This window comes from Sphingobium salicis subsp. salicis (genome assembly GCF_049472635.1).
Taxonomy (GTDB): Bacteria; Pseudomonadota; Alphaproteobacteria; order Sphingomonadales; family Sphingomonadaceae; genus Sphingobium; species Sphingobium yanoikuyae_A.
In genome coordinates, this window is sequence record NZ_JAYRCS010000001.1 from 3,013,041 (window position 1) to 3,124,478 (window position 111,438).

120 protein-coding genes and 1 pseudogene (2 of these 121 running past the window's edge) are annotated in these 111,438 nt (G+C 62.9%); 55 read left to right on the forward strand and 66 right to left on the reverse strand.

The window, feature by feature from the left end; translation table 11 throughout:
- The 4 genes from queC to argF form a co-directional block, all read right to left on the reverse strand.
- Positions 1 to 105, reverse strand: partial view of a 7-cyano-7-deazaguanine synthase QueC gene (queC, locus tag VHN57_RS14670; protein ID WP_004208170.1) — the start only. Its footprint begins 597 nt before the window's first position; only the first 105 of its 702 coding nucleotides appear in the window; it begins with the start codon at positions 103 to 105; its stop codon lies off the left edge, out of view.
- A gap of 47 nt (positions 106 to 152) precedes the next feature.
- Positions 153 to 560, reverse strand: a complete 408-nt coding sequence (locus VHN57_RS14675; RefSeq protein WP_278983400.1) for a DUF3617 domain-containing protein — start codon at positions 558 to 560, stop codon at positions 153 to 155.
- 126 nt (positions 561 to 686) lie between these two features.
- Positions 687 to 1,592, reverse strand: coding sequence for an Hsp33 family molecular chaperone HslO (gene hslO, locus VHN57_RS14680; protein ID WP_278983398.1), 906 nt, complete (start codon positions 1,590 to 1,592; stop codon positions 687 to 689).
- Positions 1,593 to 1,715: 123 nt separating this feature from the next.
- Positions 1,716 to 2,642 (reverse strand): ornithine carbamoyltransferase, encoded by a 927-nt coding sequence (gene argF / locus VHN57_RS14685; RefSeq protein ID WP_037507687.1) that lies wholly within the window; start codon positions 2,640 to 2,642, stop codon positions 1,716 to 1,718.
- Between the two features lie 84 nt (positions 2,643 to 2,726).
- On the opposite strand from argF, the pseudogene VHN57_RS14690 reads away from it, so the two are divergent.
- Positions 2,727 to 2,780: pseudogene (locus VHN57_RS14690) on the forward strand (hypothetical protein); the annotation flags it as partial.
- Here VHN57_RS14690 and VHN57_RS14695 read toward each other — a convergent pair.
- The 20 genes from VHN57_RS14695 to VHN57_RS14790 all read right to left on the reverse strand — a co-directional run bounded on the left by VHN57_RS14695 (position 2,768) and on the right by VHN57_RS14790 (position 20,910).
- On the reverse strand, positions 2,768 to 3,964 hold the full coding sequence (locus tag VHN57_RS14695) for an aspartate aminotransferase family protein (protein WP_278983397.1): 1,197 nt from the start codon (positions 3,962 to 3,964) through the stop codon (positions 2,768 to 2,770). The pseudogene VHN57_RS14690 and the gene VHN57_RS14695 sit on opposite strands and share 13 nt — an antisense overlap.
- A 175-nt stretch (positions 3,965 to 4,139) precedes the next feature.
- Positions 4,140 to 4,541 (reverse strand): flagellar export chaperone FliS, encoded by a 402-nt coding sequence (locus VHN57_RS14700; protein ID WP_004208175.1) that lies wholly within the window; start codon positions 4,539 to 4,541, stop codon positions 4,140 to 4,142.
- A 16-nt stretch (positions 4,542 to 4,557) separates the two neighbouring features.
- Positions 4,558 to 5,970, reverse strand: coding sequence for a flagellar filament capping protein FliD (gene fliD, locus VHN57_RS14705; RefSeq protein ID WP_278983395.1), 1,413 nt, complete (start codon positions 5,968 to 5,970; stop codon positions 4,558 to 4,560).
- A gap of 101 nt (positions 5,971 to 6,071) precedes the next feature.
- On the reverse strand, positions 6,072 to 6,551 hold the full coding sequence (locus VHN57_RS14710) for a hypothetical protein (RefSeq protein WP_010338839.1): 480 nt from the start codon (positions 6,549 to 6,551) through the stop codon (positions 6,072 to 6,074).
- Between the two features lie 110 nt (positions 6,552 to 6,661).
- Positions 6,662 to 7,798, reverse strand: coding sequence for a flagellar type III secretion system protein FlhB (flhB, locus tag VHN57_RS14715; protein ID WP_069335734.1), 1,137 nt, complete (start codon positions 7,796 to 7,798; stop codon positions 6,662 to 6,664).
- A 3-nt stretch (positions 7,799 to 7,801) separates the two neighbouring features.
- A complete protein-coding gene (fliR, locus tag VHN57_RS14720) occupies positions 7,802 to 8,584 on the reverse strand; it encodes a flagellar biosynthetic protein FliR (protein WP_004208179.1) in 783 nt (260 codons plus the stop codon).
- Positions 8,581 to 8,853 (reverse strand): flagellar biosynthesis protein FliQ, encoded by a 273-nt coding sequence (gene fliQ, locus VHN57_RS14725; RefSeq protein ID WP_278983393.1) that lies wholly within the window; start codon positions 8,851 to 8,853, stop codon positions 8,581 to 8,583. The genes fliR and fliQ overlap by 4 nt, the downstream gene beginning before the upstream one ends.
- Positions 8,854 to 8,863: 10 nt before the next feature.
- Entirely contained in the window at positions 8,864 to 9,601 is a 738-nt protein-coding gene (fliP, locus tag VHN57_RS14730; protein ID WP_169863187.1) for a flagellar type III secretion system pore protein FliP, read from the reverse strand.
- 40 nt (positions 9,602 to 9,641) lie between these two features.
- Positions 9,642 to 9,905, reverse strand: coding sequence for a FliO/MopB family protein (locus VHN57_RS14735; protein WP_004208182.1), 264 nt, complete (start codon positions 9,903 to 9,905; stop codon positions 9,642 to 9,644).
- Between the two features lie 83 nt (positions 9,906 to 9,988).
- On the reverse strand, positions 9,989 to 10,327 hold the full coding sequence (gene fliN / locus VHN57_RS14740; RefSeq protein ID WP_004208183.1) for a flagellar motor switch protein FliN: 339 nt from the start codon (positions 10,325 to 10,327) through the stop codon (positions 9,989 to 9,991).
- Positions 10,324 to 11,208: a flagellar motor switch protein FliM gene (locus VHN57_RS14745; protein WP_278983392.1), complete on the reverse strand. Its 885-nt coding sequence runs from the start codon at positions 11,206 to 11,208 to the stop codon at positions 10,324 to 10,326. Before VHN57_RS14745 ends, fliN begins: the two co-directional genes overlap by 4 nt.
- A gap of 48 nt (positions 11,209 to 11,256) precedes the next feature.
- Positions 11,257 to 11,928, reverse strand: a complete 672-nt coding sequence (locus VHN57_RS14750) for a flagellar basal body-associated FliL family protein (protein ID WP_004208185.1) — start codon at positions 11,926 to 11,928, stop codon at positions 11,257 to 11,259.
- A gap of 34 nt (positions 11,929 to 11,962) precedes the next feature.
- Positions 11,963 to 14,116: a flagellar hook-length control protein FliK gene (locus VHN57_RS14755; protein ID WP_423284304.1), complete on the reverse strand. Its 2,154-nt coding sequence runs from the start codon at positions 14,114 to 14,116 to the stop codon at positions 11,963 to 11,965.
- 1 nt (position 14,117) lies between these two features.
- On the reverse strand, positions 14,118 to 14,543 hold the full coding sequence (locus VHN57_RS14760) for a hypothetical protein (protein WP_010338845.1): 426 nt from the start codon (positions 14,541 to 14,543) through the stop codon (positions 14,118 to 14,120).
- A complete protein-coding gene (locus tag VHN57_RS14765; protein ID WP_278983388.1) occupies positions 14,540 to 15,868 on the reverse strand; it encodes a FliI/YscN family ATPase in 1,329 nt (442 codons plus the stop codon). The genes VHN57_RS14760 and VHN57_RS14765 overlap by 4 nt, the downstream gene beginning before the upstream one ends.
- Positions 15,865 to 16,506 carry a FliH/SctL family protein gene (locus VHN57_RS14770; RefSeq protein WP_010338847.1) on the reverse strand — a complete coding sequence of 214 codons (642 nt, stop codon included), beginning with the start codon at positions 16,504 to 16,506 and terminating at the stop codon, positions 15,865 to 15,867. Before VHN57_RS14770 ends, VHN57_RS14765 begins: the two co-directional genes overlap by 4 nt.
- A complete protein-coding gene (gene fliG / locus VHN57_RS14775; RefSeq protein ID WP_017500447.1) occupies positions 16,499 to 17,515 on the reverse strand; it encodes a flagellar motor switch protein FliG in 1,017 nt (338 codons plus the stop codon). The genes VHN57_RS14770 and fliG overlap by 8 nt, the downstream gene beginning before the upstream one ends.
- The gene (gene fliF / locus VHN57_RS14780; protein WP_017500446.1) at positions 17,508 to 19,256 is read right to left on the reverse strand and encodes a flagellar basal-body MS-ring/collar protein FliF; all 1,749 of its coding nucleotides are present in this window, start codon (positions 19,254 to 19,256) and stop codon (positions 17,508 to 17,510) included. The genes fliG and fliF overlap by 8 nt, the downstream gene beginning before the upstream one ends.
- A 3-nt stretch (positions 19,257 to 19,259) precedes the next feature.
- Entirely contained in the window at positions 19,260 to 19,619 is a 360-nt protein-coding gene (gene fliE, locus VHN57_RS14785) for a flagellar hook-basal body complex protein FliE (protein ID WP_278983385.1), read from the reverse strand.
- Between the two features lie 13 nt (positions 19,620 to 19,632).
- Positions 19,633 to 20,910, reverse strand: a complete 1,278-nt coding sequence (locus VHN57_RS14790) for a sigma 54-interacting transcriptional regulator (protein WP_004208193.1) — start codon at positions 20,908 to 20,910, stop codon at positions 19,633 to 19,635.
- A 312-nt stretch (positions 20,911 to 21,222) separates the two neighbouring features.
- Here VHN57_RS14790 and VHN57_RS14795 point away from each other — a divergent pair, with 312 nt between their 5' ends.
- The 3 genes from VHN57_RS14795 to mdoH all read left to right on the forward strand — a co-directional run bounded on the left by VHN57_RS14795 (position 21,223) and on the right by mdoH (position 25,731).
- Positions 21,223 to 22,083: a flagellin N-terminal helical domain-containing protein gene (locus tag VHN57_RS14795; protein WP_017500443.1), complete on the forward strand. Its 861-nt coding sequence runs from the start codon at positions 21,223 to 21,225 to the stop codon at positions 22,081 to 22,083.
- A 213-nt stretch (positions 22,084 to 22,296) separates the two neighbouring features.
- A complete protein-coding gene (locus tag VHN57_RS14800) occupies positions 22,297 to 23,784 on the forward strand; it encodes an OpgD/OpgG family glucan biosynthesis protein (protein ID WP_278983383.1) in 1,488 nt (495 codons plus the stop codon).
- Positions 23,785 to 23,844: 60 nt separating this feature from the next.
- On the forward strand, positions 23,845 to 25,731 hold the full coding sequence (gene mdoH / locus VHN57_RS14805; RefSeq protein WP_278983380.1) for a glucans biosynthesis glucosyltransferase MdoH: 1,887 nt from the start codon (positions 23,845 to 23,847) through the stop codon (positions 25,729 to 25,731).
- A gap of 16 nt (positions 25,732 to 25,747) precedes the next feature.
- On the opposite strand, the gene VHN57_RS14810 is transcribed toward mdoH, so the two are convergent.
- The 8 genes from VHN57_RS14810 to VHN57_RS14845 form a co-directional block, all read right to left on the reverse strand.
- The gene (locus VHN57_RS14810) at positions 25,748 to 26,485 is read right to left on the reverse strand and encodes a FliA/WhiG family RNA polymerase sigma factor (protein ID WP_010338853.1); all 738 of its coding nucleotides are present in this window, start codon (positions 26,483 to 26,485) and stop codon (positions 25,748 to 25,750) included.
- Between the two features lie 12 nt (positions 26,486 to 26,497).
- Entirely contained in the window at positions 26,498 to 28,615 is a 2,118-nt protein-coding gene (gene flhA / locus VHN57_RS14815) for a flagellar biosynthesis protein FlhA (protein ID WP_004208198.1), read from the reverse strand.
- A 9-nt stretch (positions 28,616 to 28,624) separates the two neighbouring features.
- Positions 28,625 to 29,458, reverse strand: coding sequence for a lytic transglycosylase domain-containing protein (locus tag VHN57_RS14820; RefSeq protein ID WP_278983377.1), 834 nt, complete (start codon positions 29,456 to 29,458; stop codon positions 28,625 to 28,627).
- A 146-nt stretch (positions 29,459 to 29,604) separates the two neighbouring features.
- Positions 29,605 to 29,916 carry a hypothetical protein gene (locus VHN57_RS14825; protein WP_423284310.1) on the reverse strand — a complete coding sequence of 104 codons (312 nt, stop codon included), beginning with the start codon at positions 29,914 to 29,916 and terminating at the stop codon, positions 29,605 to 29,607.
- 15 nt (positions 29,917 to 29,931) lie between these two features.
- The gene (flgM, locus tag VHN57_RS14830; protein WP_004208201.1) at positions 29,932 to 30,207 is read right to left on the reverse strand and encodes a flagellar biosynthesis anti-sigma factor FlgM; all 276 of its coding nucleotides are present in this window, start codon (positions 30,205 to 30,207) and stop codon (positions 29,932 to 29,934) included.
- Positions 30,208 to 30,252: 45 nt separating this feature from the next.
- Positions 30,253 to 30,801 carry a flagella basal body P-ring formation protein FlgA gene (locus VHN57_RS14835; protein WP_278983374.1) on the reverse strand — a complete coding sequence of 183 codons (549 nt, stop codon included), beginning with the start codon at positions 30,799 to 30,801 and terminating at the stop codon, positions 30,253 to 30,255.
- A gap of 63 nt (positions 30,802 to 30,864) precedes the next feature.
- Positions 30,865 to 31,377 carry an OmpA/MotB family protein gene (locus tag VHN57_RS14840; protein WP_010338858.1) on the reverse strand — a complete coding sequence of 171 codons (513 nt, stop codon included), beginning with the start codon at positions 31,375 to 31,377 and terminating at the stop codon, positions 30,865 to 30,867.
- Positions 31,374 to 32,042, reverse strand: a complete 669-nt coding sequence (locus VHN57_RS14845) for a motility protein A (RefSeq protein WP_278983371.1) — start codon at positions 32,040 to 32,042, stop codon at positions 31,374 to 31,376. Before VHN57_RS14845 ends, VHN57_RS14840 begins: the two co-directional genes overlap by 4 nt.
- A gap of 258 nt (positions 32,043 to 32,300) precedes the next feature.
- Here VHN57_RS14845 and flgB point away from each other — a divergent pair, with 258 nt between their 5' ends.
- The 14 genes from flgB to proP all read left to right on the forward strand — a co-directional run bounded on the left by flgB (position 32,301) and on the right by proP (position 44,533).
- Positions 32,301 to 32,669 (forward strand): flagellar basal body rod protein FlgB, encoded by a 369-nt coding sequence (gene flgB / locus VHN57_RS14850; protein ID WP_423284313.1) that lies wholly within the window; start codon positions 32,301 to 32,303, stop codon positions 32,667 to 32,669.
- Positions 32,670 to 32,671: 2 nt separating this feature from the next.
- Positions 32,672 to 33,082 carry a flagellar basal body rod protein FlgC gene (gene flgC / locus VHN57_RS14855; protein WP_004208206.1) on the forward strand — a complete coding sequence of 137 codons (411 nt, stop codon included), beginning with the start codon at positions 32,672 to 32,674 and terminating at the stop codon, positions 33,080 to 33,082.
- A complete protein-coding gene (locus tag VHN57_RS14860) occupies positions 33,079 to 33,738 on the forward strand; it encodes a flagellar hook assembly protein FlgD (RefSeq protein WP_037507667.1) in 660 nt (219 codons plus the stop codon). The genes flgC and VHN57_RS14860 overlap by 4 nt, the downstream gene beginning before the upstream one ends.
- A gap of 34 nt (positions 33,739 to 33,772) precedes the next feature.
- Entirely contained in the window at positions 33,773 to 34,618 is an 846-nt protein-coding gene (locus VHN57_RS14865; RefSeq protein WP_037507666.1) for a flagellar hook-basal body complex protein, read from the forward strand.
- Between the two features lie 24 nt (positions 34,619 to 34,642).
- Positions 34,643 to 35,386: a flagellar basal body rod protein FlgF gene (locus tag VHN57_RS14870; RefSeq protein WP_004208209.1), complete on the forward strand. Its 744-nt coding sequence runs from the start codon at positions 34,643 to 34,645 to the stop codon at positions 35,384 to 35,386.
- A 68-nt stretch (positions 35,387 to 35,454) separates the two neighbouring features.
- On the forward strand, positions 35,455 to 36,243 hold the full coding sequence (gene flgG, locus VHN57_RS14875) for a flagellar basal-body rod protein FlgG (RefSeq protein WP_010338863.1): 789 nt from the start codon (positions 35,455 to 35,457) through the stop codon (positions 36,241 to 36,243).
- 8 nt (positions 36,244 to 36,251) lie between these two features.
- Positions 36,252 to 36,932 (forward strand): flagellar basal body L-ring protein FlgH, encoded by a 681-nt coding sequence (locus tag VHN57_RS14880; protein WP_004208211.1) that lies wholly within the window; start codon positions 36,252 to 36,254, stop codon positions 36,930 to 36,932.
- The gene (locus VHN57_RS14885) at positions 36,932 to 38,047 is read left to right on the forward strand and encodes a flagellar basal body P-ring protein FlgI (RefSeq protein ID WP_125997869.1); all 1,116 of its coding nucleotides are present in this window, start codon (positions 36,932 to 36,934) and stop codon (positions 38,045 to 38,047) included. The genes VHN57_RS14880 and VHN57_RS14885 overlap by 1 nt, the downstream gene beginning before the upstream one ends.
- Positions 38,047 to 38,391 (forward strand): rod-binding protein, encoded by a 345-nt coding sequence (locus tag VHN57_RS14890; RefSeq protein WP_278983367.1) that lies wholly within the window; start codon positions 38,047 to 38,049, stop codon positions 38,389 to 38,391. Before VHN57_RS14885 ends, VHN57_RS14890 begins: the two co-directional genes overlap by 1 nt.
- Complete coding sequence (gene flgK / locus VHN57_RS14895) at positions 38,388 to 39,728, forward strand: flagellar hook-associated protein FlgK (RefSeq protein ID WP_004208214.1); 1,341 nt, start codon at positions 38,388 to 38,390, stop codon at positions 39,726 to 39,728. The genes VHN57_RS14890 and flgK overlap by 4 nt, the downstream gene beginning before the upstream one ends.
- Positions 39,729 to 39,745: 17 nt before the next feature.
- Entirely contained in the window at positions 39,746 to 40,591 is an 846-nt protein-coding gene (locus VHN57_RS14900; RefSeq protein ID WP_004208215.1) for a flagellin, read from the forward strand.
- A 123-nt stretch (positions 40,592 to 40,714) separates the two neighbouring features.
- Positions 40,715 to 41,578: a flagellar motor stator protein MotA gene (gene motA / locus VHN57_RS14905; protein WP_010338868.1), complete on the forward strand. Its 864-nt coding sequence runs from the start codon at positions 40,715 to 40,717 to the stop codon at positions 41,576 to 41,578.
- 3 nt (positions 41,579 to 41,581) lie between these two features.
- On the forward strand, positions 41,582 to 42,637 hold the full coding sequence (locus VHN57_RS14910; protein WP_278983364.1) for a flagellar motor protein MotB: 1,056 nt from the start codon (positions 41,582 to 41,584) through the stop codon (positions 42,635 to 42,637).
- Positions 42,638 to 43,015: 378 nt separating this feature from the next.
- Positions 43,016 to 44,533 carry a glycine betaine/L-proline transporter ProP gene (gene proP / locus VHN57_RS14915; protein WP_037525652.1) on the forward strand — a complete coding sequence of 506 codons (1,518 nt, stop codon included), beginning with the start codon at positions 43,016 to 43,018 and terminating at the stop codon, positions 44,531 to 44,533.
- A gap of 107 nt (positions 44,534 to 44,640) precedes the next feature.
- On the opposite strand, the gene VHN57_RS14920 is transcribed toward proP, so the two are convergent.
- The 6 genes from VHN57_RS14920 to VHN57_RS14945 form a co-directional block, all read right to left on the reverse strand.
- Entirely contained in the window at positions 44,641 to 46,014 is a 1,374-nt protein-coding gene (locus VHN57_RS14920) for a sensor histidine kinase (protein WP_423284322.1), read from the reverse strand.
- On the reverse strand, positions 46,011 to 46,730 hold the full coding sequence (locus tag VHN57_RS14925) for a response regulator (RefSeq protein ID WP_010338343.1): 720 nt from the start codon (positions 46,728 to 46,730) through the stop codon (positions 46,011 to 46,013). The genes VHN57_RS14920 and VHN57_RS14925 overlap by 4 nt, the downstream gene beginning before the upstream one ends.
- Before the next feature lie 139 nt (positions 46,731 to 46,869).
- Positions 46,870 to 47,550, reverse strand: coding sequence for an EF-hand domain-containing protein (locus tag VHN57_RS14930; RefSeq protein ID WP_278983359.1), 681 nt, complete (start codon positions 47,548 to 47,550; stop codon positions 46,870 to 46,872).
- A gap of 225 nt (positions 47,551 to 47,775) precedes the next feature.
- Positions 47,776 to 48,996: an argininosuccinate synthase gene (locus VHN57_RS14935; protein ID WP_037507659.1), complete on the reverse strand. Its 1,221-nt coding sequence runs from the start codon at positions 48,994 to 48,996 to the stop codon at positions 47,776 to 47,778.
- A gap of 292 nt (positions 48,997 to 49,288) precedes the next feature.
- Positions 49,289 to 50,305, reverse strand: a complete 1,017-nt coding sequence (locus VHN57_RS14940) for a hypothetical protein (RefSeq protein ID WP_423284325.1) — start codon at positions 50,303 to 50,305, stop codon at positions 49,289 to 49,291.
- 161 nt (positions 50,306 to 50,466) lie between these two features.
- Positions 50,467 to 50,667: a DUF4169 family protein gene (locus VHN57_RS14945; RefSeq protein WP_010338340.1), complete on the reverse strand. Its 201-nt coding sequence runs from the start codon at positions 50,665 to 50,667 to the stop codon at positions 50,467 to 50,469.
- 85 nt (positions 50,668 to 50,752) lie between these two features.
- Here VHN57_RS14945 and VHN57_RS14950 point away from each other — a divergent pair, with 85 nt between their 5' ends.
- Entirely contained in the window at positions 50,753 to 51,748 is a 996-nt protein-coding gene (locus VHN57_RS14950) for a LacI family DNA-binding transcriptional regulator (RefSeq protein WP_278983355.1), read from the forward strand.
- Positions 51,749 to 51,781: 33 nt separating this feature from the next.
- On the opposite strand, the gene VHN57_RS14955 is transcribed toward VHN57_RS14950, so the two are convergent.
- Complete coding sequence (locus VHN57_RS14955; RefSeq protein WP_423284327.1) at positions 51,782 to 53,173, reverse strand: sugar transferase; 1,392 nt, start codon at positions 53,171 to 53,173, stop codon at positions 51,782 to 51,784.
- Positions 53,174 to 53,479: 306 nt separating this feature from the next.
- Here VHN57_RS14955 and VHN57_RS14960 point away from each other — a divergent pair, with 306 nt between their 5' ends.
- Positions 53,480 to 53,701, forward strand: coding sequence for a hypothetical protein (locus tag VHN57_RS14960; RefSeq protein WP_278983352.1), 222 nt, complete (start codon positions 53,480 to 53,482; stop codon positions 53,699 to 53,701).
- A gap of 5 nt (positions 53,702 to 53,706) precedes the next feature.
- Here the strand turns inward: VHN57_RS14960 and VHN57_RS14965 are convergent, their stop codons facing one another.
- The 8 genes from VHN57_RS14965 to VHN57_RS15000 form a co-directional block, all read right to left on the reverse strand.
- A complete protein-coding gene (locus VHN57_RS14965; RefSeq protein ID WP_223178195.1) occupies positions 53,707 to 54,324 on the reverse strand; it encodes a response regulator transcription factor in 618 nt (205 codons plus the stop codon).
- Positions 54,254 to 56,122 (reverse strand): PAS domain S-box protein, encoded by a 1,869-nt coding sequence (locus VHN57_RS14970; RefSeq protein WP_423284330.1) that lies wholly within the window; start codon positions 56,120 to 56,122, stop codon positions 54,254 to 54,256. The genes VHN57_RS14965 and VHN57_RS14970 overlap by 71 nt, the downstream gene beginning before the upstream one ends.
- A gap of 419 nt (positions 56,123 to 56,541) precedes the next feature.
- The gene (locus VHN57_RS14975; RefSeq protein ID WP_423284332.1) at positions 56,542 to 58,008 is read right to left on the reverse strand and encodes a lipopolysaccharide biosynthesis protein; all 1,467 of its coding nucleotides are present in this window, start codon (positions 58,006 to 58,008) and stop codon (positions 56,542 to 56,544) included.
- A 155-nt stretch (positions 58,009 to 58,163) separates the two neighbouring features.
- A complete protein-coding gene (locus VHN57_RS14980) occupies positions 58,164 to 59,363 on the reverse strand; it encodes a glycosyltransferase family 4 protein (protein ID WP_278983346.1) in 1,200 nt (399 codons plus the stop codon).
- A complete protein-coding gene (locus VHN57_RS14985) occupies positions 59,360 to 60,094 on the reverse strand; it encodes a hypothetical protein (protein WP_423284334.1) in 735 nt (244 codons plus the stop codon). The genes VHN57_RS14980 and VHN57_RS14985 overlap by 4 nt, the downstream gene beginning before the upstream one ends.
- Positions 60,087 to 61,259, reverse strand: coding sequence for an FAD-dependent oxidoreductase (locus tag VHN57_RS14990; RefSeq protein ID WP_278983344.1), 1,173 nt, complete (start codon positions 61,257 to 61,259; stop codon positions 60,087 to 60,089). The genes VHN57_RS14985 and VHN57_RS14990 overlap by 8 nt, the downstream gene beginning before the upstream one ends.
- Positions 61,252 to 62,229 carry a glycosyltransferase gene (locus VHN57_RS14995; RefSeq protein ID WP_278983342.1) on the reverse strand — a complete coding sequence of 326 codons (978 nt, stop codon included), beginning with the start codon at positions 62,227 to 62,229 and terminating at the stop codon, positions 61,252 to 61,254. Before VHN57_RS14995 ends, VHN57_RS14990 begins: the two co-directional genes overlap by 8 nt.
- A 2-nt stretch (positions 62,230 to 62,231) precedes the next feature.
- A complete protein-coding gene (locus VHN57_RS15000) occupies positions 62,232 to 63,170 on the reverse strand; it encodes a glycosyltransferase family 2 protein (protein WP_278983341.1) in 939 nt (312 codons plus the stop codon).
- Positions 63,171 to 63,414: 244 nt separating this feature from the next.
- Between VHN57_RS15000 and VHN57_RS15005 the strand changes: the two genes are divergently transcribed.
- Both VHN57_RS15005 and VHN57_RS15010 read left to right on the forward strand, forming a co-directional pair.
- Positions 63,415 to 65,055: a glycosyltransferase family 39 protein gene (locus VHN57_RS15005; protein WP_278983339.1), complete on the forward strand. Its 1,641-nt coding sequence runs from the start codon at positions 63,415 to 63,417 to the stop codon at positions 65,053 to 65,055.
- Between the two features lie 58 nt (positions 65,056 to 65,113).
- Positions 65,114 to 66,112, forward strand: coding sequence for an NAD-dependent epimerase/dehydratase family protein (locus VHN57_RS15010; protein WP_278983337.1), 999 nt, complete (start codon positions 65,114 to 65,116; stop codon positions 66,110 to 66,112).
- Between the two features lie 26 nt (positions 66,113 to 66,138).
- Here VHN57_RS15010 and VHN57_RS15015 read toward each other — a convergent pair whose 3' ends face one another.
- Positions 66,139 to 66,720, reverse strand: coding sequence for a hypothetical protein (locus VHN57_RS15015; protein WP_423284337.1), 582 nt, complete (start codon positions 66,718 to 66,720; stop codon positions 66,139 to 66,141).
- Between the two features lie 56 nt (positions 66,721 to 66,776).
- Here VHN57_RS15015 and VHN57_RS15020 point away from each other — a divergent pair, with 56 nt between their 5' ends.
- The 9 genes from VHN57_RS15020 to VHN57_RS15060 are packed head-to-tail and all read left to right on the forward strand — an operon-like array spanning position 66,777 to position 77,252.
- Complete coding sequence (locus tag VHN57_RS15020) at positions 66,777 to 67,826, forward strand: glycoside hydrolase family 5 protein (protein WP_423284339.1); 1,050 nt, start codon at positions 66,777 to 66,779, stop codon at positions 67,824 to 67,826.
- On the forward strand, positions 67,823 to 69,025 hold the full coding sequence (locus VHN57_RS15025) for an outer membrane beta-barrel protein (protein WP_278983331.1): 1,203 nt from the start codon (positions 67,823 to 67,825) through the stop codon (positions 69,023 to 69,025). The genes VHN57_RS15020 and VHN57_RS15025 overlap by 4 nt, the downstream gene beginning before the upstream one ends.
- Before the next feature lie 11 nt (positions 69,026 to 69,036).
- A complete protein-coding gene (locus tag VHN57_RS15030) occupies positions 69,037 to 69,834 on the forward strand; it encodes a polysaccharide biosynthesis/export family protein (RefSeq protein WP_423284341.1) in 798 nt (265 codons plus the stop codon).
- A gap of 30 nt (positions 69,835 to 69,864) precedes the next feature.
- Entirely contained in the window at positions 69,865 to 71,166 is a 1,302-nt protein-coding gene (locus VHN57_RS15035; protein ID WP_423284343.1) for an ATP-binding protein, read from the forward strand.
- Positions 71,167 to 71,178: 12 nt separating this feature from the next.
- Positions 71,179 to 72,546 carry an exopolysaccharide biosynthesis protein gene (locus tag VHN57_RS15040; protein WP_278983327.1) on the forward strand — a complete coding sequence of 456 codons (1,368 nt, stop codon included), beginning with the start codon at positions 71,179 to 71,181 and terminating at the stop codon, positions 72,544 to 72,546.
- Positions 72,543 to 73,253 carry a P-loop NTPase family protein gene (locus VHN57_RS15045; protein WP_423284345.1) on the forward strand — a complete coding sequence of 237 codons (711 nt, stop codon included), beginning with the start codon at positions 72,543 to 72,545 and terminating at the stop codon, positions 73,251 to 73,253. Before VHN57_RS15040 ends, VHN57_RS15045 begins: the two co-directional genes overlap by 4 nt.
- A 36-nt stretch (positions 73,254 to 73,289) precedes the next feature.
- On the forward strand, positions 73,290 to 75,185 hold the full coding sequence (locus VHN57_RS15050) for a WecB/TagA/CpsF family glycosyltransferase (protein WP_278983322.1): 1,896 nt from the start codon (positions 73,290 to 73,292) through the stop codon (positions 75,183 to 75,185).
- Between the two features lie 34 nt (positions 75,186 to 75,219).
- Positions 75,220 to 76,239: a glycosyltransferase family 2 protein gene (locus VHN57_RS15055; protein WP_278983320.1), complete on the forward strand. Its 1,020-nt coding sequence runs from the start codon at positions 75,220 to 75,222 to the stop codon at positions 76,237 to 76,239.
- A complete protein-coding gene (locus VHN57_RS15060) occupies positions 76,236 to 77,252 on the forward strand; it encodes a polysaccharide pyruvyl transferase family protein (protein ID WP_278983319.1) in 1,017 nt (338 codons plus the stop codon). Before VHN57_RS15055 ends, VHN57_RS15060 begins: the two co-directional genes overlap by 4 nt.
- On the opposite strand, the gene VHN57_RS15065 is transcribed toward VHN57_RS15060, so the two are convergent.
- Positions 77,210 to 78,238 (reverse strand): glycosyltransferase family 2 protein, encoded by a 1,029-nt coding sequence (locus VHN57_RS15065; protein ID WP_423284350.1) that lies wholly within the window; start codon positions 78,236 to 78,238, stop codon positions 77,210 to 77,212. The two genes, VHN57_RS15060 and VHN57_RS15065, sit on opposite strands and share 43 nt — an antisense overlap.
- Before the next feature lie 221 nt (positions 78,239 to 78,459).
- On the opposite strand from VHN57_RS15065, the gene VHN57_RS15070 reads away from it, so the two are divergent.
- The 8 genes from VHN57_RS15070 (at position 78,460) to VHN57_RS15105 (ending at position 86,812) form a co-directional block, all read left to right on the forward strand.
- Positions 78,460 to 79,473 carry a glycosyltransferase gene (locus VHN57_RS15070; protein ID WP_278983316.1) on the forward strand — a complete coding sequence of 338 codons (1,014 nt, stop codon included), beginning with the start codon at positions 78,460 to 78,462 and terminating at the stop codon, positions 79,471 to 79,473.
- Entirely contained in the window at positions 79,470 to 80,597 is a 1,128-nt protein-coding gene (locus VHN57_RS15075) for a GumK N-terminal domain-containing glycosyltransferase (protein ID WP_278983314.1), read from the forward strand. The genes VHN57_RS15070 and VHN57_RS15075 overlap by 4 nt, the downstream gene beginning before the upstream one ends.
- Complete coding sequence (locus VHN57_RS15080) at positions 80,590 to 81,861, forward strand: polysaccharide biosynthesis protein GumE (RefSeq protein ID WP_278983313.1); 1,272 nt, start codon at positions 80,590 to 80,592, stop codon at positions 81,859 to 81,861. The genes VHN57_RS15075 and VHN57_RS15080 overlap by 8 nt, the downstream gene beginning before the upstream one ends.
- Entirely contained in the window at positions 81,858 to 82,943 is a 1,086-nt protein-coding gene (locus VHN57_RS15085) for an acyltransferase family protein (protein ID WP_278983311.1), read from the forward strand. The genes VHN57_RS15080 and VHN57_RS15085 overlap by 4 nt, the downstream gene beginning before the upstream one ends.
- Before the next feature lie 56 nt (positions 82,944 to 82,999).
- Positions 83,000 to 84,223, forward strand: a complete 1,224-nt coding sequence (locus VHN57_RS15090; RefSeq protein WP_423284353.1) for a polysaccharide biosynthesis protein — start codon at positions 83,000 to 83,002, stop codon at positions 84,221 to 84,223.
- A gap of 76 nt (positions 84,224 to 84,299) precedes the next feature.
- Positions 84,300 to 84,728, forward strand: coding sequence for a hypothetical protein (locus tag VHN57_RS15095; RefSeq protein WP_278983308.1), 429 nt, complete (start codon positions 84,300 to 84,302; stop codon positions 84,726 to 84,728).
- Between the two features lie 200 nt (positions 84,729 to 84,928).
- Positions 84,929 to 85,717 carry a cupin domain-containing protein gene (locus VHN57_RS15100; RefSeq protein ID WP_278983307.1) on the forward strand — a complete coding sequence of 263 codons (789 nt, stop codon included), beginning with the start codon at positions 84,929 to 84,931 and terminating at the stop codon, positions 85,715 to 85,717.
- A gap of 24 nt (positions 85,718 to 85,741) precedes the next feature.
- Positions 85,742 to 86,812, forward strand: a complete 1,071-nt coding sequence (locus VHN57_RS15105) for a mannose-1-phosphate guanylyltransferase/mannose-6-phosphate isomerase (RefSeq protein ID WP_278983305.1) — start codon at positions 85,742 to 85,744, stop codon at positions 86,810 to 86,812.
- A gap of 16 nt (positions 86,813 to 86,828) precedes the next feature.
- Here VHN57_RS15105 and VHN57_RS15110 read toward each other — a convergent pair whose 3' ends face one another.
- Both VHN57_RS15110 and VHN57_RS15115 read right to left on the reverse strand, forming a co-directional pair.
- Positions 86,829 to 87,653 carry an IS5 family transposase gene (locus tag VHN57_RS15110; protein ID WP_125990377.1) on the reverse strand — a complete coding sequence of 275 codons (825 nt, stop codon included), beginning with the start codon at positions 87,651 to 87,653 and terminating at the stop codon, positions 86,829 to 86,831.
- A gap of 81 nt (positions 87,654 to 87,734) precedes the next feature.
- Positions 87,735 to 88,973 carry a nucleotidyltransferase family protein gene (locus VHN57_RS15115; protein WP_423284357.1) on the reverse strand — a complete coding sequence of 413 codons (1,239 nt, stop codon included), beginning with the start codon at positions 88,971 to 88,973 and terminating at the stop codon, positions 87,735 to 87,737.
- Positions 88,974 to 89,075: 102 nt separating this feature from the next.
- On the opposite strand from VHN57_RS15115, the gene VHN57_RS15120 reads away from it, so the two are divergent.
- From VHN57_RS15120 to istB, 5 genes are all read left to right on the forward strand, one after another.
- A complete protein-coding gene (locus tag VHN57_RS15120) occupies positions 89,076 to 89,216 on the forward strand; it encodes a lasso RiPP family leader peptide-containing protein (protein WP_278983303.1) in 141 nt (46 codons plus the stop codon).
- Positions 89,217 to 89,295: 79 nt separating this feature from the next.
- Positions 89,296 to 89,595, forward strand: coding sequence for a PqqD family protein (locus VHN57_RS15125; protein ID WP_278983302.1), 300 nt, complete (start codon positions 89,296 to 89,298; stop codon positions 89,593 to 89,595).
- 10 nt (positions 89,596 to 89,605) lie between these two features.
- Positions 89,606 to 89,908, forward strand: a complete 303-nt coding sequence (locus VHN57_RS15130) for a lasso peptide biosynthesis B2 protein (protein ID WP_423284360.1) — start codon at positions 89,606 to 89,608, stop codon at positions 89,906 to 89,908.
- A 96-nt stretch (positions 89,909 to 90,004) separates the two neighbouring features.
- Entirely contained in the window at positions 90,005 to 91,528 is a 1,524-nt protein-coding gene (gene istA, locus VHN57_RS15135; RefSeq protein WP_423283371.1) for an IS21 family transposase, read from the forward strand.
- Entirely contained in the window at positions 91,518 to 92,324 is an 807-nt protein-coding gene (istB, locus tag VHN57_RS15140; protein ID WP_069338825.1) for an IS21-like element helper ATPase IstB, read from the forward strand. Before istA ends, istB begins: the two co-directional genes overlap by 11 nt.
- Positions 92,325 to 92,461: 137 nt before the next feature.
- On the opposite strand, the gene VHN57_RS15145 is transcribed toward istB, so the two are convergent.
- On the reverse strand, positions 92,462 to 93,214 hold the full coding sequence (locus VHN57_RS15145; RefSeq protein ID WP_169860017.1) for a hypothetical protein: 753 nt from the start codon (positions 93,212 to 93,214) through the stop codon (positions 92,462 to 92,464).
- A gap of 171 nt (positions 93,215 to 93,385) precedes the next feature.
- On the opposite strand from VHN57_RS15145, the gene VHN57_RS15150 reads away from it, so the two are divergent.
- Positions 93,386 to 94,609, forward strand: coding sequence for an IS256 family transposase (locus tag VHN57_RS15150; RefSeq protein ID WP_423282641.1), 1,224 nt, complete (start codon positions 93,386 to 93,388; stop codon positions 94,607 to 94,609).
- A gap of 3 nt (positions 94,610 to 94,612) precedes the next feature.
- Here VHN57_RS15150 and VHN57_RS15155 read toward each other — a convergent pair whose 3' ends face one another.
- The 7 genes from VHN57_RS15155 to VHN57_RS15185 form a co-directional block, all read right to left on the reverse strand.
- Complete coding sequence (locus VHN57_RS15155; protein ID WP_423284363.1) at positions 94,613 to 95,467, reverse strand: GIY-YIG nuclease family protein; 855 nt, start codon at positions 95,465 to 95,467, stop codon at positions 94,613 to 94,615.
- Positions 95,464 to 95,673, reverse strand: a complete 210-nt coding sequence (locus tag VHN57_RS15160) for a hypothetical protein (RefSeq protein ID WP_169860015.1) — start codon at positions 95,671 to 95,673, stop codon at positions 95,464 to 95,466. The genes VHN57_RS15155 and VHN57_RS15160 overlap by 4 nt, the downstream gene beginning before the upstream one ends.
- A gap of 13 nt (positions 95,674 to 95,686) precedes the next feature.
- Positions 95,687 to 97,015 (reverse strand): MvaI/BcnI family restriction endonuclease, encoded by a 1,329-nt coding sequence (locus tag VHN57_RS15165; protein ID WP_423284366.1) that lies wholly within the window; start codon positions 97,013 to 97,015, stop codon positions 95,687 to 95,689.
- Positions 97,016 to 97,465: a very short patch repair endonuclease gene (locus VHN57_RS15170; protein ID WP_328805872.1), complete on the reverse strand. Its 450-nt coding sequence runs from the start codon at positions 97,463 to 97,465 to the stop codon at positions 97,016 to 97,018.
- A gap of 6 nt (positions 97,466 to 97,471) precedes the next feature.
- On the reverse strand, positions 97,472 to 98,692 hold the full coding sequence (dcm, locus tag VHN57_RS15175) for a DNA (cytosine-5-)-methyltransferase (protein ID WP_169860012.1): 1,221 nt from the start codon (positions 98,690 to 98,692) through the stop codon (positions 97,472 to 97,474).
- A gap of 192 nt (positions 98,693 to 98,884) precedes the next feature.
- The gene (locus VHN57_RS15180; RefSeq protein ID WP_169860011.1) at positions 98,885 to 99,268 is read right to left on the reverse strand and encodes a hypothetical protein; all 384 of its coding nucleotides are present in this window, start codon (positions 99,266 to 99,268) and stop codon (positions 98,885 to 98,887) included.
- Complete coding sequence (locus VHN57_RS15185) at positions 99,265 to 99,525, reverse strand: helix-turn-helix domain-containing protein (RefSeq protein ID WP_169860010.1); 261 nt, start codon at positions 99,523 to 99,525, stop codon at positions 99,265 to 99,267. Before VHN57_RS15185 ends, VHN57_RS15180 begins: the two co-directional genes overlap by 4 nt.
- A 74-nt stretch (positions 99,526 to 99,599) precedes the next feature.
- On the opposite strand from VHN57_RS15185, the gene VHN57_RS15190 reads away from it, so the two are divergent.
- Positions 99,600 to 100,205: a DUF805 domain-containing protein gene (locus VHN57_RS15190; protein WP_169860009.1), complete on the forward strand. Its 606-nt coding sequence runs from the start codon at positions 99,600 to 99,602 to the stop codon at positions 100,203 to 100,205.
- 3 nt (positions 100,206 to 100,208) lie between these two features.
- Positions 100,209 to 100,640, forward strand: a complete 432-nt coding sequence (locus VHN57_RS15195) for a hypothetical protein (protein ID WP_169860008.1) — start codon at positions 100,209 to 100,211, stop codon at positions 100,638 to 100,640.
- On the opposite strand, the gene VHN57_RS15200 is transcribed toward VHN57_RS15195, so the two are convergent.
- Positions 100,634 to 100,852: a hypothetical protein gene (locus tag VHN57_RS15200; protein ID WP_169860007.1), complete on the reverse strand. Its 219-nt coding sequence runs from the start codon at positions 100,850 to 100,852 to the stop codon at positions 100,634 to 100,636. The two genes, VHN57_RS15195 and VHN57_RS15200, sit on opposite strands and share 7 nt — an antisense overlap.
- A gap of 34 nt (positions 100,853 to 100,886) precedes the next feature.
- Between VHN57_RS15200 and VHN57_RS15205 the strand changes: the two genes are divergently transcribed.
- From VHN57_RS15205 to VHN57_RS15215, 3 genes are all read left to right on the forward strand, one after another.
- The gene (locus VHN57_RS15205; RefSeq protein WP_169860006.1) at positions 100,887 to 101,846 is read left to right on the forward strand and encodes a hypothetical protein; all 960 of its coding nucleotides are present in this window, start codon (positions 100,887 to 100,889) and stop codon (positions 101,844 to 101,846) included.
- On the forward strand, positions 101,846 to 102,316 hold the full coding sequence (locus tag VHN57_RS15210) for a hypothetical protein (protein ID WP_169860005.1): 471 nt from the start codon (positions 101,846 to 101,848) through the stop codon (positions 102,314 to 102,316). Before VHN57_RS15205 ends, VHN57_RS15210 begins: the two co-directional genes overlap by 1 nt.
- 78 nt (positions 102,317 to 102,394) lie before the next feature.
- Positions 102,395 to 102,955 carry a hypothetical protein gene (locus VHN57_RS15215; protein ID WP_169860004.1) on the forward strand — a complete coding sequence of 187 codons (561 nt, stop codon included), beginning with the start codon at positions 102,395 to 102,397 and terminating at the stop codon, positions 102,953 to 102,955.
- On the opposite strand, the gene VHN57_RS15220 is transcribed toward VHN57_RS15215, so the two are convergent.
- The gene (locus VHN57_RS15220; RefSeq protein WP_169860003.1) at positions 102,952 to 103,389 is read right to left on the reverse strand and encodes a hypothetical protein; all 438 of its coding nucleotides are present in this window, start codon (positions 103,387 to 103,389) and stop codon (positions 102,952 to 102,954) included. The genes VHN57_RS15215 and VHN57_RS15220 overlap by 4 nt on opposite strands.
- A 147-nt stretch (positions 103,390 to 103,536) precedes the next feature.
- On the opposite strand from VHN57_RS15220, the gene VHN57_RS15225 reads away from it, so the two are divergent.
- A complete protein-coding gene (locus VHN57_RS15225; RefSeq protein ID WP_169860002.1) occupies positions 103,537 to 104,487 on the forward strand; it encodes a hypothetical protein in 951 nt (316 codons plus the stop codon).
- Positions 104,484 to 105,755, forward strand: coding sequence for an MBL fold metallo-hydrolase (locus VHN57_RS15230; protein WP_423284375.1), 1,272 nt, complete (start codon positions 104,484 to 104,486; stop codon positions 105,753 to 105,755). Before VHN57_RS15225 ends, VHN57_RS15230 begins: the two co-directional genes overlap by 4 nt.
- Positions 105,756 to 105,801: 46 nt before the next feature.
- On the opposite strand, the gene VHN57_RS15235 is transcribed toward VHN57_RS15230, so the two are convergent.
- From VHN57_RS15235 to VHN57_RS15250, 4 genes are all read right to left on the reverse strand, one after another.
- The gene (locus VHN57_RS15235) at positions 105,802 to 106,110 is read right to left on the reverse strand and encodes a hypothetical protein (protein WP_169860001.1); all 309 of its coding nucleotides are present in this window, start codon (positions 106,108 to 106,110) and stop codon (positions 105,802 to 105,804) included.
- Between the two features lie 10 nt (positions 106,111 to 106,120).
- Positions 106,121 to 106,681, reverse strand: a complete 561-nt coding sequence (locus VHN57_RS15240) for a hypothetical protein (protein ID WP_169860000.1) — start codon at positions 106,679 to 106,681, stop codon at positions 106,121 to 106,123.
- 4 nt (positions 106,682 to 106,685) lie between these two features.
- Positions 106,686 to 107,318, reverse strand: coding sequence for a hypothetical protein (locus VHN57_RS15245; RefSeq protein ID WP_169859999.1), 633 nt, complete (start codon positions 107,316 to 107,318; stop codon positions 106,686 to 106,688).
- Positions 107,319 to 108,105: 787 nt separating this feature from the next.
- Complete coding sequence (locus tag VHN57_RS15250) at positions 108,106 to 108,393, reverse strand: hypothetical protein (RefSeq protein ID WP_169859998.1); 288 nt, start codon at positions 108,391 to 108,393, stop codon at positions 108,106 to 108,108.
- A gap of 225 nt (positions 108,394 to 108,618) precedes the next feature.
- Between VHN57_RS15250 and VHN57_RS15255 the strand changes: the two genes are divergently transcribed.
- The 3 genes from VHN57_RS15255 (at position 108,619) to VHN57_RS15265 (ending at position 110,193) form a co-directional block, all read left to right on the forward strand.
- Positions 108,619 to 109,176 (forward strand): recombinase family protein, encoded by a 558-nt coding sequence (locus tag VHN57_RS15255; protein ID WP_137406077.1) that lies wholly within the window; start codon positions 108,619 to 108,621, stop codon positions 109,174 to 109,176.
- Positions 109,177 to 109,212: 36 nt separating this feature from the next.
- Positions 109,213 to 109,488, forward strand: coding sequence for a hypothetical protein (locus VHN57_RS15260; RefSeq protein WP_137406076.1), 276 nt, complete (start codon positions 109,213 to 109,215; stop codon positions 109,486 to 109,488).
- Positions 109,489 to 109,656: 168 nt separating this feature from the next.
- On the forward strand, positions 109,657 to 110,193 hold the full coding sequence (locus VHN57_RS15265) for a DUF6538 domain-containing protein (protein WP_423284379.1): 537 nt from the start codon (positions 109,657 to 109,659) through the stop codon (positions 110,191 to 110,193).
- A gap of 69 nt (positions 110,194 to 110,262) precedes the next feature.
- Here VHN57_RS15265 and VHN57_RS15270 read toward each other — a convergent pair whose 3' ends face one another.
- Positions 110,263 to 111,438, reverse strand: the 3' portion of a protein-coding gene (locus tag VHN57_RS15270) for a hypothetical protein (RefSeq protein WP_169859995.1). 210 nt of this gene lie beyond the right edge of the window; only the last 1,176 of its 1,386 coding nucleotides appear in the window; its start codon lies off the right edge, out of view; the stop codon is at positions 110,263 to 110,265.

Below are 111,438 nucleotides of genomic sequence, written 5' to 3' on the forward strand. Positions count from 1 at the left end.
CGCCAGGACGCGATAGCCCGCTTCGCGCGCAAGCCCGCCCGCGACCATTGAATCCAGCCCGCCCGAAAGCAGGACGACGGCGAATTTTCCATTCTGTGCGACCATGATGCTGCGCTAGACCTCGTTATGTTGCAGTGCAAGGGGGCCGCCGGTCAGCGGCATGCCCCGACATGGCGCCCTTCGACCATGTTGGAAAAGGGCGCGCCGTCGCTGATCCCCTGCGATCGTATCTGGATGAGGCGCGGCGTTTCGACGCGCAGGTCGGTGCGCGCATTGCCGGCTGCCCCGCAATCGAAGGTCACGGTGGCGGCAGCAGGCGCATCGCTGACCACGAACGGCTTGCAGCCGAGGCCGGCATTGGCCGGCTCCAGCAACTGATGCGGCATCGTCACGCACAGGCGGCGGGGCGGCGCGGTGGGATCGTCGCGCAGGCGCAATTCCCATTCGCCCGTTTCCAGCTTGGCGAGCGCAGCCAGTTGCGGCGCGTTCGCCGCCCCGGCCCAGCTTGCCATCATCATTGCCGCCGCGGCGCCCAGCGCCTGCAGCCCCAGCCTTGCCATCTTGCGTCCAGACCTTGTCATCGGCGCCGGGGAGCGGCGCCATGCTTCATCCTGTTGTGCCGCGCAATTGCGGCAATTTGATAGCGCGGGGCGAACGGCCCTGCCGCAATTGCCCCGCGCCGGCTTTCAATGGGTCACGAAACTGTCCAGCGCGAGCGGGAACAGCCGCGAGCAGAAGGCGCAATCGACGCCGATAATGCCCTTCTCGTCCGCCATCGCCACCCGTTCATCCGCCGGGAAGCGGCCGATCACATCGCGAATATGGGCAAGGTCACAGCGACAGCCCTTGGCGAGCGCCGTCGTTTCGGTGACGCGCACCTCTTCCTCCTCATGGAACAGGCGCCAGGCGATGTCGGTCAGCGGCAGGTCGAGATCGGTGAGTTCCTCGTCGTGCAGCGTACCGGCCAGCGCCTGCACATGTTCCCATTCGGGATGATCGTGGCGCACATGCAGGCGCTCGCGCCCCACTTCGCCCTCGGGCAGATGCTGCAGCAGCAGGCCTGCCGCGACGCAGCCTTCGCCCGGCTCATGCCGGGTCGCGATCTGGACGATGCTGGGGATCTGTTCGGACTGGAAGAAATAATGCTCCGCCGCCTCGGCCAGCGACGATCCATCCAGCGGCACGATGCCCTGATAGCGCTCGCCGGTCGCCGCCTGGTCGAAGGTGATCGCCAGATAGCCCTTGCCGAACAGGCCGAACAGGGTCGGATCGCTGCCGATTTCCGCCAGCCGCTCGGCATCGAACTTGGCATAGCCGCGCAATTCACCGCCCTTGTAGTCGGCCACCAGCAGGCTGACGACGCCATTTTCGGTCTGCGCCTGCAGGGTCAACTGGCCGCCGGCATCCTTGAGCAGGCTGCCGAGCAGCGCGCCCAGCACCAGCGAGGACGCCAGCACCCGCTCGATCGCCGGGGGATAGGCATGGGCAGACAGCACCTGGTCCAGCACCGGCCCCAGCCGCACGAAACGGCCGCGCACATGGCGCGAGGGGATGGTGAAGCCAAGGGCCTGATCGACATTGCTACTGGTCACGATATTTCCTTCCGATCCACCCGCCCCGAAAGCCGCGAGGGCCCGTCCTCCGCTTCCCAGCGCAGGACAGGCCCCGTCATCTTTCAGGGCGAACGGAAAATTTCGCCCGAATATAGGGTGAGCTTACAGCTTTCCAAGCGCCCAGAGCAGAACCGACTTCTGGGCATGGATGCGGTTCTCCGCCTCGTCCCAGATCAGCGACTGCGGGCCGTCGATCACCGCCTCGACCACTTCCTCGCCGCGATGGGCGGGCAGGCAGTGGAGGAATTTGGCGTCTGCCTTGGCGCCCGCCATCAGTTCCGGCGTCACCTGATAGGGCATCATCGCCGCCAGCTTCGCCTCGGCATGGGCCTGGCCCATGGAGATCCAGGTGTCGGTGACCACGACGTCGGCGCCGGCCACCGCCTGCGCCGCATCGCGAGTCAGGGTGATGGTCGAACCGGCCGCCTGCGCCGCCGCGGCAAAGGACGGATCGGGATCATAGCCCTCAGGGATGCCCATGCGCACGTCGAACTTCATCAGGCCCGCGGCCTCGACGATCGAGTGGAGGACGTTGTTGCCGTCGCCCAGCCAGGCCCACTGGCTGCCGGGCAGCGCCAGGCCATGCTCGACCACGGTCAGCAGGTCGGCAACGATCTGGCAGGGATGCGACAGGTCGGTCAGGCCATTGATGACCGGGACGCTGGCATATTCGGCCATTTCCTCGATCTTGGCATGGTCATCGGTGCGGATCATGATCGCGTCGGCCATGCGGCTGAGTACACGCGCCGTGTCGGCGACGGTCTCGCCACGGCCGAGCTGGCTGGTCGCGCCGTCCAGGATCAGCGAATTGCCGCCCAACTGGCGGATTGCCATGTCGAAGCTGACGCGGGTGCGCGTGCTGTTCTTCTCGAAGATCATCGCCAGCGTGTGGCCGGCCAGCGGCGCATCGGCGTCGACCCAGCCCTTGGGCTTGCCCGCGCGCGCCGCCTTGCGGTCGATGGCGTCGGCGATCATCGCGGCGATCGCGTCGCCACCCGCATCGGTGAGATTCAGGAAATGCTTGGTCATTGGAAACAACCTCTAACCCGTTCAGGCTGAGCGAAGTCGAAGCCCCCGCCTGAACGAAGTGAAGGCACCTCGCTTTGCTCGGCGATACCCTTCGACTTCGCTCAGGGCGAACGGAAACTAAATGGTCAGGCCGCCTTGGCGTCCGCGAAGCTCCGCGCACCGGCGGAAATCTTCTCGATGCACTCGGCGATATGGCTTTCGTCGATGACGAGCGGCGGCAGGATGCGCAGCACATTCTGGCCCGCCGATACCGACAGGAAACCATGATGGTCGCGCAGATGGCCGACAAAGGCGCGCGCATCATAGGCATCCTTCATCTTGACGCCCAGCATCAGCCCCATGCCGCGCACATCCTCGAACATGTCGTCATGGTTCGGGATCATCTGCTCCAGCGCCGAACGCAGACGCGCGCCCATCGCCGTCACCTGCTCCAGGAAGCCGTCCGCCAGCACCTCTTCCAGCACCGCAATGCCCACCGCCATGGCGAGCGGATTGCCGCCATAGGTGGAGCCATGGGTGCCGAACACCATGCCCTTGGCCGCTTCCTCGGTGGCGAGACAGGCGCCGAGCGGGAAGCCCGCGCCGATGCCCTTGGCCACCGCCATGATGTCGGGCTTCACGCCATATTGCTCATGGGCGAAGAAGGTGCCGGTGCGGGCATAGCCGCACTGCACTTCGTCCAGGATCAGCAGCAGGCCATGCTCGTCGCACGCCTTGCGCAGACCGGCCAGGAATGCCTGAGTTGCCGGAGTCACGCCGCCTTCGCCCTGCACCGGTTCCAGCAGGAAGCCGGCGGTGTTGTCGTCGATCGCCGCCAGTGCCGCGTCGAGATCGTTGAAGGGCACGACCTGGAAACCGGGCAGCAGCGGCTCGAACCCGTCGCGCATCTTGGGCTGGCTGGTCGCCGAAATGGTGCCCAGCGTGCGGCCGTGGAAAGCGTTGTCGAAGCTGATGATCTTGTGCCGATGCGCTTGCCCATTGGCATAATGATAGCGGCGCGCGGTCTTGATCGCGCATTCGACCGCTTCGGCACCCGAATTGGTGAAGAAGACGGTGTCGGCAAAGCTGTTATCGACCAGCTTCTGCGCAAATTCCTCCCCCAGCGGCGAACCGTAGAGGTTGGAGATATGCATCAGCGTCGCAGCCTGATCGGCAATGGTCTTCACCAGCTTCGGATGGCCATGGCCCAGCAGATTGACGGCGATGCCGCTGGCAAAGTCGAGATAGCGCTCGCCGCGCTCCCCGATCAGGTAGCAGCCCTCGCCTCGGACCGGACGCACATCGCACCGGGGGTAAACGGGCATGAGCGGCGTAATCGACATGTGCCTTCCCTTTCTGGGTTGATGCTGCGCGTCCGTGCGCATTGGATATAACGCAAAAAGGCGGCCCCCGCCGGGCCGCCCTTGTGCGAGTGCCGCCTATACAGGCCACCGGAAGGGGGTGCAACCCCGCAACCGGGCCAGTCGGCAGCCTATGGACTGATCGCGCCGTGAGCGATCAGGGCTGGCCGATCTGGCTCCAGGCATCGGCAATCTCGCCGACCATGGCGCGGGCCTGCTCGACCGGCGCGGCATCATGCTCCTTGGCGCTGACCAGCAGCAGGCGGCGCGCCTCGCGATAGATGCGCGCCAGGCCAGTGGCGATATCGCCACCCTTGTCGAAGTCGAGGCTGGCTTCCAGCGCGAACAGGATCGACATGGCGCGCGCCTGCTTGTCGGACACCTTCAGCCGGTCGCCATTGCGTTCGGCCAGCGCCGTGGCATCGAGCGCGATCAGCAGTTCGTCGAACAGGATCTTGACCAGCGCGTGGGGCGTGGCGCCCTCGATCCGGCTGCCCGAATGCACCGCCGCATAGCGTCGTGCCGCTGCCGTACCCGCAAAGCTGTGATTATAGAACATGCGTCAAAATCCCCGGTTAATCGTCACTGCTATTCCAGGCATCGATCTGCTGCTGGAGATAGCTTTGGGTTGCGTTGAGCGCAGACAACTTGGTCTGCATTGCCGAATAGATGGAAGTCAGGCGCGTCTCATAGTCGGCCATGTCCTCGTCCAGCTTTTCGAGCTGTTCGGTCAGGCTGTCGGCCAGCTTCTCATAACGGTCCTGCGCCGCCTTGATCGGGCCGTTCTCCAGCTCGATATTGTCGCGCACGCTGTCCATCAGGCCCGACAGGCCCAGATTGTCGGCGGTCGACTTGGCGGGGTTGAGCATCTTGGTGATGCCCGCCGGATCGGCGGCCAGCGCCTTGTCCAGCGTGTCGGTGTTGAGCGTCAGCGTGCCGTCGCGGTTGGTCGCGATGCCGATATCGGCCAGCGTCTTGTAGCTGCCGGTCGAGGCCAACTGGGTCGAGGTGATCTTCGAGAGCTGCGACTTCATGTCGCGCACTGCCGACACACCGTTCAGGACACCCGCTGTAGACGAATCCGTACCGGTCGAGGTCGACGTGTTCAGCGCCTTCATCAGCGTGTTATAGGCGTCGACAAATTCCTGCAGCAGATCCTTCATCGTCGCGGTCGGCTGGGTCATGGTCAGGTTGACCGTGCTGTTCACGTCCGCTGCGGTCAGTTCGATCCGCAGATAGGGGATCGCATCGTCGATGGTGTTGCTGGCATATTCATAGTCGGTGCCGTCGAGCGTGATCTTCGCATTGGCCGGGTCCGACGTCGAGGTCATCGCACTGCTGTTGAGGCCGGCGAGAACGCTGGTCGAGCTGTCGGCCGAGCTGGTGATGGTGAAATCATTGGCGGCGCCGGTTTCGCCCTTGAACACCAGCCGCGTGCCCTGTGCATCGGTGACGACGCTCGCGGTCACGCCGATGTTGGCGGCGTTGATCGCCGAAGCCAGGCCGGAGAAACTGTTATTGCTCGAATCGACGGTGATCGTCGCAGTCTTGCCGCCCGCCGTCGTGATGGTGAGCGAGCCGGTGCCGACCGCCGTGCTGCTGGTGGCACCGCTGGTCGCGGTAGAGGCGAAGATGCGGGCGGTCGCCAGCGACTTCACCACCAACTGTGCCGGCATGCCGGTCGGCGTGCCGCCGCTCAGCAGGCTGACCGACGCGATGTTGGTGTTGGTCGAATTGGGCGTGCCGGTATATTCGGCACCCGACAGGACGCTGGTGAGCGCATCGGCAAAGGTGTCGAGCGAACTGATGGCCGACGCCAGCGCCGAGATGCGGGCATTGTTGGTCGTCTGCTGGGTGGTGATCGCGGACTGGCGCGGGTCACGGGTCGCACTGACCAGGCTGGTGACGAGCGCGCTCGTGTCGATGCCCGAATTGGCACCCAGCGCCGACAGGATGCTGCTCCCTACCGATGTCGTCGTCGTTGCCATGGGCCGTCCTTTCAAATGAGAGAACGGCCGTAGCGCGAAGATGTTTAGGAATGATTTTCAAGCTGATGGCAAAGCCCGCAAAAAAGCGGGCATGGCCGCGATCAGATCGCCGATGCGGACAGGATCTGGTCGACGGTCCCGCGCGCGACATGCGCCTGGGCCGCATAGGCATAGCTGGCCTGCTGGGCGATCCGCTTGGCCAGATCGGCGGCCTGCTCCACCGCCTCGCGCGTGGCGGGCGGCAGCGGAATGTAGATGAAGGGCTGCGGCATCATCGCCTGGACGGCGGCCGATGCACCATCGACCGACACATCCCCCTGCCCGGCGCGCATATCGGCCAGGATATCGGCGATCCGGGCATGGATGCGCGCATATTCGGCGGCGCCGGCGGCATCCTCGTCGACCGCAACGATATCGACTGCAAAACTCTCCTGCCTGCGCGCATCGCTGGCAGACATGTTGCCCTGCTCGGTCGCAGATTCCGTCGCTGAAACCGGCTGAACGGCCGCAGCCGGCACCGGCGCGCGAACGACGCTCCGATCCACTGGCGAAATCTCGCTACGCGAAAAATACTCGTTCATGACGCACCATCCTAATGCGTCCCCGTAAACAGAATACGGACAAGCGTGGCTAAACTTTAATTCACCATCGCCCTAATTCTTCGATCAACTGCCAAGTATCAGCAAATTCTCTACAATTTCTTTCCATCCGGATCGAAACGCAGATCTTCGGGCACGGTAATGAACGGACGGTCCATTTCCGTCGCCATCTTGTTCTCGACCCGGAAGACGAAGGCCAGCACCGTCGCCACCGCCATGTAGAGGCCTTCATTGACGATCTCGCCAGCGCGCGAGGTGAAGTAGATGGCGCGCGCCAGTTCCGGATATTGCAGCACCGACACGCCATGATCCTCGGCCAGTTCGCGGATCGAGGCCGCGATCGCGTCACAGCCGCGCGCGACCACGACCGGTGCGGCATCCACGCCGGGCCGATAGCGCAGGGCCACCGCGAAATGGGTCGGGTTGGTGATGATGACGCTGGCCTCTGCCACCGCCTGGCGGGTCGATCCGTTCAGCACCTCGAACTGGCGCCGGCGGATCTGACCCTTGAGTTCGGGCGAGCCTTCGCTTTCCTTATGCTCGTCCTTGATGTCCTGCTTGCTCATGCCCAGCCGCTTGGCGCGCTGGAAAATCTGCATCGGCACGTCGATGCCGGCGATCACGAACAGCCCGCCCGCCATCACCAAGCAGACCAGGATGAACATGTTGCCAAGGTCGCTGATCGCATTGCCGACCCCCGCCTTGCCCAGGCCGATGATCGCGGTCAGCCGGTCCCAGATCATCCAGAAGCCGACCGCGCCCAGCAGCCCCACCTTGGCGATCGACTTGACCAGTTCGATCAGCCCCTGTGCGCCGAACATGCGCTTGAGGCCAGAAGCGGGGTTCATCTTCGACGCCTTGGGCGCGAAGGCGCCGGGACGAAAGCCCAGCGAACCGAGCAGCGCCGGCGCCGCGATCGCGGCAAAGAAGGTCGCGAGCAATACGCCGCCCACCGGCAGCGCGATGTCCGCCAACAGGCCGGTGCCGCGCGTTACCGGCGAGAAGTTCACGATATCCTCGCGCCCGAAGCGCAGCGCGCGGGTCAACATGCCCGACAGCGCGTCGATCAGGCCCGGCCCCGCGACCGCCAGCCAGCCGATGCCGGCCATCACCACCAGGGCCGTCCCCAGTTCGCGGGACTGGAGGATGTCGCCTTCCTTGGCGGCATCCTGCAATTTCTTCTGTGTCGGTTTTTCGGTCTTTTCACCGCCCTCGGATCCGCCCGCCATGGCTCAGCGCCCTTCCGAGATGGCGCGGGCCTGTTCCAGCCCCGACTTGAGCGCGATGGTGATCCCCTCGCCCATCACCGGCACCGCCATCGCCAGCAGCACCAGTCCCGCCATCACCGCCATCGGCATGCCGACGGCGAACAGGTTGAGCGCAGGTGCGGTGCGCGCCAGCATGCCCATGACGATCTGCACCAGCACCAGCGCAAAGCCGACCGGCAGCGCGATCGTCACCCCGGCGCCCAGCAGCGAGCCGCCAAACTGGATCATGTGCCAGACCGCATCATTGCTGAGCATCGCCGCGCCCGGCGGCAGCGCCTTGTAGCTCTGCACCACGAAGCTGACGAGCAGCAGATGGCCGTCCATCGCCAGCAGCAGGAAGGTCGAGAGGATCGACAGGAACTGGCCGACCGCCTGCGTCCCCTGCCCCGATCCCGGATCGACCATCGCGGCAAAGCCCAGCCCCATGGTGTTGGCAATCGCCTCACCCGCGACGAAGGCGGCGGAATAGCCGATCTGCACGGCAAAACCCATGGCAAGGCCCGTCAGCACTTCGCCGGCGACCAGCATCACGCCTTCGAAACTGGCCACGCCGTCATGCGGCAACTGGATAGTGACGCTGTTGAGGGCGGCCATGCCAAGCGCGAGCGACAGGATCAGGCGCAACTGAAGCGGCATCGCGGGCGCACCGAAGACGGGCGCGGCCAGGAAGGCCGCACCGGGGCGGATCATGGCGATCAGCCAGATCCACAATTGCGTCTCGACGCCTGCGAAGCCGGGTGCGATCATTGCAGCAGGTCCGGTATCCGCTCGAATATCTCGCGCGTGAAGTCGGCGATCAGCACCATGATCGACCCACCGAACAGGGTCAGCATCGCACCCACGACCAGAATCTTGGGAATGAAGCTGAGCGTCTGTTCATTGATCGACGTCGCGGCCTGGACCATGCCGATCAGCACGCCCGCGACCAGCGCCGGAATCAGGATCGGCGCCGTCGCCAGCGCCGTGATCCACAGCGCATGCTGTGCCAGGCCCATGAAGAAATCCGCACTCTCCATTGCCGCCCTCCTATGTCGCGAAGGAGCCGGCGAGCGACCCCATCGTCAGCGCCCAGCCATCGACCAGCACGAACAGCAACAGCTTGAAGGGCATGGAGATGATCGTGGGCGACAGCATCATCATGCCCAGCGCCATCAGGGTCGATGCGACGACCAGGTCGATGATGAGGAAGGGCAGGAAGATCATGAAGCCGATCTGGAACGCGGTCTTCAACTCGCTGGTGACGAAGGCCGGCAGCAGGATCGTGAAGGGAATGTCGTCAGGCGTGCGGAAGGCCGGGGCCTCCGCCATGTTGGCGAACAGCTTGAGGTCGCTCTCGCGCGTCTGCTTGGCCATGAAGCCGTGCAGCACCTTGCCCGAACGGCCGACCGCTTCCTCGATCGAAATCTGGCCCTTGCCATAGGGATCATAGGCCTGGCCGTTGATCTGGTCGATCACCGGCCGCATCACGAACAGCGACAGGAACAGCGCAAGCCCGACCAGCACCTGGTTGGGCGGCGTCTGTTGCAGGCCCAGCGCCTGGCGCAGCAGCGACAGGACGATGATGATCCGGGTGAAGCTGGTCATCATGAGGATCAGCGACGGCAGGACCGACAGCAGGCTCATGAGGACAAGGATCTGCAGCGACAGCGACAGCGAGCGGCCGTCGCCCGAAATCTGTCCCATCGCGCGGGTCAGCGCGCCGCCATTGTCGACCGGCGCCGGCGCGGCCGGCACCGCCTGCGCCAGCGCAGGATCGACCAGCATCAGCCCGGCGGTCAGCAGGATGCCGCCGACCAGCCAGTGACTAGCGCGCACGATAGGGGTCGCCTTCCGCGATCTTCTCGATCCGGCCACGGGTGACCGACAGCAGGATCTTCTTGCCCTCGAACTCGACCACGGCCAGCTTGCCGAACGTGCCCATGGGCAACGCTTCCAGCAGCTTCAGCGACCGGTCATTCTGGCCGACCATCATGCCGGGCTGATATTTGCGCCACAGCCACAAGGCACCAAAGGCCATGCCGCCCACAAGCGGCAGCAGGATCAGCAATTTGACGAAATACCAGAACATGCACGCGCCCCGCGTTTAGGTTAATGCGTCATCCGATCCGCAAGAATGGGCCGCAAGGCAAGCGCAAAAGCACGGCCCTGCGATCAGCCGCGCCGTTCGACCCCGGCCATGCGGGTTTCGGTGGCGGCGATATCGACGATGCGGATGCCATAGCGGCCGTTCACCGTCACGACCTCGCCCTTGGCGATCAGCGCGCCATTGACCATGATGTCGAGCAGTTCGTCGGCCTGGCGATCCAGTTCCACGATGCTGCCTTCGGCCAGGTCCATGACTTCGGCCAGGCGCAGCGAAGTCGATCCGACCTCCACCGACATACGCACCGGAATATCGGCCAGCAGCTTGAACTGGCGGTTCGCCGCCATGCGGCTGGCGCTGTCTTCCCCACGGGGATCCATCATCGGGGCGTCGCTCATATCACTCATTGTTCCGGTCCCTGTGCAATCTTTTCAATCTGGAAGGCGGCACGGCCATCCTGTTCGCCGATCGTGCCGTGCGCGACGATCCTGTCGCCGACGATCAGCGGCAGGCTGCGGCCGATCGTCACGGGTATGATGTCGCCGGCCTTGAGCTGCATCAGCTCCGCCAGCGAGAGATTGGGGCGGGCCAGCACGGTGCGGGCCGGCAGGCGGATGTCGCGCATGCGTCGCGCCACACGGGCCTGCCATACCGGATCGACATGCTCGTCATCGCTTGCGACCTTGCTACCCATCAGCGCCTCGACGCCGCGCAGCGCCGCCAGCGGGAAGACCATGTCGATCGACCATTCGCGATCGCGGTCCAGCCCGACGCGGAAGCGCTGCACCACCATCTGGTCGGCGGGCTGGGCAGCGGCAGCAAAGCCAATGCCGGTTTCACGCAGCAGCAGGCCGGGTTCCAGGGGCAGGACTTCGGACCAGCATTCGACCATGCGGGCCATGATGGTTTCCGACAGCCGGGCGATCAGCCGGTCTTCGGTCGGGGTAAATTCGCCGCGCGCGGACAGCGCCCGGTTGCCAAGGCCGCCATAGAAGCAGTCGACCAAGGTCGAGATCATGGTGGCGTCCATGCACAGCAGCATCTGCCCCTTCAGGGGCAGCAGGCGATAGATGGACAGGCTGCAGAAATTGGGGGCGCCGGCCGACCAGGCGCCGAACTCCACGACCCGCGCATCCTCGGCCGCGACGTGCGGGCGGATGCCGGAAATGGGTTCGATCAGCGCACGGATACGCCGGCCGAGCTTTTCACCCAGCCGGTCGAGGCCCGACAGCATTACCGGAGCTTGCGCGTCTCCCCGCCCGAAGGCGAAGGATTGAACGTGATTCATGTCTGTCCCCTGCCCTCGGCCAGGGGACTTCCCAGCGTTCAGGCAGCGCTATTGAATAACGAAATTGGTAAAATAAACGTTATCGACACCGCCATAGCCGGTCTTCTGCTTGAGTACATCGTTGATGATGCCCCGGATTTTTCCTTGCAGCATGCGCTTGCCGTCGGGCGTGACCAGCTGCTCCTCGGGCTGTTCGGCGAGCATCATCAGCACCTGGCTGCGAATCGCCATCTCGTGCATCTTGATCGCGGCGATCACGCGATAGTCATAATAGGTCGACACCGCGACGGTGATCTGGGCGAAGGCGTCGGTGTCCGTCATGTTCGACGTGAAGGGCGCCTGGAGCTGGAAATAAGTGGCCTGATAGGCGGTCGGATTGCTTGGTGCCGGCAGGTCGATGCCCTTGCCCGGCGCATGGGCGGCCGACGGGGCATGCCCCTCGCCACCGGCACTCGCATGGCCGCCGCCTTCGCCACCACCACCACCGCCTTCACCGGCCCAGCCATGGGCGGTGGCGACAGCCTGCGCATCCTCGCCCGCCAGGACGAGCACGGGCTTGTTGGGATCTTCCTTGGGGCCTTCGGCCTTGGGGCTGAAGAAGCCGGCGGCGTACAGCCCGCCCGCAGCGCCGGCACCGCCCACCACCATGGCGACGGCGACCAGCAGGATGAGCTTCATCCCCCCACCCTTCTTCTTCTTCGCCTTGGGTTCATCGCTCATCGTTCACGTCCCCTGGAATATCCCGTCCCGGCCGTCAGGCGTAGCGCGCGCGGCGGACGTCACCGGCGCTACCGCCGGTGTCACCATGGTTAAGAACGGCCGGATCGCTCCCGGCTTTATGGCCAAGGCCATTATTTTCACGGCCCTGCCAGCGGCCCTGCGACGAGGATTGGCCCATCGACTGGCCCGCCATCTGGCCGGCACCTTGCCAGGCGCCCTGCTGCTGGGATGCATTGCCCTGCTGGCCGTTCGACTGGCTGCCGGCCTGGCCATTGGCATCGGCCTTGGCCGCTTCGGCAACATGCGGCGCGCGTTCGATCTTCACTTCATGGATGCGCACGGCGGCAAGGCCCGCGTCCAGCTTCAGCCGGTCGCTATCCTGGCGCAGCGCCATTTCCGCCGCCTCGCTGGCAACGGTCAGGCTGACCGCCGCGCCATCGCCATCCTGGCGGATATCGACCTGGATCGGGCCGAGCTGGTCGGCATTGATCTGGAACCGGCCCTGCGCGCCATTGGCCGACAGGCCGGCAATGTCGCGGGCCAGCCCATCAATCCACTGTCCCGACACGCCCATATCGACCACCTGCTGGCCAAGGCTGGCCGACAGGTCGACCGTCGGCATCGCCGCCGGGGTGACCGAAGGCGCCAGGGGCGCAGCAGCCTGAGGCACGGACATGTCCGCGCCACGATGGGCCGCGGCCGGGGTGGCAGCGACCAGCGGGTCGACGGCCGTGGCCGCCTTGTCCGGCGCGGGATCGCTGACCGGCGCTGCCGCATCGGCGCTGTCGCGCACCGGCGTCGCCCGGCGGTTCATATGGTCGCGCACCAGTTGCAGCAGCGACAGGGCTTCCGCCTTGGCCGGCTTGGCGACCACGGGCGCGGCCGGGACGTCGGTGCCAGCGGATGCGATCTCGACATCGGACTCTTCCGGGCTGCTGGTTACAGCCGCAGGCACGGTCTTCTCGGTCGGCCTGGCGGCCGCCACGAGCATTTCGGCCGGCATGTCAGGGTTGACCTCCGGCGCCGCAGCGACGGCGGGCATGACCTGCTCGACCGGGCGCGGTGCAATCACGGGCTGCGGGGCGGCCTGGACCGGGGCCTGCACGACATTCGGGGCCGCGTTGGCGACCGGCGCAGGCTGTGCCGGGATCATAGCAGCGACCAGTTCGGGCGTCACTGCAGGCGCCATCACGGGCGCTGCAACCATCTGCTCATCCTGCCCATCCGCGCCGACCACCGGGGCCATCACCGCTTCCTGTCCCACGGCCGGTTTCGAAGGGGCCTGGGTTTGGGACAATGAAGGTGACAGCGAAGGAGACACGCTCAAAGGCATCTCCCGGGTCGGCGCGGATGGAGCCGAAGATGCGGGGGCATCGATCGGCGCCTGCGGCAAGGGGGGGAGTGCAGCAGGCAAGGAATGGGCAATCGGATCGGCGACAATCGGCGCGTCGCTGTCGACGGGCGTATCGGCCGTCACTATGTCAGCTTCGCTGTCACCATCGGCGATGTCGTCGGCCTCGGGCGCGGCCATCGCAGCTGGCAGAGGCTGCGGCGCGTGCGTCGGCGTGGCCTTGATCGGAGCATCAGCAAGGGCGAGCGCGATCGCCCCTTCGGCTTCCACCGGCAGCGGCAGGGCCACATCGGCGGTCGGAACCGGCGCCGGAGTGCGGATATCGGCAGGCGCAGGCGCGACCGCCAGCGCCGGGGCCGGCAGAGGCAGCGGGAGGGCTTCGGCGACAGCCTCGCCTTCGGGCAGGACGATCGGCGTAGGCTCGGCCGATACGGGCGCGACGGTCGCCTGATCCTGGACCGGCGCAGCGACGGGCGGGACCGGCTCGGCGACCGGCAATGCGGCCGCAACGACCGGCAGCGCCGGTTCTGCGACCGGCTGGACCGGCATGGCCCGCTGGGTCAGGAATTCGGCGGTGTCCGGCAGAGTCGGTGCCTCGATTGCTTCGGGCGTCACGACCGGCGCATGGCCCTCGATCGTCGCTTCCGCCGGCAGGGCTGGCGCGCCCATGGTCGTGGCAGGCACAGCCGGCTGCGGCGCGCCATCGACATCGCTCAGCAGTGCCGCGAAGTCGGCCGCGCCCTCGGCCACGGCCACGGCCGACGCACCGGCCGCCGTCGCACCGGCCAGCGGCGTCGAGGAGAAGAGCAGCGATTTGAGGCTGGCGAGCATGGTCATGTCAATTGTCCCCCGTGCGCTGCATGCGGCGATAGCGCGGCAACGCGGCAAGCTTGTTCTCGCGCCATTCTTCCAGCGCGACGCGGGCCCGATCCTTCAGGCGCGCGGCAATTTCCTTCTCGCGGTTGGCCGCGATGCTGAGCCCTTCCTTCGCCTCCACCTTGCGGCGGGCGTCGTAGAGCGCACCGTCGAGCTGGCGACCGGCCTGCTCCAGACGGCTGGCCAGTTCCTGCATCGATGCAAAGGAGGCACCAGTAGCGCCGCCCTGAACGCCGAACAGCTCGCCCCGCACCCGGCGCAGACGTTCGAGGTTGGTGGCGATCCCCTCCGCCTCGTCACGGGCGCGCGCGGTCTCGGCCATGGCCATGGCATGCTGGACATGGCGCACGCGCAGCACGCGGTGACGGCGGGACACCAGTCCCTTCACGCGCCGAACTCCGCGATCAGCGCGTTGGCGCTGGTATCAAGGTCGATCCGGCTCTTCTGGTCCTGGCGGATGAAGTTCAGGATTTCCTGGCGACGCTGCACCGCCTCGTCGATCACCGGATCATTGCCGGGGCGATAGGCGCCCATCAGGATGAGATCGCGATTTTCCTCATAGGCGGCCCAGAGGCGACGATAGGCGGCGGCGGCCTGGCGATGCTCGTCGGGCACGACGTCGGCCATCACGCGCGACAGCGACTTGCCGATGTCGATCGCCGGGAAGATCGCCTGTTCCGACAGGCTGCGCGACAGCACGAAATGCCCATCGACAATGGCGCGGGCGGCATCGACGATTGGATCGTCGGTGTCGTCGCCATCGGCGAGAACGGTGTAGAGCGCAGTGATCGAGCCGCCGGAGCGGGCGTCGACGCCGGCCCGTTCGACCAGACGCGGGATCAGCGCCAGCGCCGAGGGCGGATAACCCTTCATCGCCGGCGGTTCGCCGAGCGCCAGGCCGATCTCGCGCTGGGCATGGGCGCAGCGGGTCAGGCTGTCGATCAGCAACAGCACCTTCTTGCCGCGAGCGCGGAAATATTCGGCGATGGCGGTGGCGCGCGCGGCGGCGCGCAGACGCAGCACCGGCGGATGGTCGGCCGGCACGGCAACCACGATGCTCTTGTGCATCGCATGCTTGAGCTTGGTTTCAAGAAAGTCGCTGACCTCGCGGCCACGCTCGCCGATCAGGCCGGTGACGACGATATCGGCTTCCGCACCGGCGATCATCTGGCCCATCAGGACGGATTTGCCGACACCCGAGCCGGCGATGATGGCGATGCGCTGACCGCGCCCGGCGGTCAGCAGCGCGTTGACCGCGCGCACGCCGAGGTCGAACGGCTCGGTCACGCGGCCGCGATCGAGGACATTGCCCTTCACCCCGTTGAGCGGCCAGACGCCGCCGGCGATGATCGGCCCCTTGCGGTCGAGCGGCTGGCCCATGGCGTCGATGACGCGGCCAATCAGCCCCTCACCCACCTGCACCATATTGGCCTGGCTGTCGGGTTCGACACGAATGCCGTTTTCCAGCGGCGCGTCAGCGTCGAGCGGCACCAGCAAAGTGCGCTCGCCACGAAAGCCGACGACTTCGGCGCGGCAGACCGACCCGTCGCTGGCCAGGACGCGGGCGCCCGAGCCGATCGGACGGCGGAAGCCGGTGACTTCCAGCATGCCGGCATCATGGCTGACCAGACGGCCGACATGGCGCGGCTGGCGATTCTGGACCTGAAGATGCTCGAACAGGGTTTCGGCCTGCGCCAGCTCGGCGCGGATCATGCCTTACCCTCCATGTCGTCCATCAGGGCGCGCAGGCGCGCCAGACGAACGTCCGGGCCATCCTCGACCCAGCCATCGGCGGTTTCGAGGCGCACGCAGCCGCGCTGCATGCTCTTGTCCGACACCAGCGGCACGCCGATCTGCTCGCCTTCGAGCAGCGCGACGTCATCGGGATGCAGATGCAGCGCGCTCTTGTCGCTGCTGTCATCGATGAAGGCGGCGACCGCTTCGCAGCGCTGGGTCAGCCGGTCGAGATCGATCTGCACTTCGCCGACAATCTGTTCGACCAGGCGGACGACCGTGGCCGACAACATGGTCGACAGGCTGCCGCTGGGTGCCGGCGCCAGCATTTCAAGCGCGGCGGTCAGGCGGTTGCGCGCCTCGATCTCGTTCGCCTGATCCTCACCGGCGGCGCGATAGCCTTCCTCGAACCCCTGCGAGAAGCCCGCCATATGGGCTTCGTCGATCGGATCGGTTTCCGGTTCGGCATGGATCGGCGCGCGGGCGGGCGCCGCGATGACGTCGCCGGGCAGCGCCGAATAAAGGCTGCGGAAGCCGTTGCTGGCCACCTGGCCAACGCCGATCATCGGCACGCTCGATACGTCATGGCTGGCTTCGGCGGCCCAGATCTTAGACAAAGTCGTTCCCCTTGCCACCCAGCATGATGGTGCCGGCATCCGCCATGCGGCGGGCGGTGGCGATGATCAGCTTCTGCGCGTCGATGACTTCGGCCAGGCGGATCGGGCCGCGTTCCTCGATCTCGTCGGCGATCGCCTGTGCGGCGCGGGCCGACATACAGCTGAAGATCTTCGCCTTGAGCATGTCGTTCGCACCTTTGAGCGCCACGACCAGCACCTGGCTGTCGACTGTGCGCATCAGCGTGCCCAGATTCTTGTCATCCATGTCGATCAGGTTATCGAAGACGAACATTTCCTCTTCGATGGTCTGGGCGATCATCTTGTCGCGCTTGGCAACGGCCTTCATGATCCGCTGCTCATTGTCCTTGCGAACATTGTTCATGATCGCGGCCGCTTCGACCGTGCCGCCGCGCTGCGACGCCGCACCCTGCTTGTTCACCGGACCGCGCAGCAGCAGCTGCTCCAGATCGTCCAGCGCCTCGTTCGACACCGGGCCGAGCGTGGCGATGCGGTAGACGATCTCTTCCTGATATTCGGTCGGCAGCAATTGCAGCACGTCGGCGGCAACCGGCGCTTCCAGATGCGCCAGCACAATCGCCATGATCTGCGGATGCTCCATCTCGATCAGGATGGCGATTTCCTTGGCGTCCATCCACTTCAGCATTTCCAACTGGGTGGAGCGGGTCGGCGGGGTGATGCGGGCCAGGATGGTTTCGGCCCGTTCCTCGCCCAGCGCCTTGGTCATCGCGCCACGAATATGGCGGGTCGCGCCATAGCCGATGGTGGTGCGCTTCTTGGCCTTGGTGACGAAATGATCGAGCGCCTCGTTCACTTCCTCCGGATCGACATCCTGCACGTCATACATCGCATAGCCGAGCTGGCGGACTTCTTCGGGCTCGAGGCGCGACAGGATCTGCGCCGCTTCATCCTCATCGAACAGCATCAACAGGACGGCGGCGGCGGCGCTGCCCTTGAGCGCCTCGGGACGGCCGGGGACGATCTCAGGCATTTTCCTTCTTCCCTTCCTTCAGAAGGTCGCGGACCACCAGGGCGGCGCGATCGGGATCCTGCTTCACGAAGTTGCGGATCAGGTCGGCGCGCTGGGCATAGTCATAGGTGGACGAGATCATGTCGAGCGTCACCGGACGGCTGGGATCGGGATTTTCGGTCGCCTGCTTGGTCAGTTCGCCCGAGATTTCGCGACCCAGGCGCTGCCCGACTTCGGCGGTCTCGACCGCCTTCGCTTCCTGAGCGGCGGCACGGCGCTTGAGCAGCGGGCGGCCGATGCCGAAGATCACCAGCAGCGCGACCAGCAGGGCCGAGACATTGCGGATCAGCGGCGACATCCAGTCGGCCTCATACCAGGGCGCCTTGACCTCTTCGGCCTTGGCGAAGCTGCGGGCCGACAGGGCGACGACGTCGCCACGGGCCTGGTCGAAGCCGACGGCGCCCTTCACCAGCGCTTCCAGCGCGGCGATTTCCTGAGCAGAGCGCGGCTTGCCATCAGCGCCGGTGTCGAGCGCGACGGCGACCGACAGGCGCTTGACGGTGCCGACCGCATCCTTGGTAACCGACACTTCACGGCCCAGCTCGAAGCTGCGGTTGAAGGTTTCCTCGGTCTTCATCGGCGGCAGGCCCGGCGTGGCCGGCTGCTGCTGTTCGGCGGTCTGGCCCTGCGTCACGGCCTGGCCGTTCGGGTTGGTCTGGGTCACGGTCGGGTTGACCGGTGCCTGGTTGCTGAGCGCGCCGGGAATGCCCGATGCCTCGCCAGCCTTCTGGCCCCGCTCGTCCGACGACCAGCTGCCCTGCTCGGCGCGCAGGCGCGCCTCGTCCTGGGGGAAGCTTTCGCGGGTCGCCTGGCGTTCGGCGAAATTCAGTTCGGCATGGACCTCGGCCGAGAATTTGCCGTCGCCCAGGATCGGGGTCAGCAGCGCGACGACCGACTGGCGATAGCGATCCTCGATCCGGGTCTGGATGGCGAGCTGGCGATCGTCGGCGGCATTGCCGTCATTGTTGCTGAGCAGGCGGCCATTCTGGTCGACGACCGAAATATCCTCCGGGTTCAGTTCCGGGATCGACGAGGCGACGAGATGGACGATGGCGCTGACCTGCGCGTCGGTGAGCGTGCGGCCCTGCGACAGGCGCAGCATCACCGAGGCGGAGGGCTTGGTGCGTTCGCGCAGAAAGACGCTGGGCGCTTCGACCGCGAGATGAACCTTGGCGCTTTCGACGCTGTCGATCGCCTCGATCGTGCGGGCGAGATCGGTTTCGCGGGCGCCGCGCAGCTTCTCATTCTCGACCGCGCGGCTGGCGCCCATCGGCAGGCTGTCGATCATGCTGTTGCCGTCGGGCGCGCTCTTGGGCAGGCCCTGGGCGGCGAGCATCATCTTCGCCTTGAAATAGTCGCCCTCGCCAACGGTCATGCCGCCGGCATTGTCGAAGTCATATTTGATGCCATTCTGGTCCAGCACCTGGGCAACCGCAGACTTGTCGCCATCGGGCAGGCCGCGGAACAGGTCACGCTGCGGCGGTTCGCGCAGCGCCAGCCAGGCCGCGCCGGCCACCGCGACGGTGCCGAGCAGGCCGAGCAGCGGCAGGCTCTTGGCCACGGCCGGCTGCTTGATGAAGCCGGCGAAGCGCGCCTTGAGCGCGTCGACGCCCTTGGCATTGCCGAAGCTGGCACCGGTGACGGCCGGGAGGGCCGGGGCAGCGGCCGAGCCGCCATCGATGGTGAGTGCGTTCTCGCTCATGGGTTAGACCGGCATGCTCATGATGTCCTTGTAGGCGGACAGGAGTTTGTTGCGGACCTGGAGGGTCGCCTCGAAGCTGACCGATGCCTGCTGCTTGGCCAGCATGACCGCAGCGATATCGGTGGTTTCGCCCCGTTCGAACGCCGAGGCGGCATCGCCGGCCTGGGTCTGCAGGCCGTTGACCTGCTGGAGCGCATTGTTGAGCGCGTCGGTGAAGCCGCCCGGCGCAGGGCCCTGGGTGGCGCCGGCGCCACCGGTCGAACCGACATTGCCGGTCGAGGCGACGTCGCGCAGCGCGGCGTTCTTCTGCAGGATGGCATTGCGCATCGCCATCACGCTGTCGGTGGGAGAGATACCGGTCATGCCCTAACCCTCCTTAAGCCGCAGCCAGCTCGCGCATCTCGGCGAGCCGATAGCGCAGCGTGCGTTCGGAAATGCCCAGCTTGCGGGCGGCGGCGGCGCGATGGCCGTCGGTCTCGCGCAGGGCGGTGCGGATCGCTTCCAGCTTGGAATGATGGGCAACGTCGCGCAGGCGGATCGGTTCGGCCGGCGCGGCAGCGACTGCGGCAACCGGCGCGGCCGAAACGATACGCAGCGGCTGCGGCGCGCCAGCGACATGCAGGTCGTCGGCCTCGATACGTTCACCGTCGCGCAGCACCAGCGCGCGCTGCAACACATTGCCCAGCTCGCGGGCATTGCCCTGCCAGCGATGAGCGGCCAGCTTGTCGAGCGCGGCGGCAGTCGGCCAGACAAAGCCGTCCTTGCCGGCATCCTGGTGGCGCAGCAGCATGGCGGCGGCGATCGCGGCGATGTCGCCGGGACGTTCGGCCAGCGGGCGCAGTTCCAGCGCCATGACATTGAGGCGCCAGTAAAGGTCTTCGCGGAAGCGGCCGGCGGCGACTTCGTCGGCCAGGTTGCGGTTGCAGGCGGCGACGATGCGGACATTGACCGGCACCGGATGAGTGGCGCCAACCGGTAGCACTTCGCCTTCCTGGAGGGCACGCAGCAGCTTGGCCTGGAGCGCGAGGGGCAGCTCGGCGATTTCGTCGAGGAACAGAGTGCCGCCGTCAGCGGCCAGGAACAGGCCGTCCGAGGCATTGGATGCGCCGGTGAAGCTGCCCTTCTTGTGACCGAACAGCATGGCTTCCATCATGGTTTCGGGCAGCGCGGCGCAGTTGACGGCGATGAAGTCATGGGTGACCCGGCCGGACTGGGTATGAAGGAAGCGCGCCATGCCTTCCTTGCCAGTGCCGGTGTCGCCCTGGATCAGGACGGTGGCATCGCTGCGCGCCACGCGGCCGGCCAGTGTCATCAGGCGGGCGCTGGCGGCATCGCCAACGGCCGGGACCGAAGCCGGGCGGGCCAGCTCGGCGATCAGCGCGAAGGCAAAACCCATGTCTTCGAGGCCAAAGGCGACGCGGGCGGGCAGGCCATTGGCCGCCGGCACCAGCGACGGCTTGCCGTCGACCAGGTTGATGAGGATATCGCGATGGGTGGCATGGCCGATCTCGGTCGCGAGAAGGACGCGGCGGCTATCCCGCTCACGCGGGCTCTGCGCATCCACGATCCGCACCGTGTACAAGGCATTTTCGAGCCAGTGCTGCAAGCCCGGAACGAGCGCGCAGACCCCACGGCTCACGTCAAGCGATGACATGAACTGTCCCCAGTGTCTTGGCAGGTTTGTGCCCCCGCACGCCCCTACCCCCTTCGATGACTTAAATTTACGCCAGCGTGGTTATTAGATGGTTAACGCGGCCATTAACTTGCCGGTGACCGGCAATTTTTTTCCGCTCCGCCGGCAGAAAAATCGCACTCTATATATACGCGCACGCGTAGAGGGCTGTTTTTCCGTCTTTTTCCAGAAAAATCGCATCGCCCCCTAAAAGCTTTTCGCGGCCCGCCGTTATCCCCTTTCGAGGCCGCAAGCGTCAGACGACAGCGACCTGATGAACGGAAAGGGAATATCATGACTGTTATCGGAACCAACTCGTCGGCGCTGCGGGCCACCAATGCTTCGGCCGCCTCCAGCAAGGCTCTGTCCACCGCCATGGAGCGCCTGTCGACCGGCAAGCGCATCAACTCGGCCAAGGACGACGCCGCTGGCCTGGCCATCGCTTCGTCGATGACCTCGCAGATCAAGGGCATGACCCAGGGCATCCGCAACGCCAATGACGGCATCAGCCTGGCGCAGACCGCAGAAGGCGCACTGGGCGAAGTCACCAACATGCTGCAGCGCATGCGTGAACTGACCGTCCAGGCCGGCAACGACACCAACGATGATACCGCCAAGGGCAACATCAAGTCGGAAATCGACCAGCTCGCCACCCAGATCGGCAAGGTTCTGTCGGACACCAGCTTCAACGGCATCAAGCTGTTCGACGGTTCGGCCGGCCCCAACACTGACGGCAAGATCAACATCCAGGCTGGTGCCAACTCCAGCGACGCGATCGAAATCGACCTGGGCAATGTCGAAGACGACACCGATGTCGCCGCAGTGGTGACCGGCGGTGCGACCACCGCTGCCCTCGATGTCACGGCCGGCACCTTCGATGTCGGCGCCGCCTTGGATCTCTATGACGACGCCCTGAAGGCGATCGACACCTCGCGCGCCAATCTCGGTGCGGTGCAGAACCGCCTGGAATCGACCGTCAACACGCTGACCGCGAACGTCACCAACCTGACCGACGCCAAGAGCCGCATCGAAGACGCCGATTTCTCGACCGAAACCACCGCGCTCGCCAAGGCCCAGATCCTGAGCCAGGCATCGACCGCGATGCTGGCCCAGGCCAACCAGAGCCAGCAGAACGTCATGAAGCTGATCCAGTAATCCGGATCGGACACCGAAAATGACGGGTTGAGGTATTGGTCACCGGCAACCCGCCATGTCACCCCCGGCACATCAACAGTCCCCACCGTGCCGGGGGTAACACCTTCGATCAAACGGCCAAATTCGAAGCCTCCGTCCCCCCGGACGGGGGCTTCATCGCGTTTGATTACAGGCACATCTTGCATTGCCGCGATCAGCACCCATGATGGACGCATGACCATGATCGACCGGCGCGCCTTGATCGCTGCTTCGGGCGCAGCGCTGCTGCTCCCCCGCCCTGCCCTCTCCCAAGCCCGAAACGACCGTTTCTCGTGGGACGGCATCATCGCCATGGCGCAGAAGCTGGCGCGTACCCCCTTTGCCGAAACCCCGCCCAATCCGGTCGCCGCCAAGGTCGGTTATGACCAGATGCACCAGGCCCGGTTCCGCGACGAGAAGACGATCTGGGGCGACCTGCCCGGCGACACCGGCGTCCGCCTGTTCCCGCTGAGCGGCACGGCCCAGCAGCCGGTGCAGATCGCGCTGGTGGACAAGGGCGTGGCGACGCCGCTGCGTTATGATCCGACCATGTTCGAGACGCCGGACGGCAATTCCGTCGCGGACCTTGGCCCGGACGCGGGCTATGCCGGCTTCCGCATCATGAATGCCAAGCGCGACGGCGACTGGCTGTCCTTCCTGGGTGCCAGCTATTTCCGGGCACCCGGCCCGACCAAGCAGTTCGGCCTGTCCGCCCGCGCGATCGCGATCAACACCAGCATTCCGGGCAAGGAGGAATTTCCCCGCTTCACCCATTTCTGGCTGGAGCGGACCGGCGACAACAGCGTCACCGTCTATGCCCTGCTCGACGGGGCATCGATCACCGGCGCCTTCCGCTTCGTCAACCGGCTTGGCGCCAAGGGGGTGACACAGGACGTGACCGCTGCCCTCTTCCCGCGCCGGCCGATCCCCGAACTGGGGCTGATGGCGATGACCAGCATGTTCTGGTACGACGAGGCGCATCGGACCAAGGGCACCGACTGGCGCCCGGAAATCCATGATTCCGACCTGCTCTCCATCGCCAGTGCCGATGGCAGCGCGCAGGCCCGGCCGCTGGTGAACCCGTCCGTCCCGCGCGTCGATGGCTTTGCCGAGACTAGCCCCAAGGGCTTTGGCCTGTTGCAGCGCGACCGCAATTTCGACCATTATCAGGATGACGGCGTCTATTATGACCGTCGCCCCTCGCTATGGGCGACCCCGTCTGCGCCGCTGGGCGCAGGACAGGTGCGGCTCTACACCTTCCCGACCGACAGCGAATATACCGACAATGTCTGCGCCTATTGGACGCCGGCCAAGGCCGCGCGTCCCGGCAGCCGGATCGATGCCGCCTATCGCCTGGACTGGACCGCGGACCGGGCACCCGCCGGCAGCAATCTGGCGATCGTGCAGGCGGTCTGGCGCGGTCGTGGTGACGAAGCCGGGGTCGAGCGACTGGTGATCGACTTTGCCGGCCTGCCCGCCGATGCGAAGCCCGAACTGTGGACCGACATCGGCAATGGCACCATCGTCAAGAAGGGCGGATATCCGGTGCTGGGCCAGGCAGGATTGTATCGCGTGGCGATCGACATCCGCAAATCGGGCGACAGGGCGGCGGATATCCGGGTCCAACTTCGCTCTGGCAATCGCGCGTTCAGTGAATATGTGCATTATCCGATAGGCGCATGAAGGGAACCACGCGGGTAGCGAAAGGTTCTAGCGCTCGGGTTAACCAGGAATGGGTCTGACATGACATCGACAGGAGGCACGAACGTGGCCGATGGGGCCACGGGGTCGCAAGCGCTTGTCCGGGCGTTCGAAAGCGTGCCGGCAGAGGCGCCGCTTGCCATGCCGGTGCAGGATTTCGCGACCGCGCCGGGTCGGATCCATCGGCCGCTGAACATTGACCTGTGGGCCCGCCGGCTGCTGGTCGTGCTGCTGGCGCTGCTGCCCGCCGCGCTTGCCGCGCACGAGATGCGCCGGTCGATCGGCCTGGACGGTATTTCCTTCTGGGAGGGCGTCTATCTCGCCCTGTTCATCCCGCTCTTCGCCTGGATCGCCTTTGGCTTTGCCACCGCCGCGATCGGCTTCCTGCTGCTGACGGTCGGCAAGGGCAAGGGTGTGCGCCCCTACATCCCGCGCGACCGCACACCGCTCAAGGCGCGCACCGCCATCCTGCTGCCGGTCTGCAACGAGGATTTCCTGGGTGTGCTCGGCCGCCTGTCGATCATGGAACGATCACTGTCGCAGGTGATGGGTGGCGAGCGCTTCGAATTCTTCATCCTGTCGGATTCCAACCCGGAAAATGGCGAGACCGAGCGCAAGGCCTATCTGGAAATGCGCAAGGCCTTCTCGCGCCCGGTCCATTATCGCCGCCGCGCCCGCAATATCGGCCGCAAGCCGGGCAATATCGAGGAGTGGGTGACCCGTTTCGGTGGCGCATATGACCATATGATCGTGTTGGATGCCGACAGCGTGATGAGCGGCCAGACCATGGCGCGCCTGTCGGTCGACATGGAACGCCACCCGCATCTGGGCCTCATTCAAACCGTGCCGACGGTGATGGGCGCGGCCACGCTGTTCGCCCGCTGGCAGCAATTTGCCAGCCGCCTGTTCGGGCCGATCTCGGCCGCCGGCATGATCTGGTGGGCCGGGTCCGAAGGCATGTTCTGGGGCCATAATGCGATCGTGCGGGTGCGCGCCTTCGCCGAAAGCTGCGGCCTGCCCGAACTGCCGGGCCGTGCGCCCTTTGGCGGCCATATATTGAGCCATGACATGCTGGAAGCGGCGCTGCTGCGCCGGCGCGGCTGGGACGTCCACATGGTCACCGCCGACGACAGTTTCGAGGAATTTCCGCCGGCCATGCCCGACCTGTTCACCCGCGATCGTCGCTGGTGCCAGGGCAATATCCAGCATGTCCCACTGCTGGCGAAGATCAAGGGGCTGCACCCGGTCAGCCGGTTCCAGCTGTTCGTCGGCGCATCGGCCTATTGCACCTCGCCGCTATGGCTGGCTATGATGCTGGTGGTTCTGGGCGGCGTCGCCACCGGCGTATGGCCGCCGGCCGCCGTGCTGCCGTCCAGCACGCTGCTGACGGTAACGGCGGTGCTGCTGTTCGGCCCCAAGATATTGGCGATCGGCTGGGCCATGGCCGACCCGTCGCGGCGGATCGGCTTTGGTGGCGCAGTGCGGATGACGCGCGGCGTGATCGCCGACATCCTCCTGTCGATCCTGATGGCGCCGGTCGCGATGCTGACCCAGACGATCAACCTGTTTTCCATCCTGATGGGCCGCAAGGCGAGCTGGAACGGCCAGACCCGCGACCGCGACGGCATGGCGATCCTGGGCGCAATCTGGCTGTTCAAATGGCATATCTTGCTGGGCATCGGCCTGGCCGTGCTGGCGGTGCGCGCCAATGCGATCGGCTGGATGAGCCCGGTGCTGGCCGGCCTGTTCGCCGCCCCCGTTCTGGCCGCGCTGACCGCACGCAAGGATCTGGGCCAGCGGGCGGAAAATAGCGGTCTGTTCCAGGTGCCCGAACCGTGGTGGCGGACACAGAATTACCGGCCGCTGCGTTTCCGTTGGCCGGTTCCGGGTCGCAAGGCATCGGTATCGCGCCCCGCCAACGACGGTTGACGGGTGCGCGGGCCGGTCAGTTCCAGTCGCTGAGCTTGCCGCGCAGCTTGTCGAGCGCCGACTTCTTGATCTGGCAGACGCGCGCGGCACCAATGTCCAACGTCTGGCCGATTTCCTCCAGGTTGAGTTCCTCGACGAAATAGAGTTGCAGCACCAGTGCCTCGCGCTCGGGCAGTTCGCCGATACATTTGGCGAGCGCGCCTTTGAGCGATTCCCGCTCCATGATGTCGTCGGCACGATCCTCGACATCGGCGAACCACATGGACTGGTCGGAATAGACCTCATCCATGCTGGTGTGCTGGACCATCTCGGCGCCATCGGCCGCCTCGCGATAGTCGGCGGCATCCATGCCCAGTTCAGCAGCCATTTCGGCTTCCAGCGGCGCCCGGCCCAATTTCTGTTCCAGCTTCGCGCGGGTGGCGGCCAGCTTCTTGCGGGTCGCCATGGCGGAGCGGCACAGGGTCGAATGGCGCCGCAGATGATCGATCATCGCGCCGCGCACGCGCAACTGCGCATAGGAGGCGAAGCCCAGGCCTCGATCCTCGAAACTGTTGGCAGATTCCACCAGCGCGACCATGCCGATCTGCAGCAGATCTTCCACCTCGATCGCGCTGGAGACGCGGCCATGGACATGCCAGGCGATCTTGCGCACCAGCGGCATGTAGCGGCGCGCCAGCTGTTCGGGGGAATTGGCAAGCCCTGCCCGTCCATAGGTAAGGACATCCGAGCCTGCAGCGACCTTATTCATATACATTGGTCAGTCTCCTCAGGCGACGCGTTCACGCGGCAGCGGATCGTGCCGGGGCGTGGGACGCTGCTCGCCACCGACGACGGCGACAACCTCGACACCCTTGCCGTCCGGGATTTCCAGGAAGGACAGCACCGGGGTCTCGGGCAGATGGGGTTTGAACAGCCGGGCGAGCGCGCGGCGCGCGACCGGCGAGGTGACGATGGCGAAATTGCGCGCCTGGCCCAGCATCGGCCGGGCGGCATGCACGACCGATTCGACGATGCGGTTGCCCAAGCTCGGCTCGATCGGATGCTTGGCGTCGCCGGCGACACGCATCGCCTGCGCCAGCATCGCTTCCAGATCGCCGTCGAGGGTGATGACCGGCAGCGGCATCTTCACCGGGACGAGGCCCTGGATGATGAGCGCGCCGATGCGCTGGCGCACCGCTTCGACAAGCTGTTCGTGATTCATGTCGGGGCGGGCCGCATCGACCATCGCCTCGCAGATGCGGCGGAAATCCTTGAGCGCGATCCCTTCCGACAGCAGCGCGCGACACAGCGCGGAAATCTGCGTCAGGCTGAGCGTGCCGGGGGTCAGGCCGTCGACCAGCTGCGGCGCGACATCCTTGAGATTGTCGAGCAGCTTGCGGGCTTCGTCCAGACCGAACATCTCGGCCGCGTTCATCGCGATCAGCTGGTTGAGATGGGTGGCGACCACCGTCGGCGGATCGACCACGGTGTAGCCGGCGACCACCGCCTCGCTGCGCTTGGCCGGCGAAATCCAGACGGCGTCGAGGCCGAAGGTCGGATCCTTGGCCGGGCGACCAGCGACCGTGCCTTCCAGCATGCCGCTGTCCAGCGCCAGCAGATCGTCGGGCCAGATATCATCCTCGCCCACGACGACGCCGGCGATGGTGATGCGATACTGATTGGGTTCGAGCGCCAGATTGTCCTTCACGCGGACCATCGGCACGACAAAGCCCAGTTCCTTCGACAACTGGCGACGAATGCCGGTGATGCGGGCCATCAGCGGCGCGCCCTTGCGCTCATCAACCAGGCCGATGAGGCCATAGCCGATCTCCAGACCCAGGATCGCGCCATCGGACACGTCGTTCCATTCGATGATGGCCGGGTTGGGCGGCGGCGCGACCGGTTCGGGTTCGGCGGCCTTGCGCTGGCCGGCCTTGCGCAGCTGCCAGGCGATACCGCCGGCGATGGCAGCGGCCGTCAGGATGATGAGATGTGGCATGCCCGGCAGAATGCCGAGGAAGCCGAGGATCGCGGCAACGGGCACCCAGGCCTTGCCGGTACCGAACTGGCCGGCGACCTGGGCCGACAGATCCTGTTCGGACTTGACGCGGGTCACGATCGAGGCGGCGGCGATCGACAGCAGCAGCGCCGGGATCTGCGCGACCAGCGCGTCACCGATGGCGAGCAGGATATAGGTCTGGGCCGCATCGCCCATCGCCAGGCCATGGCTGACCACGCCCAGGATGATGCCGCCGATGATGTTGATCGCCAGGATCAGGATGCCGGCGATCGCGTCGCCCTTCACGAATTTGGACGCACCGTCCATCGAACCATAGAAATCCGCTTCGGTCGCGACTTCGGCGCGGCGCAGCTTGGCTTCTTCGGGCGTCATCAGGCCGGCATTGAGATCGGCGTCGATCGCCATCTGCTTGCCCGGCAGGGCATCCAGGGTGAAGCGGGCCGACACTTCCGACACGCGGCCCGCGCCCTTGGTGATGACCACCAGGTTGATGATCATCAGGATCGCGAAGACGAAGATACCGACGACATAGTCGCCGCCGATCAGGAAGTGGCCGAATGCCTCGATCACCTGGCCGGCCGCGTCCGATCCCTCATGGCCCGACACCAGCACGACGCGGGTCGAGGCGACGTTGAGCGCCAGGCGCAGCAGGGTCGCGAACAGCAGCACCGTCGGGAAGCTGGAAAAGTCGAGCGGCTTGGCGGCGTTCAGCGCCACCATCAGCACGGCAAGGCTGATCATGATGTTGGTGATGAAGCCGATGTCCAGCATCACCGCCGGCACCGGCACCATCATGAACAGCACGACCATCAGCGTGGCGAACGGCAACACCGCCCCCTTGGCGGCGCTCATCCAGATCTTCGCTTTGACTTGGGTGGGAGTCATGAGAGGCCGTTACCTTCCGAGGGTGGCGAGCATGAGATAGGCGAGACGCGCCGTCTGCGGTTCCGGGCGGACGGTGACGTCGGCATGGGTCGCAAGGCGCTGGGTTTCGATCCGCACATAATCGGCGGGGGCGACGGTCTTCGCGCCGCTGGGCAGCCCAGTTGCGCCAGATGCGTCGGCATATTGGACATTGCCGGTGCCGATCGAATCGACACCCTTTTGCAGCTTGCTGGCGAAACGATCGCGAATATCGGCGAAGCTGCGGGCATTGCCCTGCTTGTCATAGAAGATCGAGCGATTGGCGCGGGCCGCCGCCGGGAAGATCGAGGCGGCCGTTGCGCCAGGCGCGCGATCATTCATCGACAGAAATTTGGAGGCACCACCCACGCCCAGGAAATGGGCGAGGTAGAGATCGACCGGCTCGGCCTCACGGCCCAGGCGGCTTTCCAGATAGGCCTTGTTGTCGGCGGCATGTTCCGCCGCCATGACCGAGGCGGTCTCGGGATGCTTGCGCAGGTCCAGGATCTGCTGGCGCAGATCAGGGTCCGACACATAATAGCGGCCATTGCTGCCCTTGCTGATCGCGTCAGCCGCCCAGCCCAGTCCATATTCGGCGCCATGCTTGTCGACGACGGCGAGCCAGCTCTGGTCGACGAACTGATAGAGGCCGGTGGCGGAAGAGGTGGCGGCACGCGCGCTGGGGTTCAGGCTGGATTCGATCTTGGCCTGACCAAGCAGGTAGGAGAAGTCCACGCCGGTACGACGGCTCGCCATCGCAATCGCGTTGGTGACGCGATTACCAGCCGAAGCTCCCGTTGCTGAAATGTCTGCAAGTGCCGACACTGACCCACAATCCCCATTTGGTACCGTGGGCTATTAGAGCAATGCTTGTGCCAAGATTTGGTTAACGCGGTTAAACAAGATTCTGCGTAAAACGAAAAACGGCGCCGATTGGCGCCGCTTTAGCCCGAAAGCAAAATTTATTTTTGTCAGCGCCGACCGTAGGTGAGCGGCGCATTACGCGCGCCGTTGGAGGTCAGGATCGCGAGTCGCTGGCTGGTATAGTCCGCCAGCACATTGGTGCTGACGCGCGCCGCTTCGATCAGCGGCAGGAGCCGATTGAGCCGTTCGACCACATCGGGTTCGGAACGCCAGGCGCCGATCGCACGGGCAGCGGCCGCCGCCGTGCTGACCCTGGTGCTGGCAGCTTCGATCGCGGCCGCATCATTGCCGTCCAGCGCAGCGCGCAGGTCGTCAAATGCGGCGAAGAGACCATCCAGTGCAGCAAGGCCGAGGGGCATGAAGGAATGTCCTGTTTAGGCGGGAAGATCGAGCGCCATCATCCGGTCGGCGATCACCGACGGGTTGACGGGGTAATTGCCCGAAGCGATCGCAGCCTTGATGGCGGCGATGCGGTCCATGTCGACAGGCGCGCCTTCGGCCGCCATGCGCGCCGCCGGGCTGGCCGACGTCGATGCCGACGCGGTGGTGCCGGTCGATCCGGTTGCCGATGCGGCGCGGGTCTTGCCCCCTTCGCGCAAGCGGTTTGCCTCGATTGCCGAACTGATGCTCTGGCCGACTGAGTTGATCATTGGTTCATTCCTTCACTCGTCCCTTGAACGCTATAACGGACAAGTTCAAAAATTATTAAATCCCGGAATGCGCACTACGCCCATGTCCACGATCTGGGCAAGTACAGGCGATGACTTCTTGTCTTCGCGCACGCGAATCGTCTCGCCAATTGCGCCATCTTCATCGGCGATCATCATGCGCGATACGCTGAAACTGGCATTGCCGGCCATGAGCTGGACCGGATCGCCGCGTTTGACGACCGATTCCTTGGCAACCGGCCGCACGGCCGGGGCATAGCGGCCGACCGGGCCGGAGGCAGCTGCGGCGGCCCCCGCGACCAGCGGCACACGGATGCGCCAGCCCAGTGCATCGCACTTGACCATGGCGGCGCCGAAGATCGGCCCCTCGACGCTGGGCGTGGTCGGGCAGGCTGCAAGGCGGAGGCGACGATCGACCGGCGCCAGCGGGCCACCGGGCTCACCCATGTTCGCGCCGACGGTCATCGCGACCAGGCTGTCGATGCGATCCAGATTCTCGAACTTCTGCTGCGCCAGCGCAGGCTGCGCAGCGGCGCAGGCCAGGGCGATGGCGAGGAACTGGACGGGTCTGGTCACGGCGCTTCTCCGAAAATGCGGACTTTCGCCATGGTTAAAAGCAATTACCGTGCCAGTTAAGGATCAGGACTTCACGGCCTCACCCGGCGCGATGCGGATCAGCTGCCCCTGCCCGTCGGCGCTGTCCGCCTGATCCAGGCCGCGGATGAGCAGCCGATCGCCGCCTATGCCCTGCGCCTTGAGCGCACGCGCCACGGCGCCAAGCCGCGCCGCCGCCAGATCCCAATCGTCGAAACGCTGTCGTGCCCGGTCCTGCCCCTGGCTGCGCAGCTCGATCATGCGGTCATCCTGCATATAGGGGCGCACCGCTGCGCGCAGGCGTATCTGCCCCTGCGGCGTCAGCATCGCCTCGCCCGGCGCAAACAGTTCTGCCGCGCGCAGCTCGATCGCCGTGCGGGCGGGACGGCCGCCAAATTGGCGACTGACCTCGGCCAGCATCGCATCGCGGCGCTGGCTGCCGGTCGCCTGGAGCAGCACGAAGAAGCCGAGCAGCAGCATCAGCAGGTCGGCAAAGCTGACGGCCCAGCGATTGCGCCGGGCCGCCGTTGCGGCCGATGGGATTGCGGGCGCGGTCATGCGACTTCGCGGATCGATGCGCGGCGCAGCGGCGCATTTTCGCGCCGCGCGATCGCCAGCATGCGGGCCACCGCCTCCTGCTGCCAGGCAAGTTCCTGTTCGGACAGGGTCGCCAGCCGCGCGGCGATCGGCGCGGCGAGCAGGTTGGCGATAACCACACCATAAAGGGTTGTGAGCAGCGCAAGCGCCATAGAAGGACCAAGCGCGGACGGATCATTCATCGCCGCGAACATGCCGACCAGCCCGATGATCGTGCCGGCCATGCCCAGCGCCGGCGCCGCATCGGCGACCGACAGCCAGACATTGCGCACGCTGGCGTGGCGCTGAGCCCGATCGGCCAGCGCCTGCGACGCCCAGGTTTCGAATTGTTCGACGCGATCGCAATTGGCAAGGCGACGCGCGGCATCGACCATGAAGCCGCTGTCGCTCTTCACCCGGTCGATGCACATCAGGCCGCGCAACTGGGCCACCTGGTCGATCTGGAGCAGGGCCGTGCGCGCCGCATCCCGGTCGCGCAGCGGATCGGCGCGCAGCAAAGGTCGCAACACCACGCAGGCCCGGCCGACCGCCTGGACGCCATTTTGCGCCAGCGCCACGACCGCGACACCACCCAGCATCGCGGCGAGCGTGAGCGGATCGAACAGATGCGCCAAAATCCCGATCATGCCACCTTCCGTTCCGCCATCCTGACCGGGCGGCAAAAGATTGCCGCCACCCGGCAAATTTTTGCCGCCCTTGCCGCCCGATGCCGCGAAAGCCCGGATTTCCGGCGGTTTGCCGCGCCATCCTGCGTCACCCACGCAAATTGGCACGGTCCTTGCGGATATCCGGCTGGATCGCTCGCATCGAACGCCATCAGGCAGGAGAACGGCGGGACGATCGAAAGCTTTAGGCCCGGAAGGGCAAAAAGGGACTGACGGGAAATGTCGCTGGAAGACGGTTTGTTCGGGATCCATGGAAAGGCGCTGGCGCTTCGCTCGCAGCGTCTGTCCCTGCTCGCGTCGAACATCGCGAACGCTTCGACCCCCAACTACAAGGCGCGCGACATCGATTTCGATGCCGCGCTCAAGGAAGCGACCGCCCAGAGCGACCGCGGCCCGGCCGATGTCGGCCAGGCGGTGGACGATGCCATGGGCTATCGCGTGCCGTTGCAGCCCAGCCTTGACGGCAACACCGTCGAACTGAGCACCGAACAGACCCTGTTTGCGGAAAATGCGGTGAAATATCGCACCACCCTCGCCTTCCTGGAGGGCCGCATCAACACCATCAACCGCGCGCTGAAGGGAGAATGAGCATGAGCGGTTCAGGCCCCATGAATGTGTTCGATATCGCCGGCCGCGCCATGAGCGCGCAGCTGGTGCGTCTGAACGCCACCGCATCGAACATGGCCAATGCCGGCAACGTCACCGGCAGCGCCGCCGAAGCCTATCGCGCGATCAAGCCGGTTTTCCAGTCGGTTACGGACAGCCCCGGCGTGTCGACGGTCAAGGTCGCCAATGTCGTGACCACCAATGCGGAACCGACCAAGCGCCACGACCCCAATCATCCGCTGGCCGATGCCAATGGCGATGTCTGGGAGTCTGCGGTCGATAGCAATGCGGAGATGGTCGACATGATCGAGACCGCCCGCATGTACCAGAATAATGTGCAGGTGCTCAACACCGCCAAATCCCTGATGCTCGAAACCATAAGGATCGGCAAATGACGACGACGTCTACCGTCACCGATAGCGCAGGCCTTTCGGTCTACAACCCGAATGCCAATGTCGGCACGGGCAGCGCGACCATGGATCAGTCGAGCTTCCTGACGCTGCTGACCGCGCAGATGCAGTATCAGGATCCGTTCGAACCGGTCGATAATACCGAGATGGTGTCGCAGATGGCGACCATCACCCAGTCGACCGGCATCGCCGAAATGAACCAGTCGCTCAAGTCACTGGCTTCGGAACTGAGTGGCACGCGGCTTGGCGATGCAGCCAGCTGGATCGGCAAGTCGATGCTGGTCCAGAGCAATGTCGCAGTGCCCGATTCCAGCGGCTATTATGCCGGCCAGATTACGCTGAGCGGCTCGAGCGATGCCGTCAGCGTCGACCTGGTCGATGGCGACGGCAATGTCGTCAAGTCGATCGATCTGGGCGCGCAGAGTGCCGGCGAGGTCGCCTTCTACTGGGACGGCAAGGATGATGCGGGCGAAACCGTTTCCTCCTCCGCCCTGCAGGTCAAGGTCAATGGCGGCACCACCAGCCAGGTCGCGACCTGGGCCACCATCGCCGCCGTCCAGTCACCCGCCGACGGTTCCTCCTCCAAACTGATCACCGCGCTCGGCAGCTATGCGCCGACCGACGCGATCAGCCTGATGTAATTTCACCCATCCTTTTCACCCAAGGAGCTACGCCATGTCCTTCTATGTTTCGCTTTCCGGCCTCAAGGGCGCACAGGCCGACCTGTCCGCCGTCTCGAACAACGTCGCCAACGTGAACTCGACCGCCTTCAAGAAGAGCAAGGCCCAGTTCGGCGATATCTTCGCCGCTGCGCCGATGCAGACCACCCATCAGGTCGCCGGCCAGGGCGTGCGCGTGCAGGGCATCACCCAGCAGTTCACCCAGGGCACGATCGAAACCACCGACAAGACGTTGGACCTGGCGATCTCGGGCGAAGGCTTCTTCACCGTGAAGGGCGAAGATGGCACCATCAGCTATACCCGCAACGGCGCCTTCTCGGTCGACAATGACCGCTATGCCGTCGACACCACCGGGTCGCGCATCCAGGTATTCGCGGTCGATCCCGACACCGGCGAGATCACGACGCCGCCGACCAATTCGACGACGCCCAGCGACCTCACCGACCTGCAGATCCCGACCACCTACAAGGGCGAAGCCGATGGCGCGCAGCTGACCAGCGTGGGCGTGGGCAAGGACGGCCTGGTTTCGGCCATCTATGCCGACGGTTCGACCGTCTATCTGGGCCAGGTCGCCATGGCATCGTTCAACAGCCTGGAAGGCTTGCGCCAGCAGGGCGACGCGCACTGGACCTCGACCGTGGAAAGCGGCAACGCGATCATCGGCACGCCCAACCAGGGCATGTTCGGCGCCGTCAACTCGGGCTCGCTGGAACGTTCCAACGTCGACATCACCGACGAACTGGTCCAGCTGATCGCTGCCCAGCGCAACTTCCAGGCGAACTCGAAGGCGATCGAGGCGGCCAACACGCTGACCACCACCATCGTCAACATCCGTAGCTAAGGCTTAGGGTAGAAGGGGTAGCCCATGGACCGGCTCGTCAACACGGCACTGACCGCGATGCGCGGTGCGATGGCCCGCCAGGCGTCGATCGCGAACAATCTCGCGAACGCCAACACGGTCGGCTTTCGCGCCGAAATCGCCAATGCCGAGACGCGCTGGATCAAGGGCGATACCTTCGATACCCGAGCCCAGGCCTCCGAACAGGTGATCGCCGCCGACATGGCGCAGGGGGCGGTCACCGAAACCGGCAATCCGCTGGACGTGGCAATGAACGGCGACGCACTGCTCGCCGTTCAGGCCCCGGACGGACAGGAAGCCTATACGCGCCGTGGCGACCTGAAGGTCAATGACAGCGGCCTGCTGACCACCGGCGACGGCCTGGCCGTGCTGGGCCAGGGCGGCCCGATCACCCTGCCCCAGATGGACAGCGTGTCGATCGCCCAGGATGGCAGCATCTGGGGCGTGCCCCAGGGCGGCGATCCGGCCAATCCGCAGCAGGTCGACAAGCTGAAGCTGGTCAATGCCGCCGGTTCCAGCATCGCCAAGGGCACAGACGGGCTGTTCCGCGAAGTGAATGGCGGCGCCCTGCCCGAAGATCCGATCGCGACCGTCACATCGGGATCGCTGGAAGGATCGAACGTCAACGCCACCGCCGCGCTGGTCCAGATGATCGAAGCCAGCCGCGCCTGGGAAACCCAGATCAAGATGATCGACACCGCCAAGCAGATGGATGATGGCGGCGCATCGCTCATGAAACTAGATGGTTAATTTTGGCACGCATCTTGCTGTGAACGACGCATGAGCATCCCTTCGGGGAGCCGCACGGAGATTGAACGATGACCAACGCCGCCCTTCATGTTGCCCGCACCGGCCTTGACGCGCAGAACACGAAGATGCGCGTGATCGCCAACAACCTGGCGAACGTCAACACGACCGGGTTCAAGAAGGACCGGGCCGATTTCGAGACGCTGGCCTATCAGCAGATCGTCGCCGCCGGCGCCAACAGCGACAGCCAGAACAAGTTCGCCACCGGCCTCAATCTGGGTTCAGGCGTCTCGTTGCAGGGCACCAGCAAGATCAACACGCAGGGCACGTTGCAGGAAACCGGCAATGCGCTGGACATGGCGATCGAGGGATCGGGCTATTTCCAGGTGCAGCAGGCCGACGGTTCGACCGCCTATACCCGTGCCGGCAATTTCAGCGTCACCGCCGAAGGCACCGTCGTCACCAGCGACGGCCTGCCGCTGATCCCGCAGATCACCGTGCCGCAGGGCGCAACGTCGGTCACCGTCGGCAATGACGGCACCGTGTCGGCGACGCTGCAGGGTGAAAGCGAACCGACCCAACTGGGCCAGATCGAACTGGCAAGCTTCATGAACCCGGCAGGGCTTCAGTCGATCGGCGGCAACCTGCTGGTCGAAACCGCCGCCAGCGGCACGCCGCAGGTCGGCACCGCAGGCCTGGAAGGCCGCGGCCTCATCCGCTCGGGCAATCTGGAAACCTCGAACGTCAACATCGTCGAGGAACTGGTCGACATGATCGAGACCCAGCGCGCCTATGAGGTCAATTCCAAGATGATCAAGGCGACGGACGAAATGCTCCAGTACGCCAACCAGAATATGTGAGCTGACTGATGCGCGCGCTCTCCACTTCGCTCGTCGCTCTCGCCATGGTCTCCATGGCCGCGTCGCCCGCCTTCGCTGCAAAGAAGAAGCGCGAGGTCGAGCGCGAATATTATGCGCCGACCGTCATCGCCCAGCCGCAGGCACCGCAGGCCAATGGCTCGATCTTTCAGGTATCGACCGGCTACACGCCGCTGACCAGCGGCGCGCGTGCCGGCAATGTCGGCGACATCATCACCATCGTGCTGGTCGAACGGACCCAGGCGACCAAGAGCAACAGCGCGGACACCAACCGCAGCGGCTCGATCGGCCTCAACCCGCCGACCACCGGTCCGCTGTCCAAGCTCTTCTCGTCCAGCGACATCGCGATGGGCGGCAACAATACCTTCACCGGCAAGGGCGCGGCGACCCAGTCGAACGCGCTGAACGGCGAGATCACCGTGACGGTCGCGGCCGCCTATCCCAACGGCACCATGCTGGTGAAGGGCGAGAAGGCGCTGACGCTCAATCGCGGCGACGAGTTCATCCAGATCAGCGGCCTGGTCCGCCAGGCCGATATCGGCCCGGACAACCGTATCCTGTCGACCCGCGTGGCCGACGCCAAGATCATCTATACCGGCAAGGGCGAGATCGCCCGCGCCAGCCGCCAGGGCTGGCTGCAGCGCTTCTTCTCGATGATCAGCCCCTTCTGATGGAGACCCGGATCGCCATGACCCGCCTGTTCCGCTTCCTCCTGCCGCTGCTGGCGCTGATCGCCGCGCCGGCCCATGCCGAACGCGTCAAAGATCTGGGCACCTTCCAGGGCGTCCGTCCCAACCAGCTGACCGGCTATGGCATCGTCGTGGGCCTGGCTGGCACCGGCGACGACAGCATCGAATATACGGTGCAGGGCATGAAGGGCGTGGTCTCGCGCTTTGGCCTGACCCTGCCCGCCGGCGTCAACCCGGCGCTCAAGAATGCCGCCGCCGTGCTGGTGACGGCGGACCTGCCCGCCTTTTCCAAGCCCGGCCAGCGGCTGGACGTCACCGTGTCGGCGATGGGCAAGGCCAAGTCGCTGCGTGGCGGCACGCTGATCATGACGCCGCTGCGTGGCGCCGATAACGAAATCTATGCGATGGCGCAGGGCAATCTAGCCGTTGGTGGCCTGGGCGTGTCCGGTGCCGATGGCAGCCAGGTGTCGGTGAATATCCCGTCGGCCGGCCGCATCCCCGAAGGGGCTACGGTCGAGCGTGCGGTTGCCACCGGCTTCGATACCGCGCCGACCCTGACCTTCAACCTGTCCGAAGCCGACCTCACCACCGCCCTGCGCGTGGCCGACGGCATCAACAAGACCTTCGGCGATCGCCGCGCCCGTGCCATGGACGCCGTGTCGGTCGCGATCGACGCGACGCCGGGTGCCGAGGAACGCATCCTGATGATGGGCATGATCGAGAATATCGAGATCACGCCCGCCGATGCCCCTGCCCGCGTGATCGTCAACGCCCGCACCGGCACCGTCGTCATCAACGGCGCGGTGAAGATCCATCCGGCCGCCGTCGCCCATGGCAAATTGACCGTCAGCGTCAATGAAAGCCCGCGCGTGGTTCAGCCCGCGCCCTTCAGCCAGGGCCAGACCGCCGTCGAGCAATCGTCGAACATCAGCATCGACGAACAGAAAAAACCGATGGTCAATTTTAAAGGTGGGGCGTCGCTGGCCGATATAGTCAAGGCGGTCAACGCCATCGGGGCCTCCCCGGCGGACATGGTCGCGATCCTTGAGGCGCTGAAACAGGCGGGCGCGATGAAAGCGGAACTGGTGGTGTTGTGATGCAGGTATCGAACGCAACCGCGGCGAGCGGCACGTCCACCCCCTTCGAGACCAAGGCTGCGCTGCAGAAGGCGGCGCAGCAGTTCGAAGCGGTGTTCCTGCGCCAGATGATCGGCGCGATGCGATCGGCCAGCCTGGCCGAGGGCATCACCGATTCGAGCGCGACCCAGCAATTCCAGGACATGGCCGATGCGCGCACCGCCGACGCCATGTCGACCAAGGGCGCGATGGGCATCGCCGAACTGCTGATGCACCAGTTCGGTGCCCGCGTGAAGGACGACAGCCCGGCCCAGACCGGCAGCACGGCCGCGACCGGCACGGCAACCACGGCTGAGGGCGCATGAGCGACCTGTTCATCATCGGTGCGTCGGGCACCAAGGCCTATCGCACGGCGATGGCGGCCATTTCCGAGAATATCGCCAATGCCAGCACCGACGGCTATGCCCGCCGGTCGGTGACGACGGTGGAATCGGGATCGTCGACCGCGACCATGGCGACCTATGTCGCCAAGGCGAATTTCGGCGGCACCCAGGTCGCCAGCATCAATCGCGGCACCGACCCCTATCTGGATGCGTCGGTGCGCATCACCGCCATGGCGCTGGGCAGCGCGAACGCGCGCGTGCGCTGGCAGACCGACATCGAAACCGCGCTCAATGACACCGCCACCGGCGTCGGCCAGCTGATGACGACGATGTACCAGAATCTGGACAAGCTGGCGGCGAGCCCCAGCGACACGTCACTGCGCGTCACCACGCTGGACAGCATCGGCCGCGTCGCAGAATCCTTCCGCCAGACCGCCGCCGACCTGGAAACCATATCGACCGGCATCAATACCGAGGCGCAGGCATCGGCCCAAACGATCAACCAGCAATTGTCGTCGCTGGCCGCGATCAACAACAGCCTGCTGCGCGCACAGCCGGGCACGTCGGCCTATGCCCAGTTGCTCGACAGCCGCGATTCCGCGCTGCAGACGCTGTCTTCCAACCTGAATGTGACGATCAGCTTCGGCGCGCATGACAGTGCCGAGGTCAGCTATAACGGCACCACTTTGGTATCGGGCGACACAGCCGCGTCGGTCGCGGTGACCGCGTCCGCCACCGATGGCCGCCTGTCGCTGGCCCTGTCCGACGGCACGGCACTTGCCGCCCCGTCGAACGGCACGCTAGGCGGGCTGTTCGCATCGGCCGACACCACCGCCGAACGCCGTGCCAGCCTCGACACGCTGGCCGAGCAGTTCGCCACCGACGTCAATGAGTGGCATGCGCAGGGCTATACCGATACCGGCGCCAGCGGCGTGCCGCTGCTGTCCTATGGTGGCAGCGCCGCGACGCTGGTCGCGCTGGACGTGGAGCCGGATGCTCTCGCGACCAAATCGGCCGACGGCACGCTGAACGGCAATCTGCTGACGGTGTCATCGACCCTGCGCGGCAGCGGCAGCGTCGAACAGGGTTGGACGACCCTGATCACCAGCAACGCCAATCTGTTGACCGCCAGCACGGCGGAAAAGACCACGGCCCAGAGCCGCAGCGACCAGGCGGTCGCCGCGCGCGAAGCGGTGAGCGGGGTCGATCTCGACATGGAGGCGGCAGACCTGCTGCGGATCCAGCAGGCCTATTCGGGCTGCGCCAAGATCCTGCAGGTCGCCAAGGACACGGTCGATTCGATCCTGCAGATCATGTGACGGAAGGACGCTGAGACATGGTAGGCATCACCAACAAGATCATGCTCGCCGAGATCCGCCGGCAACAGCAATTGTCGCAGAGCATCGTCGACGGGCAGACCTCGATTTCCACCGGCATCACCCTGAACAAGCCGTCGGACGACGCGCTTGCCTGGGTTCAGGTGTCCGACATCGGCCGCGCCCAGGCGCAGCAGTCAGCCTGGCAGACCAATGTCAGCTATGGCACGACCCGCGCCGGCAATGCAGAAGCCAATCTGGAAGAAATCAACAATCTGATGACGCGGGCGCAGGAACTGGTGACGTCGGCGCGCAATGGCGCGCTGAACGACACCAGCGCCGCCGCCATCGCCGAGGAATTGAAGACGATCCGCACCACGGTCGGCGAATTGCTGAACCAGAAGGATTATCAGGGCGTGTCGGTGTTCGACGACGGCCAGAGCGTACTGGTGCCGGTGAGCCGCGGCCTCAACCTGGCAGTGGTCGGCACCAAGCAGGAAATTTCCGAGAATATCGACGTCAACGGCACATCGATGTCGCTGGACGATATCTTGGGCAAGGCGATCGACGCGGTCGAGGGCGGCAATGACACCGACCTCGCCAGTTCGCTGGATGCGATCCAGATCGGCCAGAATCGGGTCGTGGTGGAGCGCGCCAAGCAGGGCGTGCGCGCCGACCGGCTGGACGTGATCGGCACGCGACTGACCGATGTCGACATCAACCTGTCGGAACGGCGCGACACGCTGGAATCGGCCGATCTGACCACGGTCATTTCGAACGTGAAGGCGCAGCTGCTGCAGCTGGAGGCGGCCCAGTCCGCCTTTGCAAGGATCAACCAGCAGACCCTGTTCGACCTGATCAGTTAAAGGCGGCGAAAAAGCGTCGCCGTCCTAAAGGGGACGGTAACCAGTCCGTATTAACCAGAAAGGGACTGGCGCCACGGGGCGCCGACGGAGCCACCGCCTCCAGGCGCATTTTCGGGGATCAACATGTTTGCAATCATCGGCCTTGTCGTGCTTTTGGGCATGGTCTTCGGTGGGTTCATCTTCACCGGGGGCGACATCGGACCGGTGCTGCACGCCCTGCCCCACGAAATGATCATCATCGGCGGCGCCGCCGTCGGCGCGCTGATCATCGGCAATTCGGGTTCCGACCTGAAGGCGCTCGGCGGCGGCCTGGGCAAGGTGTTCAAGGGGCCGCAGTACAAGAAGCAGGACTTCCTGGACTGCATCTTCCTGGTCAGCAAGCTGATGAAGACGCTGCGCGTCGAAGGCCCGGTGGCGTTGGAGCCGCATATCGAGGATCCGGGCACTTCGCCCATCTTCGGCGAATATCCCAAGCTGATGAAGGACAAGACGCTGATCCACCTGATCAGCGACACGCTGCGCCTGGTCGTGGTGTCGTCCGGCACGCTCGATCCCCATGCGGTCGAGGAAGTGATGGATAACAGCCTCAAGACCCATCATCATGAAGCGCTCAAACCCGCCGACAATCTCCAGGGCCTGGCCGACGCTCTTCCGGCCCTCGGCATCGTCGCCGCGGTGCTCGGCGTGGTGAAGACCATGGGATCGATCGACCAGCCGCCTTCGGTGCTGGGTGCGATGATCGGCTCGGCGCTGGTCGGCACCTTCCTTGGCGTGCTGCTCGCCTATGGCATGGTCAATCCCTTCGCCAATCGCTGCCGCGCGGTGATCGAGCAGGACGGCGCCATCTATCATGTCGTCAAGCAGATCATCATCGCCTCGCTGCACGGCCATCCGCAGCCGCTGGTGATCGAAGCGGCGCGTTCCAGCCTGATCCATGCGAACCAGCCCGGCTTTGCCGAAGTGTTCGACGGCATGCGGAACAAATAAGCCATGGCGGAGAAGAAGCGCGGCGCGAACGAGCCCGAACCCCGGCCGATCATCGTCAAGAAGATCATCGTCGATGGCCATGGCGGCCATCATGGTGGCGCCTGGAAGGTGGCCTATGCCGACTTCGTGACGGCGATGATGGCCTTCTTCCTGCTGATGTGGCTGCTGGGTGCGACCACCGAAAAGCAGCGCAAGGCGCTGGCCGACTATTTCACGCCGACGCTGGTCGAGCTGAAGATGAATTCGGCGGGGTCCACCGGCATGTTTGGCGGCGACAGCCTGATGGCGAAGGAAAATTACCCGACCACCGGCGGTCAGGGCAATCTGGCCATCACCATCCCGCGCGATGCCACCGGCACCAAGGACCAGGGCGGCAAGGCGCTGCGCGCGGCCGACCGGCAGAAGTTCGAGAATATCAAGAAGCAGCTTGAGGACCGCATGTCCAAGAAGGGCCTGGCCCGGCTGCGCAAGAATGTCCGCTTCACCGAAACCCGCGAAGGGCTGCGCATCGACCTGATCGACGAGGCGGACTTCGCGATGTTCCGGTCGGGCACCGACCAGTTGCTGCCCGAAGCCAAGGCGCTGATCGCCGAGGTCGCGGACGCACTGGCGACCATGCCCAACCCGCTGATCGTGCGCGGCCATACCGATGGCCTGCCCTATGCGTCGGGCCGGAGCATGAACAACTGGATGCTGTCGTCGGCCCGTGCGGAATCGACCCGCAAGGCGCTGGCCGAAACCGGTATTCCCAATGCCCGCTTCGCCCGGATCGAGGGGGTCGCCGATCGCGAACCGTTCGTGAAGACCGACGCCTATGATCCGCGCAACCGGCGCATGTCGGTCATCCTGGGCTGGACCCGTGGCGGCAATGCCTCGGCCGACGAGGATGACACGCAGGATCCCGAAACCCAGGCGGCGATCAAGGAGCGCGACGATCCGCAGCGGGTCGCGCGGGAACAGGCGCAGAAGCTGGACATGGGCGGCACCGGCCTGCCCAGCGGCGCGGCGCTGATCAACCCGACGGCGGCGGGCACATCGTCCAAGCCGGGCAAGCATTGAAGCGGACAGTCGGGACGGTAAAATAGGAAATCACCGCCTTAACTTCCCATATTTCCCGCACATTCGGCAATTTTGATGCAGGGGTTGGAAATCTTGTTTCCAACCCCTGCTTCGTCATGTCCGCCCGAAATTCCATCGCGACGCAGCATAAGCCATGATGCGCAAATAGGACAGGCCGGGGTCGGCTCACCCCCGTGCGGGCACGGCCTGCCCCTTTGTTGCACCTTTTTGCGGGCGATTGCCTATATGGGCTTCTCCTCGCTTGATGCCCCATGCGGCGTCGCAACGTTCCAAGGCCCTGATTATTGGCCGACATTGCCTGTCCGATGGCTGTGAGGCGCGCCCCGCGTGCCCGCCTGGATGGGCCGGGAGAATAATGTGTCCACATCTGCCGCGCATGCCGCGCGCCACACCCATTTCGGCTGGTTCAAGCGCCGCCGCGACTTGGAAGTCGATGATGTCACCGTCGTCGATCGGTCCCTGCTGAACCGCGCCGTTGGCGCCGCAGCACTGGGCAATGCCATGGAATGGTTCGATTTCGGCGTTTACGGCTATATCGCCGTTACGCTGGGCCATGTCTTTTTCCCGTCCAGCGATCCGGCGCTGCAGCTGATCGCGACCTTCGCCACCTTCACCGTCGCCTTTCTGGTCCGGCCGCTGGGCGGACTGGTGTTCGGGCCGCTGGGCGATCGCTATGGCCGGCACAAGATATTGGCGATGACCATGATCCTGATGGCAGTCGGCACCTTTTCCATCGGCCTCATCCCCTCCTATGCGCAGATCGGCATCGGCGCGCCGCTGATGCTGCTGGCCGCGCGGCTGGTGCAGGGCTTTTCGACCGGCGGCGAATATGGCGGCGCGGCGACCTTCATCGCGGAATATTCGACCGACCGGAAGCGCGGCCTGATGGGCAGCTGGCTGGAGTTCGGGACGCTGGGCGGCTATATCGCCGGCGCCGGCACCGTCACCGCCCTGCAGATGTCGCTGAGCGAGACGCAGATGCTCGACTGGGGCTGGCGCATTCCCTTCCTGGTCGCCGGGCCGCTGGGCCTGCTCGGCCTCTATATGCGGCTGAAGCTGGAGGAGACGCCGGCATTCCAGGCCTATAGCGAACAGATCGATGCGCGCGAAAGCGAGCGGCCGGGGCTTGGCACCCTGTTCCGCGTCCATTGGCGGCAGCTGCTGAAGTGCGTCGGGCTGGTGCTGGTGTTCAACGTCACCGACTATATGCTGCTGACCTACATGCCCAATTATCTCAGCGTCACCATGGGCTATGCCGAGACCAAGGGGCTGCTGCTGATCATCATCGTGATGCTGGTGATGATGCCGCTCAATGTCGTGGGCGGGCTGTTCAGCGACCGGCTGGGCCGGCGGCCGATGATCATCGGCGCCTGCGTCGCGCTGATGCTGTTGTCGGTGCCGTGCATGCTGCTGATCGGCACGGGCAATGACGCGCTGATCTTCCTCGGGCTGATGCTGCTGGGGATTGCGCTGGTCTGCTTCACCAGTTCCATGCCCTCCACCCTGCCCGCGCTCTTCTACACGCCGGTGCGCTACAGCGCGCTGTCGATCGCGTTCAACATCTCGGTCTCGCTGTTCGGCGGCACGACGCCGCTGATCACCGCCTGGCTGGTGCAGAAGACCGGCGATCCGCTGGTGCCGGCCTATTATCTGATGGGCGCGGCGCTGATCGGCCTGCTGACCATGCTGACGGTGCGCGAGACGGCCGGCATGCCGCTGCGCGGATCGCCGCCGGCGGTGGCGAATGAGGCCGAGGCGATCGCGCTGGTCGAAAGCGGCGAGCCGGTGACGGTGGACAAGGCGCTGCCCGACCTGCCGCCGGTGGCGCCGGTTGCGGTCGAGACGCCGGCGATGATCCGGCCGCTGGCGAGTTAGGGCCATCGCCTTTCCGACGCTGCGCCAGCGGGCCTGTGCCCCTCCACCACTCGCTACGCGAGCGGTCCCCCTCCCCAAGCGCGCTTGGGGAGGAATGGGAATGGCCATCAGGCCGGGAGGACGAGGCTGGCTTCGAGGCCGCCGCTAGGGCGGTTAGCGAGTTGGAGTGCGCCGCCATGTTCGGCCATGATCGCACGGACGAGGGCCAGGCCAAGGCCAGCGCCGCCGGTCTCGCGGTTGCGCGATCCTTCGAGCCGGGTGAAGGGCTCCATCATCTCGCCCATCTTGTCCTCGGCAATGCCGGGGCCTTCGTCGGCAACGACGATGCGGATCATGCCGTCCTGATGCTGGACGCTGACATGGGCCCGGTCGCCATAGACGATCGCGTTTTCGATCAGGTTGCGCAGCGCGCGGCGGATCTGCTGGGCGCGGACGAAGGCGACGGCGCGGTCGCTGTCGATCATGTCCACCGGCGACCCCAGTTCGATGAAATCCTCGACCACCGCGTCTGCAAGCGAGGTGAGGTCGACCTTCTGCGCCGCCTCACTGCTGCGGCCGGCGCGGGCGAGCGAGAGGATGTCGTCGAGCATCCGGTTCATTTCCTCGATCGTCTCCGACATGCGGGCGCGCTCGCCCTCGTCATCGACGGATTCGGTGCGGACCCGAAGGGATGCGAGCGGGGTGCGCAGATCATGGCCGATCGCGCCCAGCATCCGGTCCTTCTCGTCCAGCATGGCGATGATGCGCGCGCGCATGGCGTTGAAGGCGGTAGTGAGCTGGCGCACGTCCCCCGGTCCGCTTTCCTCGACCGGATCGGCCGCGCCAGTCCTTGCAAACTGACGGGAGGAGCCGGTCAGTTGCTTGAGCGGGCGAGCGAAGCGGCGGCCCATCCACAGCAGCGGGATCAGCACGATGACGTAGAGGATCAGCGTCTGGGCCACCAGCCAGCCGCCAAAGCGCGGCGGGCGGCTGCCGATGCGGGCCTCGGTCGTCAGCCATTTGCCCGGTTCATATTCGACCGCGAGGGTGAGCCGGCCGACGCGATGGTCGCGCGGCGCCTCCCCCGTGGCGCGGCTGCGTATCTGTTCCCAGCGGCGCAGCGGCATGATGCGGCTGTCCTCCGCTGCCTCGATCGTGCGGACGGTGAGGCCGATATCGTCGAACATCGCGCCGGCGCGGGCCGCGACATCGGGACGCGGCTTGCCACTCAGCGTCGGGCGGCTGGCGAGGAAGTCGATATTGCGCCGGTCGCGATCCTGATTGGCGCGCGGATGATCGCGGTCGGGCACGCGATCCGGCCTGGTATCGAGCGCATTGATGACGCGATAGACCAGTGGCGCGGTCTGGCTGGTCAGTTCGACCCGATTGCGTTCGCGCAGAAGCAGGCCGAAATTGATCGCCTGCGCCACGAACAGCGCGATCGCGACCAGGATGATGATCTGTCCGACCAGGCTTTGCGGCCAAAGGCGCAGTTGCTTCACAGTTTGCGGACCTCCGCCGACAGGGTGTAGCCGCCGCCCCAGACGGTCTTGATGAGCGTCGGGTTCTTGGCGTCGGGCTCGATCTTCTTGCGCAGGCGGCTGATCTGGTTGTCGATCGCCCGGTCGAAGGCGTTCGCCTCACGCCCCTGGGTGATGTCGAGCAACTGGTCGCGGCTCAGCACCTGATTGGGCCGGGTCGCGAAGGCGAGCATCAGATTATATTCGGCGGTCGAGAGCGGCAGCGACACACCTTCGGCATCGACCAGGGTGCGTTCCTGCGTCTTCAAGAGCCAGCCGGCAAAGGCATAGGTGGCGCCGTCGGGCGCGGTGACGCGCTGGCCACCGGTGGCGACGCGGCGGAAGATCACCTTGATGCGGGCGACCAGTTCGCGCGGCGAAAAGGGTTTGAGCACATAATCGTCCGCGCCCATTTCCAGACCGACGATGCGGTCGGTCTCTTCCGACCGGGCAGTGAGCAGGATCACCGGAATCTCGCTGGTCTCGCGGATATGGCGGCACAGCGACAGGCCGTCCTCGCCGGGCATCATGATGTCGAGGATGACAAGGTCGATGGCATTGGCGGCCAGACGCAGCCGCGCCTCCGCCGCATTCTCGACGGCGGTCACGCGAAAGCCGTTGCGGGAGAGATATTGGGCCAGCGGCTCGCGGATCGATCGCTCGTCATCGACGAGCAGGAGATGGGGTCGTTCGCTCATTTTGCCTGTCTGTCATGCCGGGGGACGGGTTGGAAGGGCGAAGGCAGGGGAACCTTCGCCCTTCCCCCTTGGGACGATCGACTGGAGCGGGGCGCTAGGGGGAAAAGCCCCGCTCCGGATCGTCGGCACTGTCAGCCGATCAGTTGGCCGGCGGCGGCGGCGGTGCCTGGTCGGCACCGGGGCCACGACCCGGACCACGATCATGTCCGCGACCCGGACCGCGCATCGCCTGACGGGCGGCCTTCATTTCCTCGGCCGTGACCTTGCCATCCTTGTTGGCGTCGGCCTTGTCGAACATGGCGAGCGGGCCGGCCATATATTCCGCCTTGGTCATGGTGCCGTCCTTGTCGGCGTCACCGAAGCCGGGACCGCGGTGCATCATGCCGCGGCCGGGACCGCCATGGCCACGCCCGCCCCAGCGCTTGCCGTCGGGGCCGCCGGGCTTGCCGGCTTCCGGGCCGCGATCGGCGCGCGGCTGATGGCCGGCCTGGAACTCGGCCTTGCTGATCTGGCCATTCTTGTCGGTGTCGAGCGCGGCGAAGCGTTCGTCCAGACGCTGCTGGCGGCGGATGTCACGATCCTCCTTGGTCAGCTTGCCATCCTTGTTGGCGTCGAGCTGGGCAAAGCGGGCTTCGAGCGAGGCGGTCAGTTCCGCCTTGGTGATGGTGCCGTCCTTGTTGGCGTCAGCCATCATCATGGGACCACCGCGCATGCCGCGCGGACCCGGACCACCATCCTGCGCGAAGGCGAGGTGCGACGCAGCCAGACCGCCGACAAACAGTGAACCGACCGCGACGGTGGCGAAGAATTTGCGGAGCATTGTGTCTTTCCTTCCAAGTTCAGTCGTGGATGGCGTGTCGACCATCCTTGACGTCGCTTATCGGCAAGACTTGTCCCGCAATTTTGTCATGTCACCCAATAGTTTGTCGCAATTTGTATCGGGAGTCTTTGTTGGAGAACCGCACCGGCCCGCACCCCCACCCGGCCTCCCACAGTATATCCTGGATGGGAGGTCGGGTGGAGGCGCGGGCCGGTGCCGCGCTAATCAAAGACCGTCGCGGCGACCCAGCAGGCGCAGGCGGAGCGCGTTCAGCTTGATGAAGCCCGCGGCGTCGCGCTGGTCATAGGCGCCGGCGTCGTCCTCGAAGGTCACGACCTTCTCGCTGTAGAGCGTGTACGGCGACTTGCGGCCGACGACATAGACGCCGCCCTTGTAGAGCTTGAGGCGAACCGTGCCGGTCACCTTTTCCTGGCTGTGATCGATTGCGGCCTGGAGCATCTCGCGCTCGGGCGAGAACCAGAAGCCGTTATAGATCAGCTCGGCATATTTGGGGGCCAGCTCATCCTTCAGATGGGCAGCGCCACGGTCGAGCGTGATCTGCTCGATGCCGCGATGCGCGAGGTGATAGATGGTGCCGCCCGGCGTTTCATACATGCCGCGCGACTTCATGCCCACGAAGCGATTCTCGACCAGGTCGAGACGGCCGATGCCATGCTTGCGGCCATATTCGTTGAGGGTTTCGAGCAGGGTCGCGGGCGACATGGCGATGCCGTTGATCGCGACGCCGTCGCCACGCTCGAAATCGACCGTGATATATTCGGGCGCGTCGGGCGCGTCTTCCGGATTGACGGTGCGCGAATAGACGAAGTCCGGGGTTTCCTCCCACGGATCCTCCAGCACCTTACCCTCGGACGAGGTGTGCAGCATGTTCGCGTCGGTCGAGAAGGGGCTTTCGCCACGCTTGTCGCGCGGGATCGGGATCTGATGCTGTTCGGCGAATTCGATCAGCTTGGTGCGGCTGGTCAGATCCCATTCGCGCCAGGGGGCGATCACCTTGATGTCGGGCTGCAGGGCGTAATAGCCCAGTTCGAAGCGGACCTGGTCATTGCCCTTGCCGGTGGCGCCATGGCTGACGGCGTCGGCGCCCAGCTTCTTGGCGATCTCGATCTGGCGCTTGGCGATCAGCGGACGGGCGATCGAGGTGCCGAGCAGATAGAGGCCTTCATAGAGCGCATTGCCGCGCATCATCGGGAAGACATAATCCTTCACGAATTCCTCGCGCAGGTCGTCGATGAAGATATGCTCTTCCTTGACGCCCATCAGGCGGGCCTTGGCGCGGGCGGGTTCCAGTTCCTCGCCCTGGCCGAGATCGGCGGTGAAGGTGACGACTTCGCACTGATAGGTCTGCTGCAGCCATTTCAGGATCACGCTGGTGTCGAGGCCGCCCGAAAAGGCGAGGACGATACGATTGATCTTGTCGGACATGGTGGGCGACTCTTCTGCAGGCCAATGATGGCGTGGGATATAAACCGCGCGCCGGTAACAGGCGGGAGGGGCAAGCGCAACAGCGCGGGGGCGCCTGTTGGAAGCTGCGGGCCTTAACTTCCCATATTTCCCGCAGATTTTGACATAATCTTGCTGGACGCTGATCCTATCGGAAAGTGCGCCGCCCTCCCCTATCCCCTGCTTCTATCAGGCAAGGCGGACTGTAGGACAGGCAAGACAAAGGGGACGATGGCGAGCCACCGTCCCCTTCATTGTCAGCTCAGGGCGTCGATCAGCTGGTGCGCGGCCTGAACAGGCCCGGACGGGCGCGGTCGCTGCCGAAGCGATAGACGGTCTGGCTGCGATCGGTTGCCGCGGCGCTGGCCGGGGTTGCGACCGGCGCGGCGCGGGCGACCGGATCGGCCGTGCGGAGCGCCTGTCGCTGGGCGAGCAGGAAATGGGCGCGGCGACGGCGGTTGCGCTGGGTCAGGAAGGGATTGTCGCGGCTGGGGGCAGCGGCGACCATCGCTTCGACATCGCTGGCGGGAGCCGTGGCGGCGGCCAGCGGGGTGCGTGCAGCAATCGGAGCAGCGGCCAGAGCTACAGACGGGGCAGCCGGTGCGAGGGGCATCGGTGCCGGGGCCGGGCCGGTTTCGATCGGCGTAATCGCTTCACGCTCGGCTTCGACACGCTGGCGGCGGCGACGGACGACGGCGGTGGCGCCAAGGCCGACCAGCAGCAGCGAACCGCCGCCCAGCGCCAGCAGCAGCGCCGGATCGATCAGGGCCGAAGGCTGTTCGGCGGGCGCGGCAGCCGGGGCCGGTTCGGCGACCGGGGTGACGGCGGGCAATTCCGGGGCCGGCGTTGCGGCCGGGGCTACGGGTGCCGGCGCTTCGGTACGTTCAGCCGCGACCGGGGTCGGAGCAGGTGCCGAGGTAGGTTCAGAAGCAGGTTCAGACTGGCGCATTTCCGCGCGGCGCGGTGCCGGGGTGGCCGGGGCAGCGCGGCTTTCCTGCGCGGCGGGCGCTTCAGGCTGCGGCTCCGGGGTCGGCGGCGTCTGTTGCACGACCGGCTGGCTGGGCGCGAAGACCGGCGCCGACGGGGTTGCAGGCGCCGTGGCAGGCGCAGCGGGTGCGGGCTCTGCCGCCGGCACTGCGGGGGCGATGTCGACCGGCGCGGTCGGCGCCGTTGCGGGCGCGGCCGGCGGGGGCGTCATCACCTCCTGCGCAAGCAGGGGCGTTGCGGACAATGCCAGGACAGCGGCGATCGCGGCCGAGGCGGGACGGATGGATCGAATATTCTTGGTCATAGCGATAGATCAACCGCCGACCATCTCCATTGGCCTCAAACATATCGTCAAATGCGGGACGATCTGTTCGTCAATATCGATTAATTGAAAAATCAATCACCAACATGAACGGATGTTCATTTCGAACATGAACAACAGATTTATATCATGACTTCACAGCATCAGACATCGTCGCCAGAATCTTCCTTGCGCTCAAGACGCGCGCCATCCAGTAGAGCCGCCTTTCGACGTTCTTCTTGCTGATCGGCAAGTTTCTGCGCCTTGGTCCGGCCGAACTTGGCGCGGTTGCTGTCTGCTGCCTGCGCCTTGTCGGCCCGATCCCTGGCCTTGCGCGCCAGACGAAAATTAATGACGTTGCTCATCTTCCACCCTTGGCCCTATGGGGAATAGTGCCACAAAGATCCGGGGCAGCACCAGTCGCCTTCGGCCCGGCCATACAGGAAAATCATGCCCAGCATCCACGACGTCGCCGCCCTCGCCAAAGTCTCGATCAAGACGGTGTCCCGCGTTGTCAACAAGGCGCCGAATGTCAGCGACGAACTGCGCGAGCGGGTGAACGCGGCGATCGAGCAGCTGGGCTATCGCCCCAACCAGTCGGCGCGCCGGCTGGCCGGCGGCCGGTCCTTCATGATTGCCTATCTCTACAGCAACCCCGCCCCCGCCTATACCGGCGGCATCCAGTCGGGCGCAGCGGCGCGCTGCCGCGACCTTGGCTATCATCTGGTGGTGGAGCCGATTTCCGACGGCGGCGAGGAGCGGATCGAAGTGCTGGACCGGCTGGTCGCGGCGCTGCGCCCGGACGGCGTGTTCCTGGTGCCGCCGCTGTCCGACGACGCGCTGCTGCTCGACCGGCTGGCGGAAATGAACCTGCCCTGCGCGCGGATCGCCGGCACGGCGGACGCATCGAAGGGTGGCATCAACATGCCGACCCCCGAACATGCCGCCGGACGGATGGTGGCCGATCATCTGGCGTCATTGGGCCATAAGCGGATCGCGGTGATCACCCCGCCCCCGACCCACAAGGCGGCGCTGCAGCGCGTCGAGGGGTTTCGCGAGGGGATGGCGGCGGCCGGCCTGCCGATCGACGACAGCCTGTTCATGCAGGGCAGTTTCGATTTCGCGTCCGGCATTGCCTGCGCAGAGGCGCTATTGCAGCGGGACGACCGGCCGACCGCGATCTTCGCCACCAACGACCCGATGGCGCTGGGCGTGCTGACGCTGGCACATGACCTGGGCCTGCGCGTGCCCGAGGATCTGTCGGTGGCAGGGTTCGACGATACGCCCGCGAGCCGCACCAGCTGGCCGCCGCTGACCACTGTGCGCCAGCCGCTGGACCATATGGGCCGCGCCGCGATCGACGCGCTGATCAATGGTCCGGGCGAACCGCCGCGCTTCACCTTCTCGCTGGTCGCGCGCGGCAGCACGGGAGCTGCGCGCGAATGACCGCCTAGTCGGCCCGCATTCCCGGACAGGACATCAGAAGGCCTTCTGATGGACCAGCACGTTGAAGGTCCGCAGCAGGATGCCGACGTCGCGCCCCAGGCTCCAGCCGTGCAGATATTCCAGATCGGATTCGATCCGCCGCAAAATGTCGGCGCGGGTTTCGGTCGCGCCGCGGAAACCGCGTATCTGCGCCAGGCCGGTAATGCCGGGCTTGAGCGCATGGCGGTGCCAATATTGGCGATCGACCTGCCAGAAATAGGCATCCTCCGCCGTCGATCCAAGCGCATGGGGGCGCGGCCCGACCAGGCTCATCTCGCCAAGCAGTACATTGAACAGTTGCGGCAGCTCATCAATGCTGGTGCTGCGGATCAGGCGCCCGATCCGTGTCACCCGGTCGTCACTGCGCCCGGTCGAGCGACTGCCGGCGGCATCGCCCCGATCCGCATGCATGCTGCGGAACTTGTAGATGCGGAACAGCCGGTTGCCGCGGCCGATCCGCTGCTGGCGGAAGAAGACCGGCCCTGCGCTGTCGAGCTTGATCGCGATCGCGACCAGCAGCAGCAGCGGCAACAGGGCGATGAGCAATGGCACGGTGAGAGCAATGTCGAGCAGGCGTTTGCTCGCCCGGTCCGCCAGATTGAGCGGACCGCGCGCGACCACCAGGGTCGGCGAACCCAGCCAGCCACCGACCGCCAGCGGCATGGTTTCGCCGACCTCCGGCACGACGACTTCGCCCTGGACATTGCTGCCCTTGAGTATCTGTGCCCAGCTGGCGCGCCGCGCCGCCGGACAGAGGACGATCGCGCGATCATAATCGCGCAGCAGCGTGCCCAGTTGATGCAGCTTGAAGGGATCATCCTCCTCCGGCCGCAAGCCGATATGGCAGGCATCGATCACGGCGGCATTGCCACAGTCATTGGGCAGCGCACAGCCATCGACGATCAATATCTCGGCAAAGAGCTGGCTGCCGAAGCGGCGGCGCACGGCATGGGCCACCAGCGATCGCTGCACCAGCAACAGGCCAAGGCTACTGGCCAGACCGGCAAGCACGGCCGAGCGCGGCACGACATCGACCGCCTTGAGCGCGAACACCACCAGGAAGAAGAGCAGCATCGTGCCGCCCAAGGCCAGCGTCACGGTGCGACAGCTGATCGCCGCGCTGGTCAGGCAGGAGGCGGCATAGGCCTGACTGTGGAAGGCAATGATCGCAAAGACCGTCGCGCCGGCAGCCAGCGACGCGGCAATGTCGCCGCTCAGTCCAGGCAGCGGCGAAATCCTGACGCCTGCGCCGAAGCCGACGAACAGGGCTACGCCATCCAGCATGAGCAGAAGAAGACAGAGCCACAGGCGCGCATTGCGCTTCACCATTGGCGAGCGCGCACGATTTCCGGTTCGGACCTGCAATGCGAAATCTGGGTTTGGCATGGGGCTACCCCTCTCTTGTCGCCATGGCGGCCCATGACCGGGCATCGACCACCATCCGCCGGGGAAGTTCAGGACCAAGCCCGCCCCCCGCACAGCTACAAAAGCACATAGGCAGCATGGACAATCAATCCGTGCCACTACCTACCATATTTCTACGTTTTATTTCCTAATATCATTCACAAGACAGATTTAATGCAATTTCACAACAAACCAAATCAAGATCAACCGCGACTCATTTCTGTATTGCTACGTATGGGAAAGGCGATCCATTCTTGCAATAACATACCAAACGGAGCGAGGGTCGGCATGCAAACTGCCCTGATCATAGGTCTTGCAATCACCCTTGGCATATGGGTGGTCGGACTTGGCCGGCTGTGGCGATTGCAGAGCGCCTCGCAGGCCAGTCTGAAGGTCGAGCCGATCGATCGGCTGTTCGCGATCTTCTGGCTGCCGATCGCGATATTGGCGCTCGTGGCAGCGCTACCGCTGATGGCGCGCCAGTGGCTGGTCCGGCGGCAGCGGCACTGACATTCTCATCCGTCGAGCCGGCGCCCGATGCCGGCCGCGAAGGCGACCCGCAGCGCATCGGACAGGTTGCGGGTCTTCAGCTTCGCCATCAGATTGGCCCGATGGATCTCGATCGTCCGCGGGCTGATCCCCAATTGCAGGGCGATATGCTTGTTGGGCAGGCCCATCGTCAGGCCGGCCAGCACGTCGCGCTCACGCGGGGTCAGCTTCTCCACCAGCGCCTGCGCCTGCATCGTCCGCTGGCGGCGGGCGCCGTTATCGTGCAGCACCGACCAGGCATTCTCCACCGCCTGCAACAGGCTCTGCCGTTCGAACGGTTTGACCAGGAAATCGACGGCGCCCATCTTCATGGCCGCAACGGTCACGGCGATATCGCCATGGCCGGTCAGCATAATGACCGGGAAGTTGAGGTCAGCCTCGTTCAGCCGTCGCTGCACTTCCAGACCATCCATGTCGGGCATCCGCAGATCCAGGATGACGCATCCTGCCGGTTCGGTCGGTGCGGCGGCGAGAAAATGCGCGCCGCGCTGCCAGGTACGGACGGAATAGCCTTCAAGCTCCAACAAGAAGGCGGTCGCCGCCCTGACCGAATATTCGTCGTCCACGATATGGATCGTCTTCATTGCCTCCACAGAGAATCCCTTTCTTGCGCTTCAATGTGAAACAAAAGCAGCTGCCGGCCGGCGTGGGTTCGACCCAGATCCGCCCGCCATGGGCCTCCACAATCGTTCTACAGATGGACAATCCGACCCCTGTTCCTTCTTCTTTGGTACTGACGAAGGCATCGAACAGCCGCTCCCGGATTTCGGCGGCGATGCCGGTTCCGGTGTCGGTGATCCTGACCTGCGTGGTAAGTTCATCGACGCGCACCGCGTCGATGCTGAGGACGCGCTCATCCATGCCGCGCATCGCATCAATGGCATTGCGGCACAGATTGCCGATGACCTGCTGGATCTGCACCGGATCAGCGAAGACCGGGCCGGCATCCGGATCGATCCGCACCGCCAGCCGCACCTGCGCATTGGCGGCGGTCGAGCGCACCAGCGCGATACTGCTGCGGACCATGTCGCCCATGTCCTGCACCTCCAGCTGCGCTTCGCCATTGCTGGCGAAATCGCGCAGATGGCGCATGATCGCGCCGGCGCGCACCGACTCCTGCGCCGCCAGATGGAATATCTCCTCCAGCTTCCTGCGATTGCTGACGGTCAGGTGGCGCAGCAGGATGCCGCCGCCTTCCATATAGGCGGCCAGCGCAGTCAGCGGCTGCGTCAATTCGTGCGACAGCATCGAGGCCATCGCGCCCATTGCGCTATAGCGCGTTCCATCGAGCATTTCGGCCTGCAATATTTCGAGCCGAGCCTTGGTCGCCTCCTGCTCCGACAGATCGCGGACAAAGGCGGTAAAGCGGGTTCCGCCATTCGCCTCGACCCGCACGAAGGTCATCTCGGTCGCGAAATTGGAGCCGTTGCAGTGGCGGCCGATCAGCTTGCGCTCGACCTTCTGCGTAATTTCCACAATTCTGAACGGCCGTTCGTCCGCCGGTTCCTCGCCCGACGGGCAGACCAGCAACAGGCTCTCGAAATCCTGCCCCTGAAGCTCGGCCAGACTATAGCCGAACATGCGCGAGGCCGCTTCGTTGATATATTCGACATGGCCCTGCGCATCGAACACGAACACCCCGTCGGGCGCGGTTTCCAGGATGAGGCGCAGTTCATTCTCGCGTTCCTGCAGCGCAAATTCATGCGCGCGTTCCAGCGTGACGTCGCGGATCAGATTGGCGAAGCCCTGCAGCATCCCGTCATTGTCATAGAGGGCAGTGACCACGCAATTCTGCAGATAATTGGAGCCGTCGCTGCGGTGGAAGCGATAGTCGAACTCCCAGCTGCCATGTTGCCTCGCCTGGACGAAGGCCTCTGCCAGACGCTCCTTTATGTCCGCCCTGTCGGGATAGAGCAGCCCGACATGGCGGTGCATGATGTCCGTTGCCGACCAGCCGGTAAACCGCTCCGCCGCCCGGTTCCAGTGCAGGATGAAGCCGGAAATGTCGGTCATGTAGAGCGCATAATGGGCCGCGCCGTCGGTCAGCAGCTTGAGCTGCTTCATCAAGCGACTGACATGAGCGGCCTGAAATTCCGCTCGCGCGCGCCAGAAGGTGGAGCGCAATGCAACGACGTTGGCGGCGATCAGGCTGAGCAGGAAGGCCGAGGAATTGGACAGGCTGTCATCGCCGAAATCCATGTCGACCAGACCATAAGCGGCGGCGAGCGCACCGATGGCGGTCAGAACGCCAGGGCCTGCCCCGAACAACATCGTCGCCGACAGCGCCACCAGCGTGAAGATCACATAATATTCGGCCGCCAGCAATTGAGGCCCGTCCCCGAGAACCGCCCCCATCGCCAAAGCCAGGACCACCAGTGCCATGACATAGCGTCCCAAGCCGCTCCACGACACATGCCGCCGAAGACAGCGCAGTCGCGACATCCAGAATGGATATCGCAACGGGTCTGCCGCCAGGATACGAGCAACATGAAACTTGCCGATAGCTGCAAACATAAGTCAAACCCCGCGCCTGATGCCCAGAATTATTTCAAATGTTGCGACCATCACCCTTCAAGGGTTTATATTGTGGGATTGGAGGCCCTTTTCATGGCCGCCCGTCCGATCCTGACCTCATCTTGATCTGGATCAAATTTTGCAGAAAATTCTGCTGCATTGCAGAATATTTATCAACCGAACTACGGGAAGTATAGTAGGTAGTTTTACACAATATTCGAAAAATCTGCGTTTCGTTTCAAACCTGAACGAACCATTTCGTTTATAAATAACTATATACCAACAACTTAACCAGGCTGAACGCTCTTTTCCGCCCGCGCGCGCGCGAACTGGACCATATCGAGCACCAAGGTCCGCCCCAGAAAGCCAAGGGCAATTGCGTAGATAATCGCCCCGAAAGCGATAGTGCAAAGCAGCATGGCAAGGGGAGGAGTGCCCTGCAATTGCCCTCGGACCAGCCACAGTGCGACAGCCATAACCAGCGAGGCAAGGATGCTGGGCTGGAGCGCCCGCCAATAGTAGTTCCAGCCGATCGGCAACAGCAACGTCACTGGCAGGACCGACAGGGGATAAAGAAGATAGGCCCGCGCCGTAAAAGCTGCTGCAACCGCCCAGAGGCCATATTGCACGGCGAAGAAGAAGGTCACGATATTGACCAGCGCGTAGATGGTTGCCAGCCAAGTCTGCCATTGCGGCTTGCCCATGGCGAGCATCAGGGACTGATTATAGATGCCGATCGCCTGCAAGGCGCCGAACAGGCTGAGATAACGCATCACGTCCGCCGCCGCCGCCCAGCGCGGGCCGAACAACAGGAAGATGAACTCGTCCGATATGATCGCCAGGCCGACAAAGGCGGGCGTGGTGATCGATGCGGTCGCCGACACGATCCGCAGGAACGCGCCCGCCAGACGGACAGGATCATCCTTCAGCCGGGAAAAGACGGGAAGCGCGACCCGCGACAAGGCGCGGGCCAGCATGAGATTGGCGGCCAGGAGTGCCCGTTTGCCGACCGTATAGATGCCGGTCGCCGCGCCACCCAGTGCAAGCCCCACCACCATCACGTCCGAATTGGCATTGAAGAAATTAGCCGCGCCGGTGACGCCGACATGCCGACCGTAGAACAATATCTCACGCGCATGTTTGCGCGAGAAGCGCAGCCGGGGTCGCAATGGGCAGGCCGCCCACAGGATCAGCGTGCCGACGATCGCAACCGCCAGATTTTGTGCAACCAGCGCCTGCACGCCATAGCCGGCAATGGCGAGGCCGATGCCGACACAGCCGCCGACAAAGGTGGAGATGGTCGAGCGGATGGCGAGCGGGCGCATCTGCAACGCCCGCGTCAGCCAGGCCTGCGGCACCAGGTTAAGCGCGCTGAGGAGGTTGGCGATGCTGAGCCAGCGCAGCACCCAGCCGAGGCCGGCATGACCGGCCGTCGCTTCGGCCCAGTCCGCCAAGACGAAGGTTGCGATCGACAGGAGCACACCGGCGGCGGCGGCGATCCAGAAGGCGGTGTCGTCAAGTTCAGGATCCGCTCTGCCACGGCTGACCAGTGACGCACTGATCCCTGACAGGGCGATCATCTGGAACCATTGCCCCACCAGCAGGGCGAGCGCGACAATCCCCAGCATGGCCGCATCGACATAGCGGGCAATCACCAGAAAGGTCAGGAACTGCAACAGGTGCACGCCCCAGCTTTCCATGATCGACCAGACCATGCCAGACCGGACCGCCCCTGCCAGACCGGCGCTGCTCATATTGCCTGCCCCGCCCTTGCTACATGGCAAGCCGGCATCGGCACGGTCAGAAACAGGAATGGCATGACAGTTGGCTTCCCTCCATAACAGGATGAAGACGACACATCAGGAAAGCCCGTCGGCATCGAAGGCCGTCATGTTCCGGACGAGCGCGTTCACCGCCCCTCGGCCGGTTTCTCGACAAGCGGCCGGGGCGCTGGCGGAACGCGCGACTGGAGCGTCGCATAGGCCAGGCGCAACCGCTCGACAAAGGCGTCATGACTGAACTCGGTGCGCGCCCGATAGGCCGCCACCCTGCCCAGATCATTCCGCAACATGGCGTCTTGCCCCAGCCGATCCAGGCCATCGGCCAATCCCTGGGCCGTAGGCAGCGCCAGCCAGGCGCAGGCATCATCCAGCACCTGGCTATGGCTTTCGATCCGGGTAGCCAGGATCGCGCGGGTCGACGCCATATAGGAGAATATCTTCATCGGCGTGTTGCGCCCCTGGATGCGCGGCGAGCAGAGAATGTCGGCCTGGGCAAGATAATGCGCTAGATGGCGGAGCGGACGCGCGCCCAGCAACCGGACCTCCGCTGCGACGCCGAGCCTGTCCGCCAGCGTCGCATGATCGGCGATCGCCTGCGGGTTGCCGCCGATTATCACCAGCATCGGCCGTCGGTCCGGATCGACCAGCGCCAGCGCCTCGATCAGCAGCGCCACGCCCTGATAGGCCTCCAGATTGCCGACATAGAGCGCCAGCGGCCGCCCATCCGCCAGCACTCTGATATCTTCGGTGGCCTCCGCGCTATCAGGATCCTCGAACGCGACATCGGTCAGCAGGTGAACGCGATCGACCGGTGCCACGCCGCGCGCCGCCGTCTGTATGGCAGGGCAAACCGCAAGGGTGAGATCGCTGCGCCGGAAGGCGGCCCGCTCCAGGGACGCCAGCAGGCGGATGAGCATCCGTGCCTTGGGCCATTTGTCGGCGATCTGCTCGCTGAGGATCGAATCCGCATCATAGACGAGGCGCGCGCGCTGCATCGTCGCCAGCGGCCAGGCCAGGAAAACGGCCTCCTCCACTGCATGGACGACATCATGGCGTTGGCGCAGCAACAATCGGGCGGCGGCAAAGAACATCCACAGGTCACAGACCAGCTTGGCCGGCGAAAAGCCGATCGGCACGCGCCGGATGCCGGGCGGCGCGGCAATGCGATGATGGCGGACGCCGGGCATGGCCACATCCTGACCGACATGGAAGGTCAGCAGGTCGACCTCATGCCCCTGCCCGGCCAGTGCCTCGGCCGCGAGGCGGACCGCGATGGGCGTGCCACGTTCCTCGAAAAAGGGCTGCGGGGCGAGCATCAATATCTTCATGATGCCAGCCTCAGTCGCAACTGGCCGCTGAGAAAGGCCAGCGGCGATGCCAGCCGGCCGAAGGCAGCGGCCCCGCCCTCTTCCGCTTGACGGATCAGCGCGCGAATGTCGCGCGCCGGCCGATCGCGCGAGACCTTGCCTTCCAATATCGTGCCATAGGTGCCGATCCGCCGATCATCGCCAACCAGCGGCAAGGGATCCGACCCGCGCAGGACGAGGCGCGTGCCGAAGCGCGAAACCGGCCAGAAGACGGGCCTGCTGCCGATGTCGCCCAACAGCAGACGCCCCTCCCCATCATCGGTCATCAGGCGATCGACCAGATTGCCACGGCGCCCCAGCCACTTGCCGATCCCCCAAGGCAGGATGACCAGCGCATCCTGCGCCAGCATCGCCGAAACCAGATCGCGCGCAGTAGGGCCATCCTCGAAATGGGCGGCGGTCGCGAGCGCCAGCACTTCCAGCCGTTCCGCACTGATGACCTGCCGACCGGCAAGCACCAGCAGATCGGCGCCGTCGTGACGCAGCCACAGACTTTCGGCCTCGTCGGTCGCCTCGGCAAAGGGCCGCAGCGCGTCGAACATGTCATGCCCCTGCTGCTCGGCGAGCATGAACAGGGTCATCACCTCGCCTCCGGCCATCGCCGCCATCCGATGATGCGCGGCAGTGAGCGTCGCGACCGGATCGGCGCCGGGGTGGAGATGGACATGGGCGTCGATCAATATCCTAGGCATAATGCGCGCGCGCCTTTGCCGCCGATCCGGCCTGCTGGGCCGGCCAGATGCGGTCCGCCACCGCCTCGCTCAGCAACGGCGCGGTTGTCAGCTTGCCACCGACCAGGAGATGATAGCCACGAGGGCCAGGCTGCAGATGGCGATCGCGCATGTCGAATTGCCGCCCGCTGCCGTCACGGTCGGGCAGAAGGCCGGCATGGACCGCCCGGATCGATCCCACGTCGAGGTCGAGATGCGGCAGGCAGAGCCTGATCTGGCGCAGCGCCATATCGATGTCGCGCGGCTCTGGTGCGGCCTGAGTTGCGCCGGGCGCAGGGCGATAGAAAGTGCCGACCAATGTGCCCCCCCTCACCTTGCGGAAGAAATAGCTGCGGCCCCGACCATGACGCGGCGACAGCGCAAAGGCATCCGCACCGTGTGGCGCGGGAATATCGAGCAGCAGATTATAGGCCAGGATCGCGGCGCTGGGCCTGGCTGCTCGTCCAGCGCCCTCGCCGAGATCGAAACCAGCCCAGGCGCCCCGGCAATCAAACAATTGCGCGGCGGCCAGGCGCTGTTCCTGTCCGCTGGCGCGATCACGGACATGCACGCCCTGCAATTGCCCGGACTGTTCGCCCAAGGCGATGGCTTCGGTCGCGCGCAGGACCACGCCGCCGCGCTGCTCGACCTGTGCCAGCATGTGCGCGAGCAGCGCGGGCGGATCGGTCAACTCTGCATCATGCCAGAAAGCGCCGCCGACCAGGTCCATTGCGGGCACGGCATAGCCGTCCAGCACCTGCTGGCGGCTATATTTCCCGTCGTCGGGCAAGGGACAATCCTGCCCGCAAGCGACACGTAGGGCCCGGTCGGCGACGCGCGCGGCCGCGAAAAGCGCGGGGGAACGGATCGCGCCGCGATAGAGTGGCATGACGCAGCGCAACGGCCGCACATGCCGGGGATAATTATCGATATACCAGGCCTGCGCCCGGCGGCTCTGGCGCCAGCGACCGATGCTGAACGACTGGAGATAGCGCAGGCCGCCATGGATGATCCCATAGCTGTTGACCGAGGCACCGGCGGGCGCGTCGTCCCGATCGACCAGGATCGGACGCTGGCCCCGCGCAATCGCGGCAAGGGCCAGCGTCGCCCCCTGAATACCGGCACCCAGGATCACCGTTTCAGGCATCAGCCGACACCTGCTCGACGATCTTCTCGACGCGATAATGCTGCTTGCCGTCGCCACGGGTGAAGATGATGATTTCGGCGATGAGGCCGATCGCCGCGATCTGAATCCCCAGAACCAGCAACAGCACGACCAGCACCAGCATCGGCCGATCCGACAGCGGCACGTTGCTGACCTCGCGCTGGAACAGCAGGAAGGCCATCAGCAACAGGCTGCACACGACCGATCCGGCGCCAACCGTGCCGAAGAAGCGGAAGGGGCGCTGCATGAAGCGGACGAGGAAACCGACGGCGAGCAGGTCGAGCATGACGTCCATATAGACGCCGGGGCGGTGCTGCGGCCGGGCGGCATCGCTCTGCGCCTGAGCCAGGGTAAGCTGCATCACCTTGAAGCCATGCGCCTCTGCCAGCAACGGCAGGAAGCGCTGCTTTTCATCCTGCACCGGGATTTCGTCGAACACGCTGCTATGGGCGGCGCGGACGGAACAGCCCGGATCATCATATTTGGCGCCGGCGAAGCGCGCGACCTTCTCGAAACCCCAGCCGCGCAGGCGGTTGAAGATTGCGTCGTCGCTGCGCTGGCGACGGACAGTCACCACATCGGCGTCGTTGAGATGATCCAGCAATTCCGAGATCGCGCCCGGCCCGACCTGGAAATAAGCCGGCAGGAACAGCAGATGCCGGCCGGTCGAGCGCCGCACACCTTCGCGCAGGCAGGCCGCCTCGCCAAATTCCCGGCTGAAGCGCATCACCTGGATCGGTTCGCCGCCGCGTTGCAACGCTTCGAGCGCATCGATCGGGAAATCCATGTTCCCGTCGATCACATAGATGAACTCATAGCTGCGGCCAGTCGCGGTGATGGTGTCGCGATATTCGGCATAGACTTTCTGGATATCGTCGAAACGCGCCAGAACCGGGATCACGACAGAAAGATCGGTGGTCTCGACAAGGTCGAGTTTAGCAGAAAGCGCCATTTTCAATCCCCTTGTTTCGAAAGGCCGACCGAGAGACGCGCCCCCAGTTCGGCATAACCGGACACTTTGTTCGAAAGCGAAGCCAGCATCTGACCGACAACGGTCCAGCCCAGCAGGAACAGCGAAAGCGACAGCCACAGGACCGCGATCGCCAGCATCGGCAGGGCAAGCCCATCGCCCATGACCGCGATCAGCAGCGCGGCGGTGCCGAGCAGGAATGTGCCGACCAGCAGGAAGCGCGACCAGGCCATCGGCCGGCGCACATAGCTGAGCAGGATCCGGATCGAGACGATGTCGAGCATCACCTTGTAGATGCGCGAGAAGCCATATTTGGATACGCCGAAACGCCGCGGATGATGGCGCACCTCGACCTGCGCGAGCTTCGCGCCAGCCAGACGCGACAGCGCGGGAATGAAGCGGTGCATTTCGCCATACATGGGCAATTGCTTGACCAGGATGGCGCGAAAGGCCTTGAGCGAACAGCCGCTGTCGCGCACCGCCACCCCCATCAACCGGGCCATGATGCGGTTGGCGACCTGCGAGACGAAGACCCGCGCCCCGCCATCCTGGCGTTTCTTGCGCCAGCCAACGACGATGTCATAGCCCTGGTAGATGATCGCGACCATCTGCGGGATGTCGAGCGGATCATTTTGCAGGTCGCCATCCATGGTGACGATGATGTCGCCCCGCGCATCCTGGATGCCAGCGGCCATCGCCGCCGTCTGACCATAATTGCCGCGGAATTTCACGATGCGGACATGCGGATCCAGTGCCACCAGATCGGCCGCGCGGGCGAAGGTCGCATCCCGGCTGCCATCATCCACCAGGACGACTTCATAGCTGGGCGCGAAACCGACCAGCGCATCGCTGATCGCCTGATGGAGAAGGACGACATTGTCCTCTTCATTGTAAAGAGGAACGACTATGGAGACATCAACCATATGACCACCCCCAAAGAACATGAATATTCGATGTAGACATCAACATATATAATATTGAGTCATATCATGACTTAAGAAAAGTCATCATCACACGAATCAATATCACACATATTAGAAACATTTTCTATTATGTAGTGACACCTACTCGATAGGTGTCCCCCCCTATGTTGACTCATCTCGCAATTGCGTAAGAATTTTGAGCAAGCCGACACAAGTGCGGCCATTGTCGAAATCGGGGAACGACATGCTCAGTTCTTCAGAGGGAATGCCGGCGCTTGCCGGCCCGCCAGACCGCGATGCGCGCCATGCAAGCGCATGGTTGCGCAGCATCCTGCCCTGCCTGATGGTGGGGGGGGTGGCCTGTTTCCTCTATGGCACCAGCATCCAGACGCGCCCCGCCCATCTCGACGAATTCTATCACCTGCTCGCTGGACGCAGTTGGCAGCTCCACCGCGATTTCGCGCTGCTCGACGGGCAATATGCGCGCGCACCGCTGTTCACCATGATCGTGGGCTGGACCTTCGACCTGGTCGGACGCGCCGACCTGCTGGTCGCCCGCGTGCCATCGGTGCTGTTCAGCGCGATCAGCGTCGCGATCCTGTTCCAGTGGTTGAAGCAGAGCGCCGGGCCGTGGGCCGGCCTGAGCGCGGCCGCGCTGCTCGGCCTGGCGGGCTACACGTTCGACATCGCCCATTTCGCCCGTTTCTACGCCTTGCACACGCTGCTGATCCTGATCGCGGCCTGGACCCTGTATCTGGCGACACGCGCGGATCGCAGGCCCCAGCCACTCTGGGCGGGATTGACCGCCCTGGCACTGATCCTGGCCTATCAGCTGCAACCGGTGACGATCATTGCGGTTGCCGGCCTGGGCGGCTGGTTACTGATCGACCAACGGGCGCTGCTCCTGCATGCTTGGAAGCGTCATCCGCGTAGCGCCCTGATCCTGACGGCCTGTGTCGTCATCGCCGTCACACTGGGTTTCGAGGCGCTCGCCACGATGGCCCGCCGCTTCGCTCATGCCGAACGATGGGCCGCCGCCGCCCAGAGTGATCGGCTATATTATGTGCGTGAATTCTGGATGCAGATGCCGCTGTTCAGCCTGCTGACGCCGGTTGCCCTGCTGATCGCCATCCGCAGCCACGCGCGCCTTGGCCTGCTGTGCGCCAGCATGATCATCCTTTGCCTGACGCTGCATTCCTTCGCCGGCATGAAGGCCTGGCGCTATTGCTATTATGTTTTCCCCTTTTTCTGCATGGCCTGGGGCCTGGCCATCGCGGCGCTGTTGTCCGCGACAGGCCCGGACAAGCGGCGCGCCATGTTGCGGACGGGCATGATGGCGATCGCCCTGCTGGCCCTGCTGGCCAGCAGCCCGGTCTATCGAGAGGGCGCCAAGCTGACCCTTGCTGGCCTGAGGGCCGTGGCGACCGGCCCTGCCGCGCTGGCCGCTCCGGTGCCTGACGGCGACTGGTTTTCCGCCGAGGCCCCTTTCCGAGCGCTCGCCGCGCAGCAGCGCATGCTGGTGACCGGAGACGATCTGCGCACCATCGCACATCTGGGCGACTATCAGGTCTTCATCAGTTCCAGCCGGCTGGGCGAATTGCGCCCCTCCACCGATTTCACGCCCGACTATCGGACCGGACGCCCGATCATCGAGACCGCAGCCGCCATGAACGTGGTGATCGACTGCAACCGGCGCGGCGCTGTGATCGTGTCCGATCGCCAGTGGCGCAATCCGATCGCGGTCACGCCGGCCGTTGCCGATCTGATCGAACGACGGCTGACTCCGGTCCGATCGGTGCCCGGCTTCCATGTCTTCACCTGGCAAGCTGCCAAGGCCGCCCGGCCCTGCCCCTATCCGCAGCATGGATCGAGGCAGGTGTCATGACCGGCAGCTTCCTTCGCGCGCGCCTGTCGCAGCATCCGTCCATTCGGGAGAGTTGTGCATGAACGAAACCGGCTATCAACCGATCATCGCGGTAACCGGCGCCACCGGCTTCGTCGGCGGTACGCTGGCCCGACGGCTGGTCGCCATGGGCTATCGCGTGCGATCGATGACCCGCCGGCCACTGACCGAAGCGGAACGGGAAAGCGGTATCGAGTGGATCGAGGGGGCGCTGACCGACACGGACAGATTCGACGCACTGCTGAAGGATGCACGCTATTGCTTCCACATCGCCGCCATGTTCCGGTCCGAAGGCACCCGCAGCGAGTTCATGCAGGTCAATCGCGACAGCACCCAAGCGCTGCTGGCGGCAGGTCGGCGGGCGGGCGTCGAACGCTTCATCTATTGTTCCTCGATCGGCGTGCATGGCAATGTCGCCACGCCGCCGGCCGACGAGAATTCCCCGTTCGATCCGCGCGACCCCTATCAGGAAAGCAAGCTTCAGGCCGAGGATCTGTGTCGGGACGAAATGACCCGGCCCGGCATGAGCGTGGTGATCGTGCGCCCCTGCTCCACCTATGGGCCGGGCGACATACGCATGCTCAAGATGTTCCGGATGCTTCAGCGGCGGCGCTTCCTGTTCATCGGCACGCATGAGCCCAATTTCCATCCGGTCTATATCGACGATCTGATCGCGGGTTATATCCTGACGATGACGCATCCCGACGCGCCGTCGGGCACCTTCATCCTGGGTGATCGATCCTTCCTGTCGCTGCGCGACTATGTCGCGACCGCCGCCACCGTGCTGGGGGTGCCAGCGCCCAGGACGACCATTCCCTATGGCCTGGCACTATTGGCGGCCCGGATCTGCGAGGCGATCTGCGCGCCGCTGTCACTGCAACCGCCATTGCATCGCCGCCGGCTGACCTTCTTCAAGCATAATCGCGCCTTCACGATCGCGCGGGCCGAGAAGGTGCTGGGCTATAAGCCGGCGGTCGGACTGGAAGAAGGGTTTCGCCGTACCGTCGCCTGGTATCGCCAGCAGGGCCTGTTGGCATGAGGATGTTGGCATTCCCCTGCCGGCCGTCAGCGGTTCAGCCAGCGTCCGAGCCGGACGCGATCGCGGCGATCGCGCCGACGCATGCCCCAGGCACCGGCGAGCGAAGCCGCCGCAGCGGTGGCAGCGAGCGGTGGCGCGACGCCGCACAGGGCGAGCATCGCCAGGGCCGATCCGGCCCCAGCACTCCAGCGCACGAAGCGACGCGCACCAGCGGCATAGCCATCCATGCTCTGGTCGATATCGCCGATCACGACCCAGTCCGGGCGATCGGCCACCCGCACCATCAGCGGCTGCACGGCGCCGTCAGGCAAGGTCAGCGATCGGACGACCAGAACCTCGCCGGAGGCAACAGCTATGCCGATCGGGAGTCTCACATGAAATTCGGCGCCCGCGCTCGTGCGATAGCGAACAGTTTGCGTGTCACTTGCGCCATGCCATTCGACATCGGCCACCGCGCCGCGCGTCAGCAACAGGCCAACGCTGCCGAAATGGGTGAGGATCGCCCGCTTCGCACTGAAAGCCTGCGCCTGCGAAGGGGGCTGCGCCGGCACGGCCACGAGGGCCAGCCCATGGCCCTTGCTCGTCTGCCTGTTCCGGATCGAAGCCATATTTCGCCAAATTCCTGTGCCCGTCATGGGGCTAGCATGGCTGCGGGGCGCTGACCATGATGCATGACCGCGCTTCGGGACAAACGGCCAGGTCCGTCGGACATGCCGCGCTTTTGCTGACGGCGCTGGGCCTGCCGGGCTCTGTTGCCGCTCAGGCACGCGCCCCGCTGGCGGGCGTCAACCTTGCCGGCGGCGAGTTCAATTCCGGTCGCAAGCCCGGCATCTATGCCAAGGACTATATCTATCCCGATGCGCGGATCGCGGCCCCCTTCATCGCCATGGGCATGAAGATCGTGCGTGTGCCGTTGCTGTGGGAGCGACTGCAGCCCAGTGCCGCGCAGCCGCTGTCCGCCAGCGAGATCGCGCGGCTGGACAAGGTGATCGCCGGCCTGAAAGGCTTCGAGATCATCATCCTCGACATCCATAATTACGGCAAGCGCAACGGCCAAAGGCTCGACCAGATTGCCGATGGCGACACCCAGTTCGCGGACCTGTGGCGGCGGCTGAGCGAGCACTATCGCGACGATCAGCGGATCGCCTTTGGCCTGATGAACGAGCCCAATGGCATGGCTCCCGCCCAATGGCGGCGCATCGTCGACGCCGGTGTCACTGCGATCCGCAAGGCCGGCGCACGCAACCTGCTGCTGGTGCCCGGATCGAACTGGACCGGCGCCCATAGCTGGGCCACGGGCGGGGCGCGATCCAACGCCGCCGCTTTCCGCAATTTCCGCGATCCGGGAGGCAATTATGCGTTCGAGATGCACCAATATCTGGACCCTGACAGTTCGGGCATGAAGATGCAGTGCGAGGACGCGCCGGTCATCCGCCAGCGCATGGCAGCCGCGACCAACTGGCTGCGAACCAACAAGCATAAGGGCTTTCTGGGCGAGTTCGGTGCGCCGCCCGACGCCCAGTGCCTCGCCAGCCTCGATGCGCTGCTCGACCATATGAAGCAGAATGCCGATGTCTGGATGGGCTGGACCTATTGGGCCGGTGGTGGCTGGTGGGGCCCCCATTATCCGATGAGCGTCCAGCCGGTGAAAGGCGCCGCCCGGCCGCAGGCCGGCATCCTTGCCAAATATAGCAGCCAGGGAGCCCGCAAATGATCCGCGCCCGCTCTGCCGGCCTTTCGGTCGCCTGCGCGGCGATACTGACAAGCCCGGCCTATGGTCAGGTGGACGTCCCCCCCGATGGCCTGACCGTGGCACCGACCGTCCGCATGGTCTATGACGACAACGTCCTGCGCCAGAATGACGATATCATGACGGGCGACACGGATGATCTGCGTATCACCCCCGGCGTCGACGTGACGTTCCGCAAGGTATTGGGCGTACACCAGGTCACCGCCGTCGGATCGCTCGGCTATGATTTTTACCAGCGCTACGATAATCTCAACCGTGAGCGCATCACGCTGCAGGCGCGGGGCGATGTGAAGATTTCCGGGCTATGCTATCTGCGTCCGCGCGCGCGGCTGAACTTCGCCCAGGCCAACCTTGCCGACCAGGGCGAGATCGTCGGCAATAGCGAGCGCACCCAAGATTATTCGGTGACCGCCGAATGTGACAAGCCCTATGGCTATTATCCGGTCATCAACCTGGGCTATCTGACCACCAACAACAGCGCCAGTTCGCGCCGCGAGTTCGACATCCGCACGCGAACCGCCGGCATTGGCTTCGCCTACACCAAGGCCAGTTTCGGCGATATCCGGCTGATGTTCAACTATGACGCCTTCCGCCGCCCCCATTATGACGGGCTCGATAGCGAAGGCCGACGGATGAGCAGCGGCGCGGACAATTATCGCGTCGGCCTGGAGTTCAAACGCGCGGTGGCGCCGCGGCTGAGCTGGAATGCCGGGCTGAGCTATATCAAGACCAAGGCACGCGATGACGATGTCGAGGATTATTCAGGCCTGGGCTATCATATCGGGGCGGTCTACCAGCCTTCGCCACGAGCCAATGTGGTGCTGGATGTCACGCGCAGCACGAGCAACCAGAGCAATACCGGCGCCACCTATGTCGTCCAGACCGACTTTTCGTTGCGCGGCAATTACAAGCTGGGCAGCCGATCCTCCATCCAGGCGGGCGCCACCTATGGCCGCCGGCAATTCAAGGGCGAGTTGCTGATCGACACCGACACGCCGCGCGGCACGGACAAGACGACTGCGCTGTTTGCCGGCTATCGCTTCGCGCTGCGCAGCCGCCTCAACGCCGGTTTCGAGTTTCGCCATGAATGGCGCGAAAGCGACGTCGATCGCTACCGCTACAAATCCACCTCTTCGATGCTGTTTATTGGCCTTCAATTGTGAGGAGCACGGCCATGTCCTTCATGCAACGCACCTTCAATGCCCCGCTCGCCCTGCTGGCGATATTGTGCCTTGGCAGCCCCGCACTGGCGGGCGCCGACACCAAGGCGGCCGTCGCCGCCTATATATTGGGCGCGAACGACGAGATCCGCGTGTCGATCTTCGGCGCCTATCCGATCGAGGTGAAGACCCGGATCAAGGAAGACGGCCGTATCACCCTGCCCAACATCGGCGATGTCGTCGCCGAGGGCAGAAGTACCAATGCGCTGGCAGAGAATATTCGTCGGCAGTTGCAGACCGGCGGCTATTTCGTCGACCCGATCGTCAATGTCGAGGTCGTGAGCTTCGTCAGTCGATCGGTAACCATGTTCGGCAATCTCCAGAGCCCAGGTCTCTATCCGCTCGATCGCCCACAGACGATCGCGATGATGCTGGCGCGGACCGGCGGCGCGCGGGCGGATGCGGCCGACTATGCGATCCTGCAACGGGCCGGCGAGGCCGACCAGCGGATCGCGTTGAGCGACCTCGACCCGCAGACCGGGACCGGCCAGTTCCTGCGCGCCGGAGATTCCGTGTTCGTGCCCAAAGCCGAAGATGTCTTCATCTATGGTCAGGTGAACAGGCCGGGGCGGGTCGCCTTCGAGACCGGCATGACGCTGCGCCAGATGCTGGCCCAGGCAGGAGGCCCGACGCTGGGCGGATCGGAAAAGAAGATCACGCTCCATCGCGGACCGGAGAAAATCAAGAAGGCGGACCTCGATATGCTGGTCAAGCCGGGGGACGTCTACACCGTCAACGAGCGAACCTTCTGAGGATCGGACGGCCTATCCGGGAGACATGCAGTGAATATTTTCACCAGAATCGCCCGATGGCTGGGTCTTTCCGCCGGTGAGCGGGACGTGCGCAAGACCAAAGGCAAGCGCCATCCGACGCCGATGCTGGACCGCGCAACGGTAGCGCCCACCGGCGCACCGCCTGCTCCGACCGAGGCGATGGCGATCGATGCCATGCGATCGGCCGTGCGCAAGGGCTTCAACTCGACCCAGCCAGTCACCATCGCCCGCCATCTGCATGGCCGGCAACAGGAAATGGACCTTCTGGTGGAAGGCGTGCTGGATCGCGGCAACCATGCCATGATCTTCGGCGGACGCGGCACCGGCAAGACTTCGCTAGCCCGTGTATTCGCCAATATGGCGGACAATCGCGGCTATCTGGTCTTCTACATGGCATGCGAACCAGGCCAGGATTTCACCAGTCTGATCGCGCCATTCCTGGATGCCGCACGCACCAACGCGCCGCGCGCCACGCAGCCCCCCTCGCCCATTCCAGCGCAGCTGACCCCGCGCGACGTGGTGGAAATCCTGGCCGAACATGGGCAGCGCAAGTTCATCTTCATCCTCGACGAGTTCGACCGGGTGACAGATGCGACGGTGCTGGCCGAACTGGCACGGCTGATGAAGCTGCTGTCGGACGCGGCCGTGCCGGCCCATGTCGTCGCGGTTGGCATCGCATCTGGCCTGAACCAGTTGATTACCGGCCATGAATCGCTGCGCCGTCATATCTCTGCCGTGCCGATCGTCCGCATCGACAGTAACGCGGTCTATGAACTGATCGACCGGGGCGCTGCCCATGCCGGGCTGAGCTTCACCGATGCCGCGCGCGAAACGATCGCGCATGTCGCCTGCGGTTCGCCCTACCATGTCCGGCTATTCTGTGCGCTCGCCTGTTTCGAGGCGCTGCGCCAGCGCAAGACAGTGGTCGAACTGTCGTCGGTCCTGGCCGGCATGGTGCGGTCGGTCGATGACTGGACGATCACCAATCCGTCCGATGCCGCACTGTTTCACGAAGTCATCGGGCTGGGCAGCGACCATTGGCCGATGATTGAACAGGTTGCGCGCGCCGCCACCGTTCCGCCTGGCGTCGCACTGGGCGACATCGAGCCTCAGTCAGACCAGGCCAGTCTGGCCATGGCACTGCTGGCCCGCACCATGCAGGCCCGCCCCGGCAGCGGCGAACTGATGTTCCGAGACAGCCTGGCCCCTCAATTCCTGCTCGCCATGCTTTTTGCCAGCCAACATGGCGACCACCTCAACAACCGGGTCGTGAACCTGGTCGACGCCCAACGTCAGAGCGTCGCGCTGTAAGGGATCGATAGGATGTACATGTTCGACGTCACGAGAGCCATCCTGCAACGCTGGAAGATGGCGGCCATCATCTTCTGCAGCATCATGGCGCTGACCATCCTCTGGATTGCGATCACGCCACGCGAATATCGGGCGTCGGCGCTGCTGTTGTTCGATTCCCGCGCGCCCGACCCGACCGGCGGCAAGACCAGCGAGGCCAATAGCGCGAGCATGCTGGCGACCGAGGCTGAAATCCTGCGCAGCGAGGTGATTGCACGCAAGGTCGTCGATCGGCTCGGCCTGTTGAAAGACCCTGCCCTGCGTCAGCGCTGGCAGGAACAGGCCAGCAGCAGCCAGAGCTTCGAAGGCTGGATCACGCGCGGCGTCCAGGGCGGACTTGAAGTGCTTCCAAGTGCATCGGGCAACACGATCGAGGTGAGCTATCGCAGCCTTGATCCCGAACGATCGGCGCTGATGGCAAACAGTTTCGCCCAGACCTTCAACGACACCCGCCTGAGCATCAGCAACGAGTTTTCCCAACGCTTCGCGGGCTGGTTCCAGAAGCAGATCGCCCAGTCGGAAAAGCGCATGGAGGATGCCCAGGCGAAGCTGGCAGATTTCCAGCGCGCCCACGGCATCGTGGCGACCGGCGCAATCGATGCGGAGAGCACGCGGCTGAGCGAACTGTCCTCCAAATTGTCGTCGGCCGAAGCCACCGCCGCCGAAGCCCAGGCCCGCGCGGCTGGCGGCGCCAGCATGCCGGACGTCCAGTCAAGCGGCGTGATCCAGGAACTAAGATCGCAGATCGCCGCCAAATCGGCGGAGATCAGCCAGATGGCCGCTGAACTGGGCCCCAATCACGCGACGATGCGGGCAGCACGCCAGCAGTTGCAACAGATGCAGGACAGCCTGGCCCAGGAAACCGGCAAGACGTCCGGCACGCTGGCCGCCGCCAGTTCCGCCGCTTCTGCCAATCAGGGCACGATGCAAGCGCTGCTCGACCGGCATCGCGCACGCATGCTTTCACTCGCCGCCGATCGCGGCAAGCTGAATGTGCTGGAAAGCAATGTCGTGTCGGCACGCAAGGAATATGAAGCGCAGACCGAGCAGCTATCGCAGCTCCATGCAAAAAGCACGGCGCCCTCGCTCAACATCGTACGGCTCAATATCGCGGAACCACCCATGTTCCCGAATGCCCCGAATGTCGGCGTGCGGTTCCTGATGATGACGATGGTAGCGGCGATGCTGGCCATTGGATCCGTGATCCTGGCCGAATGGCTGCGCCCGCGGGTCCGTAGCCGCGATGCCATTACCCACCTCACCGGCGTTCCCCTGCTCGGGCAGGCGGATCTGCGCCTCAAGGGCAAGCAACTGCGTATCGAAGGAGGCAATTGGTCATGAGGCTGCGCTCCACCGAACCTGTCGAACAGGTCTACACCATCCCACCCCCGGCCCATGGCGGCGAGGATAGCGAAATCCTGACGGCGGCCAATCTGAACGTCGATCCGCTGATTGCGGTCATCAACGCTCCGGCCGAGCGGTTGGCCGAACAGGCCCGCGACATCCAATCAACGCTGTCCGCTCTGCGCCGGCCCGATGGCGGTCCGGAGGGATCGATCGCGGTCATTGCAATCGATGCGGTCGAACAGGCCGCGATCCTGACCGCCAATATCGCGGTATCGGCGGCGCTCAGCGGCCTGCGCACGCTGATCGTCGACATGGAGCATTCCAACTTCATCCAGCACCGACTGCTCAACATGAGCCCGCGCCGGGCCAGGCCGGAAGAACTGGAAGAGCCATTCGCCTTTGTGCAGCCGACCAATATCCGGTCGCTCTTCGTCCTGGCGGCGCCCCTGCAGGAAGGCTGCACGGCCGATGGCAATCCCCTGCCGCCATTAGCTGAACGGCTGGCCGCGATCAGTGGTCATTTCGACCTCTGCCTGGTCGACGCCAGCCATGTCGCCGATCTGGCCCATGCCGCCGGCAGCGCGGACTGCGCGATCGTTGCGGTCCAGCGCGACGAGACGTCGACGAGCGAACTCAAGGCCGCAATCCACAAGATGACCATGCTGAATACCGCGCTGATCGGGACGATCATGCTGGTCTGACGATGATGGACGGACGCATCAGAACCAGGACGGATCATGAAGATAACGCATATCTCGCGACAATATCATCCTGGCATTGGCGGGCTGGAAAGTTTCACCCGCAATCTGTGCCGCGAACAGGCGCGCGCCGGACATCAGGTGCGGATGATAACGCTCGATCGGATCTTCGATGGCGACGGCGCAGCGCTGCCGCCATCGGAGAGGATCGACGATGTCGAAGTCATCCGGGTGCCCTTTCGCGGCGGTCGTCGCTATCCGCTGGCACCATCGGTCCTGCGTCATCTGGAGGATTGCGACCTCATCCATGTCCATGCCGTAGACTTCTTCGCCGACTATCTGGCGATCACGAAATGGCTGCATCGCAAGCCGCTGGTGCTGAGTACTCATGGTGGCTTCTTCCACACCGGCTACGCCCGGCGCCTGAAGCAAATCTATTTTCACAGCATCACCCGCTTCTCGCTGAGCCGGTTCAGGGCCGTCATTGCCTGCAGCGAGGCGGACCATGCGACTTTCGACGACATTTGCGGGCGATCGCTGACCATGGTGGAAAATGGCGTGGACATCGCCAAGTTTGCGGGGCTGGCACGCCAAGATCCGCATGATCGCACGATCATCTATTTCGGCCGGATCGCGCCCAACAAGCGGATCGATCAGTTGATCGGCTGGTTCGCCCATCTGCATCGGCTGGATGGCAATGCGCGGTTGATCATCGCGGGCAAACCGATGGGCGTGTCCTTCGCAGAGCTTCGCGAGCGGGTCGAGGCGCTGAGGCTCGATACCGTCGTCGAGTTTCACGACAGCCCGAGCGACGAAGCATTGCAGGCCCTGATCGCGCGCTCCAGCATATTCGCCTCCCCCAGCGCCTATGAAGGGTTCGGCATCTCGCTGATCGAGGCGGTGTCAGCCGGCCTTTATCCGGTGGTCAGCGACATTCCCGCGCATCGCCGATCCTGCACCAAGCTGGACGTTGGCAGCCTGATCGACTTCGCCGATCCGCTGTCGGCCGCGCGTCTGCTGCAGGATGTCCGCGCCGCCCGTCAGCGCCGGACCGCGCCGACCACCATGGCTGGCCTGCTGGCCTATGGCTGGCCACAGGTCAGCGCCAACATGCTGGCCATCTACGACCATGTGCTGGGCCACCACTTCCGCCAAATCGGAACACTCAAGGTCGCCGTGCTGTCCAATGGCGCGGCGATCGACCAGGTCACCCAGGCCATCAGGGACCAGGTGCCGCGGGTCATCGCCTTCTGCAACGCCCATCTGGTCAACCAGGCACGACGGGTCGAGGGACTGACAACTGCGCTGGAAGACGCTTTGCTGCTGAACGATGGCGTCGGCGTCGATATCGCCAGCCGGCTGCGTTATGGCACCGCCTTCCCGGACAATCTCAACGGGACCGACTTCATCCCGCATCTGATCGCGAACTATGATGGGGAATTGAGGCTGTTCCTGGTCGGTGCGGCGCCCGGCATCGCCGAGCAGGCAGCGCAGATGCTGCAACAACGCTACCCCCATGTCCGCGTTGTCGGCATCCAGCATGGCTATTTCGATGAGCAGGAAGAGGCGAACCTCAGCCAGCGGATCGAGCAAAGTCGCGCGGACCTGGTGATCGCTGCCATGGGCAATCCGCGCCAGGAGCTATGGGCGGCCAGATGGGCGCCCCGCTTCGGACGGCCCGTCCTGTGTGCCGGCGCCTTGCTGGATTTCACGGCCGGTCATATCCGGCGGGCACCGCCATGGCTCCGCGGGATGCGGCTCGAATGGGTCTATCGCCTGCTGAACGAACCAACGCGGCTGGCCGATCGCTATCTGCGCGGCAATATCAGCTTCCTGGCCCATGCGTTGCGCGATGCCCGTCCAGGTTATCCCACTGGTTCGCCGTCGCCCACCCCGCCGCAATCCGCGAGCGCCCGCGGTGCCGATGCGGCCTGACCTGTCCGGCCCACCCATGCGGGAAAACCGGGCGATGCGCCGGATTGCCGTCGTCATCCCCTATTTCCAGCGTGAAACCGGGATATTGGCGGGTGCGGTCCGATCCATCGCCGGACAGCTTCTCCCCTGGCCCGCCACCGTCGACTTGATCATCGTCGATGACAGTTCACCCGTTTCGCCGGGATCGGAGCTGGCCAATCTGTCCCTACCCCAATGGCTGAGCGCCAGGATCGTCCGCCAGACCAATGCGGGGCCAGGCGCAGCCCGCAATCGCGGGCTCGACCATGTCGATCCGCAGGCCGACTTTGTCGCCTTTCTCGATTCCGACGACAGTTGGGCGCCATGCCATCTGCAGGAAGGGATCGATGCTCTGGAACTGGGGCATGACTTCTATTTCTGCGACAGCGCCATGCCGCCGTCGACGCTGTTCGCCTCCCGCGATCTGTTCGTGTCGGGCGACAGCGAACCGGTCTTCGCGCCCATCGTGCCGGCGGGGGGCCTCTATCATTTCCTGCCGGGCCAGGCAGGCGCGCCGATGGTGGCGGAATATCTCTGCCAGACATCGGCCGTGATCCTGCGGAACCGGGCGCTGCAGGATCTGCGCTTCGACGAGCGACTGCGCTATGCCGGAGAGGATTGGCTGATGTGGGTCAGGCTTGCCCACCGCGCTGGCGGCATTTGCTTTTCAACGAAGGCCAACGCCATGCGCGGCGAAGGCATCAACCTGTACCGCGATGCCCATGACCGGCTGAACAGCAGCAATCTGCGGCGCTTGATATCGACGATCCTGGCCAACCGGCTGATGGCGACGACGCCGGGCATCCACCGCAGCAGTGCGGCCCTCATCAGCGACCGCATCGCCCTGCTGCAGCGGGAAATCGCAGCGATCCTGCTGCATCCGCGTCTTTATCGCGACTTGGCCGACGGCGATGCGCGCCGCACGATCCTGCGCGCTGCGCAATTGGTGCGCTGGCAACTGCTGCCGCTATGGCGGGACGTCATCATCGACAAGCTGCGCTGGCGCGGTCCGTCACTGGGAGAAAGCGCGACATGAGATTATTCTATTATCGTGCAGCAGAAGGCAATTTCGGCGACGACCTCAACAGCTGGCTGTGGGAGGAACTGGCGCCGGGTCGCTGGTCCGACGAGGCCGACACGCTGTTCTGTGGGATCGGCACGATTATCGGTAATGCCATGCCGCAGGCGTCGAAGATCCGCATCTTTTCGAGTGGCCTAGGCTATCGCCCCAGACCAAGCGATTTCGCCAGCGATCGCTGGGATGTCGTCGCGCTGCGCGGGCCGCTGACCGCTCATGTGCTGGGCCAGCCCGAGCGCGCGATCGCCGATGGAGCGTTACTGCTGTCGACGCTGGAGCGGCTGAAGCCGACAGCGGAAAACGAGCGCGGGGCCCCCATTCTGATACCCCATTATGAGGCGATGAACGAATGCGACTGGCCCGCCATCTGTGCCCAGGCCGGAATCGAGCTAGTCGATCCGCGCCAGTGCGCGCATCAGGTGATCGACCGCATCCGCCATGCACGGCTGGTGATCGCCGATTCCATGCACGCGGCAATCATAGCCGACACGATGCGCGTCCCCTGGATCCCGGTATCGAGTTCGGGCCGGATCAACAGCTTCAAATGGCTCGACTGGACGCTGTCTCTCGACCTGCCCTATGAGCCGATCACTCTGCCCATGGCCAGCCTGAATGACGCCTATCGCGACCAGGTGCGCAGGATCATCGGCGAGCATTATCGCTTGCCCCGGCCAACCCCGGAACGCGCACTTGCCCATCAACGTCGGATGACACGCAACGAACAACGGGGCTGGTGGATGTCGATCCGGTCACGAATGAAGCATCATTTGCTGGCTTTGCCGCGCCGACTTCCTCAACCGGAAATCGTCGCGCGCGCCATCGCAAAGCGGAACCGGCAACAGACGGAACGGCTCGGCGCGATGCTGTATGCGCTGAAAAACGCGCCCGGTTTTCTGAGCGGCGACCCTATCTTCGCTCAGCGGGTGGATCAGCTCAGCGGCGCATTCGACAAATTGCTGCGATCGACCTGAACGCCGCGGATCATCGTCTCCCGATTCTGCCAGCGACGAAGAAGATGGCGCGCCAGCATCGGCCAATTGCTCCATTCCCGCATCATGGCCCCCATCAGCGCGACCGGCCGGCGCGCGCGCAGATGGGGATAGACCCGGTTCCAGCTTAATTGCTGCCCGATCGCCCTGGCCCGTCGGTTGAGCAGCGCCGTCAGCCGCTGGTCGCCCCGCACCCGCGGTCGATCCAGCAACGCCAGACTATGCTCCCGCATGGCATGGAGGTTGAGATGGGTGCGCGACTGGCCCGACGCCTGAGCCGAAATCGAGCCCTGGCGCTGGGTGAAAAGATAATGGGCTTCGCTCGTCAGGATGAAGCGTGCATCCGCCAGCAGACAGTCGAACATCAGGGCGAAATCCTCTCCATGACGCAGATCGGGCGGATAACGCAGGCAGCGCGCGGTCATGAACCGACGCCGGAACATCGGCTTCAGCTGGCCAAAGTCGAACCGCGACTGGCCAGTAATGGCGTTGCGGACGAAATCGACCGGATGGATATGGCGCACCACATCGCCCTGCCGCGGCAGCGCCGTCCCCACCACCCTGCCCGCATTCCAGTCGTAGAAGTGCAGATTGTCGGCCACCATGTCGGCATCATGCCGTTCGCCAAGCGCCGTTAACTGGCGCAGCCGCTCCGGCGCGAAGGCATCATCGGCATCGAGGATCGCGATCCACTCACCACGCGCTGCGACGATCCCCTTGTTTCGGGCGGCGGACGGCCCTTCATTCGCGCCGCTGGTCAATATCCGCACCTGAGGATGCGCCCGCATCAAGGCAAAGGCCAGTTCCAGCGTCCGGTCGCTGGACGCATCGTCCACGATGATCACCTCGACCGGCACGGTCTGGGCCAGGGCCGATTCCACCGCCCGCACCAGGCTCTCCTCCGCATTGAAGGCGGCGATCACCACGCTGACGGACGGTGTTTCAAATGAGACGGAGGGCATTTGCATAGGTGTTATGCCTTACTCGAAAGCCTGAATGACCTTCGATATACCAATCGATGTAACCGCAACGAATTGAGGAATTTCACCTAGTGAAATTTACGAATCATCCTACCGTTGCAATTTACAGACGTGGATTTTTACCTCTGTCTGAAACCTTCATTTCTGACCACATTCACAATTTGAACAGATATAAACCAATTATCATTACCGAACGACTTTTGAATGGCATGATGATCGACGGCTATGTGCCGCATCTGATGCATCGTTCCCAAGCCGGCCGGTATGAGAAATTATATAGCCGCCTCACCGGCAATTACCGGCATATCGGCAACCTTCTTTCCGAACCCCGGACCAGGCTGATCCATGCGCATTTTCTTCAGGACGGCGCGTCCATCCTGCCGCTGGCTGCGCGGCGCGGCATCCCGCTGGTGGTAACGGCCCATGGTTATGACGCCACGGTAACGGTGCGCGAACATGCCCGCCGAACCGAGGGGCTGTGGTATCTGGCGCTCAAACCCTTTCTGCAGCGCTATGTCCATGGCGTCATCTGCGTGTCGCAGTGGATCAAGCAGTGCTTGCTGGAAGCGGGCTATCCCGAGGAAAAGCTGCGCGTCATCCCGCTGGGCATCGACACTGCCAGCCTGCCCCATCCGCCATCCACGGAACGGCGGCGCGGCACGCTGTTCGTCGGCAGGCTGGTGGAGAAGAAGGGCGTCAACTATCTGCTCGACGCCTGGGCACAATTGCCCGCCCGCGCCAGAAGCGAGCCGCTGACCATTATCGGGGACGGCCCGCTGATGCCAACGCTCGTCGAACAGGCGCGGCAGTTGGACATCAAACCGACCTTCCTGGGCGCGCGATCACGCACCGAGGTGTTCGCCGCCATGGCAAGCCACCGGATCTTCGCCATGCCAAGCATCCGCGCCGCGAACGGCGATTCCGAAGGCCTGCCGATCGTGCTGATGGAGGCGCAGGGCATGGGCATGGCCATCGTCGCTTTCGATGACGGGCCGATGCGCGAAGCGATCAAGCCGGGATTGAGCGGCCTGCTGGCCCGATCACGCAGCGTGGAGGATTTTGCGGATCATCTGCGCACCCTGCTGCTGGCGCCGGACCTGTGCGAGGATTTCGGCAAGGCCGGCCGCGAACATGTCGCAAGCCGGTTCGACCTGCGGCATCGGGTCGCCGCACTGGAAGATTATTATGACGAGATCCTCGCCACGGCAGGGGCGCGGTCATGAAGGGGGCAGCTTCGAACGCGGCCCCCGCGCCCCGCGCCACCGAAAGCGCCCGCATCCTGATCGTATCGCGCCATGATTATCGCACCGCACGACGCGCCAGCGTGCATTTTGTCGCCAGACAGATGGCGCGACAGGGGCATGACGTCGCCTTCCTGTCGATCGGCTATAGCTGGCTTTCGCGACTGCGCGGCGACAGCCGGTCCAACCTGTTCCACCGTGCCAACAATTGGGAAGAGGTTGATGGCCTGCGCGCCTATCTGTGGCGTAGCGCCTGGCACCCGGTGAAGCTGCCGGTTCCCACCGAGATCGAATCCTGGCTCTACAGCCGCTGGGCGAACAATAGCTGCACGGCGCTGGACGAGGCCGCCCGCAACGCCGACATCATCATCATCGAATCCGGCATTGCGCCAGCGCTGATCAAGCGCATCCGTGCAGTCGCCCCGTCGGCCCGGCTGGTCTATCGCGCCACTGACCTGCTGGCGACCGCCGGCGTGCCCGAATGCATCGAGGACATGTTGTGGCAGTCGGAGCAGGACATCGACCTGATCGTCGTCGTCGCCCGCTCCATGCTGCCGCATTTCGACGCCTATCGCTGCCCGAAGATGTTCATTCCACATGGCGTCGACACGGCAATCCTGCATGGGGCGACCGACAATCCCTACACCACCCCCCGCAATGCGGTGACGGTGGGATCGATGCTGTTCGATGCCGCCGCGCTCCGCGCGCTGGCACTGGCGCGTCCCGATTTCACCTTTCACACCATCGGATCCCCCAAGAGCGTCTTTCCGGCCAATGTCGTCCAGCATGACGAAATGCCATTTGCGCAGACCCTGCCCTATCTGCAGCATGCCGATGTCGGCATTGCCGCCTATCAGCGCGCCGCTGCCGCCGCCTATCTCGCCGATTCCAGCCTGAAGCTGCTGCAATATCAGGCTATCGGCCTGCCGGCAGTATGCCCCGACTTTGCCGTCGGCGACCATCCGCTGCGCTTTGGCTACCGGTCCGGCCATGTGGAGGATTTGGCGCCTGCCTTCGAGCGCGCCCTGAATGCCGGGCGCCACCCGATGCCGGCCAAGGACTGGAGCGACATCGCCGAACAGCTGATCGACGCGGCCCGTGGCTGACCTTGCCCTTTCCCCGCCGGCCCTGGCACGGATCGCCGCCGCCAAGCGCCAGGCCCGATCCTATCAGCAATTGCTCAACCTTGCCGCGGCCGCCCTGCTGGTCGCGACGATCCTGTTCAACCCCGGCCTGGCCTGGATCAACGCCCATATTGTGCCGCTCAGCCCTGGTGCCGTCTCCGGCGTACAGGGCCTGATCGTGCTGGGTGCGCTGTTCGTCGGCGCGCTGCAACCGCTGCCGCTGACATTCCGCTGGCTGGCAATGACCTGGATATTGGTGCTGGCGGTGTTTCTGACGAGCGCGGTGCGTGCCTATATGGAACCCAAGATATTGGGCGACATATTGCTGATCCCGGCCTTCATCCTGCTGGGCAGCCGCATGGACAGCCTGTTGCTGCGTCGCTGTTTCCTGGCGATGCAAGGGCTGATCCTGCTGGTCGGCCTGTGGGAACTGGCGAGTCCGACCGGTTTCGGCGCGACCTTTCGCGTGCTCGATTATTATGTGAAGACGCGCGGCTATCAGGCCGATGCCTTCTGGGCAGGCGGCGACCTGTTCCTCAGCTCTGCCCGACCGGGCGGCCGCATGCTGCTCGACGGGCTTGGCCTGCACCGCGGCTCCTCGCTGTTCCTGGAGCCGGTATCGCTCGGCAACTGGGCAATCGTCGGCATGATCTTCACCGCCGCCCTGTGGCGCGACCTGTCGCAGCGCGCACGCTTATTCATGATCCTGTCGACCGGCCTGCTGCTGATCATCTGCGACGGACGATTGGCAATGAGCGTCATCCTGCTCTTCTGCCTTTATCTGCCGATCAGCGCCTTTATCCCCGACCGTTGGAGCGTCTTCTATCTGCCGCTGCTCCTGTTTGCGCTGGTGGCTGGCGAGGCATCTGGCGTCCTCACCGGACCTGGCGACAATTTCACCGGCCGCCTCAGCGTCGGCCTGGATGCGTTGCGATCGATGGACATTGTCCAGTTGCTGGGCGTCCGGGTCGAGCGCATCCGTTTCGACGATGCAGGCTGGGCCGATTTCGTCCAGGCGCAATCCTTGCTGATCGCGATCTGTCTGTGGCTGACGCTGACGCTCAGCAGTTTCGGCCGTGATCCGGGAAACCGGATGGCCAAGCATGGCATCATGCTGTTCCTGACGCTGTGCCTGCCGATCAGCAATTCGCTGCTGTCGATCAAGACGGCGGCGGCGATGTGGGCGCTCTACGGCTTCTGCCATGCCCGAGGCCGGCAAGCCGAGAAGGCGGCACCCCTGCCATGACAGCCGGCCGGCACATCCCTGCCCTGGATGGCATACGCGGCCTGGCTGCCATATTGGTCGTGCTGTCCCATTTCCCGACCTTTGCCCTGCCAGTCATCGTCAACCATCATGTCGGCGACTATGGAGTCTTGCTGTTCTTCACGCTCAGCGGTTTCCTGATGGGCCACCTCTATTTGCCCCGAATACCCGACCGCATGGCGCTGGCATCCTATGCCGCCGCCCGGATCGCGCGGATCGTGCCGCTTTATGCCTGCATCTCGCTGCTGTCCTTCGCTATCTACCGCTTCTATCCCGATTTCATTTATCCGATCGGCCTGGTCGAACTGGTGCGACAGGTCAGTTTCACCAGTTCCGTTTCCGTCTTCTGGTCGATCGGTCCGGAATTCCAATTCTACTTCCTGTTCCCCCTCATCTGGGGCGCGACCTATGCGCGCAAGGCTGTCAGGGGCTGGCTCTATCTCGCGATCGGCAGCGCCATCGCCATTTGCTATGCGGCAAGCCCCTGGCTGCCTGGTTTTTCCGCCTTCGCCAAAATGCACATCTTCATGGCCGGCATATTGTGCGCCATGCTGGTGCGCAGGCTGACGCCGGCACAGATGGACCGCCTGTTCATTCCGCTCGCGCTGTTCAGCCTGCTGTTCCTGGCGCTGCTCGCCTATCCGCCCGCCCCCATGACGGACTGGATATTCCCGTCCACCCGGCATGATCCCAAGCATCTGGTCTATTATGGCGATCCGCTGAAGCTGGGCGCCAGCATCCTGATCATCCTGAGCGCGACGATCCCGCACCCGATCAACGATCATATCTGGGGTAATCGCGTGATGCGCCTGCTGGGCGCCTACAGCTTCTCGCTCTATCTGCTGCACATGCCGCTGTTCCAGCTCGCCAGGCTGACCGGAAGGGCATCCGGGCTGACGATGCCGGTGCAGATTACCCTGGCGCTGACGCTGTCCATCGTGGCGGCTGCCCTGTCCCATGAACTGTTCGAGCGGCCGGTCGGCAATTGGGTTCGCCGCAAGCTGACGACGATATGGGGACGCCCGCAACCCGCATCCCCCCAGCCCATGACAGTCGAGACCTGATCGCCATGCTCCGTGCCCTCCGGAAAGTCCTGCTCAGCCCCAGCCTCCAAGGGGCGATGATCTTCGCCATGAGTGGTGGGGCGTTCGCGCTCGGCAACCTGTTGCTCGCGCACGCCCTGACCGTCAGCGCCTATGGCCATTTCGCCCTGATGGTGGCGATATTGATCATCACATCGAATATGGGGCCGCTGGGGCTCGACCAGTTATTGCTGCGCAGCCAGAGGCGGCTGGGCGGACGCTATCTTGCCCCCATCATCCTGTCATCGGCGCTGATCGCTTTGGCGGGCGCCTGGATTGCGAGCCGTCTTTATGGCGTCGTTCCCGCCGCCGCCATCGCGACCGCCTGTGCATCGCTGATGTTCGCGCTGCTGCGCACGGCGGCCTGCGCGCTCAGACGCCATGGTGTCGCGATCATCGCCATATTCTGCGACACGGCAGCGGACTGGGGCCTTTTGTGCGTCGGCATCGCGGCGCTGGCCGGATGGATCGTCGACGAGGAACAGGCGGCCCTGGCGCTGGCGGGATTTGGCGGCATCGCCGCGATCGCCGCCTATAGCGTGACATTGCGTCGCGAGCGGACGATGGCCAGCGACACCGCTCCCCTTCATTTCGCCGAAGCCTTTCCACTGCTGGGCATCATCGCGGCAGGCGCCGTGCTGGTGCAGGCCGAACGCCTGCTGATCCCGCCATTGTTGTCGTTGGAGGATCTGGCCACCTTCGCGGTGCTGACGTCGGTTGCGATCGCCCCCTTCCGCGTGCTGAGCGCGGGCATCGTCGCATCCCTGACGCCACAGCTCCGCAAGATTCACGACATTGACGGTCAGCGTAAGTTGCTGATGCACGAAATCCGTATCTTCGCGGCGCTTGCCGCCATTTCGACCATCATCGTCTGCGTTATCGCACCACCCTTTGCCGACATCTTCACCCAGGGACGCTATGTCGTCGATATCGGCCTATGCTTGGCTGCCTGCGTCAACGGTACGGTGAAGATCCTGCAGGCGGTGCCCCGCGCGGTCGCCACGGGGATCGGAACGGCCGGCGACCTGCACCGCGTCAACCTGTCGATGTGGCTCTGCGTCCTTGGCACCGTCATCGGCGCGCTTGCCTGTGCGCACTGGGGTCTGAGCGCACTGGTCCTGGGTGCCGCCCTGGGCAGTGGCATCGCGACCCTGCCGTCGATCGCCATGGTCAGAAAGAAGCTGGCAAGGCCCGGTACGCCGGCAGCGGGAGGTGATATCAGCGCCGCGCCAGGCCTGCCCCCGTCCGCAGCCCCTAGGTAATCGCCCGCAATGTCGCCGCATGGGATGAACTGCTAACCGGCGCAGGTTGACCTTCCCCTCCGCGAAAAGAGCATGGATGACCCTTTTCCTGACCGCCATCGCGTTCATGATGACGGTGCAAATCTCGCACGACATCGGCCAGATCGACCGTCATGGCGGCATTCTGCGTCATGTCCGAATGAGGAATGTCCGCCCGGCACTTGATCGACTGGTAATGAAGCATCGCATGTTCGCGGTGATGCCCGACGGGACTCGCTGTCGCGTGACACCCTGGCAGCTCGCAACGGACTATTGGCGTTTCGAGCGCCTGATCGTGCCCGCCGTGGTGCGGGGCGACAGGGACGGGCTGGCGACGCCCCTGCACCAGATCCGCACCCTATATCCCGCTGCGCATCGCATCGAGTTGGTCGACGATCCGCTCCTGATCCTCCTATTCAGGAGGCCGAAAGCCACGCAACAACGCATTGTCGCATCGCTCGACATCAGTCAGGCGCATGGCCGGTAGACGGGGGCGCCGAGCGGAAGACGCCGCTCTCCTATGGCCTGCACATCCAGCTTCACGCTTATCTAGGTGTTCGACCGGATTTCTTTTTGACGGCAAAGCCGCAACCTCTCTGCTGCCATCCAACCGACGAGGCAGCCATGGAAGGTCGATCATTCCACCGATATACGGCGCCCCACCAGGAGCGGCATGTCGAACGCCACATGATGCCAGGCATCAAGTTGCAGGCGACATTCGTCAAAATATGGGGCCAGGATGCCGTTCCCAATCACCCGATCGACAAATTGGGCAAGCGCATCGGCGAGTTGCGGTTCGGTCGCCCGGAACGCACCAATGACCCATTGCTGGTAAAATATGTCTATACCAACCCGCGCTTCGCCTTTCAGACCCATCCCTGGGATCTGATCGTCCAGCCACAGGGTCTCGCTGGCGGCCGGACGCAGAGCTGGTATATCCTGGGCGCGGAACCCGGCGCGCGCGTCGGCATCGGCACAATCCGCCCGCAGGACAGCCGATCACTGCGAAGCGCAGCCCAGAATGGCGTGCTGGACCAAGCCATGGATTGGTGCCCGGTCAAGGCCGGAGACTTTTTCTTCATTCCTCCGGGCATGCCTCATGTCATCGGCGCCGGCATTTCCCTGATCGGGATACAGCACCATGCCGGTCGGCCCGACGAGCTTCGCATGATGCCTTGCCCCACTTCGCATCGGGAAGGCGCCATCGCCACCTCGCCAATGCCGGCCATACACCGCCCACTGGGCTGTACCGGTGTGTTGCTGTCCGAGGGCGACTTCGGCTTGCGGCTGATGCACATGCAAAGCGGCGACATGATCCATGTCACCAATGCCGGTCTGGCCTGGTTCATTCCCCTGCGCGGGCGAGGCGACATAGACGGCCAGACTTGGCGTGCCGGGGAATGCTGGCTGCTGACGCAGGCCAGGCCGGCTATCCACGCGGCAAGCGATGCCGATTATCTATTTGCGACCATCTAGCACCATTTCGGGAGTATGCAGCCGATGACCAACGGAGGGCCGACGATCCAGCCGCTGATCCTGTCCGGCGGATCGGGCACAAGGCTATGGCCAATGTCCCGGCCGGAAAAGCCCAAGCAACTGCTGTCGCGGACCCAGGCGGAGACGATGCTGCAACTGACGGTGCGGCGCATCGATCCACGCATGGGCTTCGCCCCGCCGATTCTCGTCGCCAACTCCCAGCATGCCGGCATGATCACGGCGCAGCTTGCGGATATCGGCGTAGATGATGCCATATTGATCCTGGAGCCGGTTGCGCGCAACACGGCAGCGGCGATCGCGCTAGGTGCCCTGGCGGCGCCGAGCGAAGACAGCCTGTTGCTGGTGATGCCAAGCGACCATGTGATCACGGATCTGCCAGCATTTCATCAGGCAGTCGAACGTGCCCACGCGCTGGCGACTGCGGGATGGCTGGTGACCTTCGGCATCGAGGCAGAAACGGCCGAAACGGGCTATGGCTATATCCGCATGGCCCATAGCCTGAGCCCAGGCGTGTGCGCCGTCGAGCATTTCGTGGAAAAACCTGACCTGGCGAGCGCGACGGCAATGTTGGCCGAAGGTGGCTATTGCTGGAACGCGGGCATCTTCCTGTTCCGCCCGGATATTTACCTGGAGCAATTGCGGGTGTATGCGCCAGCGATTCTGACGGCGACGCAGAAAGCCATGCGGCAGGCGCAACGGCAGGCGAACCATATCCTGCCCGATTTCGCCGCCTTCGCGACGGCGCCGTCGCAATCGGTCGACTATGCCATCATGGAGCAAGCCAAAGCAGTCGCCTGCGCGCCAGTGCGATGCGGCTGGTCCGACGTCGGCAGTTGGGACATGCTGCACCAGATCAGCGCGAGCGACCCGGCCGGCAACAGCATCCAGGGCAATGTGCTGGCCATCGATACCCAGAATTGCCTGATACGTGGGGGCGAGATCAATGTCGCCCTGCTGGGGATCAGCGACCTGATCGTCGTCGCCCATGCCAATGATCTGCTGATCATGCCGCGTGGACAGTCTCAAAATGTGCGACAGATTATCGATCGGCTGGCAGGAAATGGCATGTCCTGAGAGTCCGTTTGGAAAATCAGGGATGAGCGTTTCGGCGTAGTAGGTTTCCACCCATGGCGACGAGGATCATCGCCTGTGAGACGTCGATGCGCTTTTCGTAGTCGCGGACCAGACGGCGCCATCGGGTCATCCATCCGAAGGTGCGTTCGACGACCCAGCGGCGCGGAAGCACCTTGAAGCCCTGCTGGCGATCGCTTCGACGGATGACCTCCACGACAAAGTCGAGGTAGCTGGCCTTGTCCATGAGCTTGAGGCGATCATAGGCGCCATCGGCAAAGAGATGCTTCACCCACGGCCAGCGCTTGCGGATGCCATCGAGGATCGCCTGAGCGCCTGCACTATCGGAGATATCGGCGGTAGTGAGGTTGACCATCAGCAAGCGTCCATCGGTGTCGACTGCGATATGCCGCTTGCGACCGACGATCTTCTTGCCTGCGTCAAAACCGCGCTTTTCTGCGGAAGGCGCCTTGACCGACTGGCTGTCGATGACCGCCGCACTGGGGCTGGCTTCTCGCCCCTCACGTTCTCGGTCCAACATCAATTCGATGTCGTGGATCGTCTGGAACAGGAACCTGCGTGCCAGCTCCCGAAACCAGCCATAGACCGTCTGCCAGGCGCCAAAATGGATCGGCAGCATCCGCCAACCACACCCCGATCGCACCAGATAGCGGACCGCGTTGATCACTTCGCGGAAATCCACCTCGCGGGGACGGCCTCGACGACCCGGCTTGGGCATCAACGGCGCAAGGCGATCCCATTCCTCATCGGTCAGGTCACTGGGATAACGCTTCGTCTTCTTCGCAATCTGGGCCATCCGCCCCCGGCTCTGCTGCGTCCACATCCAGAGCCTGAATCACGCAGATACGCCTATGACAACCCCTGCCGCCGATTTCCCAAACAGCCTCTGAGCAGGTCCATTGCGCTATGCCGAATGTCCCAGCCCGGCAATCGCGCTTTCAGGGAAAGAAAAGCCGCCGGCCTGCGCACGTGGCGCAGGTAGCTTGCGGGCGATTTTCGATGCCAGAAAACTGCCCCCGACCCGGATATAAGTGCTCAGCCGCTGACCGGGTCGACCATTGTCGCACAAGGCCCACAGCAATTGGCGAAGCCGCGGCCAGACGATGGCGGGATCATCGGGCGTGAAGATCACGCGCGCAAGGTCATCGCCGAACAACCGTTCAACCCGGATCGAGGTGGTCAGTTCGGGCACACGCACTGCGAACATGCCCCATGCGCAGGACAGGGCGACGCACAGGCTATGTTCGACATCCTGCGCCACCGCGCGTCGATGCAGTTCGAGACGCTCGGCAGGAGATAGACGGAGCAACAACGCCGAGAAATCGGCAAGATAGGCTGCGGCATGGCAATGCTGCACCAGTGATTTGACGAAGCTCAGACTGGCCAGCAACGTGGCGTGAATCAGCGAGATACAGGGAATATCGACGCCGTTCAGCCGGTGTGTCGCCACATCAGCCAAAAAGGCCCCGACATTGCGCGGGTGCGGGCAGCCGGGCTGTTGCAGGCGATGATGAAGATCGACCGTCGCCCGCCTTTGCCCCACCGAGAAAAAATGCTGCTCGCCCAGGAAGCTGCGCCACCAGATCCGATCGCATTCCGCCGGCAAGGCATAGCCGGCCTGCTCCAGCAAGGCCCTGCATTGAGGAAAATTCCGTCGATCGACCAGAATATCGACGTCGGACGAGGGACGCTGAAAATAGACGCCATAAGCGTCATGCTGCCCGACTGGCCCCTTGAACAGGATATATTCAACCCCGCCCTGCCGGAGAAGGGCAGCGATATCGGATAGGGATTTCAGGTTCAGGCCGTTCATCGCCAGGATGAACTTGCGATAGCCATTCTCTTCCGCCCGGAATCCTTCGGATACAGAATAGCCGATCCGCCTCAATCCGTTGGCCGCCTGCACCAACAGCTTGCTGTTCATGCCTAGCCGCGCCACGGCGGCCCAATCGACATCCATGGGATCAGGTAATGGCGCAATGGGGCCGGCGCCAGAAACAGACAATGCTATACCAATTCGCAGGATTTCGATCGAACGGCTTTGATCGCACCTGGCATCATTTTTCATACCATGCCGTCTTTCATTATGAATATTTCTGAGGACACTTTCCCATAAATCAAAGCAATAGCGATCTGTATTCATACCTATAGGTATTAACGCTGATATATTGGAATTTGACTTGAAGATTTACTTTAATGAAGCTGCAACACGCTGAACAATTCAGCAATTGATGAGGAGTCGACTATGGAAAAGGAAGATTATGAATCGCCCGAACTGATCGAACTCGGCTCGTTCGAAGCCCTGACACAGGGCGGCTCGGCGACCGGCCTGCTCGACGCGGTCTACCCGGTGGGGACGCCCTCGTCGCACCTTCTGTTCTCGTAACAGAGTGGACGTCCTCTTCGCACGAGGGGGACGTCCTTCCGCCTGCCGACACGCGGAAACAAGAAAGGGGGACATGGTCATGAGCCAACAATGGTTATCGACGACACTGGTCACAGCCGATCCCAAGATCGTCTTGTGCGACCTCGACAATGAACGGGTGCTGCTGGACATCGATTCCAGCCGCTATTTCGCCATGAACAAGGTCAGCATTCACGTCTGGGAGGCGATTGCCGAACCGACCAGTGTAGCCGACCTGCAGGCCAGCCTGATGCAGCATTTCAATGTCGACGCAGACCGTTGCCGGCGGGATCTAGAAGCGCTGCTCACGAAGCTGTCGCAATCGGCGTTGATACGCGTTCAGCATGTCCTGGCAGCCTGATCGAACCGGCATGCGCCTGCGCAAAGCGATCATGCTGCCGATCGCCCTGCCGGTGGTCGTCGGCGTTCGCCTGGCGCTCAGCCTTGCCGGTTATGCCCGGCTGGTCGCATGGCTGCCGCAATCGGCGGGGGTCGGCGATCGGCGCTGGATCGACGCCACGGCCCGCGCAGTCCAGCTCGCCGCATGCCTGGTTCCCGGCGCCACCTGCCTGACCCAGGCGGTGGCGACCCGGACGCTGCTCGCCTGGATCGGCCATCACAGTTGGATCCGCATCGGTGTGCGGCGCGATGACAAGGGTGTTGATTTCCACTGAGAAGTGACCCGGGTAGGGCGTAAATTTCCACTAAGAATTGACCCATGTTGAACTCGTCCCTGGCTTTGGCAAGCGAGGGTATATGGAGTGTTGGACATGGCGTTATTGAGCGTTATCCGGCGCTGGCATTTTCGCGATCATCTACCGATCCGGGAGATAGCGCGGCGCACCGGACTATCACGCAACACGATCCGCAAATATTTGCGGTCCGAGACGATCGATCCGCGATTCAAGGTGCCTGATCGACCAAGCAAACTGGATCCATTTGCTGAGCATCTGGCGGCCTGGCTGCGGCGCGAGATGGGCCGATCGCGCAAGCAGAAGCGCACGATCAAGCAGTTTCACGCCGATCTGGTGAGCCTGGGTTATGAAGGATCCTACAACCGGGTTGCCGCTTTTGCTCGGGACTGGCGCGAAGATTATCGGCGCCAGCAACAGATTGGCGGGCGTGGGACATTCGTGCCCCTGTCGTTCGCGCCGGGGGAAGCTTTCCAGTTTGATTGGAGTGAGGACTGGGCAATCATTGCCGGGGTTCGGACCAAGCTGCAGGTCGCGCACTTCAAGCTCAGTTACAGCCGGGCATTCATCGTGCGCGCCTACCTTCTGCAAACCCATGAGATGCTGTTCGACGCCCATAATCACGCCTTCCGCGTGCTGGGCGGCGTGCCGCGCCGGGGTATCTATGACAATATGCGCACGGCCGTCGACAAGGTCGGGCGTGGCAAGGAACGCACCGTCAACGCACGCTTTCTGACGATGGTCAGCCACTATCTGTTCGAAGCCGAGTTCTGTAACCCGGCTGCGGGATGGGAAAAGGGGCAGGTCGAGAAGAATGTCCAGGATGCGCGGCACCGTCTGTGGCAACCCACGCCGCAGGCCGAGAGCCTTGATGCGCTGAACCTGTGGCTGGAGGAGCGCTGCAAGGCGTTATGGGAGGACATCTCTCACGGGATCGAACCCGGGTCGGTTGCCAATGCCTGGGCCGATGAATTTGAGTGTCTGATGGTTGCGGGCAGGCCCTTCGATGGTTTTGTGGAATATCGCAAACGGGTATCGCCGACCTGCCTCATCCACTTTGAGCGCAATCGCTACAGCGTACCGGCCTCTTTCGCCAATCGCACTGTCAGCCTGCGCGTCTATCCTGATCGCTTCCAGGTCGTCGCCGAGGGGCAGCCAATCTGCGCACATCAGCGCATCATCAACCGCTCTCACGACGGTCCAGGTCATACGGTTTATGACTGGCGCCATTATCTGGCGGTCGTGCAGCGCAAACCCGGCGCCCTGCGCAACGGAGCGCCCTTCCTTGAGCTACCCGATGCGTTCCAGCGTCTGCAGCGACATCTGTTGCGCAATCCCGGCGGCGACAGGGAAATGGTCGAAATACTGGCGCTGGTTCTTCATCATGATGAGCAACTGGTGCTGACGGCGGTCACCATGGCGCTGGAGGCTGGCGTTCCGACCAAGACCCATATCCTCAATCTGCTCTATAGGCTGGTCGACGGAAAACCGATCTCCACGCCGCCGGTGACGGCGCCCCAGGCGCTCAAACTGGTCAGCGAGCCGATGGCCAATGTCGAACGCTATGATGATCTGCGCAAGGAGAAGCGTCATGCGTCATGACCCTGCCAGCGGCGCCATCGTCGTCATGCTCCGCAGCCTCAAGATGCATGGCATGGCGCAGGCCGTCACCGATCTCATGGAACAGGGATCTCCAGCCTTCGAAGCCGCCATCCCGATCCTCTCCCAGTTGCTCAAAGCCGAGACAGCAGAACGGGAGGTTCGGTCTGTGGCCTATCAGCTCAAGATCGCGCGCTTCCCTGTCTATCGCGATCTGGCCGGCTTCGACTTTACCAGTAGCGAGGTCAATGAAGCTCTAGTGCGTCAGTTGCATCGCTGCGACTTCATCGACATCGCCGACAATATCGTGCTGGTCGGCGGTCCTGGCACCGGCAAGAGCCATGTGGCAACGGCGCTGGGCATCCAGGCCATCGAACATCATCGAAAGCGCGTCCGCTTCTTCTCGACGGTCGAACTGGTCAATGCGCTCGAGCAGGAAAAAGCACAGGGCAAGGCCGGTCAGATCGCCAATCGCCTCCTGCACTCCGATCTCGTTATCCTGGATGAGCTTGGATATCTGCCGTTCAGTGCTTCAGGTGGCGCGCTGCTCTTCCATCTGCTGAGCAAACTCTACGAGCGCACCAGCGTCATCATCACCACAAACCTGAGCTTCAGCGAATGGGCCACCGTGTTCGGCGACGCCAAAATGACCACGGCGCTTCTCGATCGGCTTACCCATCACTGCCACATCCTGGAGACCGGCAACGATAGCTTCCGCTTCAAAAACAGCTCTGCCAAGCAGGCCAGAACCCAAAGGAGAAAACCACGGGTTGACCCACCCATGACACCCGAAACATAATCCGCAGACGGGTCACTTCTCGATGGAAAACCCGGGTCACTTCTCAGTGGAAATCAACAGTTCGAGGACAAGAAATAGGTAGGTGGGGTTGGAACGGCCATGAGCATCATGCTCATGGCCGTTCATCTCAAAGTTCGTCATGCAGCTAGCAAAATCGGTGCACCATCATCCCCGTCATTGCCGCCTTTTTTCCGGCGCAGCAGGTTCCCCTCGGCAAACATCAGCTTGTCGAGCAAACGACGTTCGATGAAGTCATCGGTGGCGATCGCGGCTTCGGACATGATGCCGTCACCGGCGCGGAACCGGGCAATCAGTCGGTCACGCGCAGCAATGAAATCCGGCCTTTCCCGCTCATCTTCCATGGCTCGATCGCAGGCCGCATAATAGGCGGGATAATCATGCCTGCCCTCATGGACGAATAGGCTACCGAGTTTCTTTCTCCCCGTTCCGCCGCTGCGGACCCAGTCTCGATAGCGGGCAGATCGCGTGGCAAGCTTATCCCAGATATAGACCCGAGTGGTCGGCTGCGCGAAAGTTGCGATCTTGCTCGCCGCTGACGTTTCCTGCGTGCTGCGTTCAACGAGTGGAGCGAGACGCGCACTCAGAGCCGGTATCGCCGTCAACGGAGTAAACTCACTTGCCTCGCTCGTGTCCCGGATTGCTTCGGCCGCAGCGTCGACGTCCCAAGTGCGGAACATGGTCAATTGGAATGTGACAAGGAAGCGGTGTGCCTGTTCGGCTGTTACCGGACCACCATAGCGCCCCTGAAAGAGCATCAGCCAGTGCGTGTCAGGCTGGTTGCGGCCAATCTTCAGGTCATGCGGGCCGCACCATTTGATCACGTCAGCCTCGGCGGCGGCTAGCAGTTCTTTCCGGTATGCTTCCAGCAAATTAGCCTCCATAAACTTTGCTGGCGGGAGGATATTGGTATGGAATAAAAAGGAAATCCGGGAATTTTCCCACCGTTGTTGTTGACGATTTGTTATGGAATTGTCTCAGGTAAAGGGACTATCAGGAATTTCGTGTGCGGCGAGGCATAATGGGCAACAAGGAGACCCAATATGTCACGACGGAAAGAACCCTCGATACCGAACGACATTCTCGATCAGTTGCTGGCCGGCACTGACGCGGCGGCGGCGCTCAGCCAGGGCGGCTTGCTCGATTCCCTGAAGAAGGCTTTTGCCGAACGGGCCCTCAACGCGGAGATGGATCATCATCTCGGGCACAATGACCAGGTCGGCAACAACCGCAATGGCTATGGTCGCAAGACGGTGACGACCGACAGCGGGCGGATCGAGATCGAGGTGCCGCGCGATCGAGCCGGCAGTTTCGATCCGCAGCTGATCGCCAAATACCAGCGGCGCTTCCCCGGCTTCGACGACAAGATCATCTCGATGTATGCGCGCGGCATGAGCACCCGGGAGATCACGGGTCATCTGCGCGAACTATATGGCATTGATGCTTCGCCCGATCTGATCAGCACGATCACCGACGCTGTGCTGGAGGAAGTCGCGGCCTGGCAGCAACGCCCGCTGGACCCGGCCTATCCGCTGGTCTTCTTCGATGCGATCCGGGTCAAGATCCGCGATGAGGGCATGGTCCGCAATAAAGCTATCCACATCGCCCTGGGCGTCATGGCCGACGGCACCAAGGTAATCTTGGGGCTATGGCTGGAACAGAATGAAGGCGCCAAATTCTGGCTGCGCGTCATGAATGAACTGCGCAACCGCGGCGTCGAGGACATCATGCTGGCCGTCGTCGATGGCCTCAAGGGCTTTCCCGACGCCATCAATGCGGTCTTCCCCGAAGCGATGGTCCAGACATGCATCGTACACTTGCTGCGAAACTCGATGGATTTCGTCGCGTGGAAGGATCGCAAGGCGCTCGGAATGGCTCTGAAAGCCATCTACCGTGCCGTTGATGCAGTGGCCGCCGAGGAAGCGCTGACAGCCTTCGAAGCAAGCTTCTGGGGGCAGCGCTATCCCGCCATCGGCCAGAGTTGGCGCCGAGCATGGCCCGAGGTCATCCCATTTTTCGCCTTTCCTGATGAGGTCAGGCGGATCGTCTACACCACAAATTCGATAGAAGCCTTGAACTCCAAGCTTCGCCGCGCTGTTCGTGCCCGGGGCCATTTCCCCAGTGATGAGGCCGCCACCAAGCTGCTCTATCTGATCTTGAACCGATCGGAAAAAGAGTGGAAAATGCCACCGCGCGAATGGAACATGGCGAAGGCGCAATTTGCCGTGCTCTTCGGCGAACGTTTCATCAGGGCCATGACGGCCTGATGGTCAACCGCCTCGCCGCACACGAAATTCCTGATAGTCCCCAGGTAAAAGCAGACCTGCATCTACAAGCGTCTTCGATCCAAAGATGCTCAGCACGAACTGAAAACCTGAAGCGGTCAGCCGCAATGTCTCGCGCGTCACGATGTCCTCATGGACCTCAATCATGCCGTTCGATACCATGTCTCGGCCGACCCCATTTTCGATAATGTATTCCACACCCTCAACATGCAGCCTCCGGGGAAGAAGGCATCCTGCCTCCAGCATAATGCCATTAGCGAGGGCTGTCGCTACTACTGCCCCAGCTTGCCGGGGCTTCATGCCAATCGTGTCGTCGTTTTTCCACAGACCGGCCGCCCGAGAGAATGTAGCTACGGGTTTGATTGGGACTGACTTTACTGGTGTCAGTTTCTGGAACCATTTGTTGATCAGATTGCGGTCTGGATCATCTGCTTCACCCCAAAGCGAATCTCGCCGCCGCTGCCTGCTTTCCTCTGATGGGTTTGATGCGCCTTCCCCGCCATCAGTCTGGTTGGTCAGCGGGCCACGCCGAAGGTCATGGCGACCAATCTCAGTGATGAGGGCACGTTCGCGCGAATGAGCAGAGAGTTCATCGGGGTAGGAGCTATCGATCCGATATTGAACTGCACCCCCCTTTCGGTGGAGACTCCGGATGACATTCAGTTTGTGAGTCAGAAGCCGTGTGTTGCGGGCTTCGGCTTCATGGTGAAGGCAACGGAGTTTGACACCCTTCCCGACATAGAATGGCTCCCCATCGGGGCGGCAAAGAACATAAACATAATGGGGCTGATGATCGCGCAGAACGCTGCGAACCCCGACAGCATCGCAAAGAAAGTTCAACTTTTCTCCACTTCATCGTCATGCTGTGCGACGAACGCCGATACGCTCCCATACTCCTCTTTCACCCGCGTTTGCACCTTGCGCATCATATCCGATCCTCGCTCGGGCCAGCCGTGGTTCTCAAACATGGCAAGAAAGCTGCCGTATCGCTCCGAAGCGATACGCGAGATTGCCTTCGCATCGCCGCCCGGTTTGAAATTCGACATGTTGTTCTCCGTTTCATCCCGGCACGAAAGACATTGTTTCTGACCTCTGATAAAGTTGGGCCAGCTCCGTATGACCGACACGAAACTGGCTGCGCCGCTTGATCGCAGGTGCTGCCGAAGACGCATTTTCCATTTTCACCGCCGGATCATAATATATCACACCGGCGGCGAACGCTTTCAGAAACAGCAGAAAATCGGTCTGCTCGCAAAGTAAGATGCGCGGACCGAAGCTATATTCTGGCGGCGGTGTGTGGAACAATGACGGCACATAGGCTGCCTGCGCATGCTTACGATTCCAGTGAGCCATCAGGCCCTTGAAGGTCCATGAGGCAGCGATGACATCCTGATCATCGACAAGCGTCATACCGCCATCAAGGTCAACGATCTTCCCGCTCGTGCTGTCATAACCTTCCATAGTCATTCGCAAGCCGGTGAGATGATTAGCTTGGCGCTGGCAATCATAACGACCGCCAAAATTGAGCCGATCTGGTTTCCCTGACTGATCCGGATACCCAAATTTCCTGAGGAATTCAGCGACCCCGTCGGTCCGGTATATTCCTCCGGTGGGTTCAGGGGTCATAAGCGTGACAGGAGACTTTGGTCGATAGGTTATGAAATCGCCCACGCCATATTGCTTCACTTCCCACCCCATAAAGTCGGGCTCTGCGCAGCCGTTGGGGGTGATGCCCAGTTCAGCTTCCAGCGTATATCCGCCGCCATTTCGGGCCGCATAGGGGGCCTTTACCCCATTGGCAGCTAACTTCTGGGACATAATCCATTGAAGCTCGTATATCCGACGTAATTCATTGAGCAGGATTGTTTTGGGACTTTCCTGTTGCGCGAGCGTCAGCGGAAGTTCGAGGAAGACCCCTATCGTGGGCCATTCTCGCGCATTGAGTTCGACAGTCACGGGATGATCCGCGTCTGCGGCATAACCCATCACCTCACCTTGAGGAGCGACTCCCAATATCAGCACGCGGCCTTCATCGCGCACTCGCATGATCCCTGACGGAGCGCCACGGCATCCGAGCAGAAACCCGGACATGCGGACTTCAGGATATTTTGGATAGAGGATCAGTCCGGTGTTCGGCGCATGATGTCTGCCGTCATTGTCGATCCAGTAGAAATCGACCGCTGCCTTTGCCCGATCCCGGACCGCTCCAGCGATTTCGGCTCCATCGGTGTAGATGTTCCCGTGAGGGATTATGTTCAGGGCCGAAAAGTCGCCTCCCAGATAAACCTGATTCTTGGAGTTGTCGTTGGGGGCCAGTTTCTTTGCGTAGATGCGGGATGCGCCGTTGTGACGCATCAGGTCCAGCAACTGCCCAAGTGATCCGACCAATTATCCGCCCCTGATGGTGATAGCCTGCTCGTCAGACTGTATCCATGCGATAAGACGTTGCATAGCCGTCGGAAATTCTATTCTGGCTTTGCCTTTCAGAGCGCACTCCCAGATGATCGCTACACGCCAACCGGCTGCCTTAAGGCTCGCAATAGCCCACTCATCATTCTCGACATTACGGGCGATCTTGGTGTGCCAGAACTCCTCGCGTGTGGCAGGCCATTTAAACAGGTGGCAATCATGCTGATGCCAGAAGCAGCCATTTACGAAGATCACCGCCCGGAAACGCGGAAACACCAGATCGGGTTTGCCGGGCAGGTCCTTTACATGCAGCCGATATCGAAGCCCGGCTGCATGTAACGCCTTTCTGATCTGTAATTCCGGTTTGGTATGGCTGCCCTTGATTGCAGCCATATTCCGGCTGCGGGTCACGGCATCATGGACGTCCACCAAGCCTCAGGCGGCTTTGCGCTGATCGCCTGCTTCCACAAGCGTCTGGATATGGGGCTGCATAATCCGGGCTACGGCTTCAAAGACCGGCACGGCCACGGAGTTGCCGAATTGCTTATATGCCTGCGTATCGGAAACCGGGATTTTGAAGTCATCTCCGTAACCCATCAGGCGCGCACATTCACGGGGAGTCAGCCTGCGGGGATTTTTCCCTTTGCCCTGACTGACAAGGATTTCGGAGCCATCCTTATAGTATCGGGCAGACAGTGTCCGGGTGACATCGTTCGGGGTGACGAGACCAAAGCCGAAGCCATTACCGGCAGCCTTGTGTTTGTCCGCATAGCCCTGAAGATATTGCCAGAGCTTATCCGTCAGAGTGTATTTGCCGTTCACGGCAGCGTTCGTCCCAAGCGTGAAGGCGGCTTCGGGCTTCTCCGACGCATCTTCGGGATGCAGGATGGCTTTCAGGCGGACACTGCCCTTCGCAGGGAGCTTCAGATCATCCCACGAGAATGGGACATCTTCCCTGAAGCCAACGATAACGATTCGCTCCCGATGCTGCGGGAGGAAATGCTGGGCATCAATGACTTTATGCCAGACTTTATAGCCCAGTTCCTCCGTGAGCGTCTTCAGGATCACCTGAAAAGTGCGCCCCTTGTCGTGGCTGGTGAGGTTTTTGACATTCTCGAGCAAGAATGCCGAGGGGTGCTTCGCTTTCAGAATGCGTGCCACATCGAAGAACAAAGTTCCCTGAGTTTCATCCGCAAAGCCGTGGGAGCGGCCGAGAGAATTCTTCTTGGAAACACCGGCGATCGAGAAAGGCTGGCAGGGAAAACCTGCGAGCAAAACGTCATGATCGGGAATGTCATCTGCGCCGATTGTAGTGATGTCGCCGTGAGGTGGGTGATTGTCGCGAAAATTGGCGGCATAGGTCTGCTGGGAAAACTTGTTCCATTCAGACGTGAAAACGCAATGGCCGCCGATCGCATCGAATCCCTTGCGAATGCCGCCAATACCGGCGAACAGGTCGATGAAATTGAAGCGACTTGTAGATGGCGCTGGCGCGACAGATGCCATTGATTTCAACAGGCCGACCGCAGCTTCACGTGGTTTTCCATCACCGGCCTCCCAGCGCTGGACCTGACGGGCGCTATACCCTGTCATGAGCGCGACATCGTCGATCGAAAGACCGGCGCGGATGCGAAGGGCGGCGAATTCGTTGATCATGAAACCTCTGGGACAATTTTCGACACCATGTCATAAAGCTGCCCAGAAAGGCAAGTGCCTCTCTCGCAAATATTCTCTATTTGTTCCATATCTCATGCATCTTCGCGCCGCAACGACTGGTAGAGCGAAATTCACCAGAACGGCTAAGCTGATTGCCGAGACACCCCTTGCCCGGCCACAAAAAGGGCAAATTCAGCCGACCTGAATGGGGACAAAAACGTATAAATTGCTGTCAGCCTCCGAGCGATAAATGACAAGCTCAGCAGCGTCGTTCCCGGCGGCGATTTGCAGCCAGACGGGCGGCGAGCCGGGTTCTGGCTGGATATAATCCGGTGATGCTGACACGATCTCCATCATGTCTCCCGGCATCGGCATCAGGTGCATCTGACTGGTTGCATGCAACCGTTGCAGAAACGGCGCGACATCGTGTTGCCTCCGTATGCGGTCGGTAACCTGTGCCAGTTCGGTCTCTACGCTCATATCGCGGGCAGATACACGAATGGTTTCACCGGCGGCAATGCCTGACTGCGGCGGAAGCCTGAACTGTCGCTGTGAGCCCTCGCTGAATGGTGTCATCGATGCCCCTGTGCACGGACAACCTCGGAGGAAATTCGGGAGAAAAGCTCGACCGGATCAGTTTCCAATGCCTGCGCAATGTCCAAAAGAACCAGCACGTCCACCCCTTGGTGGCTCCCCTCAATCTTGCTGATGTAACTCTGGGTTTTGCCAATCCGCTCAGCGAGCACGGCTTGATGCAGCCCGACGCGTTCTCGGGCTTCCCGAATAATACGGGCGATGATCCGTCGTTCTTCAGAATAAGCTGGTCCTGCCACCAAGTCCGGCTAATCGCGGCTTGCGTGTATTCCATTTTGGAATATAAATGCCGTGGATTTTCAGGGGGGTATCGATGGAAGGTCTTCGTCCTTTTTCGCGCATTTTTGATTTTTCTGGCCGTTCGGGTCGCGCGGAATTTTGGCAATTCCACGCGCTGATGTGGTCCGCCATGGTTGCGGCTTCTTTGGTCGAGTATGTGATTGGCGACCGCATCGGAATTCTCACCGGCCTGATCGGGTTGGTATGCGCGATTCCCCAGATTTCCGTCACTGTCCGGCGCTATCACGATACGGGGCGTTCGGGGCAGATGCTGGCCTTCTATGCGGTTCTGGCCGTCGTCGGCATTTTCCTGATTGCGAACGCCGAGACTGCTCAGGGGGCTTTCAAAGGCTATGGTGTAATCCTAGTGGGTGTCGGCTATACCCTTTACGTTGCTGTCAAGCGCGGCGATGAAGGCGAAAACGCATACGGCTATCCGGATGGTGTCGAAATGCTCGAAGCTCCCCGTTCTCAGTATCCGGTTAACGATCACGCGTCGGGATGGACGCCGCCCGCTCAGGCGTCCTCCGCCGACGATACGATGACCCGCATCGAGCGGCTCGGATCGCTTCGTGACCGTGGGTTGCTATCCGAAGACGAGTTCCTCAGCCAGAAAGCAGCGATCTTGGCGCAAGGCTGATCGATGAAATGGCCTTGCACGCCGCTTTTGTTTCTGGGGATGGCCGCCTGTGTTGATGAGCCAATCCGGGACTGCGATGGCATTGAGCAGGAGGTCGTCGCGATGGAGCAGGGCCTGTTGAAGATCACCGGAGCGCGAGAAACATCGCGCTCCCCCAAGGATTTGGTCTGCCATGGCACTGCGATCTACAAAAACAACGTCGAAATCGAGATGCGATACCGCGTCTATATCGACGAAGATGGCGAGGAAATGATCGCCTACGATACGGACGAGGCGGATGCTGCGCGTGAAGCTGCTGAGCAACGGCAAGCTGAGCAACAGATGAAGGCCGCCGTCGATGACGCTATTCAGGATTTTGATCCGCACATGCGGGACAATTTGCCACCGGGTGCATGGGATCGAATGCGCAATGGTGGCGGCCCCACATCCTATTGATCGCGCCGCTTCTGTATGGCCGCTCGTGGCCCGCTCCAGCAGAACAGCATCAAGAAATCCTCGACCTCATCCATTGGATCGCCCTTTGCGAGGCGGCGCTCGATGATGGCTGGGGCCTTACGCTCCAACAGGTTGGTGAAGAAATTTCGTGAATTATCATTTTCCATGAAGTATTTAGCGCAGGAACGCGAACCGATGAAGGCTGTCCTCATGACAATATGAACCTGCTTGAAGGGAGATATTGTTATGGAGTCCATCGAGCCGATCTCGGGGTGGATGTTGAACCGCATCGTCGCGTTGGACAGTGTCCGGCCGGGCTTCGCCGGATACATGCTGCGTGCCGGTGTAGAGCGCCGTCAGGTGGTCGCGGCGTTCTTGGCCACGGCGAAACCGACCGACCATGGCAATGAGGAAATCGCGCGTATCCTCATGAAGGATCGACACCACGCGATCCTCCTTATGGCCTATGATCATGTCCCGGCCGGTTTTCGGAGTGCTCTGGCAAAGTGTGGCGCGCAACCTCATGATCGAGAATTCTACCCGCGTCTTTGGAGCATTCTGAACGGCGGGCCGCGCCACGCTATCACCGCCGTTCAGAGCGCGCCCACGTTGGGCCCCGATCGCCTTTCGATCATCACAAGCCTCCCTGTCGATCTGTCCGACAGTCGGATCAGCGCGAAGATCAAGGACAAGGCGCAGGCTGCCGACATCGTCCTTGCCGTCGATCTGCTGGAGCGGCGCGGGCTCGATCGGACCAAAATTGTCGAGGCGCTCCGTCGGTCAACCAAGCTTGCCGATACGATCAAGCGGTGGTCCTTTCGGATGCCTTTTCCGGCGGGTCCGATCCGAGCCTGTGACGGCTATCGGCCAATTATCGATGGTCTGGATTTGGCCGCAACCGCCAAACGCTACCGCAACTGTAGCCGCCGCTACTTCACCGCGCTGCTGTCTGCCGAACATGCATTTGGCGAATTCCAGCATGATGGGCAGAACGTATTGATCTCTTACGATCGCAGTCAGGGCTATTGGCTGATTGAGGGCGTTTATGGTCATCGCAATGGCAACGTTCCTGCTGGCGTCTCTGATGCCGCCTATGCCTTCGCCGCTAGGAATGGCATCATGACCCGTCGAATGGTCGACCGGAGCGATAATGCAATGGAGGCGCTGCGCCGGTTGTCCCGCCATTATGCGGACTGGGATATCTAATGGTCTGCGGGCAAGATCGTCCTTTCATCCATGCATTCAGCGGATGGTTCGCCGTCACCGTCGATATCCATGATATGATGGCCTTCGAGACTTGCGAGCATCGCGATGCGGTCGAGATCAACTTTCTTGTCGGCGGCGAAGCACTTCATGGATATGCGCATGCTGCGGGTATGAGTGTCCTCGCCTCTTGGAGTGGTGAGGTTTATGACAGGCTGTGGGACGATGATCTCGTGCCCGTTCACGAACCCTGTGGATGGTGCTGCGCGCTATGCTCGCAGGCAGAGCGAGCGCATTTTCCAACGATCGAAGATTTGTGGGCTGATCATCTGTTCGCTCCTCTACAACGGTGGGTTAATGGGCATTTGCGTCAAGCAGTGGTGTTGGAATTTTATAGCAATGGCGGCGCAACATGGGCGCTGCTCCAGCAGGCTAAGTCAGCCGGACATATTGCCAGCGTCGATCTGAAATAAATTCTTTGAATATGACCTTCCATTTCAGATCAGCAGGGGCCACAAAATGACGCGTTCATCTGAATAACTGGGGGTGTAATGGTTGAGCATAAAGAATGGTGTCCTGCCGGATACAAGGGCGGCATTTCGGGGCAACGAATTGCTATCGCCGGACACTCCCATACGTCTGATGATCCGGATCATTCTGGAATGACCGAGGATTGCCTCAAGAAGGTGATTTCCGGAGAGTATCCCGATATTCAGTTTTTCAATCGTGTGCCCGGATATTTTGGATATGACGACCGCGCAGCGTTCTGGAATTCGGTCCTGTTCTTCAACTTCGTGCCCAGCTTTGTGGGCGCGCGGTCTGAATGGGCCAACAACGGGACAAAAGAACAGAATGACGCGGGTCGTGTCCGCGTGCAGCGCATCCTCGACGAGCATCAGCCAGACAAGCTGTTTGTCTTCACGAAGAAGGGCTGGGATCAGTTTCCGCCGACGCTGGAACGTCAAAAGGCACGTCCGCTGGTCGAACCTTTGAACTGGCACAGCTATCCCACGGCCAGTGGCCATGAGGTCAAAGCCATCGGCCTGCCCCACCCCGACAGGGCAAAGAAGGCCACCCAGATTGAGAAGGTTACGGCGCTGATGGCGTCTTAACGATCGGGAGTAGGTTGAGCGACATAATGTGAATCGGATCGCACAATGTGGGAATGGCCGCCGATGGCAAACAATTCCACGATGTCCGAAATAATCGTAGCCTTCTGGAGCCGCCGATCCGCGTAAATGATGAACTTCTCCGCGCGGCGGTCGAATACGACACGACCGCGCGGATGCTCTTCATACTCCGATGAGGCGATCTCAATCGGCAGTCCCGTTCGCTTCAGGGCCGCTGCCCCGGCCTCCCGCCAGCCTTCCCAAATTTCATAATGGCCGGTGGGGTGGGTGAGGAAATCACCATACTCGTCTGCGTCAGTCAGGCTGACGACATGGCTGACGAGCTTCGGCCCGGCGGAGGTCTGAACACGCCAGAATATCCCGACACAGGGACCGTCTGGATTATATTCGGCCGAAACCGGCTGTTCGTTCGGCATTGGAACTCCATCGCTTTCAGATGTGGCTGATCGTGTATCTATCTGCGGTCAGAGTCATGATGTGGGATCAGCTTTTTGGGGTGGCATCCAGACAATTTCAATGATTTGCCCGCTAGATGCCGTCGAGAATGGCGATGGAGAAAATGAATGGCATATCGGCAGGGTCTGTCTTCGGATTTTGTTGAGGCGCTGAACCGCCTCTACGAAGCGCCGGAAGGCTCATGGTGGCGAAAAATGCTGGCCGACCCTGATCTGTTCGTCGCTATCCGTAACAACTATCTCAACATCTACTACCGAGGGTGCAGCCTTGCGAAGGTCAGCTTCGATGGCTCCGGGATCATCACCGATACCCATTATAAATATCTGCTAAAGCCATCTGCTGCACGTCCCTATGTTCGCGCTGTCGGCGGTCAATTTCAGATTGGGCAACATTGGGATAGCGCCAAGGGGCTCTTCATCGGCGGTCTGGACGATGTGGCTGATCTGAAGGCGGCGGCGCGGGTCTATGCGGGCGAGGAGAAGAAATTCGTCGGAGCGGTGATCAAGGCTCATGGGAATGTCGTCGATGTTGAGATGGCGCTCACCAAGGACGCAGAAGAAGCGACCGATGCCAGCCCCGGCGAAGGGGCCAGCGCCAAGAGGATTGATATAGTCGCACTCCGCTGGGAAGATGCTGCGCCGGTCCTCGATTTCTATGAGGCCAAGCTGTTCGGGAACAAGGAAATCCGTGCCGAAGGCGATGCCAAGGTGCTGTCGCAGATAGCGACATATGAAGGCCTTCTGAAGCAATATACGAAGGATATACGGGAGGGGTTCGAGCTTTCCTGCAAAAACCTCTTGTCGCTCAGTGGTGTTCCGGATTTGCGGCGAACTATCGCCGATGCTGCCCTGCAACAAATCGATAAACTGAAAATCAACACGGCTCCGATCTTGATCGTGTCCGTGTTTGACGAGGATCAGCGGATAGGGCCGGTTTGGGCAAAACATAAAGAGAAACTGACAACTGCGCTTAGTCCTGATCGCCTAATTGCCAGAGGTTCGGCGTCCAGCGTGCGTCTGGCAACGGGCGTCGCTCCCGGCGCGGCAGTGTCGGCATGACGGGTTCGACATCGAGCGACGACATGGTTTCGATGGTGGACCTGACGATCCATCGGTCCAGCGAGCAGATCGGTGGAAACTGCATCGAGATTGCCTGTGCCGGGGAACGCCTGATCCTTGATGTCGGGCGTCCTCTTGATGCGCCCAATGATGCCACTGATTTGCTGCCTGCTTCGCTCGACCGGGCTGGCCACGCCCATGTCCTCATCTCTCATCCCCATCTGGATCATTATGGGCTGCTGGAAGAACTCCCTGCGTCATGGACGATCCATAGCGGAGAGGCGTCCGCCAAGCTGATGCGACTGACCGCTGGTATCACCGGAAAGGTGATAGACCGCGACATATTACCGTGGCGCAGTGGCCAGCCTCTCGATCTCGGTCGGTTCCGCGTGACGCCTTATCTGACCGATCACTCGGCTTTTGACGCCTACATGTTGCTGATCGAGGCAGCGGGGAAGCGCATCCTCTATTCTGGCGACTTCCGGATACACGGCCGGAAATCAGCGTTGGTCGACAGGATGATGTCCAGTCCTCCGGCAGCGGTCGATGCGTTGCTGATGGAAGGCACCAATCTGGGCAGCACGAAACCTACTGCCCATGAAAGTGACTTGGAAGCTGACTTCGAAGGGTTGTTCGGGCGCACGAAAGGACGGGTGTTCGTTGCTTGGTCGGCTCAGAATGTCGATCGCACGGTCACCCTGTATCGCGCCGCGAAGAAGGCCGGAAGAACGCTGGTCGTGGACCTCTATACCGCTGAGGTTCTGGAAATGCTGGCAGAGCATGGAAGACTGCCGCAGCCCGGCTTCGATCAACTCAAGGTCGTCATCACATCCACTATGTCCCGGATGTATAAGCGAAAGGGCATGGAAGCCTTTGTCGATCGTATCGCGCAATCTGGCCACGCCATTTCAGGGAGGGCATTGGCAAGGAATGCGGCACGTTGGGTCGTCATGCTGCGCGGATCGCTGATTGCAGATTATGACAGGAGCGGCGTCGTGCCGGATGGTGACGATGCATGGTGCTGGTCGATGTGGCGCGGCTATCTCGAAAGCTCCGGCGCGCCCTTGGTGGAATGGCTGACCGCTGGTGGTGCGGCAAGCTGTCACATCCACACCAGCGGTCATGCATCGCCTGCGGACCTGCTGGCCTTCGCAAAAGCGATTGCGCCGAAGAGGCTGGTTCCGATCCACAGCTTTAACTGGGATGAAAATCTGGCGGGCTTTCCGGCGATCTGCCGATTGCGGGATGGGGAAACGTTGTCCTTATAGCGGGCGTGCTGGCGCAGAGCGGGCACGCACATTTCGCGCCCTGATCCTATCCGGTGCTGACGCGCCGATAGCAGCGTCCTCTGGGGAGGCCTACCAGCCCCACGGGCTTCTTCCCGGCAACCTCAAATTCGGCCGAGAGCAATGATTTGATCGCCGCATCGGCCCTGCGCCAATAGAAGCCTTCCGAGATCATATCGCCAAGTTCGGGGATCAGCACTATGACCGGCGGCTCCCCGGCATCGGCTGCACGGATAATCTCTTCAGTCTTGGCGGCTATGGTCCGCGACACTGCCTCCATGACCTCAGGGAACATGAATTCGGGCTGCGATGTGCCGGTCTCGTCAGGTGCAGTCATGGTGTATTTCCTATACCGATCCTCGACGCCCAAACATCGGCCTCGCATTCCGCGCCAGCGCATCCTCGACAGCGCAAAGCACGTCCTTCGAGATTTCATATGGCAGAAAGGTCGCCGATATCGACAATTCCCCATCAATGTCGGTAGCCCAATGCCGCATATGGAGCGCATAGGTCTTTTCAGCGCCGTGTCCCATATGCTCCAGTAAACGTTTTACCAGCGAACGGCTGCTTCCGACGTAAAGTGTTTCCGACGGGACGAACGAGGCTGGGAAACGTGCAAACGCTCGAATCCGAGGTGTTTCCCGCCCTTTCTCAAACGCCTTGTATGTCCGGTGCGGTTCCTCGCCTCGGATAGCGATTTTGTAGACCGCAGGCCGCTTCTCAGACGGGAAGCGAGACTGAAGACTGCGCTCCAGTTCGATCTTGCCGAGTGCCAACGCATCCTGAATCGGCGCGCACCAATGGTTGGTAGCTTCGGCCGCTATATTCTGTATCGCAATGGCCAGATCGTTGTGGAACCTACTTGCTTCGGTGATGACTTCCGAAAAACTAATGCGGTCCGTTTCCATGCCTTTAAGCTCCAAGGGTGGGATGCCACGTCAAGCGATCGCCCCATCTCGTCGAAAGTTGCATTGCCCGATCCCGCATCTCGTCATCGGCATTCAACAGGAAAAAGGCGCGCGCGGAGAATGGAGAGGCTCGTAAGGCGTCGACCCGGTTGAAGCCTGCCTCGCGCAAGCGGCCACCCCAGTGTTTAAGTTCGAAATGATGTCCGCCTGCCATTCGCGTCTGATGATGGTAGACGATTAGCGCACGACCGGGGGCGTTTAGCGCCTGAAGCTCGGCAATACTGATACTCTTTCCTGCCTTTCGCGCGCCGGGGTCGAAATTCTTGGTCTCTAGGCCATTGTCCGGGTCAGCGAAGACGACATCGCATGATGCAAGCATCGCTCGGCCCGCCTCGAACCATGATTGTCGGGACATTCGGCGTTCCACGGTCAGACCAGTGGTCGGCACCGCTGCATTCCAATAGATGGCGTTGGGCAGCAGGTCGGCGGCTTCAAGTTCGGAAACACGTCGAACTCCAGCATCCACTATCATGCGGAGGCGATCAAAGAGGTCTGCATCGTATGAGCGCCAGCGTTCGGGCTGATGGAGATAGTCTATGTGCCGACCGTCGGCATTGTGATCCTCATCCGGATACAACCATCATGCGACGCCTAAGTGCCTGTTACCACAAAGTGCGCGAAGGATCGCCATTTTGACGAAATCGCCGATGTCCCCAACATATCGGTTCTGCATCAGGTGGTTAGAGCGGAAGCGGGTTCGGCCGACAAGCGTAAAGCTTCTATGGCCAATCGCAGTCTATCTATAAGGGGCTCCTTCGCCCGCCGTCATATTCCTGAAGCGCAGCCTCTGATCACTTCAACGATGCGGCCTTCCCACGATGGACAGTCTTGAAACCTATGTGTTCTGGGACGATGCGCAATTTATGACGAAACATATGGCTTCTCGGAAGCCCGGTTTCCTACGGTTGGATTATGCAGAATCCATCATCCCCACCAGCGCGCCCCGCGCTCCGCCTCGTTGTCGACAATGGCCCTTTGGTTCAGCAGCCTCGCTCTCCCATTCGAACGCCGACCGACGATCTCATTGCGTTTCTCCGAGGGCTCGGTCCATGCCCCAAATTTACGCTACCGGCACCGGCATTGCCCCCGAAACCAAAGCGGAAACGCCGTTCTCCGAAGTCATCTGAATGACGTTCCCCTAAACCGGTGTCATCGACGATCTCAGCCTTGATGGTCGTCGATGACCTTCTGCGTGACGATGTCTTCGGCCGACGATCCGGCAACGACGATATTTCCAGATCGATTTCCATAGACGATGCCGATCCACGATATGAAGTAACTATGGCTGCCCACCGTTGATCGCAGGCAGCGTTCGGCGGGGACGATCCGTCAAACTTTGTCGACATCTATGGCATGAGCCCCAATCACCACTCATCGAAAAGCCGAGGTGTGGTAATCCGGGAGCGATCCGCCAGCCCATATCTCGCGATTTCCTCCTCGGTCGCCTTATGGATCGCCGGGGGACCGGGCCAATCCAACAGGCAGTGCGGATAAGGAGTGGCAGTCGCGATATCGATCCAGTCGCGCGCCGGGAAGCCAGCATTGCGGTAATGCACCCGCGCCCGAATGTGCATCACCTCGCCGATCCACCTACCGTCGAGATCACTATCCCGGATCACATAGTCGCTGACGCGCAGATCGTAGAGGTCCATCGTTGCTTCTCCCATCGCGATGCTCGATCATAGCTCAGGTCGAAAAAATATCGAAGTAAATGAAGTGGTTGAGTCCAATCTGGCTTCATGAGAATCTGCGTCACATGGGTAACCTCAAGCGGATCAAACCATGAGACGCACAGGCTGCCTCAACAGGGTGCAGGACAGGCTTTCGAGACGATCGGCGGCAATGATCTAGACCCATATGATACAACCGGAGACGTTATGGGTAAGGTTCTGGGTTACGCGCGGATCAGCACCGATATCGGGCAGGATATCACCTCACAGAAAATGAAGTTGGAAGAACTGGGCGCGGTGGTCGTGTTTGCCGATGTTGGCAGCGGAGCCAGCCTGACTGGTCGCGATCAACTGGAAGCGGCATTGCGGCTGCTGGATCGAGAGGACGAACTTCTTTGCCTCCATCCTGACAGAATCGCACGCGACACCTCTGACCTGCTGGCGGTCGCTCGCCGGGTAATCGAAAAGGGAGCGATCTTGCGTATCCACGATCCGGCCATTCGCTTCGACGGGACCGATATGATGGCTGAAGTAATGTTGACCCTGTTCGGCCTTATGGGTTCGGTCGAGCGTTACTTCATTCGCGCCCGCCAACGTCGTGGGATCGAAAACGCCAAAGCCCGTGGTGACGTCTATAAGGGGCGTCCGGCATCGATCGATCCCGTGAAGGTCAAGGAACTTCATGCGACCGGTATGGGCGCAACCCAAATCGCCAAAACCATGAAAATCGGCCGCGCATCGGTATACCGGGCACTGGCTGCCTGACATATCATATCGCTGATTTCATCGCAGGAACCGACCATGGCCGATACCGATCCCATCATCATCGAATCACCGCTATCCCGCACCGTCAGCCGAGATGGTATTACCGTCCGGGTTCTCGTCTATCGGCTCGAACATGATCCGAAGTGGGCGCTCGAAGTGGTCAACGACGCTGGGACATCAACAGTCTGGGATGATCTGTTCGACACAGATGAAGCTGCCTTCGAAGCCTTCACCCAGACGGTCGCCACTGAGGGCATGGAAACCTTCATCGACGATGACAATGAAGTTCCAGAAGGCGTCACCCGCCACTGAAATCGGCGTCCTTCGGGACCCCACTTCATATCGACGGCCACCACCAGCATCGAGCCGGGATCATCTCCCCGATCGTAGCCCCGACATCGTCAGGCCACATCGTCATCCACCGACCACCACCGCCCATGCTCTGGGCGACCGTCACCGCACATCATGGAGATCAGCATCATGACCAAACGCTCGAAGAAGCCGGAGGCAACGTCGGCCACCCATGCTTCTGCCCATGATGAGGGAGAGAGCGTCACCGGGATCATCGCGGATATCGTGGGCGAAGCCGGTGACGATGAAGTGGGAATGATGGGCGAGGACGCTGGTTCACGAAAACTGAGCCGTCAGTCCCCCGCTACCCGCTCCACGCCTCGTCAAACCCCTGAAAATCAACGGAAACCTGCTCAAAAGCGGGTCACGTCGTGCGTCCGGGACACAAAGGTGGGTCACAATGACCCATCAAAAATTGACCTAACGCCATCAAAACAAACGAAATACTCCCCGCCATCGTGGGTCACAACTGTGGGTCACAAACGATGGCCGCGCGGACTTTCGTTACGAGGATCGACCTTCCAGTTCCGGGTGCGGGTCCCGGCTGATCTTCGAGCAGATTTCGGGTGCAGCCATGTAAAGCGATCGTTGCGCACGGACAGTCCATCACTGGCGATGCGATTGGGGCGGCAGGCGGCTGCGGAAATCGACATTATGTTTGCCTGACAGAGGCTCCATCGTGTCTATCGCAGCCGCGAAGCACGCTTATGCGAGTTCTCGGAACTAGCCGATCATTCAGCCCGCTGCGCTTTCCGGAAGATTACCGATACCCAGAATACGTTCGATCTGCTTGCGCATATTCACTAACCCGCGAATATCGCTCGGCGTCTTGGCCACAGTGATATTTTTCAAGCCAACAAAACCGGCTTGAGGTTCAAGCCTGACGTGTTTGTTTTCGGATTTTGCACGATACCCATGCTGTTCAAGTAGCCTACTGAGATCGTCCGCAACGCGCTTTGGATTTTTCGTCGCGCGAGACAGGTCCTGCAACAAGTCATCAAGGGCTGGTGAGCGAGGGACACGCTGAACGACCCTTCTCCATACGGCTATAGTCCGCTCATCAATCCCTTTTGGTTCGGCCGCATCGAGTGCAGTTGCGGCAGCAAATCTGATACGATCTGCCAATTCCCCCGGATAAATTTCTTTGCCCACGCTTTGAAATATGCCGTCTGTAGCGAAATAGCTTTCATCTTCCGCAAGAGTCACTGCCGCCTGCGCGCTCAATTGCTCTTTAAGCTGGCGGTTCTCTTCCTGAAGATCATCAAGCTGCTTGGTGAAATCGTCGAGCAATTGGTCGGCGTCAGCTTGCGAGAGCGAACCTCGATAGGCTGCTCGCTGGCTCCTCAGAGCCTGCTCCTGAAAATCTGTCCAGTCCCATCCCGCCGTTGGCATATGAACCCTGAGATTAAAGACGTAGCCCCGAAGGCCGTCCACAAGCTCATCCACATTCTCAAAATTGCGCCCTAAGAAGAATCGACGGATAAAGCCGTGGAGTGGCAATGCTACTCCGATAGTTCCGCCATAGAGATTTCGGCCCTCACTTTGGTCGCGCAATTTGAGGGAGAAGCGCCGGTTTGGCTCCACTACAACATGGGCGATCCCCCCCAGATCATAAGCCAGTTTTTCAATTGCATCCTCGGTCAGGAGCCATTCGCCATCTCCAGTTGCCGAAATGTAAATAATCGGAAGCGATTTACTGCCTCTTCCAGCCAGAATGATGTTGGCTAACTTCAGATCGGCATCGTCATCTTCGAGCCATAGCGGTTCGTCGCAAACCTCGATTTCGCCGTCCTCGGCTCCCCAGCCATTTTTTAGGAGAGCCTTAATCAGGAAGGGCTTTTTTGGTGTTTCAAGAAATGCACCCGGCCGCCCCGCTATGCACTGCGTTCTAAACCGGACAAGGTCCTGACT

Bases quoted from the DNA above. Each gene is read 5' to 3' on its own strand.
- VHN57_RS15225 (WP_169860002.1), top strand. From the start codon at position 103,537: ATGGCATATCGGCAGGGTCTGTCTTCGGATTTTGTTGAGGCGCTGAAC.
- VHN57_RS15210 (WP_169860005.1), top strand. From the start codon at position 101,846: ATGGTCTGCGGGCAAGATCGTCCTTTCATCCATGCATTCAGCGGATGG.
- VHN57_RS14935 (WP_037507659.1), bottom strand. From the start codon at position 48,996: ATGTCCGACAAGATCAATCGTATCGTCCTCGCCTTTTCGGGCGGCCTC.
- VHN57_RS15045 (WP_423284345.1), top strand. From the start codon at position 72,543: ATGAGGCTGCGCTCCACCGAACCTGTCGAACAGGTCTACACCATCCCA.
- VHN57_RS15255 (WP_137406077.1), top strand. From the start codon at position 108,619: ATGGGTAAGGTTCTGGGTTACGCGCGGATCAGCACCGATATCGGGCAG.
- VHN57_RS15265 (WP_423284379.1), top strand. From the start codon at position 109,657: ATGACCAAACGCTCGAAGAAGCCGGAGGCAACGTCGGCCACCCATGCT.
- VHN57_RS14790 (WP_004208193.1), bottom strand. From the start codon at position 20,910: ATGTCATCGCTTGACGTGAGCCGTGGGGTCTGCGCGCTCGTTCCGGGC.
- flgK (WP_004208214.1), top strand. From the start codon at position 38,388: ATGAGCGACCTGTTCATCATCGGTGCGTCGGGCACCAAGGCCTATCGC.
- VHN57_RS14940 (WP_423284325.1), bottom strand. From the start codon at position 50,305: ATGACCAAGAATATTCGATCCATCCGTCCCGCCTCGGCCGCGATCGCC.
- fliD (WP_278983395.1), bottom strand. From the start codon at position 5,970: ATGGCAACGACGACGACATCGGTAGGGAGCAGCATCCTGTCGGCGCTG.
- VHN57_RS15010 (WP_278983337.1), top strand. From the start codon at position 65,114: ATGAACGAAACCGGCTATCAACCGATCATCGCGGTAACCGGCGCCACC.
- VHN57_RS15090 (WP_423284353.1), top strand. From the start codon at position 83,000: ATGATCTTCGCCATGAGTGGTGGGGCGTTCGCGCTCGGCAACCTGTTG.
- flgC (WP_004208206.1), top strand. From the start codon at position 32,672: ATGAGCGGTTCAGGCCCCATGAATGTGTTCGATATCGCCGGCCGCGCC.
- flgB (WP_423284313.1), top strand. From the start codon at position 32,301: ATGTCGCTGGAAGACGGTTTGTTCGGGATCCATGGAAAGGCGCTGGCG.
- VHN57_RS14810 (WP_010338853.1), bottom strand. From the start codon at position 26,485: ATGTATATGAATAAGGTCGCTGCAGGCTCGGATGTCCTTACCTATGGA.
- fliQ (WP_278983393.1), bottom strand. From the start codon at position 8,853: ATGGAGAGTGCGGATTTCTTCATGGGCCTGGCACAGCATGCGCTGTGG.
- flhB (WP_069335734.1), bottom strand. From the start codon at position 7,798: ATGGCGGGCGGATCCGAGGGCGGTGAAAAGACCGAAAAACCGACACAG.
- VHN57_RS14900 (WP_004208215.1), top strand. From the start codon at position 39,746: ATGGTAGGCATCACCAACAAGATCATGCTCGCCGAGATCCGCCGGCAA.
- VHN57_RS15220 (WP_169860003.1), bottom strand. From the start codon at position 103,389: ATGCCGAACGAACAGCCGGTTTCGGCCGAATATAATCCAGACGGTCCC.
- VHN57_RS15055 (WP_278983320.1), top strand. From the start codon at position 75,220: ATGCGCCGGATTGCCGTCGTCATCCCCTATTTCCAGCGTGAAACCGGG.
- fliF (WP_017500446.1), bottom strand. From the start codon at position 19,256: ATGAGCGAGAACGCACTCACCATCGATGGCGGCTCGGCCGCTGCCCCG.
- VHN57_RS15235 (WP_169860001.1), bottom strand. From the start codon at position 106,110: ATGACTGCACCTGACGAGACCGGCACATCGCAGCCCGAATTCATGTTC.
- VHN57_RS15150 (WP_423282641.1), top strand. From the start codon at position 93,386: ATGTCACGACGGAAAGAACCCTCGATACCGAACGACATTCTCGATCAG.
- VHN57_RS15250 (WP_169859998.1), bottom strand. From the start codon at position 108,393: ATGGACCTCTACGATCTGCGCGTCAGCGACTATGTGATCCGGGATAGT.
- VHN57_RS14990 (WP_278983344.1), bottom strand. From the start codon at position 61,259: ATGCCTGAAACGGTGATCCTGGGTGCCGGTATTCAGGGGGCGACGCTG.
- VHN57_RS14960 (WP_278983352.1), top strand. From the start codon at position 53,480: ATGCAAACTGCCCTGATCATAGGTCTTGCAATCACCCTTGGCATATGG.
- VHN57_RS15030 (WP_423284341.1), top strand. From the start codon at position 69,037: ATGTCCTTCATGCAACGCACCTTCAATGCCCCGCTCGCCCTGCTGGCG.
- VHN57_RS14695 (WP_278983397.1), bottom strand. From the start codon at position 3,964: ATGTCGATTACGCCGCTCATGCCCGTTTACCCCCGGTGCGATGTGCGT.
- VHN57_RS14930 (WP_278983359.1), bottom strand. From the start codon at position 47,550: ATGCTCCGCAAATTCTTCGCCACCGTCGCGGTCGGTTCACTGTTTGTC.
- VHN57_RS14985 (WP_423284334.1), bottom strand. From the start codon at position 60,094: ATGCCTAGGATATTGATCGACGCCCATGTCCATCTCCACCCCGGCGCC.
- VHN57_RS15005 (WP_278983339.1), top strand. From the start codon at position 63,415: ATGCTCAGTTCTTCAGAGGGAATGCCGGCGCTTGCCGGCCCGCCAGAC.
- mdoH (WP_278983380.1), top strand. From the start codon at position 23,845: ATGACATCGACAGGAGGCACGAACGTGGCCGATGGGGCCACGGGGTCG.
- VHN57_RS15025 (WP_278983331.1), top strand. From the start codon at position 67,823: ATGATCCGCGCCCGCTCTGCCGGCCTTTCGGTCGCCTGCGCGGCGATA.
- VHN57_RS15095 (WP_278983308.1), top strand. From the start codon at position 84,300: ATGACCCTTTTCCTGACCGCCATCGCGTTCATGATGACGGTGCAAATC.
- VHN57_RS14825 (WP_423284310.1), bottom strand. From the start codon at position 29,916: ATGCCCCTCGGCCTTGCTGCACTGGATGGTCTCTTCGCCGCATTTGAC.
- VHN57_RS14945 (WP_010338340.1), bottom strand. From the start codon at position 50,667: ATGAGCAACGTCATTAATTTTCGTCTGGCGCGCAAGGCCAGGGATCGG.
- VHN57_RS15120 (WP_278983303.1), top strand. From the start codon at position 89,076: ATGGAAAAGGAAGATTATGAATCGCCCGAACTGATCGAACTCGGCTCG.
- VHN57_RS14675 (WP_278983400.1), bottom strand. From the start codon at position 560: ATGGCAAGGCTGGGGCTGCAGGCGCTGGGCGCCGCGGCGGCAATGATG.
- VHN57_RS15215 (WP_169860004.1), top strand. From the start codon at position 102,395: ATGGTTGAGCATAAAGAATGGTGTCCTGCCGGATACAAGGGCGGCATT.
- VHN57_RS14880 (WP_004208211.1), top strand. From the start codon at position 36,252: ATGCGCGCGCTCTCCACTTCGCTCGTCGCTCTCGCCATGGTCTCCATG.
- flhA (WP_004208198.1), bottom strand. From the start codon at position 28,615: ATGACTCCCACCCAAGTCAAAGCGAAGATCTGGATGAGCGCCGCCAAG.
- VHN57_RS14950 (WP_278983355.1), top strand. From the start codon at position 50,753: ATGCCCAGCATCCACGACGTCGCCGCCCTCGCCAAAGTCTCGATCAAG.
- VHN57_RS15060 (WP_278983319.1), top strand. From the start codon at position 76,236: ATGAGATTATTCTATTATCGTGCAGCAGAAGGCAATTTCGGCGACGAC.
- VHN57_RS15050 (WP_278983322.1), top strand. From the start codon at position 73,290: ATGAAGATAACGCATATCTCGCGACAATATCATCCTGGCATTGGCGGG.
- VHN57_RS15110 (WP_125990377.1), bottom strand. From the start codon at position 87,653: ATGTGGACGCAGCAGAGCCGGGGGCGGATGGCCCAGATTGCGAAGAAG.
- VHN57_RS14745 (WP_278983392.1), bottom strand. From the start codon at position 11,208: ATGAATCACGTTCAATCCTTCGCCTTCGGGCGGGGAGACGCGCAAGCT.
- VHN57_RS14750 (WP_004208185.1), bottom strand. From the start codon at position 11,928: ATGAGCGATGAACCCAAGGCGAAGAAGAAGAAGGGTGGGGGGATGAAG.
- VHN57_RS15020 (WP_423284339.1), top strand. From the start codon at position 66,777: ATGATGCATGACCGCGCTTCGGGACAAACGGCCAGGTCCGTCGGACAT.
- VHN57_RS15125 (WP_278983302.1), top strand. From the start codon at position 89,296: ATGAGCCAACAATGGTTATCGACGACACTGGTCACAGCCGATCCCAAG.
- VHN57_RS14700 (WP_004208175.1), bottom strand. From the start codon at position 4,541: ATGTTCTATAATCACAGCTTTGCGGGTACGGCAGCGGCACGACGCTAT.
- VHN57_RS15075 (WP_278983314.1), top strand. From the start codon at position 79,470: ATGAAGGGGGCAGCTTCGAACGCGGCCCCCGCGCCCCGCGCCACCGAA.
- VHN57_RS14795 (WP_017500443.1), top strand. From the start codon at position 21,223: ATGACTGTTATCGGAACCAACTCGTCGGCGCTGCGGGCCACCAATGCT.
- istB (WP_069338825.1), top strand. From the start codon at position 91,518: ATGCGTCATGACCCTGCCAGCGGCGCCATCGTCGTCATGCTCCGCAGC.
- VHN57_RS15205 (WP_169860006.1), top strand. From the start codon at position 100,887: ATGGAGTCCATCGAGCCGATCTCGGGGTGGATGTTGAACCGCATCGTC.
- flgG (WP_010338863.1), top strand. From the start codon at position 35,455: ATGACCAACGCCGCCCTTCATGTTGCCCGCACCGGCCTTGACGCGCAG.
- dcm (WP_169860012.1), bottom strand. From the start codon at position 98,692: ATGATCAACGAATTCGCCGCCCTTCGCATCCGCGCCGGTCTTTCGATC.
- VHN57_RS15230 (WP_423284375.1), top strand. From the start codon at position 104,484: ATGACGGGTTCGACATCGAGCGACGACATGGTTTCGATGGTGGACCTG.
- VHN57_RS14955 (WP_423284327.1), bottom strand. From the start codon at position 53,173: ATGCCAAACCCAGATTTCGCATTGCAGGTCCGAACCGGAAATCGTGCG.
- VHN57_RS15240 (WP_169860000.1), bottom strand. From the start codon at position 106,681: ATGGAAACGGACCGCATTAGTTTTTCGGAAGTCATCACCGAAGCAAGT.
- VHN57_RS14970 (WP_423284330.1), bottom strand. From the start codon at position 56,122: ATGGCACTGGTGGTCCTGGCTTTGGCGATGGGGGCGGTTCTCGGGGAC.
- VHN57_RS14765 (WP_278983388.1), bottom strand. From the start codon at position 15,868: ATGATCCGCGCCGAGCTGGCGCAGGCCGAAACCCTGTTCGAGCATCTT.
- fliG (WP_017500447.1), bottom strand. From the start codon at position 17,515: ATGCCTGAGATCGTCCCCGGCCGTCCCGAGGCGCTCAAGGGCAGCGCC.
- VHN57_RS15015 (WP_423284337.1), bottom strand. From the start codon at position 66,720: ATGGCTTCGATCCGGAACAGGCAGACGAGCAAGGGCCATGGGCTGGCC.
- VHN57_RS15195 (WP_169860008.1), top strand. From the start codon at position 100,209: ATGAAATGGCCTTGCACGCCGCTTTTGTTTCTGGGGATGGCCGCCTGT.
- VHN57_RS14800 (WP_278983383.1), top strand. From the start codon at position 22,297: ATGACCATGATCGACCGGCGCGCCTTGATCGCTGCTTCGGGCGCAGCG.
- VHN57_RS15130 (WP_423284360.1), top strand. From the start codon at position 89,606: ATGCGCCTGCGCAAAGCGATCATGCTGCCGATCGCCCTGCCGGTGGTC.
- VHN57_RS14965 (WP_223178195.1), bottom strand. From the start codon at position 54,324: ATGAAGACGATCCATATCGTGGACGACGAATATTCGGTCAGGGCGGCG.
- fliP (WP_169863187.1), bottom strand. From the start codon at position 9,601: ATGCTGGTCGATCCTGCGCTGGCGCAGGCGGTGCCGGCCGCGCCGGCG.
- VHN57_RS15180 (WP_169860011.1), bottom strand. From the start codon at position 99,268: ATGACACCATTCAGCGAGGGCTCACAGCGACAGTTCAGGCTTCCGCCG.
- VHN57_RS14845 (WP_278983371.1), bottom strand. From the start codon at position 32,042: ATGATCGGGATTTTGGCGCATCTGTTCGATCCGCTCACGCTCGCCGCG.
- VHN57_RS15160 (WP_169860015.1), bottom strand. From the start codon at position 95,673: ATGTCGAATTTCAAACCGGGCGGCGATGCGAAGGCAATCTCGCGTATC.
- argF (WP_037507687.1), bottom strand. From the start codon at position 2,642: ATGACCAAGCATTTCCTGAATCTCACCGATGCGGGTGGCGACGCGATC.
- VHN57_RS15105 (WP_278983305.1), top strand. From the start codon at position 85,742: ATGACCAACGGAGGGCCGACGATCCAGCCGCTGATCCTGTCCGGCGGA.
- VHN57_RS14870 (WP_004208209.1), top strand. From the start codon at position 34,643: ATGGACCGGCTCGTCAACACGGCACTGACCGCGATGCGCGGTGCGATG.
- VHN57_RS14710 (WP_010338839.1), bottom strand. From the start codon at position 6,551: ATGAACGAGTATTTTTCGCGTAGCGAGATTTCGCCAGTGGATCGGAGC.
- flgM (WP_004208201.1), bottom strand. From the start codon at position 30,207: ATGATCAACTCAGTCGGCCAGAGCATCAGTTCGGCAATCGAGGCAAAC.
- VHN57_RS14980 (WP_278983346.1), bottom strand. From the start codon at position 59,363: ATGAAGATATTGATGCTCGCCCCGCAGCCCTTTTTCGAGGAACGTGGC.
- VHN57_RS14885 (WP_125997869.1), top strand. From the start codon at position 36,932: ATGGAGACCCGGATCGCCATGACCCGCCTGTTCCGCTTCCTCCTGCCG.
- VHN57_RS15115 (WP_423284357.1), bottom strand. From the start codon at position 88,973: ATGAATACAGATCGCTATTGCTTTGATTTATGGGAAAGTGTCCTCAGA.
- VHN57_RS15065 (WP_423284350.1), bottom strand. From the start codon at position 78,238: ATGCAAATGCCCTCCGTCTCATTTGAAACACCGTCCGTCAGCGTGGTG.
- VHN57_RS14865 (WP_037507666.1), top strand. From the start codon at position 33,773: ATGTCCTTCTATGTTTCGCTTTCCGGCCTCAAGGGCGCACAGGCCGAC.
- VHN57_RS14910 (WP_278983364.1), top strand. From the start codon at position 41,582: ATGGCGGAGAAGAAGCGCGGCGCGAACGAGCCCGAACCCCGGCCGATC.
- VHN57_RS14975 (WP_423284332.1), bottom strand. From the start codon at position 58,008: ATGAGCAGCGCCGGTCTGGCAGGGGCGGTCCGGTCTGGCATGGTCTGG.
- VHN57_RS15085 (WP_278983311.1), top strand. From the start codon at position 81,858: ATGACAGCCGGCCGGCACATCCCTGCCCTGGATGGCATACGCGGCCTG.
- VHN57_RS14755 (WP_423284304.1), bottom strand. From the start codon at position 14,116: ATGACCATGCTCGCCAGCCTCAAATCGCTGCTCTTCTCCTCGACGCCG.
- VHN57_RS15100 (WP_278983307.1), top strand. From the start codon at position 84,929: ATGATGCCAGGCATCAAGTTGCAGGCGACATTCGTCAAAATATGGGGC.
- VHN57_RS14890 (WP_278983367.1), top strand. From the start codon at position 38,047: ATGCAGGTATCGAACGCAACCGCGGCGAGCGGCACGTCCACCCCCTTC.
- fliR (WP_004208179.1), bottom strand. From the start codon at position 8,584: ATGATCGCACCCGGCTTCGCAGGCGTCGAGACGCAATTGTGGATCTGG.
- motA (WP_010338868.1), top strand. From the start codon at position 40,715: ATGTTTGCAATCATCGGCCTTGTCGTGCTTTTGGGCATGGTCTTCGGT.
- fliE (WP_278983385.1), bottom strand. From the start codon at position 19,619: ATGACCGGTATCTCTCCCACCGACAGCGTGATGGCGATGCGCAATGCC.
- VHN57_RS15190 (WP_169860009.1), top strand. From the start codon at position 99,600: ATGGAAGGTCTTCGTCCTTTTTCGCGCATTTTTGATTTTTCTGGCCGT.
- VHN57_RS15070 (WP_278983316.1), top strand. From the start codon at position 78,460: ATGATGATCGACGGCTATGTGCCGCATCTGATGCATCGTTCCCAAGCC.
- fliN (WP_004208183.1), bottom strand. From the start codon at position 10,327: ATGAGTGATATGAGCGACGCCCCGATGATGGATCCCCGTGGGGAAGAC.
- VHN57_RS15040 (WP_278983327.1), top strand. From the start codon at position 71,179: ATGTACATGTTCGACGTCACGAGAGCCATCCTGCAACGCTGGAAGATG.
- VHN57_RS14860 (WP_037507667.1), top strand. From the start codon at position 33,079: ATGACGACGACGTCTACCGTCACCGATAGCGCAGGCCTTTCGGTCTAC.
- VHN57_RS14840 (WP_010338858.1), bottom strand. From the start codon at position 31,377: ATGACCGCGCCCGCAATCCCATCGGCCGCAACGGCGGCCCGGCGCAAT.
- VHN57_RS14735 (WP_004208182.1), bottom strand. From the start codon at position 9,905: ATGTTCTGGTATTTCGTCAAATTGCTGATCCTGCTGCCGCTTGTGGGC.
- VHN57_RS15200 (WP_169860007.1), bottom strand. From the start codon at position 100,852: ATGAGGACAGCCTTCATCGGTTCGCGTTCCTGCGCTAAATACTTCATG.
- VHN57_RS14925 (WP_010338343.1), bottom strand. From the start codon at position 46,730: ATGAGCGAACGACCCCATCTCCTGCTCGTCGATGACGAGCGATCGATC.
- VHN57_RS15000 (WP_278983341.1), bottom strand. From the start codon at position 63,170: ATGGTTGATGTCTCCATAGTCGTTCCTCTTTACAATGAAGAGGACAAT.
- istA (WP_423283371.1), top strand. From the start codon at position 90,005: ATGGCGTTATTGAGCGTTATCCGGCGCTGGCATTTTCGCGATCATCTA.
- VHN57_RS15260 (WP_137406076.1), top strand. From the start codon at position 109,213: ATGGCCGATACCGATCCCATCATCATCGAATCACCGCTATCCCGCACC.
- VHN57_RS14995 (WP_278983342.1), bottom strand. From the start codon at position 62,229: ATGGCGCTTTCTGCTAAACTCGACCTTGTCGAGACCACCGATCTTTCT.